Genomic DNA, 113,947 nt, shown 5'->3' on the forward strand with positions numbered 1-113,947 from the left:
TTCACTACTTTAGCGGATTTCCTCCGGGGCTCATAATCGAGCTCCGGGGACAGAATTCCGGGCACGCCGAAATCCATCCCGATGAGGGGCCGTGCAGTAGTGGTTTGCCGCCGGTGCGGCGCGAGTGGCTGTCGAAGAACCGTTAAGGCTCCGTGGCAGCTCGGAGTACATTACGCATCGCCCCGGGGCGTGTCAACTTCATTCCCGGCGCGTCTTCTCACTCCAGGTCGCTCAGCCGTCCGCCGGCGTCCGGCTGGGTCTCCTCCACCCTGCGAAGGACCCGCGTCAGCATTTCGCCCAGCGCCCCGCGCTCGTCGCTGGAGAGGTCCTGGAGAAGATCCTCCTCGAAGACGGACGCCATCCGCATGGCCTCCAGCCACTTCTCCCGACCCTCCGCCGTGAGCTCGACGATGACGCGTACGCGGTTGGCCTCGTCGCGCTCGCGCGTGACCAGGCCCTCGCTCGCCATGCGGTCGAGGCGGTGGGTCATCGCGGCCGGGGTGAGGCCGAGCCGCTTGGCCAGGTCGCCGGGGCCCAGTCGATACGGGGCTCCGGAGAGGACGAGGGCCTTGAGCACCTCCCACTCGGTGTTGCTGATGCCCAGGGTCGCGGTCTGGCGGCTGTAGGCGACGTTCATCCGCCGGTTGAGGCGGCTGAGGGCGCTGACGACCTGCTCCACCTGCGGATCCAGGTCCTGGAACTCACGTTGGTAGGCCGCGATCTGCTCCTCGAGGCTCGGCTCTGCCGGGCCGGGGGTCTCAGGCATGCCGGGCAGTATGGCACGTCCTCATTCGCCTCGAAGTCCTTCGAGGTGTACTCTTTAGCTTCGAACTTTAGTGTTGAAGTCTTGAGGCTTCCACTATTCGGCTTCAGTCCCCTTCAGTCCTTCTTCTCGACCTAGGCAGGTGAGTGTGACCACCGCGATGGGCGCAGCGTTGCGCCGGATCCAGCTGGGGAACGCGCTGAGCGCGTTCGGCAACGGCTTCACCGTTCCGTTCTTGTTCGTCTATGTGGCGCAGGTGCGGGATCTCGGCGCGAGCACGGCGGGCATGGTGCTCGCGGTGTTCGCTGTCGCGGCGCTGGCCGTGCTGCCCTTCACCGGTCGGGTGATCGACCGGCGTGGCCCGCTACCGGTGGCCCTGGTGGGCGCCGTGGCCTCTGCCTTCGGGTCGATGGGGCTGGGTCTGGCCTCCGACGAGGCGTCCGTCATCGCGGCCGTGGCCCTGCTCGGCGCGGGCATCGCGGTGATCCAGCCCGCCCTCGCCACCATGATCGTGTGGTGCTCGACCACGGCCACCCGCTCACGCGCCTTCGCGACGCAGTTCTTCCTCAACAACCTGGGCCTCGGCGTCGGCGGGCTGCTCGGCGGACTGCTGGTCGACGCCTCGGACCCGTCGAGCTTCGTCCGGCTGTTCGCGATCGAGTCGGTGATGTTCCTGGTGCTGGGCGCGGCCGTGGCGACCGTACGACTCCCGAAGGTTTCGAAGCTCGACCCCGCCTCAGCCGTGGGAAGGCAGGCCGGAGGCGGCTGGCGGGCCATGCTGCGGAACCGGGCCATGGTGCAGCTGTGTGTGCTGGGCTTCGTGATGTTCTTCGCCTGCTACGGACAGTTCGAGTCGGGGCTGGCGGCGTTCGCGGTGGAGGTCACTCGTATCTCGCCCGCGATGCTGGGCGCGGCGCTGGCGGCGAACACGGCGGCCATCGTGCTGGCGCAGTTCGTCGTGCTCAGGCTGGTGGAGGGGCGGCGGCGCAGCCGTGTCATCGCGCTGACCGGTCTGGTCTGGACGGTGGCCTGGCTGGTGGCGGGCGCCTCCGGCCTGGTGCCGGGCAGCCAGGCCGTCGCGACCGGCGCGATCATCTCGGCGTACGCGCTCTTCGGGCTCGGTGAGGCGATGCTGTCGCCGACCGTCGCCCCGCTGGTCGCCGATCTTGCGCCGCCGACCCAGGTCGGGCAGTACAACTCCGGCTTCGCGCTGGTCAAGCAGTTGGCGCTGGCCGTCGGCCCGGCGGTGGGCGGCCTGATGGCGGCGTCGGGGATGTACGTGGCGTACATCGCGATGCTCGTCGGCTGCTCGCTCGGTATCTCGGTGCTCGCGCTGCGGCTGGGCAGGCGGCTCACGGCCCGCCAGGACAACCCGCTGCGCACCGCCCCGGGTGCGGCGGTGCCCGCGCAGCGGCGGGAGCCGGCGGAGCGGGGATCGCAGGCTGAGTCGACGGAGCCGGTGACCACGGCGGCGTAACGCCGGAGCGCGGCGTCTGCGGCGGCCGCGCGGCGGAGCCGCGCCTTGGGCTCGCTTCCCCTACCCGCCTCTTCCCAGGCCCAGTCGAATCGCGGCTCCGCCGCGTGTCGACTGGGCCTGGGGCCTTTCGGCGCGCGCGGCTCCTAACCCGCCGGGAGGGCGAACTCGCACCAGACCGCCTTGCCGCCGCCCGGCGTGCGGCGCGATCCCCAGGACGAGGCGATGGTCGCGACGATGGAGATGCCGCGCCCGGCCTCGTCGGCCGGCTCGGCGCGGCGGCGGCGCGGCAGGTGCTCGTCGCCGTCCGTCACCTCGATGATCAGGCGGCGGTCCGTACGGCGCAGCCGCAGGCGCATCGGCGGCACACCGTGCTGGAGCGAGTTGGCGACCAGCTCGCTCGCGGCCAGTACGCCCAGGTCATGCAGTTCCATGGGGAAGCGCCAGCTGGCGAGGACGCCGGAGGCGAACGCCCGCGCCCGGGGCGCCGCCTCGACGCCGCCGAGGAGCTCCAGGGCGGCGTTGTGGAACAGCTCGGCGTCATGGCCGGTGCGGGCGGGGTGCTGGAGGACCAGCACGGCCACGTCGTCGTCGTGGTCGGCGGTGATGCCCAGCGCCCGGATCAGGCGGTCGCACATCACCTGGGGCGCTCCCGTGGCGCCCGCGAAGACGCGCTCCAGCGCGGCCACGCCCTCGTAGATGTCCTTGTCGCGCCGCTCCACCAGGCCGTCGGTGTACAGCACCGCGCTGGAGCCCGGGCCGAAGGGGATCGAGGCGGAGGTGTGCAGCCAGCTGCCCGTGCCCAGGGGCGGTCCGGTGGGCTCGGCGGCGCGGCGGACGGTGCCGTCAGGGTCGCGGACGAGGATCGGCAGATGGCCCGCCGAGGCGTAGACCAGGCGGTTCTCGTTCGGGTCGTGGACGGCGTAGACGCAGGTCGCGATCTGGTTGGGGTCGATCTCGGCGGCCAGGCCGTCCAGGAGCTGGAGGACCTCGTGCGGGGGGAGGTCGAGGCGGGCGTAGGCGCGGACGGCGGTGCGCAGCTGGCCCATCACGGCGGCCGCTCGGACGCCGCGCCCCATGACGTCGCCGATGACCAGGGCGGTGCGGCCGGCGCCCAGCGTGATGACGTCGTACCAGTCGCCGCCCACGGCCGCGTCCGTGCCGCCCGGTTGGTATGTGGCGGCGACCCTCAGGTCATCGGGCTGCTCGAGCTCCTGTGGGAGGAGGCTGCGCTGGAGGGTGACGGCGGCCTGGCGCTGAAGGCGCTCGCTGGCGCGCAGCCGCTCCGCGGCCTCCACCTGGTCGGTGACGTCGGCGCCGAAGACCAGCACACCGCGCAGCGGGGCCCCGTCCGGAGCGCCGGGCCCGGACGCCCCGGGGTCGGGGATCGACGGCTGCTCCGGGGCCGCTCCGAGCGCGGTCGCGACCGCCGGGGCATCGGCGGCCCCGGAGGTGACCGCGGCGGCCGGAGCGGGGGCGGGGGCCGGCGGGGCCATCTCGATCGGGGAGCACGTGAAGGTGTAGTAGCCGGGCCGCCCCCGGCCGGCCACGCTCGCCGGGCCGTGGGAGCCGGAGCCCTGGGCCACGGAGCCGTGGGCCACGGAGCCCTCGGCCACGGAGCCCGCCGCCTCCGTCTCCGCCACGGCCACCGGCGCGGTCCCGGCCCGCGCGCCGAGGACGCGCCGGGACTTGACCGTACGCGGCCGACCGCTGCGCAGGACCTGGTCCATGAGCGGCAGCAGCCCCAGCTCCTGGAGCTCGGGCAGGGCCTGGCGGGCGGAGGCGCCCGGGGTCCGGGCGCCGAAGATGGCCGTATAGGACTCGTTGACGTAGGCGATGCGGTGATCGGGGCCGTAGACGACGGCGACCAGGGCCGGGACCTGGCCGAGCACGTCATGGACAGACAGCCCGTCGAGGGTGGGGACGGCGGCGGGGATCCCGTCCTCTGGGAAGGGGCCCGCCGCGCCCGACGGCGGCGGCTCGCCGCGGTCCGAGGGGTCGGAGCGCTCGCCCCGGGCGGCGGGGACGGAGCCGCTGCCGCCGCCCGCGGCCGCGGGCTGTGGCCGCCGCGCGCCGCGGTCGGTGCGGGCGGCGGTGCGTCGCTGTGTTCGGGGAAGCCGGGCGCTCCAGCGCGTGAAGTTCACCGGGGGTTACCTCGCGAGGTTGTGGCTGAGCGGCGCGCCGGCGCGGGGGTACGGAGAGGGGTGCGGGTGTGGGTGCGGGGGACGGCCCCCAGGGGAATGCAGCAAACTTCCGAATCCTCGCGATTGTCACTCTTTGCAGATACGAGCCCACCCATGGTCACACGTCCAGTGTGGCCGACCGGACTGACATCCGTGAGACGCCGGTCGGTCAGGGGGAGTTCCCGCCTCCGCCCAGAGGAGCGCCGAACGGGCATGGACTGGCGTCGAACGGCGTCAACTGGCCTCGGGATGGCGGCCGGTGTCGGCGGCGAGCTTGAACTCGGCCCGCGGGTTCTCCAGCGACCCGAGCGAGACGATCTCTCGTTTGAAGAGTCCCGACAGGGTCCACTCGGCCAGGACCCGCGCCTTCCGGTTGAAGGTCGGCACCCGGCTGAGATGGTAGGCGCGGTGCATGAACCAGGCCGGGTAGCCCCTCAGCTTCCGCCCGTACACATGGGCGACCCCCTTGTGCAGGCCGAGGGAGGCCACCGAGCCGGCGTATTTGTGCGCGTAGTCCTTCAGCGGCCGGCTGTGCATTGAGGCGATCAGGTTCTCGGCGAGCACCTTCGACTGGCGCAGGGCGTGCTGCGCGTTGGGGGCGCAGTACGTGCCGGGCTTCTCCGCCGTCAGGTCCGGGACCGCCGCGGCGTCCCCGGCGGCCCAGGCGTGCTCCACCCCGTCCACATGGAGGGCCGCGGTGCACTTGAGGCGGCCGTGCTCGTTCACCGGGAGGTCGGTCGAGGCCAGGATGGGGTGCGGCTTGACCCCCGCGGTCCACACCAGGGTGCGGGTGGGGAAGCGCGAGCCGTCGCTCAGCGCGGCGATCCGGTCCACGCAGGAGTCGAGCCGGGTGTCCAGCCGTACGTCGATGTTGCGGCCGCGCAGCTCGCGCACCGCGTATCTGCCCATCTCCTCGCCGACCTCCGGGAGGATGCGGCCGGTGGCCTCCACCAGGATCCACTTCAGGTCCTCGGGCGAGATGTTGTGGTAGTAGCGGACGGCGTAGCGGGCCATGTCCTCCAGCTCGGCGAGCGCCTCGACGCCCGCGTAGCCGCCGCCGACGAAGACGAAGGTGAGCGCGGCGTCCCGCACGTCGGGGTCCCGGGTGGAGGACGCGATGTCCAGCTGCTCCAGGACGTGGTTGCGCAGGCCGATGGCCTCCTCGACGGTCTTGAAGCCGATGCCGTGGTCGACCAGGCCGGGGACCGGGAGGGTGCGGGAGACGGAGCCCGGCGCCATCACCAGCTCGTCGTACTGGATCTCGATCGAGCCGGTGCCCTCCTCCTCGGTCGCGAGGGTTCTGACCGTCGCGGTGCGCTTGCCGTGGTTGATCGCCGTGGCCTCGCCGATCACGACCTGGCACTTGGGCAGGACGCGGCGCAGCGGCACGACGACATGGCGTGGCGAGATGGACCCGGCCGCCGCCTCGGGGAGGAACGGCTGATAGGTCATATACGGCTCGGGGTCGACCACGATGACCTGTACGTCGCCTTGCCCCAGCTCCTTCTTCAGCTTCCGCTGGAGGCGCAGCGCGGTGTACATCCCGACGTAGCCACCGCCGACAACGAGAATGCGCGCAGGTTCCTTCACCCTCCCATGACGCACGCAGAGCCGCGGTTTGTCCACAGGCCCGACGAATTGTGTGACCGGCGATCTCGGCACGCCCGGCGGCCCTCATTCGGTCTGGCGTGCGGAAGGTGCGCAGGTCAGTAAGGGGGTGCGGGGCAGTGGGCGGCAGGGGAAGCGGAGACGGGCGGTGCGGTACTCCGAAAGGGGGTCGATCTGTCCGGACCTACCCCCTTCTTTCTTGACCGGCGCTCAACTATGTTCGTATTCCACGCCGGGGTCGAGACTGCCCCGGCATTCTGGGCGGGGAGTCTCCGGGGGGAGACGTCATTACCGGGGGATCACTATGCAGCTTCAGGGTTCTCATTGGTCGTCAGCCGTCGCATCGGTAGACGGAGCCGGCGGCCGGAACGCTCCGCTTCGCGTAGACGCGCAGCGGAATCTTGAGCACGTGCTACGCGCGGCGCGCGAGGTCTTCGGGGAGCTGGGGTACGGCGCTCCCATGGAGGACGTCGCCCGGCGCGCGCGAGTCGGGGTGGGCACCGTCTATCGGCGCTTCCCCAGCAAGGACGTCCTGGTGCGCCGCATAGCCGAGGAGGAGACGGCCCGGCTGACCGACCAGGCGCGGGCCGCCCTCGGCCAGGAGAACGAGCCGTGGTCCGCGCTGGCCCGGTTCCTGCGCACCTCGGTGGCGTCCGGCGCGGGCCGGCTGCTGCCGCCCCAGGTGCTGCGGGTCGGGGTCGAGGTGGAGGCGGAGGTCCGGGTGCCGCAGCAGCGGCACGTGGGGTTAGCCGACCCTCCTCCCCAGCCGGAACTGCGCCTGGTGGAGCAGCACAGCCCGGTCCCGGGCGGCCCTGACGACGCGGGCGCGGCGGCGCTGCTGGAGGTCGTCGGGCAGCTGGTGGACCGGGCGCGGGAAGCGGGTGAGCTGCGGCCGGATGTGACGGTGGCCGATGTGCTGCTGGTGATCGCCACGGCGGCGCCCTCGCTGCCTGACGCGGCGCAGCAGGCGGCGGCGTCGGCGCGGCTGCTGGACATTCTCCTGGACGGGCTGCGGTCGCGCCCGGCGGTGTGACACCGGCCGCGCGGGTGCGGCGTGCCGGGTGAGCGGTGAGCATGGTGGGCTCGGCGCGCCGGGCCCCGGGGTGGTGAGCCGCGTCGTCGATATGCGGCTCCGCCGCGTGGCCATCGCGGGCACCAAGATCCGTCGGACACCCCCTGGGCCGGGCTGGCCCGGCTAGGAGCCCGGCCAGGGGGTCGTCACCAGTTCGTCGAGCAGGGCGATGACCTGCTCGACGGACAGCCCCGCGCCTTCCGCGCGCAGCGCGTCGACGGTCTCGCGGCCCAGGGCGCGGTGCGCGGCCGCCGTGGCCTTCTCCGTCTCGCGCAGCGGCAGCGGGGTGCGCCCCAGCTCACCGCGCCAGGCGTCGGCCGCGCCCAGCATCCGGGCGGCGAGGCCCTCCTTCTCGCAGCCCACCAGGACATGGGCGGCGGTCTCCGCCTGCTGGGCCAGCAGGATCTCGACGCAGCCGGTCTCGGCGCCCCTGCTCAGGGTGTCGCGCAGTTTGCGCAGCGCGCCGGGCGCATCGCCCTCGTCGGCGGTGATACGGGCGTCCAAGCCGTCTGCGAGCACCCAGAACTGCGAGGGTGGAGTCGCCTGCTCCGCCATACGCCGCGCCCCTTCGCACAGCGCCCGCGCCCGGGCCAGGTTTCCGCGGTGCAGCTCGACCAGGGAGCGCAGCAAGCCGTTGAACGACCGCACGTCCCGGTCCTGGGAGCCGCGGCGCTCCGCCTCCTCGTCCGAGTGGTCCAGCAGCTTCTCCGCGCGGTCCAGCTCCCCGGCGTTGATCGCCACATCCGCGAGCCGGGTGATGATGAACGGTGCCTCGGCGTGCGCGCCGATCTCCCGGGCGAGCCGCCGCGCCAACTCGTACGCCGCCCGCGCCTCGTCGAGCCGGGCGTGGCTCGCGGCCATCTCGCCCGCGGCGGTCTCGACCTGGGCGAGCATCCAGCGGTCGCCGACCCGTCTGCTGAGCTCGCGGAGTTCCGCCCAGTCCGCCTCGACGTTCTTCATGCCGCCCGGCGAGTCGATGACCGCATGCGTGCGGAACATCAGCGCCACGCCGACCGCCCAGTCGTCGCCGTGCGCCCTGGAGTTGGCCACCGCCTCGTCCATCAGCGGGATCACCCCGGCGTGACCGTCGAGGAGGAACCCGGAGAACGGCCACAGCATCCCGGGGAAGCGGGCGCCGCGCGGGCCGGGGTGGGCGGTGTAGGCATCGCGGATGCGATGGGCCGCGGTCACGGAATCGGGACTGGTCAACGTGGGCCCATCGGCGTTGTCCGCGTTCAGGAAGAACAACAGGAGCCGCAGGTCCATCTGGTCCCAGTAGTGCGTGGCGGTCTCGTCGACGCCGTCCTCCCCGGGCGGGACATCCCCGGGTATGGAGCCGAGCACGCTCTGCCAGTCCCCGGGCCCCATGGCACCGCCGAGGATCAGTGCCTCGCGGGTCCAGGCGACGCCCTCGTCGCGGTAGTTGCGCAGCCACCAGAACCAGCCCATGGCCATGACGAACTCGATCACGGTCTGCTCGTCGCGCGCCTCCAGGGAGCGCTTCAGGGCGGCCCGGATGTTGTCGAGTTCCGACTCGACACGGTGCAGCCAGGGAAGCTGTTCCGCGGAGCGCAGCCGTGGCTCGGCGGTGCGCGCGTAGTCGCGGAAGTAGGCGGTGTGGCGGGCGAGGGCGGCGGTGTGGTCGGCCCGGGCGACGGAGTCCTCGGTGGCGCGCTCGCCGACGTACTCGTGGATGGTCTCCAGCATCCGGTAGCGGGCCTCGGCCGGGGCCTGGTCGGCCGTCGGGTGGTCGACGACCAGCAGTGACTTGTCGACCAGCGCCCCGAGCAGATCGAGCACCTCGCCGCGGGCTATGTGGGTGCGGGGGCGGAGCTCGGGGTGCGCATCGGGTTGCACGGACGCGTTTATGGCGCTCATGGCGCTCGTGCCGTCCTGCGCCGTGCCGTCCTGCGCCATGCCGTCCTGTGCCATGCCGTTCTGCGCCATGCCGTTCTGCGCCATGCCGTTCTGCGCCATGCCGTCGGCCGGGGATGCGGCCGACGGGGCCGCGGCGGGCGGCGCTTCCGCGCACACGGCCTCCGCCGCGCTCAGCCCCCACCCGCCGGCGAACCCCGACGCCCGGCGCAGCACCGTGCGCTCGCGCTCGTCGAGCAGCTCCCAGGACCAGTCGACGACGGCCCGCAGCGTCTGCTGGCGCGGCAGCAGGGTTCGGCTGCCGCTGGTCAGCAGGCGAAAGCGGTCGTCGAGCCGGTCGGCGATCTGCCTGGGGGTGAGCAGCCGCAGCCGCGCGGCAGCCAGCTCGATCGCCAGCGGCAGGCCGTCGAGCCGGCGGCAGATCTCCGCGACAGCCGCCTGCGTGTCCGGGTCCCGCGCAGGGTCGAATCCCGGCAGGGTGGCCGCGGCCCGCTCGGCGAACAGCTGGTGGGCGGGCGCGGGCCGGAGCGGCTCCACGGGCCGTACGGTCTCGCCGGGCACGCCCAGCGGCTCCCGGCTGGTGGCCAGCACGCTCAGCCCCGGGCAGTGCGCCAGGAGCGTCTCGGCGAGCGCCGCCGCGGCGTCTATGACGTGCTCGCAGTTGTCGAGCAGGAGCAGCAGGCGGCGGTGGGCGCAGAGCTCGACGAGGCGCGCGGCCGGGTCGGCGCCGTCCGCCCCGCCGAGCCGCGTTTCGAGCTTGGTGGCGAGCAGGCTCGTCTCACGGTCGCCGACCGCGCTCAGGACGGCCCCTGGGACGGCCGCCGCATGGTCGAGCTTGGCAAGCTCGACCACCCAAACGCCGTCCGGGTAGGCGGCCGTGACGGCCGCGGCGACCTCCTCGGACAGCCGGGTCTTGCCGGAGCCGCCGGGGCCGGTGAGCGTGACCAGGCGGGCGCCGCGCAGATCCCGGCGGAGGTCGGCGATCTCGGTCTGCCGACCGACGAAGCTGGTGAGCCGCGCGCGGAGGTTGCCGCGCGGGCGCGGGGCGCCGCCCTGCGCGTGGCCGCCGTTCGGCGGCGCGGGCGGGGTGTCGGCCGGGGCGGGGCCGGTGCTGTGGGCGGCCCCGGCTGCTCGGCGGGCGGCGTCGGGCGCGGCTTCCGAGGGGGCTTGGGGGACGTGGGCGGCGTACCCGGCCTCGGCCGCTTCGCCGCCGTGTCCGGGGTACGGCGCCCGGGCGGCTCCTCCACGAGCCTCCTCCGGACCGTAAGCCGCCCCGGGGTCATGGTTCCCATACGCCAGCCCTTGGGCTGTCTCAGCGCCGTGGCCGAAGTCCGGCACGCCGGCGGCTGCGATCCCGCCAGTCGGCCCCGGCCCCTGGGCCGGTTCCGGAGCGTGAGGCGCAGCCGGACCGTCGGCCCTCCCGTAGCCACGGTCCACGTACGCCGCTCCCGGGGCCGCTTCACCGCCGTGGGGGGAGCCCAGCGTGCCAGGAGCGGCTCCTCCACGAGCCCGCTCCGGACCGTGAGCCGCTCCGGGGCCACGGCCCACGTACGCCGTCTCTGGTACCGCTTCACCGCCCCGGCGGGAGCCCGGCGCGCCACCGGCGGCTCCCCCACGAGCCCGCTCCGGACCGTGGTCCGCCTCCGGACCACAGGCCGCCCGGGGGTCATGGCCGGGGTCCGGCACGCCGACGGCGGCACCCCCACGCGTCGCCCCCGGTCCACCGGCCGTCTCCGGAGCACGGGGCGCCACCGGTTCGTAGGCCGCCCCGGGGCCTTGAGTCGCCCCAGGGGCGGGGTCGGCGTACGCGGCGCGGGCGGCGCCGCCACCGACCGTCTCGGCCCCAAAGGCCGTCTCCGCACCGTGGGCCGCCTCAGGGCCACGCCTCGCGTGCCCGCCGCCCCAAGCCGCACCGGAAGAGTCCTGGGCGGCGTACGGCGTGTGGGTCCGCTCCGGTACGCGGCGAGGTGCCACGGGCGGCCCGTACGGCCCGCGTCCCGCCGCCTCGTCGCCGGAGGACGCCCCGGCGTCCCCGCCGGGACCACGGCCGCCGGCAGCGCCGTCACCCCCAGAGCGCCCAGAGCGCCCAGAGCCACCAGAGCCACCAGGCCCCCGTACGGCCGCCGCCCGCGCGCCCGCCGGGAGGGGTGCGGGGGTGCCGGACAGCAGGTGGCCGTGGAGGGCCCTGAGGTCCGGGCCCGGGTCTGTGCCGAGCCGGTCGGCGAGGGTGTGCCGGACCGCCTCGTACGCGGCGAGCGCGTCGGCCGGGCGGCCCGCCGCGTGCAGTGCGCGGATCAGCTGCGCGTGGAAGGTCTCGTCGAGCGGATGGTCCGCGACGAGTTCGCGCAGCTCCGGTATGGCGTCCGCGGGGCGGCCGAGCGCGAGGTCGGCGTCGATACGGCGGTGCAGCGCGGTCAGCCGGAGGGCTTCGGGGCGGGCGGCGGCCGCGTCGCGGTCCGGCAGGTCGGCCAGCGCGGGGCCGCGCCACAGCGCGAGCGCCTGCCGCAGTACCTCGGCGGCCGTCTCCGGGTCACCGGCGTCGAGGGCCGTCGTGCCGCTCTTCGTCAGCGCCTCGAAGTGGAGGAGGTCGACGTCCTGGGGCCCGCCGGTGGAGAGGCGGTAGCCCCCGGGCGAGGAGAGCACCGCGTCCCGGCCGACGGCCCGGCGCAGGCGGCCCACGAGCGCCTGGAGGGCGGCGGGCGCGTCCTGGGGTGGGTCTTCCGCCCACACCTCGTCGATGAGGACGTCCACGGGCGCGGGTGCCGGGCGTGCGGCGCGCATGGCGAGCGCGGTGAGCAGCGCGCGGAGGCGGGGCCCGCCCAGTGGCAGGGGGTTCCCGTCGTCGTCGCGCGCTTCGGCCGAGCCGAGGATCAGATACCGCACGGCGTCATTGTCCTCGGGTCGGCGGTCGGATCGTACGAATAAGCGACGCAATCGGCGCGCCGCGCCGCCCATACGCCGAACACAAAGCCCAAAACACCTGAGCCCACAGACCGCGGCTCCGGCCCTACAGACTCCGCGGAACCACCCCGCCCGCCACCGCCCGCTGCCGCGGCGCCGCCGTCCCCGTCCAGCACGTGCCGCGCCGGGCCATCAGCCGCCGCAGCCACACCTCCGTGGAGACGAGTTCGGCCAGCCCGTCCAAGGGCAGCCGCTCCCCCTCCGCCGCCGCGCGCAGCGCCTTGCGTACGACGCGGGCCTCGACCAGGCCCGCGTCGGCCAGCAGCGGCGCGTCGAAGAGGGTGACGACCTCGCCGACCCAGGCGCGCAGCCCGGCCCGTACGGAGGCGGCGTGGGCGGCGTGCGAGGGGGCTCCCCAGCCGGGCGGCAGGTCGCGGATGCCTGCTCCCGCGAGGACCGCGCGCAGCACGGACGCGCGCGCCCCGGGTTGCACTCGGAGCGCTTCGGGGAGCATGCGGCAGGCGCGTACGACCTGGTTGTCGAGGAAGGGCGCGTGGAGCCGCTGGCTGCGCACCTCGGCCGCCTGCTCGAACACCCGGTGGTCGGCCGCGTGCCGGGCCAGGGCCGCGTCGGCGCGCCGTTCCCCGGGGCGGCGGAGGGTCACGGGGCGGGCGGCGGCGGCTTCCAGGCGCAGCGACACCTCGGCCAGCGCCTCGCCGGTGAGCCAGCGCGCGGCGGGGCCGGGGCGGCACCAGGCGAGCGCGGCGAGGGAGGCGGAGACGACCCCGCGCCCGCCCCTGCCGCCCGCGCTCCCGTCCGCTCCGCCGCCACCGCCGCCACCGCCGCCACCGCCGTCGTCGGTGAAGCGCCGCTCCAGGAGGCGGCTCGCGGCGTCCTCGACGCCGTCCCGGTAGGACGTACGGGCCAGCTTGCGCGCCGCCCGGTAGACCGTGAAGGGCACGAAGAAGGAGTGGCCGAAGGGGCCGTCGGCCTTGGCGAGCGCGGTGGCGGGGCGCAGCAGATGGCGGCGCTGCCGGTCGAGCAGGAGGTCGGCGAGGCGCGCCGGGTGGGCGTCGAGCGCCTGCCGGGCTCCATGGCCGACGAAGTGGTCGGCGCTGCCCGCGGCGAGCCGGCGCCGGTGGCGCTCGGCGACGACGATGGAGGGGCCGGGCTCGTCGGTGAGCGGGCCGCTGTCCAGGGCGGCGTACGGAAGCGCCTCCTCGCCCCCGGCGACCACGACGTGGTGCAGCCGCGGGTTGGCGGCGATGGCGCCGGCGCGCTCCAGCTCGGCCTCGCGGGCGCGGGCGCCGCCCTGGGTGGCCAGGTCGTTGAAGGTGACGGCGAGGAGGCGTTCGCCCGCCTCGGTGCCGTGGCCGAGCAGGGTCCCGGGCATCCCGGGCAGGCCCGCGGCCAGCAGGGCGAGGGTGGCGGAGGCGCTGCCGCCGGAGAGGTCGGCGCCGATGCCGGGCGCCGGCGCGCCGCGGGCCGCGCGCCGCTCGGCGGGGCCCATACCGGGGACCGGTCCGGGGTCGAGGCCGTCGGTCTCGGGAGCGTGGCGCGGCGCGGCGAGCCTGGCCCGTACGGCCTCCACGAGGGCGTCCCGGATGCCGTCCACGGCCTTCTCCTGCTCCACTTGGGGCGCGGCGACGGCGAGCGAGGCGGTGGGCTCGTAGCCGATGATGTCTCGGGCGCCGTCGCGCAGGATCAGGGCGTGTCCCGGGGGCACCCGTCTGACGCCCAGGTACGGGGTGCCGTCGCCCATCGCCTCCGGGGAGTCGGGGCAGGCCAGAAGCGCGCCGAGGTGGCTGACGTCGAGCTGCGCCTCGATGAGGTCGGCGAGCGGCAGGGCGGCCGTGGCGTACGCGGTGCCGCCGCCCCAGTCCGTGTGGAAGACGGGCCGGGCGCCGGCCAGGTCGCCGACGATGGTGGTGCGGCGGCCGACCTGCGCGACGGCCGTGTAGCTGCCGGGCCAGGCGGTGAGGTGGCGCAGGGCGCCGCCGCGGGCGGCGAACAGGCCGACGCGCAGCTCCTCGTCGGAGGCGCCGCAGCAGCCGAAGACGGCGAGGCGGGAGAAGGGGTCGGCCTGGACGACGCGTACCTCGTCGGGGCGCCAGTCGCCCACGGCCCACAGCGGATCGGGGTCCGCCCACAGGAGTTGGGCGCCGACCGGCTGGATCCCGCGACCCTGCGAGGGGTCCGGCCCCGATGCGGTACTGCTCCACCCCACCAACCACCGCATCGCGCCTCCACAGGGTGTGGGCAAACAAGGCAACCAAGAAGTAGGGGCCATCATGCACAGCACGTCGACGGTTTCGGCATCGAACCGGACAACTACATGGATCTCCCCGATGTCCTTTGACCGCATTCGACCACAGAAACAACATGGTTGATCACAAGACGTATTCCCGCCAGGCGCGGACGCGCGTACGGGAAACCGCCGTCGGCGCGACGGACCGCTCCGCCGTGGCCCATGCTGCCATGAGTGGGGCGCAAAGGGGCGTACGAGGGCGCGAACAGCAGCTTCCGTTTCACCACGCGGGGCTTCCGGAACCACCGAACACCGTGCGGCCTACGGGACCATGACGCACCGCCGGGCCACGGCACGGGCACCCGGATCACGGCACGGGCACCCGGATCACGGCGGGAGGCCCTGACCCTTGACGGGGGCCGCCGCGCCGGACCTCCCCCTCCCCGGCCCGGCACGGGAGCCCGGCCGCGATCAGCGCCACACGAAGCCACGGGGGAACCCGTCGGGCGCTCACTCCCGATGGGCGTTATTCGGCCAAACTTCCGTGGCGCTCTTGATGGGCGTGCGGATGCCCTGAAGTACTCACACGCCGCCGCACCGCTCCTGACGGCACGACAGTCCGGGAGGCGGCATCCGCCTCCCGGACCGCTCCGCCGCCCGCGGGGAATGAGGCGGCGGCGTCCCCCAGCCCACTGGATTCCGTCCAGCGGGCCGACCCACGCAGGACCCATCGAAACGTCCTCGCGAACCCTGAGACAGAGCGCACGGACGGGCGCACAGCCACACACAACAGGAGCACGTACCACGCTCCGCACGCCCGTTCGTACAAGAATCTCGCCATCCGGGACACCACCTCTTAACGGTCGGGATGCGGCGAACTACGCTGGGTTTACGAATGCCCCGTGCCTATGCCGGGGCGGCCGTCCGCGCTGTCGAGGGGTACGCATGACCAGAGAGCCACGCGGGCCGAACGAGAAGCTCGGCACCGTTCTCGCCCTCGCGGGGATCAGCAATGCTGGGCTGGCGCGCAGAGTCAACGACCTCGGAGCCCAGCGTGGCCTGACGCTTCGCTACGACAAGACATCCGTGGCCCGATGGGTCTCGAAGGGCATGGTGCCCCAAGGCGCCGCGCCCCATCTGATTGCGGCCGCGATCGGGAGCAAACTCGGGCGGCCCGTACCACTCCATGAGATCGGGCTCGCCGACGCCGATCCGGCGCCCGAGGTCGGTCTCGCCTTCCCGCGCGACATCGCTCAGGCCGTGCGCTCGGCGACCGAGCTCTACCGGCTGGATCTGGCGGGTCGGCGCGGAGGCGGCGGGATTTGGCAGAGTCTGGCCGGATCCTTCGCGGTCAGCGCATATGCCACCCCGGCGTCCCGCTGGCTCATAACCCCGGCCGACCCGTCGGTCGCGCGCGAGCCCAAGGACGCCGAGAGCAGCGCCGGTCTGGACGGTTTAGCGCAGCGCGTCGGCCATAGCGACGTCACCAAGCTGCGCGAGGCCGCCGAGGACGCGCGCCGCTGGGACTCCAAGTACGGCGGCGGCGACTGGCGTTCGTCGATGGTGCCCGAGTGTCTGCGGGTCGACGCGGCGCCGCTGCTGCTCGGCTCGTACAGCGACGAGGTCGGCCGCTCCCTGTTCGGCGCCACCGCCGAACTGACCCGGCTCGCCGGGTGGATGGCCTTCGACACCGGCCAGCAGGAGGCCGCCCAGCGCTACTACATCCAGGCGCTGCGGCTCGCGCGCGCCGCGGCCGACGTCCCCTTGGGCGGCTATGTGCTGGCCTCCATGAGCCTTCAGGCCACCTACAGAGGTTTCGCCGACGATGGCGTGGACCTGGCCCAGGCCGCCGTGGAGCGCAACCGCGGCCTGGCCACCGCGCGCACCATGAGCTTCTTCCGTCTCGTCGAGGCCCGCGCCCAGGCCAAGGCCGGGGACGGGCCGGCCTGCGGCGCGGCGCTGAAGTCCGCCGAGGGCTGGCTCGAGCGGTCCCGGTCGGGCGACCCCGACCCGTCCTGGCTGGACTTCTACTCGCACGAGCGGTTCGCCGCCGACGCCGCCGAGTGCTACCGCGACCTCAGACTGCCGCGCCAGGTGCGGCGGTTCACCGAGCAGGCGCTGGCCAGACCGACCGAGGAGTTCGTCCGCTCCCACGGGCTGCGGCTCGTCGTGTCCGCCGTGGCCGAACTGGAGTCCGGCAATCTGGACGCGGCGTGCGCGGCGGGCGCCCGTGCCGTCGAGGTCGCCAACCGCATCTCGTCGGCGCGCACCACCGAGTACGTACGGGACCTGATGCACCGTCTGGAGGCGTACCGGGACGAGCCGCGCGTGGCCGAACTGCGGGAGCGGGCGCGTCCGCTGCTGATGGCGCCGGCGTGACGGCTGGCGGCCTCGGCCCCGGTTCGGGGTCCGGTCCCTGGGAGCCGCCCTGGGGGCCGCTCTGGGGGCCGCTCTGGGACCGGCCCGGGCCCAGCTCCGGCTCTGGTGGCATGATCACCTGACCCCGGCCGGGCGTCCGGGTGCCCTGTCGCCGATGACCGGGGTTTCGGATGGTTGTCAGTGGCGCGGGTCATGATAGTTACTCGACGGTCGAGTGAGTGGACTGTGCGTGGTGCGGGGAGGTGATGTGACGTGAAAGCGCTGGACTGCGATGTGCTGGTAGTCGGGGGCGGGATCGTCGGCCTGTCGACGGCGTATGCGATCACGCGCGCCGCGCCCGGCACCCGCGTGACCGTCCTGGAGAAGGAGGCCGGTCCCGCCCGCCACCAGACCGGGCGGAACAGCGGCGTGATCCACAGCGGCATCTACTACCGCCCGGGATCGCTGAAGGCGCGGTTCGCCGCCCAGGGCGCGGCGGAGATGGTCAAGTTCTGCGCCGAGCACGGCATCGCCCATGAGGTGACCGGCAAGCTCATCGTGGCGACGGAGCGGGCGGAGCTGCCCCGGCTGCACGCCCTCGTCCAGCGCGGCCGGGAGAACGGGATCCCGGTGCGCGAGCTCGGCCCCGCCCAGCTCGCGGAGTACGAACCATGGGTGCGCGGCCTGGCCGCCATCCATGTGGGCACGACGGGCATCTGCGACTTCAAGGCCGTGGCGGCCCGGCTGGCCCGCCTCGCGCGCGACGCCGGGGCGTCGGTGCGTTACGGAGCGGCGGTGCGCGCCATCGGGCGGCGCCCCTCGGCGGTCGCGGTCCGTCTGGCCGACGGGTCGGTGCTGCGGGCCCGGGCCCTGGTCAACTGCGCGGGTCTGCACTGCGACCGCGTCGCCCGGCTGGCGGGCGACGACCCGGGCATGCGGATCGTCCCCTTCCGCGGCGAGTACTACGAGCTGGTCCCCTCGCGCGCCTCCCTGGTGCGCGGCCTGGTCTACCCCGTCCCCGACCCGGCGTTCCCCTTCCTCGGCGTCCATCTGACCCGCGGCGTCGACGGCACCGTCCACATCGGGCCCAACGCGGTGCCCGCCCTCGCCCGGGAGGGCTACGCCTGGCACACGGTCCACCCGCGCGAGCTGGCCGGGACGCTGGCGTACCCCGGCTCCTGGCAGATAGCCCGCCGCCACTGGCGTTACGGGGCGGGGGAGCTACGCCGCTCGCTGTCCAAGCGCGCCTTCACCGACGCCGTCCGCCGGCTGCTCCCGGATGTCACGGCCGACGACCTGATACCGGCCCCGGCGGGCGTGCGCGCCCAGGCGGTGCTGCCCGACGGCACGCTGGTGGACGACTTCCTGATCAAGGAGTCCCCCCGCCTCGTCCATGTGCTCAACGCGCCCTCGCCCGCGGCGACGGCGTCCCTGCCGATCGGCCGGGAGGTCGCGCGGCGAGTGCTGGACCACCTCTGACACCGGACACCGGACACCGGGCCGCGAGCCCTGGGGCCCGGTCCCTGACGGCCTCGGCGACCGGCTCGGGCCCCCGGCCCGTCCCGAGAACCCCGCACTCCGGGGCCGTACCGCCAGGGCCCGTAGAATCGAAGCACTGTGTCCGAGAACAACGCCGCCCAGAGCCACGTCGCCGAGAACCACACCGCCGGGCGCCACACCGCCCCCGAGCCCCGAGCCGAGCGCACGCTGCCGCCCCCGCGCGACCGTCGCTCCGAGCCGATGTTCCCCGGCGGCCCCGTGGCCGACCCCGCCGGCTCGCACCACGAGCGCCGCATCCGCTCCTTCCGCCCCCGCCGCGGCCGGGTGACCCTCGGCCAGGGCGATGCGCTGCGCCGCCTGTGGGGGCAGTGGGGCCTGGATATCGACGGCCTCTCCCGCCTCGACCTCGGCGAGCTGTTCGGCGACCCGGACCTGCCGGTCGTCCTGGAGATCGGCTTCGGCATGGGCGAGGCCACCGCCCAGATGGCGGCCGCCGACCCGGGCACCGGCATACTGGCCGCCGATGTCCACACCCCCGGCCAGGGCAATCTGCTCGCTCTCGCGGAGCGGAAGAACCTTTCCAACATCCGGGTGGCCAACGGCGACGCGATCATCCTGCTGCGCGAGATGCTGGAGCCCGCCTCCCTCTCCGGGCTGCGCGTCTACTTCCCGGACCCCTGGCCCAAGAAGCGGCACCACAAGCGCCGCCTCATCCAGCCCGAGTTCATCGCCCTCGTCGCCACCCGGCTGCGCCCCGGCGCGCTGCTGCACTGCGCGACCGACTGGGAGCCGTACGCCGAGCAGATGCTCGAGGTCCTCACCGCCGACCCGCACTTCGAGAACACCCAGCCCGACGGCGGCTACAGCCCGCGCCCGGACTTCCGCCCGCTGACCAAGTTCGAGGGCCAGGGCCTGGAGAAGGGCCATGTCGTCCACGATCTGATCTTCCGCCGCAAGCACACATAGCGCCCTTTAGCGCCTGGGCATAATCCTCCGGTCCGCCTTTCCGTCGTTCGTTAGGGTCGTCAGGTGCACCAGCCCCCGCCCCCGCACCAGCAGCCCGGCCCACCGGCCACGACATACGGACAGCAGCCGTGGACCGACCCCGCGTCCGCGCCGCCGGCCGGAGACTGGCCGTACCCACCGCGCCGCCACTCCTGGGGCGACCGGCTGAGCGCGCTGTGGGACAACAAGTCCCTGCGCGCCACGGCACTGGTCGTTCTGCTGTCCCTCTCCGGGCTGGTCATCCTCGCGCTGGTCCGTGAGCAGACCGGCACCGAGGGCTTCCTGGTCGGCCTGGGCCTGGCCACCCTGCCCGTACCGCTGCTCATCGCCGCGTTCCGCTGGATGGACCGCGTCGAACCCGAGCCCGTACGGAACCTGATCTTCGCCTTCGCCTGGGGCGCCTGCGCCGCGACCCTCGTCGCCCTCATCGCGAACGGCTTCGCCACCGAGTGGCTCATGACCACCGTCGCCGACTCCACCCCCTCCGGCCAGGCCGACGCCGACACCTGGGGCGCCACCTTCGTCGCCCCCGTCGTCGAGGAGAGCGCCAAGGCCGCCGCCGTCCTCCTCCTCTTCCTCTTCCGGCGCCGCGACTTCAACGGGATAGTCGACGGCGTCGTCATCGCCGGAATCACCGCCACCGGCTTCGCCTTCACCGAGAACATCCTGTACCTCGGCACGGCCTTCGTCAGCGACCAGGAGTTCGGCTACTCGGGCATCCGCTCCACCACCGCCGCGACCTTCTTCATCCGCGCGGTGATGTCCCCCTTCGCCCACCCCCTCTTCACCGCCGCCACCGGCATCGGCTTCGGCATCGCCGCCGCGGCCGCCCAGCACCAGCGGGCGCGCCGCGTCCTCGTCCCCATCGCCGCCCTGCTGGGCGCCATGGTCCTGCACGGCCTCTGGAACGGCTCCGCCACCTTCGGCGGCTACGGCTTCCTCGCCGTCTACGCCCTCTTCATGGTCCCCGTCTTCGGCCTGCTGATCTGGCTGGTCATCTGGTCCCGCAACAAGCAGCTGCGCACCATACGCGCCCAGCTCCCCGCCTACCAGGCCGCCGGCTGGCTCACCCCGCCCGAGCCCATAGCCCTCTCCTCCATGCGCGCCCGAGGCATCGCCCGCGACCTCGCCCGCCGCGCCCAGGGCCCGGCCGCCGCCCGCGTCGTCGCCGACTACACCGCGACCGCCACCTCACTCGCCTTCCTCCGCCACCGCGCCTACCTCGGAACGGCGGGCCCCGACTTCACCACCCGCGAGCGCGAGCTCCTGGACCGCCTCTGGCAACACCGCGAAACCGCCCAACCGGCCCTCGCCCACGCGGCCCTCTCGGTCCCCCTCCCCCGCCGCCCCATCCCGGGGCCGCACCCAGGGATGATGCCCCCGCCGTACTGGCACTCCCCCCAGGCCACCTACGCCCCGCCCGGCCCCTACGGCTACCCCGCGTGGCCCCCGGCCGGCCAGCCGCCGCGGCCGCAGGGTCAGCCGTGACGCCTGGGTAGCCGCCATAGCGGCTGCCAGTCGCACGCTGGAGAACCGTTCCTGCTAGTCGACAAATCCCCAGGTAGCGGCAGACTCCGAGCCCGCCCATCCGTCGACAGTCTTCCAAATCGAAGCGATGCCAAGCCCTTCGAGGTACGCCGCATACGCTCCGATGTCTTCGGTGAAGAGCGCGAGCAAGTGCGGCTTGGGGTGCCCCTCCTGCTCATACAGAAAGTGGTTGTACTCGAAGAGCTGCCCCACGGCCTCGCGGACCGCCTTGGTGGGGTTTCCGCGCTTCACCGTCTTGGCTTCCACCAGCCACTCGATCCCGTCCTTCCGCAAGACGAGGTCCTTGGGATGCGTGGCCTTGTTGATGGGCACGAAGTCTCGCTCGTTGACATAGTGGCTAAAGGCCTCGAGGAGCACCTCATGGCTGCGCAACTTGATGATCGTCCGCTTCGGGATACGCGCGACGTAGTCGCTGCCGTCCTTCGGCCGGAACCCATCGAGGCCCTGAAACTCGACGTGTGGCTTCTTCCTTGAGCCCTTAACTTCCGGCCCGCCTGACGTCTCCGCGCCGTTGAGCTCCTTCTCCACCGCCGCTGCATGCTGAAGGACTTCAGCCATGTGCCAAAGATCTTCGCGCAAGTTGATCTCGGGCGGCATGGAGGCCGTGCTGTAGCACCTCGCCACGACGCTTCCGGACTCGTACGAACGCGCCCGATGGACCTTGGACTTGAAGTCGGGCCGGACGCGCCAGCCGTCGACAAGCTCGTCCGGGAGCCCCGCGAGCAGAGCCTGCGCCCTCTTCTCTAGATAATCGCGGCGCTTCTGCCCCGTGCCCAACTCACCCGCGAGCGACGTCACACCCTGCTGGAGGGTGAGCGTCACCGTGTTGAGATCTTCAGCGAAAATGTAGGCGAGGTAGAGGCCCTTCTTGGGGTCGCGGTTGATGTCGCGGTCGTACACGCCGATCCACGGAGTCTTGCTTGCACCGCCGCTGCCGCCATTGCCCTCAGCCTCAAAACCCACCGGCACGATGTGCGCCCACTCGCCCCCTACCGCTCGAAGGCGATCTTGGGCAGGCACCCCGTTCGCGTTCTTCGCACCTGCGTCGTAAGTACTAGCAACATCAAGGAGCAGATCACGTATGCCCATGCTCAGAAACTATGCACCACCCGACCGACAGTGACCGTTAGCGATCAACTCTGGTCATCGCGCACCATGTGGCGTGTCTTCCCTCGAATCGCCTCGATCGTCGGAGGTGGCTGGTAGAACACCACATGGACTGATGAGTTGAGGGGGCCCTGTCATGACCGCTGCTTTCCACGACCCGACACGCCCTGCGCCAGGCTTGTACGAGCGGCTGATCACGTCTCGACTCGAAGCCCAACTTGAGGCGCTGGACACCAACACGTGGCGGGCCATCAAGCAAACGGTCGGGGAGCAGTCCTCCCCTCACGTGCTCGCCCGCCACATCGCCGAGACAGTCCAACAGATCTTCCTCACCCTGCCGCCCGCAGAGCAGGTCACCGCAGCCAACCACATCCTCGAATCCATCAGCACGATCGACGGGGCCAAGCAGTGGGTCGATCTCATCGCGGACGGCCCCCGCCAGTTGATCGCCATCGCCGAGCAGCAGGCACCGGGCGTCTACGCCGTACGACCGGCCACCCCGCTCTCGGAGACGGCCCTCATCACCAACTCCCCGGAGGACCCCAACCTCGGCTTCGAGCTCCGCGCCGAGCTGGCAACCGCAGACCGAGTCGACCTGCTCTGCGCCTTCGTGAAGTGGCACGGTCTCCGGGTTCTGGAAGAGTCGCTCGCCGCAGCCCGCGATCGCGGCGTGCCGATCCGCGTCATCACAACGACATACATCGGCGCCACGGAACGACGAGCCCTAGATCGGCTCGCCGAGGAGTTCAACGCCGAGGTCAAGGTCAACTACGAGGTGCGCTCCACCCGTCTCCACGCGAAAGCTTGGTTGTTCCGACGCAACAGCGGCTACGACACCGCCTACGTCGGGAGTTCCAACCTCTCCAAGACAGCTCTTCTCGACGGGCTCGAATGGAACGTCCGCCTGTCCTCCATAGCCACGCCGGCCGTCTTGAAGAAGTTCGAGGCCACTTTCGACTCGTACTGGAGCGAGCCCGCCTTCGAGACCTACGACCCCACCAACGATGGCAGCAGGTTGCAGGAAGCGCTCCTCCTAGCCGGTGGGAAGCAACAGGGCGACACCCACGCAATCAGCCTCTCCGGACTTGAGGTACGGCCGTATCCGCACCAACAAGACATGTTGGAACGTCTTCGCATCGAGCGCGATATCCACGACCGACACCGCAACCTGCTCGTTGCGGCCACGGGCACCGGCAAGACCGTCATGGCTGCCCTGGACTACCGGGCTCTACGGAAGCAACGTGAAGGGCGTCCGCTCAGCCTCCTCTTCGTCGCTCACCGCCAGGAGATCCTGAAGCAGTCGCTTCGCACCTATCAAGACGTGCTCGTAGACGCGAACTTCGGGGAGTTGCTGGTCGGCGGGGAGGTTCCACGGGACTGGACACATGTCTTTGCCAGCGTTCAGTCTCTCAATGCCCGCTCACTGGAGCACCTCGCCCCCGATCACTTCGATGTGGTGGTCATCGACGAGTTCCACCATGGGGTTGCTCGGACCTACCGGCGCATCATTGATCACTTCGAGCCGATGGAGCTCCTTGGGCTCACCGCCACACCCGAGCGCGCGGATGGCCGGAACGTCCAAGACGAGTTCTTCGATGGGCACATCGCCGCCGAGATGCGGCTGTGGGAAGCGCTGGAGAACGACCTCCTCAGCCCCTTCCACTACTTCGGCATTGCCGACAACACCAACCTGGAAGGGCTCACCTGGAAGCAAGGCGCCTACGACACGGGGGAGCTAAGCCAGCTCTACACCGCAGATCACGCCCGTGCGCGTCTCATCGTGAAGGCCGTGCAGGAGAAGGTGACGGATCCAGCCTCAATGCGGGCGCTGGGGTTCTGTGTCTCCGTGGCGCACGCTCACTTCATGGCGGACCGCTTCCGTGTGGCCGGTGTCCGCGCCACAGCCCTCGACGGGTCCACCCCGGCCCCCGAGCGTGCCCAGGCCCTCGCCGACCTGCGGGACGGCAAACTACAAATCATCTTCTCCGTGGACTTGCTCAATGAAGGGCTCGACATCCCCGATGTAGACACCCTTCTGCTGCTGCGCCCCACTTCCAGCGCCACGGTGTTCCTCCAGCAACTTGGACGTGGGCTGCGCCGTACGCCAGACAAGGCCGTACTCACCGTGCTCGACTTCATTGGGCAGCATCGCAAAGAGTTCCGCTTCGAGGACCAGTTCCGCGCGCTGACAAACTTCACGCGAAACCGACTCGCCGAGCACATCGAGCATGACTTCCCGCAACTCCCTTCCGGCTGCGAGATCATCCTGGACCGCAAATCAAAAGAGCGGATCCTCGACAACATCCGGAGCCAGATCAACGTCAACATACGGCAGCTAACGCTAGAGGTCGCCGCGTACGCCGAGCCCCGGCTTAGCGCATACCTACAGGAGAGCCAGCGCGAGCTCAAAGAGCTTTACCGGGCCAACAACTCTTGGACCCGCCTCCTCCGGCGAGCCAATCTGCTCACCGACGACGCACCCGAGGGTGAGGAGCAACTCCTCAAGCGTGTGTCGGCGTTCTTGCACGTCGACGACCCACAGCGCGTGGACGCCTACAGCCGCATGCTGGCCGACGACGCCCCCTCGTACGACTCGCTCGACGCCGCAGGACAGGCGTATGCCCGGATGCTGTTTTTCTCCCTATGGCCGCTTGGCGGAGAGTTTGCAAGTTACTCCGAGGGGTTCGAGTCACTGCGCTGCCAGAAGGCATTCCGAAGCGAACTACGCCAGGTCCTTGCCTACAACCTGGAGCGCACCGACCATTACCCGATTCCGCTCCTGGGCGAGCACAGCACGATTCCGCTGACCGTCCATGCTTCGTATAGTCGCGAAGAGATCCTGCCCGCCCTCGGCCAGGCCGATGTCGGCGGCTCCCTGCCGGGGCATTTCCGGGAAGGCGTGAAGTGGTGCGAGGGGTTCAAGACCGATGCGCTTTTGATCACGCTTGAAAAGGACGACAAGGACTTCTCGCCACAGACGCGCTACAAGGACTACGCCATGAGCCCAGAGCGCTTCCACTGGGAATCGCAGAACCAGACGTCCGACGCGTCTACCACGGGCCTGCGCTATCAGCAGCACAAGGAGCGTGGCACACAGGTCCTGCTCTTCGTACGGCGCTACAAGAAGACGGACATCGGCGGGCCACAGCCGTGGATGCTGCTCGGCCCGGCCGAGTACGAGTCCCACGAAGGCAGCAAGCCCATGGGCATCGTCTGGCGACTCAAGCACGAGTTGCCCGCCGACGTCTGGACCTACTCGGCCATCGCAGCTGGATGAGCGGATGCGCGGGCCGCTGGCAGATCTGCCTCGAAGTGCATCTGGGCGCGGTCGAGGATGTCGTCCGGATCCAGCCCTTGGGCCACAACCCAGTGCAGAAGATCAATGATGAGGCTGGTGGTCGACTCCTCCAGGACGGCCCGACGAGGAAGCCGCGCCGCCGGGAGGTCGACGGCGCGGCCGTAGGTCTCCATCACGGTCGTTGCACGCTGGATGCGGCGCCGATTCTCGTCCGGCGGCAGGGCTAGTTCGCACCAGACGGCCTTGCCCGCAGCGGTCCGGATCGTGCCCCATGCGGCTGCCACGCCGACGAGCAGGTGCAGGCCACGGCCGCATTCGGCATCGCATCCGGACGCAAGCCACTGAGGTTCGTGATGGCTCTTGTCGTGGAGTTCCACGCGGAGTTGATCCGCTCCGGCGTCGAGGACGAGGGTGGCTGCGGTGCCCTCCCCCACGTGCTTGATGACATTCGAGGCCAGCTCCGTGACGGCCAGCTGCGCCTCGTCGACGAGTGGCGACATCCCCCAGGCAGCGAGCTGCGCTCTCACGGTTCGCCGGAGCCCGGCGAGCTGAGGCGGCTCGGCGTTGAAGGGGAGGACACATCGGCGTTGGTCGGGTTTGGTGACTGAGAAGCGGTACATGGCCACACTCCCTCGGGCGCTACGTCAGCGCTGCGCCCAGCCGTGTCCGTACGACTGCGCTGCGTAGCCTCACTCTGCGAGTATGGCATTGAGAAGTCTCACCATGTAACTTCTCACAAAACTCGGAAGAGTGAATCTGCTGGGGCATCAACTTCCATGACTCATAGCCTGGTTGCCGCTGGTCGCAGTCGCAGGCCAGTGCAGAGGGAGAGGGAGCCGCCATGTCAGTGCGGGCTACTACGCGCCGCCGTCAGCTCGGCGCCATGATGCGCAAGTTCCGGGCGCGCAAGGGGATGACGCTGGAGGAGGCCGGTCGGCTCGTCGGCGTCTCGAAGGCGACCGTCAGTCGGTACGAGACACAGGAAGGGCCCGTGAAATGGCCCATCGTGGACGCCTTATGCCGTGAGTACGGGGCAAGCGACGCCGAGCGCAAGGCCGTGGTGTGCCTGGCCAAGGATGCGAAGCAGCAGGGTTGGTGGAGCTCCTTCGACGGCCTCGAAGAGACGATGAACCTCCTGCTCACGCTCGAGGACGAAGCCGTCCGGGAAGACCACTTTGCGTGCCTCTATGTGCCGGGCCTCCTACAAACACGCAGCTATACGGAGGCTGTGCAGCACGCATCCGAGATGCGGGTGTCAGCGGAGGAGGTCGAGCGCCTGGTCGATCTCCGTATGAAGCGGCAGGAGATCCTGACCCGCGCACAGCCACCGCACCTGTGGGCCATCCTCGACGAGTCGGTGATCCGGCGGGTGGTCGGCTCCCCTGATGTGATGCGGGAACAACTTGATCACCTGCTGCATGCCAACGAATCTCCCGGCATCACGCTACAAGTGCTGCCCTTCGCCAAGGGGGCTCACTCGGCGGCGATGGGAAGCTTTGTGATCCTCGGCGGCGCGGAGCCCTCGCTCGACGTTGTGTACGTTGATATCCACGTCGGCTCGATCCTTATGGAGAAAGACGGAGAGTTGGAGCGCTACCGGCGCGCATTCGACTACCTTCGCGCCCAGGCGTTGGACATGGCTTCGTCCTCCGCCCTCATCGAACGCGTCCGTGAGGAGTTCTGATGCGCGAAGTGCCGATATCCGTCGCAGGCGACGCCTGGTTCAAGTCCTCATACAGCGGCGCCGGACAGACCGAGTGCGTCGAAGCAGCCTTCCGTACAGGTGGCATCGCCGTACGGGACTCCAAGGATCCGGAGAGCGCCGTGCTCGCGTTCTCGGCTTGCGCCTGGGGGGACTTCGTCGCGGCCATGCGTCGCGGGCAGGCGGCGGGTGGCGTCCAGCTCGGCTAGGACGGCTAGGACAGTGGCGGCTCGTACAGCAGAGAGGATGCGTAGCCCTCATCCTCATCCCACGGGATGTCCAGGTCGTCCATGTGCACCCGCCACTCGGCATCCGGCAGGGCCCGGCGCAGCTCGGTCACGGAGTCGAGCAGGTGGGCGAGCACCGGCATGAGCCGGTCGGGGTCGTGGGGCATCTTGGTGGATCCGGCCAGGATCTCGCCCGGCCCGCAACCGTCGTTTTCGTAGAGGTAAAGGGTCTCCTCGTCCTCATAGGGGAAGGTCGCCTGGCGGGTGGCGGCGATGCGCGCCACCTCGGCTCCCTCGGCTTCGGTCAGCGGCGTCGGTCGGCGCCCCTGGTAGTAGAGGGATACGCCCATGCGTCGAGCGTAGGGGCAGACGAAACGACATACGGGGCGCGGGCCGCCGCCCGCTGACCGCCATGCGGGGCAGGGGGTCGTGTCGGTCCGGTGGGGTTTCGGCGGGGGTCGGCATCGTGGTGGCACCTGTGACATGAGGAGGAGGCCGCCATGAGGACACTGACGCGTTGGGCCGCAGCTGTGGTGACCGGGGCGGTGGTCGCGGTGTCGGCCGCCGTCTGCGGGTCCGCGGTGGCGGTCGGTGAAGGGGGGCGGGAGGAGGCGCGGGGCCGCCGGTTCGAGGTGCGTGTGCACAACGCTTCGGGGTGTCGGCTGGTGCGCACCGACTACGGGCTGACGGCGGGGAAATTCGTCAAGCGGCCCTCGGCGACCCTGGGCAAGGGGCAGGACGGCGGGTTCACGGCGCGGTCCCGGGCAGGGTCGCTCCGGGGGGTCGCGGGCAGTGTCGAGTACACGGCGAAGAACTGCGACGCGAGCTGGCGCAATGGGCACGCGACCCGGCTCACCTTCGGCGTTCCGTACAGCGGGATGAACAGCTTCAGCACGGACGGCGGCGGGGCCTTCGGCACCAGGCTGTCCGGGGGAAGCGGGCCGCGCGCCGTGCTCAGTTGGCGCGTGGGGAGGTAGTGGCCCGGAGCTGTTGCGGAGTCGGTGCTTGATCATGACCTCGTCGGCGCGTACGGCCGCCGCGCCGGGCATAGGGTCGAGGCACTGGACCCTCACAGTGGAGGTAAGAGGTCATGGCCGGAATTCCGGCAGGTGTGGTGGCCGCGGGCGGGCTCGTCGGCGGGTACGGGGTCGCGCGCTGGACCAAGAAGCGGCAGCTGGGCGGGGTGGCCCTGGCGGCGGCCGGGGTGGTGGCCGCGCGTGGGTGGCGGCAGAAGGCGGGGACCGGGACGGCCGCGGCGCTGAGCGGGCTGTACGTGGCGGCCTTCGCCGGGTCGCATCCGCTGGCCAAGAAGCTGGGTGCCTGGCCGTCCGTCCTCACCGTGGCCGGCGGGGTCGCCGCCGCGTCCTGGGCCGCCGCCGATCGGCGGAGTGCCGGGGCGGCCGCCCAGTCCTGAGGGGCGTGATGAGCTTCTGTGCGGCGGGGAGGCGTCAGGGCCTCCCCGCCGTTTGTGCTCTGCGGAAGCCGCGGCCTTACTCCGACGCCGACGTCAGCAGCGCCAGCTCCTCCGCCGTCAGCTTCAGCTCCGCCACCGCCAGCAGCGCCGGCAGCTGGTCCACCGTACGCGCGCTCGCGATCGGGGCCACGACCGTCGGCTGGGCCGCGAGCCAGGCCAGGGCGACCGTCGCGTGCTGGGCGCCGTGGTTGGCCGCCACGTCGTCGAGGGCGGCGAGGACCTTCTGGCCGCGCTCGGTGTCCAGGTACTTGGCCGCGCCCTCGGCCCGGGCGCTGTCGACCTTGGCGCCGGGGCGGTACTTGCCGGTGAGGAAGCCGGACGCGAGGGCGTAGTACGGGACGGTCGCCACGCCGTGGCGGGCGGCGACATCGGCGAGCGGGCCCTCGAAGGTGTCGCGGGAGACCAGGTTGTAGTGCGGCTGGAGGGCCACGTAGCGGGCCAGGCCCTCCTTCGCCGAGAAGTCCAGGGACGCCTCGAGGCGCTCGGCGGAGATGTTGGAGGCCGCGATCTGGCGGACCTTGCCCGCCTTCACCAGCTCGTCCAGCGTGGAGATGATCTCCTCCACCGGCACCGAGGTGTCGTCGTAGTGCGTGTAGTAAAGGTCGATGTAGTCGGTGCGCAGACGCTTCAGGGACTCGTCGACGCCCGTCTTGATCGCCGCGGCGGACAGGCCGCGGGGGGTCGGGACACCGGCCCCGACCTTGGTCGCGAGGACGATGTCGGCGCGGTTGCCCCGGGAGGCGAACCAGTTGCCGAGGATGGTCTCGGACTCCCCGCCCGAGTTGCCCGGCACCCACGCGGAGTAGACGTCCGCGGTGTCGATGAAGTTGCCGCCCGCCGCCACGTAGGCGTCGAGCACGGCGAAGGACTCGGCCTCGTCCGCCGTCCAGCCGAAGACGTTCCCACCGAGTGACAGGGGGAACACGGACAGGTCCCCGAGCTGCTTGCGGTTGTCGGTCTGCTTGTTGTCAGCCATGCGTTATTTCAGCGCGGTGGCGGAAGGGCGTATTCCCATCCCTGAGCGGGTTCACCCTCGCGAAAAAAACCGGCGACCTTGGCGTCAAGGGGGGAGAGAGCGCCAAGGCCGCCGGGGTGCGGGGGCCGGACCGGTCGGACCGGTCTATAGGGCCTGCGGGGACGGGAGCGCGGCGGTCACGGGGTCAGGCCGTGGTCGCGGAGCCAGGGCATCGGGTTGATCGGGCTGCCGCCGCCCGGGCGGACCTCCAGGTGGAGGTGCGGGCCGGTCACGTTGCCCGTGGCGCCGACGCGGCCGATGACCTCGCCCGTCGTCACCGAGCCCGACGTACGGACCATCGACGACAGGTGGCAGTACCAGATCTCGGTGCCGTCGTTCAGCTTGAGCACGATGCGGTAGCCGTACGAACCGGCCCACCCGGCCGAGGTGATGGTGCCGCCGTGGACCGCCTTGACCGGGGTGCCGGTCGGGGCGGCGAAATCCTGGCCGGTGTGGTCGGCCGACCACATGTCGCCGGCCTGGCCGAACGACGCGGTCAGGGTGTACGAGGCGACGGGCAGGGTGTACTGGGCGGCGAGCTTGGCCAGGCGCTCGGCCTCGGCCTTCTTCCTGGCCGCCTCCTCCGCCTTCCGCTTGGCCTCCGCCTCGGCGGCCTTCTTCTTGGCCTCGGCCTCGGCCTTGCGCTTCGCCTCCGCGTCGGAGGCCTTCTTGGCAGCGGTGGCGGCCTTCTCGGCGGCCTGCTTGGCGGCGGCGTCGGCCGCGGCGTCGCGCTGCGACTCGTCGGCGGCGTTCTGCTGGTTCTCGGCCTGCTGGAGGATGCGGGCGCGCAGTGCCTCGCCTGCGTCGGTGGCGCCGTTCTCCTCGTCCTCGGAGGTCAGGCCGGCCGTGGAGAGGGGGGTGGCGGTGGTGGAGCCGTCGGAGTCGGAACCGGAGTCGGAGAACAGCGCGCCGATGCCGGGCAGGTCCTTGGCGTCGGGGAGGGCGTCCTGCACCTGACCGGCGACGTGCGCCAGGTCCGGCATGGATATGGGGGCCTTGGGGCGGTCCTTGGCGGTCGCCATCCCGCCGGCGCCGACCGCCGCGATCACGCCGACGCCGAGGACGGCGCCGCTGCGGGCCATGGTGCCGCCGCGCTGCTTGGGGACGCGGTGCTTGCCGCGTACGGGGGCTATGGACTCCTCGGTGGGATTCCACTCCTCCCAGGTCTCGGTGTCCTGGTCGGCCCCCGCCTTGGCGGCCGGTTCGAACCAGGAGCCGTAGCGGACCGCGGTCCCGGTACCGGTGTCGACACCGGACCGGCGGGTCGGAGCTTCTTCAAGGGCAGACCTGTTGGACGCCACGCGGGCGCACTCCTTTCCTTCCCTCTCGCCTACCGGGTTAGCTGACGGGTTCGGAGCAGGAAGGTCTCCTACGGGTCAGGTTCGACCCGATTCACCCCAAGGTTGGTGGTTCCCCGGTTCCCTTGGTGTTGCTGTTGTCGCTCTGCTGCTGGGTGCTGCCGTGCGTGCGGGATTCGGCGACGGCGCGCGGTGCCGCCTCTTGCGGCGGTTGTGACGACCGCGCTGCGTTATCGAACGTTAATAGAAGGCGTGACCTGATTCCAAGCCGTTCCCGGGAATCAGAGGAACCTTTGAGGTGAACTTAACGCCGAACATGGGACAGATGAGGGCGAGTCGGCGGCCGTCCAAGCGCACCCGGAAACGCCCTCGACCTGATCGTGCGTCAATCGTTATCCGTAATGATCATGGTCCGCTACGGAGCGTGTTAAGGCGCGGTGCCGGGCGTCACCGGGGAGCGGCGCAGCGCCAGCAGCGCCATGTCGTCCGCGGTCCCGCCGCCCGTGTGCCGCTCCACGTCCGCGACCAACGCGTCGAGCAACTCCACCGGTCCGGCGAAGCCGAGGCCGCGCAGCCGGACCGCCGGGTCGTAGAACACGCCCCGCTCGTCGCGCGCCTCGCTCACGCCGTCGGTGAACAGCAGCAGGGTCACCCCTTCGGCGAACGGCAGCTCCTCCACCCGGTCCGGCCACGCCCCCAGGTCGCCCATCCCCAGCGGCAGCGCCGGTACTTCGGGCTCGGGGCTGCACACCGAGCCGTCGGCGTGCAGCAGGAGAGGCGCCGGGTGGCCGCGGTTGATGAGGCGGAGGAGGGAGTCGCCGCGGGGGATCTCGGCGAGCACCGCCGTGATGAACCCCTCGGACTGCTCGATGTCGCCCCGCCGGGCCCGCTCCCGCTGCAACGCCCGCTCCAGGCGCAGCGCGAGCCCCTCCAGCGTCGCCTCCTGCTCGGCGGCCTCCCGGAAGGCGCCGATGGTGATCGCGACCACCTCGACCGCCCCCAGCCCCTTGCCCCGTACGTCGCCGATGAGCATCCGTACGCCGTGCGGGGTGTCCTGCACGGCGTAGAGGTCGCCGCCGATCGCGGCATCGCGCTCCGCGGCCACGTAGCGGGCCGCGACGTCCAGGCCGGCGAGGCGGGCGGGCGGCGCGGGCAGGACGGCGCGCTGGGCCGCCTCCGCGATGCCGCGCGCCGAGGCCAGCCGCCGGCCGCCGCGGTGGATGACGTGGTTGGTGAGGAGGGCCAGCAGGGCGACCGTCACGACGGTGGCGACCTCGGTGGCCGCCTGGGCCCAGTCCCCGACGCCGTGGAACTCGGCCAGCAGGCAGGCGGCGGTGACCGCTACGGCCGCGGTGACGGCCGTCAGCCGCGGCGAGTAGAACGGAGCGGCGACGAGCGGGGCGGCGGCGAGGAAGGGGGCGGCCGTGTACTGGGGCGGGGTGCCGAGGTCGAAGGCGATCCCGCCCGCGATCAGGATGCCGGGGAGCCAGGGCGCGAAGCGGCGGCCTGAGGCGCCCCCGGGCGCCTCGTCGCCCGCGCGGGGCCCGTCCGCGCGCGGTTCCCCGCGCCCGGGTGCGCGCGGTCGCGTACGCGGTCTCGTACGCCGCCTTGTACGCGGTCCCTCGAGCGGGCTCGTACGGGCGCCCGTACGAGCCCTGCTCCCTCGCACCCGCACCGGTCGCTCTCGCTTTCCCCTGGTCCTCTGCTCCTCTTACGCCACCCCACCAGGCTCCGGGTCGGCGGGGCGGCGTGCGAGTCGGTGTCGGCCAGGTGGGTGCGCGCGGGAGAAGTCAGAGGTCAACGCCGAGCGCCCGGGCGTGGCGGTCCGCCGCCAGCTCGGCGGAGACCTCGTCGAGATACACCTCGCACACCAGCCGCCCGTCGGCGGTCAGGTTGTGCTCCAGCTCCCACAGCACGATCTCGTCCCCGCCGGCCAGGAGGAACGCGTGCTCGTAGAAGCGGCACCAGGTGGCGTCGGGGCCGCCGGAGCGGCGGCGCGGCTTCGGGGCCAGGGCGATGTCATGGGCGAACGCCGTGGAGAGCAGTTGCTCGGTGGCCGTTCCGGGGCGGTCGGGGTTCTCCGCGCGGCGCAGGACGCGGCGGGCGTGGTCGGCCGAGTTGTCGGCCACGTACGCGCGCGGGGTCTCCACCGGCGCGACCGCGTGCAGCAGTTGCTCGGGCAGCCACAGCGGTAACCCCTCCAGCTCGTCCCAGCGGGCGCCGCCGATGCGCTCGTGCACCCGGCGCTCGGCCAGGGCCAGGGCGTCCTCGTCGGCGTAGAGCTCGAAGAGGGGACGGTGGTCCTGGCCGGTGTTGTGCTCCAGCTCCCACAGCAGCAGGCTGCTGCCGTCGGGGAGCAGGAAGATATGGCGGTAGGTGCTGTAGCCGAGCGGGCCGGAGGGCTCGTTGCACTGCCGGCAGGAACGCAGCTCGGACTGGTGCATCAGGGCGTCGCGGGCCCGACCCAGCACCGCCTCGTCGATCTCGAAGCCGTTCTGCGCGCGGGCGAGCAGCCCGTCCAGATGCTCGGCGGGCCCGCCGCCACCCGCGCCCGCTCGTGAGTGCCCCATGTCTGTCTCCTCCCGCCTCCCGGCCGTCCGCTCGCCGTCCCCCCGGCGACTTCCTCGCGCACTTACCGTAGCGGCGCGAACACAGGACGCGCGTGCGGTTCGGGCGAAGCCGTCTGTGGGCCGTACCTCACTCAGTCCTGCGTCGGGATGCTCGGATATATCACTCGTTCGGCCCGTCGAACAACCCGGACGGGGGGATTCCGCTACCGGACGGGGTTGACGAGGCCTTTTTCGCATTTCGCATAAAGGACTTCACCCCCACCTCTCACCTGTGCTCCGACCGGCCCATTTCTTTCACTGAAGCCGCAAGGCGAGCGAGGCAAAGGAGGGACTAATTATGCCGGACGAGTGAAGGTGAAAGCCAGCCCGAAGCTTTTGCAGATTTACTTCGTTGACGTCGATGTCCGCGATTCCGCGGCAGACACCCACCGGGAGGAATTAAGTGAACATCGTAAAGAAGGCAGCTCTCCTGGCTGCGGCCGCAGGCACGATCGTGCTCGTCGGCGCCGGCGGCGCGTCCGCCTACGGCGGCGGCGGTGGCGGTATTGGCGGCGTCCAGGTCAATGACTGTGACGCCTCCAGCGGCCTCATCCTCGACCTCGCCATCGCCTCGCCGACGGGCGACAACGAGATCGGCAGCGCCTGCACCAACATCAACAAGGGCGGCGTCGCCTTCCAGGAGAACGACTGTGACGCCAGCAGCGGCGTGATCGCGGGCGTCGCCGGCCTCGGCGCCACCGGCGACAACAAGATCGGCAGCAGCTGCACCAACATCTCCGAGCCCAGGGCCGTCGTTGTCAAGGAGCGTGGTGAGGAGCGCGGCGAGGAGCGTGGTGAGGAGCGCCGCGAGGAGCGCCGCGACGAGAAGTCCGGCCACGAGCGCCGTGGTGGCTACGGCGGCTGATTCCATGCCCCGCTCACTGTGTTCTCCCCGATGAGGAAAACAGGGTGAACACACCTCTGGCTTACATCGCGGCCCCGGACACCACTTCGTCCGGGGCCGCCTTGGCGTTGCGAGAGGAAATCGGCCAGCGCAGACTGACGATGTCTCTAATGCGCCGGACGGGTATAGGTGCGGCGGCCCGGAGACCCATCGCCGACCGCTCCTCGTTGGTCACATGTTCGCGGATAACCGTCGAGAACCCATTTGGAGGCTCTATGCACAGGCGCAAGAGGACCGCGCTGCTTCTGGCCGCGGTCGGTGCGCTGGCCGTCGGCGGCGCGGGCACCGCCGACGCCACCGAAAACGGCTCGGGCGCCCATCCCTCGTCCGGCGGGGGCGGCAGCCAGAAAAACCGCTGCGACACCAATTCCGTACTCGGGCCCATCTCGATCGTCGGTCTGGCTCCGACGGGAGACCTCTCGACCGAGACCAACTGCGTCAACCGCAGCGAGTCGGGGGTGCTGGAGCAGAGCAACCGGTGCCGGACCAACTCCGCCATCGGACCCATCACCATCAACCTGGGTCTCGCGGGGTCGTCCGATATCACCAGGCGGACCAACTGCATCAACATCAGCAAGAACGGCGGAGTGCTGAAGCAGAGCAACAAGTGCGACACCAACTCCGCCATCGGGCCCATCACGATCTCGCCGCTGGCTCCCGGGCCGAAGGTCTCGGACGAGACCCACTGCGCCAACATCTCCGGAGACGGAGACGGGAACGGCAAGCGTAAGAACGGGAGCCGTTCCGGATGAAGAGTTCCTGACGGCCTCGCGCAACGGCCCCCGGCGGACAACTCCCGCCGGGGGCCGCGTTTATATGGGCGGGCCATGCGGGAGAAGCTGCGAAGATATCCTTACTGCGGCGGACGGGTGAAGCTGCGACCGGCCCCGGATCCTTCGCCAAATGCCTTCGTTGTTAAGGCGTCTGCGGAATTCGCGGAGAACCTAAATGGAGGCACCAACCAATGCAGATTGGCAAGAAGGCCGCTCTCATGGCCGCTGCGGCCGGCGCGATGGTCATCGGCACCACGGGGGCCGCGAGCGCTCACGGCTTCGGATCCCTGCTCGGCTCGCACGGCGGCATTCAGAGCAACTCGTGTGACACCAGCACCGGTATCACCGCCAACGTCGGAATCCTTGCGCCGACCGGTGACCAGGAGATCGGCTCCGACTGCGTCAACGCCAGCAACAACGGTGCCGCGATCCAGGCCAACGACTGCGACACCCGCACCGGTATCACCGCCAACGTCGCCGGCGTGGCCCCGACGGGCGACCAGGAGATCGGCAGCAAGTGCGCCAACATCGCGGTCCAGCAGGAGGAGCGCGAGCACGAGAACCGCAAGCACAAGAAGAACAAGAAGAACCACCGCGGCCACGGCTACTGATGCGGTAGCGGGTGCCGCGGGATCCGCCCAGGCGGGACCCGCGGCACCGTCCTCCCGGTCGAACGGGCGCTGCCCCGGAAGGAATTCCTTCCGGGGCAGCGCCCGTTCGGTGTCCGGGGTATTGCCGGTCACGGTGCTCCCCTGCGGCTTCGCAGTTCCGCCGACCACGAAAATACCGCCGCCCTGGCCGCCGTTGACCTATTCGCGGTCATCTGGTCGACTACGGTGACGGATTGCACAAGCGACCGGCCGCCGAAGTCGGCGAAACCGCCGAAACCGTCGCCCTGGCTTCCGGATGCATTTCCGCTGATGGAACCGGAATTCATTGCGATATTCGCGCCATTGACGGTGATCCCGCCGCCGCCCTCGAAGTTAACGGCGCGATTACCGGCGACTTCCGCCGACGACAGTGTTGTTGGTCACTTGGCCTGACATTGCTCACGGTATTCGCGTCGAGAATGCCGCCAACGTCGATCCCCGTGCTCACCGGCAGTCAGTGGAGCCCGTCGGGCCCGACGGGCCCGTTCGTGCCGGGACACCGCGGGACCGGTGAGGGTGTGGACACGGCTCGGCGCAAGCCGGCTCCCTCCCGACCCGTGCGCCGGCCGTCGCCGAGCGCGCCGATCAGCCTGAGCGGAGCGCCGCGGGGCGGCGTCCGTTCGGGCGCAGGCGGGCGGCACCATGTGCCGAGAACGACGAAAACCGCAGGTCAGCGGTGCACACCTGCGGTTCGCCACGTGGGTCATCAGGGGCTCGAACCCTGAACCAATGGATTAAAAGTCCACTGCTCTGCCAATTGAGCTAATGACCCGCACCCCCGCAGCATAGCTCGGCCGGGGGCGAAGACCCGAGCCAATACCCCACGGGGTCGAAAGGCCGTGCAACAACAGGGCGTTGCACGGCCCCCGGCAGGCCGTCCGGCCGGCCTCTCAGCCGACCGGACGGCAGCCGTCAGCCGTTGCGCTTCCAGCGCGGCTTGTCGGCGCGGCGGTCGAAGGACCGGTCGTGCGAGCGGTCGTACGACCGGCCGCCGGTGTTGCCGGACCGGTGGTCGTCGCGGCGGGCCGGACGGTCGTCACGGCGGTCACGGTTGAACGGACGGTCGCCGCCGCGGTGGTTGTGGTCGCGGCGCTCGAACGGACGGCCCGGACGGTCGTCACGGCGGTCGTCGCGGCGGTAGCCGCCACGGTCGCGGTCCTCACGGCGCTCGAAGGGACGGCCACCGCGGTCGTCACGGCGCTCGTACGAGCCGCTCGGGCGGTCGTCACGGCGGTCACGGCCGAACGAGCGGTCGTTACGGTCGCCGTCCCGGCGGTCCCGGCGCTCATAGCCACCACGGTCGTCACGGCGCTCGTAGGAACGGCCGCCCCGGTCGTCACGGCGGTCGTCGCGGCGGTAGCCGCCACGGTCACGGTCCTCACGGCGCTCGAAGGGACGCCCGCCCCGGTCGTCGCGCCGGTCGTCACGCCGGTCGTACGAGCCGCGCGGGCGGTCCTCGCGGCGGTCACGGCCGAACGAGCGGTCGTTACGGTCACCACGGTCGCCGTCCCGGCGGTCCCGGCGGTCGAAGTTGCCCCGCTCGTCACGGCGCTCGTAGGAGGAGCGCCGCGGCGCCTCGTCGGCCTCGGAGGCGGCGACGGCGGGCGCGGAGGCGGCCTCGGCCACCGCGGGCTCCGCCGAGCGCTGGGCGGGCACCACGACGTCCGCGGGGGCGTCGGCGGCGCCCTCCGGGGCGGCGGCCTCGGTCGCGGCCTCGGCCGGCGCCACGTACTCGCCGCGCTCCCGCGCCGCCCGCGCGGTCAGCCGGTCGGCCTCCTCGCGCAGCTCGGTCGCCCGCCGCTGCGCCTTCTCCAGGTCCCGGGTGAGCTCCTGGACGTCGCGCTCGGCCTGCTTGGCCGCGTTCGCCGCCGACTCGGCCTGCACCTCGGTGAGCGAGCGCGCGCCTGTGATCCGCGCCACGTCCTCGTCGAAGGCCCCGGCGCCACCGACGATGTGGCGCGAGGCGTCCACGCCCGCGTCCTCCATCAGCCGGAAGATCTGGCGGCGCTGGTGCGGCAGCGCCAGCGACACGACGGTGCCGCTCTGCCCCGCCCGGGCCGTGCGGCCGGACCGGTGCAGATAGTCCTTGTGGTCGCCGGCCGGGTCGACGTTCAGCACGAGGTCGATGCCGTCGACGTGGATGCCGCGCGCGGCGACGTCCGTGGCGACCAGGACGTTCACATAGCCGTCCTTGAAGTCGGCCAGCGTGCGGGTCCTGGCCCCCTGCGTCATGCCGCCGTGCAGCGCCTCGGACCGCACCCCGGCGTCGCGCAGCTGCTCGGCCACGCGGTCGGCGCCGAGCTGGGTCCGCACGAAAATGATGGTGCGGCCCTTGCGCGCGGCGATGGCGGCGGTGACCGGCGCCTTGTCCTTCGGCTTCACCACGAGCACGTGGTGGGTCATGGTCGAGACCGCGCCCGCGGAGGGGTCCACCTCGTGGGTGATCGGGTCGACCAGGTAGCGCTTGACGAGGGTGTCGATCTCGTTCTCGAGGGTCGCGGAGAACAGCAGCCGCTGACCACCCTGCGGCACCAGGTCGAGGATCTCGGTGACCTCGGGCAGGAAGCCCATGTCGGCCATCTGGTCGGCCTCGTCCAGGACGGCGACCTGGACCTTGTCCAGCGACGCGGCGCCGCGGTCGATGATGTCGCGCAGCCGGCCCGGGGTGGCGACCAGGATGTCGACCCCGCGCTCCAGCGCGTAGATCTGATTGCCCATCGAGGTGCCGCCGCAGACCACCTTGAGCTTGAGGCCCAGCACATCGCCGTACGGCTGGAGCGCGTCGCTCACCTGCATGGCGAGCTCGCGGGTCGGGGTGAGGATGAGGCCGCGGGGGCGCTTCTTCTCGGTGTGGCCGCCGGACAGCGTGGTCAGCAGCGGAAGGCCGAAGGACAGGGTCTTGCCGGAGCCCGTACGGCCACGGCCGAGGATGTCGCTGCCGGCCAGGGCGTCGGGGATCGTCGCGGCCTGGATCGGGAAGGGCGTGGTCACGCCGTTCTGCGCCAGCTTGCGGACGATCTGCTCGGGGAGGCCGAGGTCGCCGAAGGTGACCTGGGGCTCCTCGGGCGTCTGGGCGGCTTCCGCGGGCTGGGCGGATTCGTCGGCCTGGGCGGATTCGGCGGTCTGGGCCTGCTCGGTCAGCTCGGGTCGCTCGCCCTGTTCGTCGGCGGCGGGCATGACGGCGTGATCAGTGGAAACGGACATGCGAAATGCGAAACCTTCCGGAGTCTCGGCACGCGCCCAAGCTCCGTGTGATGTCGCAAAAAACCGCCTCAGTGCGGTCAGCCACGGGAAGGAAAGGAACGCGCCACGCGGCGCTCTCTGCATGGCGCCGGGCAAATGGGATCAAACGATCTACCACCATACGCACTTCCACCCCCCAAGAGCAAATCCGCCGCGCCGGCGCCCGTCAGTCCGTCTCCACTTCCACGGGCGCGGGGGACGCCTGCGGGGAGGCGGGCCCCGAGGTGGCCGGCCGCGACGGCTCCGGATTGCTCGGCGCGGAATGCGAGGGGGCCGCGGTGGAGGGGCCACCCCCGGGCGGCGATGTCGGCGACGAGGGCGCGGACGGACCCGGCCGGTGCGGGCCCGGTCCGCTCGTCGGGGGCCTGGCAGAGGAGGGCTCGGCCGCGCCCGGCGCGGAGGTCCGGGCCGACTCCGTGCCCTCGTCCCCCGGCTCGCCCTCCTTCTCCTTCTCGCCGCTCTCGTCCTTCGCCCGCTTCCCGTCCTCGCCGTCCTTCCCCCGGTCGCCGTCCGGCTCGGCGTCCGGGTACGTACGCGCCCTGGCGCCCGACGGGGCCGCGCCGCCGTCCGGGGCCGCCCCGTCCCGGTCGTGGGGGCCGTGGTGGGGGCCCGGCCGCTTCGGGCCGTCCGAGACGCTCGTACAGCCCGTCAGGGCCACCGCCGCGGCGACGAGGGCCGCCGCCATCGCGCAGGGGCCCCGCAGGACGCGAGCGGTCCGCGAGGTCCCGCGGGGACGGTCGGGGCGGGCAGGGCGGGGAGCGGGCGATCCGGGCATGTGGGGAATGCCTCCAGGGCGGGAGTCAGGGACGCACTGCCCAACTGGCCCCGCCCCGCCCAGGACACGCGTCAGCCGTAGCCGAGGGCGTGCAGCCGCTCGTCGTCGATCCCGAAGTGGTGCGCGATCTCGTGCACCACCGTGATCTCCGTCTCCTCGACCACGGCATCGCGCGACTCGCACATCCGCAGCGTCGGCCCCCGGTAGACCGTGATCCGGTCCGGCAGCACGCCCGCGTACCACTCGCCCCGGTCGGTCAGCGGCGTGCCCTCGTAGAGCCCGAGCAGCTGTGGATCGTCCGCCGGCGGCTCGTCCTCCACGAACACCGCCACGTTGTCCATCAGCCGCGTCAGCTCCGGCGGGATCCGGTCCAGGGCCTCTGCGACGACTTCCTCGAACTCCTCGCGCGTCATCTCCAACACGTGGCCATTGTCCGGCAGCCGGGCCCGGAAAGGGACGACCGCGGCACGGATCCCAGGACGACCGGGCACGGCCTTCGGACGGCCGGGCACGACCCGGCGGCGCGCCCGGCGCCCACCTCCCCGTAAACCGTTTTGGCGAACCTCACCGGCATCCCATATGCTTCTCACGTCCCCGACGGCGCCGGAAGGCGCCCAGGTGGGCCATCAGCCCTCATCGTCTAGTGGCCCAGGACGCCGCCCTTTCAAGGCGGTAGCACGGGTTCGAATCCCGTTGGGGGCACGCAACACCATGTGCGAGACTAGTTCTCGCACGAGCTTGGTCCTGTGGAGCAGTTTGGAGTGCTCGCCACCCTGTCAAGGTGGAGGCCGCGGGTTCAAATCCCGTCAGGACCGCTGCGGCTGGGTAGCTCAGTTGGTACGAGCGTCCGCCTGAAAAGCGGAAGGTCGCCGGTTCGACCCCGGCCCCAGCCACCGCAGCCCATTTGGGCGTACACCCCCTCCGGGTCTCCCGGAGGGGGTGTTTTCGTGCGCGCCCCAACACTCGTCGCCCGTCAGCCCGCCGCCCGCTCGGGCGCCGCGGGCTGGTCGGTCCCGCAGTACCGGCACTTGGAGGCGGCCTCCGGGATGTCGGCGGAGAGGCAGGCCGGGCAGGTCTTGACGGGCGCGGGGTCGCCGAAGACGGTGGCTCCGCGGCGCGCCTGGATCGCCTTGTACGGGAGGACGATCACGAAGTAGACCACCGCCATGAAGATGACGAAGTAGATCAGGGCGGAGATGAACGAGCCGACATTGAGGTAGGTGGACTTGTTCCCGGCCTGGCCCAGCTGCCAGCCGAGTCCGGCCGACTTGCCGCCTTGGGCGCGGGCGATGATCGGGTTGATGACGTTGTCGGTGAACGCCAGGATCAGGGTGGAGAACGCCAGGGCGATGATCAGCCCCACCGCCGCCATGATGACGTCACCACGCATCAGGAAGTTCTTGAAGCCCTTGAGCATGACGCTCCTTGTCGGGGTCCGGTCCTCCGGGGCGCTTCGGCGCGCGCCTTGGTCCCAGGACAATTGATCTTGGCCTGGCCGACAACCGGAACTGCTCCGACCGGCGGACCCCCGCCCCATGCTCAGCGTTCGGGCAGCCGCACCGATGTCTCCCGGCCGCCGGGGTGGCGGTGGCGCCAGGTCCAGAAGACCGCGCAGCCCAGCAGGGCCCACCCGGCCAGCACCAGGAACGGGAAGGCGTGCTGGTACTCGCTGAAGTAGACCGCGGTGTGCTGCGCGTTGACGGAGGCGCCCGGGGGCAGCCAGCGGCCGATGAGGCCGAGCAGGGAGGGCAGCAGGGGCCAGGAGACCGCGCCGCCCGAGGAGGGGTTGCCGAGGAGCACCATCAGGCCCCAGGTCGGGATGAGCGCCCACCGTCCGAAGAAGACGTTGAACATGGAGAAGACCATCCCCGAGGTGAACATCGTCAGGGCCAGGATCGCCCAGGACTCGGCGAAGGGCAGGTCGAGGGCGCCGAGCCCCCAGTCCACGATCGCGGCGATCGCGAAGCCGCCGAGCAGCGCGTACGCGAGGGTGAAGGCGATCCGCTCGGCGGGCACCAGGGCCCGGGCGTTCACGCTCAGCTGGATGGCGCCGATGAAGCCGATGATCACGGCGGCGAGCGAGATGTAGAAGATCGCGAGTCCGCGCGGATCGCCGCGCTGTAGCGGATTCACGTCCCTGACCAGGACCGGCACCCCGATCGCCCGCCCCACCTTCGGCCCGGCCTCGCTGAGCAGCTGGGCCACCGAGGCCCCGGAGGCGCCGGAGACGTCCAGCTCCACCGCGCGGCCGCGGGGCCGCAGGATCGCGAAGACCGACTGCTCGTCGACGGCCCGCAGGGCCCGCGGGTACGTGGGGTAGTGGTGCAGCCTGAGCGAGGCGCCCAGGGCCTTCTCCATGCCGGCGACGAAGGCCTGCTGCTTGGGGGTGCCGTGGTCGCGGACCACGACGGCGGTGGGGATGCGGTGCGGGGTGGGGTTGGCGAAGGCGTAGGTGTAGGAGCCGGCGAAGAGCCCCGCGCCCGCCGAGATGATCAGCACCACGACCGTCGCGGGGTAGTACGGGGAGTGTCTGAAGATCGACCATGCCGATCGCCGGCCGGGGCCGCGCCGCGCGTGCTCCGCTCGGGGATTACCGCCATCGGCCGTACCGTCGCTCGCCTCGTTGCCCATGAGGTCACGCTAGAACGGACATCACGGACATACCTCTCGGCGCGGTCTGGACAACCAGGACGGAAATAGGTTCGCCAGGCGTTTTCGGGAGGTGAGATCCTGGAGCCCGTATGTCCACCACGCCTGCCCCCGCCCTGCCCGCCCTGCTGGAGCGGCTGCCCGAGCTGATGCTGCGCGACCAGCAGCGGCTGGGGCGCCGGCTCGACGGCGCGCGCCGGATCCGTAAGCCCGAGGCCCGCGCGGCCGTGCTGGGCGAGATCGCCGATGACATCGAACGGGCCGAGCTGCGGGTCGCCGACCGCCGCGCCGCCGTGCCCGCCGTCACCTACCCCGAAGAGCTGCCGGTCAGCCAGAAGAAGGACGACATCCTCGCCGCGGTCCGGGACCACCAGGTCGTGATCGTCGCGGGCGAGACCGGCTCCGGCAAGACGACCCAGATCCCCAAGATCTGCCTGGAGCTGGGGCGCGGCGTCAAGGGCCTGATCGGCCATACCCAGCCGCGCCGCATCGCGGCCCGTACGGTCGCCGAGCGCATCGCCGAGGAGCTGCGGTCGCCGCTGGGCGAGTCGGTCGGCTGGAAGGTCCGCTTCACCGACCAGGTGAGCCAGGACACCCACGTCAAGCTGATGACGGACGGCATCCTGCTGGCCGAGATCCAGACCGACCGCGAGCTGCGCCAGTACGACACGATCATCATCGACGAGGCCCATGAGCGCAGCCTCAACATCGACTTCCTGCTCGGCTATCTGGCCCAGCTGCTGCCCCGCCGCCCCGACCTCAAGATCGTGATCACCTCCGCCACCATCGACCCCGAGCGCTTCTCCCGCCATTTCGGCGACGCGCCGATCGTCGAGGTCAGCGGGCGTACGTACCCGGTCGAGGTGCGCTACCGCCCGCTGCTGGAGGAGGGCGGGGAGGACAGCGACCGGGACCAGATCACCGCGATCTGCGACGCGGTGGACGAGCTCCAGGCCGAGGGCCCGGGCGACATCCTGGTCTTCCTCTCCGGCGAGCGGGAGATCCGGGACACCGCCGACGCGCTCACCAAGAAGCAGCTGCGCGCCACCGAGGTGCTGCCGCTGTACGCGCGCCTGTCGCACGCCGAGCAGCACCGGGTCTTCCAGCGCCACACCGGCCGCCGGATCGTTCTCGCGACCAATGTGGCGGAGACCTCACTGACCGTCCCCGGCATCCGGTACGTGATCGACCCGGGCACCGCCCGGATCTCCCGCTACAGCCATCGCACCAAGGTGCAGCGGCTGCCCATCGAGCCCGTCTCCCAGGCCAGCGCCAACCAGCGCAAGGGCCGCTGCGGGCGCACCAGTGACGGCATCTGCGTCCGGCTGTACTCCGAGGACGACTTCCTGACCCGCCCGGAGTTCACCGACGCGGAGATCCTGCGGACCAACCTGGCCTCCGTCATCCTCCAGATGACCGCGGCCGGGCTCGGGGACATCGAGAAGTTCCCGTTCATCGACCCGCCGGACCGGCGCAACATCAAGGACGGCGTGCAGCTGCTGGAGGAGCTGCACGCGCTGGACGGCGCCCAGAAGGACCCGCGCAAGCGGCTCACCCCGGTCGGGCGCAAGCTCGCCCAGCTGCCCGTGGACCCCCGGCTGGCCCGGATGGTCCTGGAGGCCGACCGCAACGGCTGTGTCCGCGAGGTCATGGTGATCGCGGCCGGGCTGTCCATCCAGGACCCGCGCGAGCGCCCCTCCGACAAGCAGCAGCAGGCCGACCAGCAGCACGCGCGCTTCAAGGACGAGACGAGCGACTTCCTGGCCTTCCTCAACCTGTGGAAGTACATCCGGGAGCGGCAGAAGGAGCTGTCCTCGTCCGCGTTCCGCCGGATGTGCCGCCAGGAGTTCCTGAACTATCTGCGTATACGCGAATGGCAGGACATCTACAGCCAGCTGCGCACGGTCGCCAAAACCATGGACATCGCCATCGAGATGTCCGACCAGGACGCGGCGCCGGACCACATCCACACGTCGCTGCTCGCGGGGCTCTTGTCCCACCTCGGTCTGAAGGACACCGACAAGAACGAGTATCTGGGCGCGCGCAGCGCCAAGTTCGCCGTCTTCCCCGGTTCCGCGCTCTTCAAGAAGCCGCCGCGCTGGGTCATGTCGGCCGAGCTCGTGGAGACCTCGCGGCTGTGGGCGCGGGTCAACGCGAAGATCGAGCCCGAGTGGATCGAGCCGCTCGCCGAGCACCTGGTCAAGCGCACCTACAGCGAGCCGCACTGGGAGCAGAAGCAGGCGGCCGTGATGGCGTACGAGAGGGTCACGCTGTACGGCGTGCCGATCGTCGCCCAGCGGAAGGTGAACTACGGCCGGATCGACCCGGAGACCTGCCGGGATCTGTTCATCCGCAATGCCCTGGTGGAGGGCGACTGGCGCACCCACCACCAGTTCTTCCAGGACAACCGCAAACTGCTCGGCGAGGTGGAGGAGCTGGAACACCGCGCCCGGCGGCGCGACATCCTCGTCGACGACGAGACGCTGTTCGACTTCTACGACCAGCGGCTGCCCGAACACATCGTGTCCGGGGCGCATTTCGACTCCTGGTGGAAGCACAAGCGCCGGGAGGAGCCGGAGCTTCTCAACTTCGAGAAGTCGATGCTCATCAACGAGCAGGCGGCGGGCGTCACCAAGGACGCCTATCCGGACTCCTGGCGCCAGGGGAAGCTCAAGTTCAGGGTGACGTACCAGTTCGAGCCCGGCGCGGACGCGGACGGCGTCACCGTCCACATCCCGCTCCAGGTGCTCAACCAGGTCACCCCGGACGGCTTCGACTGGCAGATCCCCGGGCTGCGCGAGGACCTGGTGACCGAGCTGATCCGGTCGCTGCCCAAGCCCGTCCGCCGCAACTACGTCCCGGCGCCGAACTACGCCAAGCGCTTTCTGGACGGCGTGGTCCCGCTCCAGGAGCCGCTGACGGCCGCGCTCTCCCGCGAGCTCCAGCGGATGGGCGGGGTGCGGATCGACCCCGAGGACTGGGACCCGGACAAGGTGCCGGGCCATCTCAAGATCACCTTCCGGGTGGTCGACGAGCGGCGCCGCAAACTCGCCGAGGACAAGGACCTGGAGGCGCTGAAGCAACAGCTGAAGCCGAAGACCCGGGCCGCCATCTCCAAGGCCTTCGAGACCTCCAAGGAGGGCGGGGGCATCGAGCAGCGCACCGGGCTGACCCGGTGGGCGGTCGGCACGCTGCCGCGCACCTTCGAGACGCGCCGCGCGGGCCAGCCCGTCAAGGCGTACCCGGCGCTCGTGGACGAGGGCGCCTCCGTGGCCCTACGCCTCTTCGACACCGAGGCCGAGCAGCGCCAGGCGATGTGGCGCGGCACCCGCCGGCTGGTCCTGCTGGGACTGCCCGCCAGCCCGGCCAAGTTCGCCCAGGGCCAGCTGTCCAACCAGGCCAAGCTGGCGCTGTCGCGCAGCCCGCACGGCAACGTCCAGGCGCTGTTCGAGGACTGTGTCGCCGCCTCCGCCGACCGGCTGATCGCGGCGCGCGGCGGCCCGGCGTGGGACGAGGAGAGCTTCCACAAGCTCTTCGACGGCGTCCGGGCCGACATCATGGACGCCACGCTCGACACCGTGCGGAAGGTCCAGGAGGTGCTGGCCGCCTGGCAGTCCTGCGAGCGGCGGCTGAAGGCCACCACGAGCCCCGTGCTGCTGGCGTCCCTCGCGGACATCAAGGAGCAGCTGGCGGAGCTCATCAGGCCCGGTTTCGTGACCGAGCACGGGGTGCGCCGCCTCCCGGACCTCATGCGCTATCTGGTGGCCGTCGACCGGCGGCTCCAGCAGCTCCCGGCCAACGCCGAGCGGGACCGGGCGCGGATGGCGAAGGTCAAGGAGATGCGGGACGAGTACGCCTGGCTGCTGGAGCAGTTCCCCAAGGGCCGGCCGGTGCCCCAAGAGGCGCTCGAGATCCGCTGGATGATCGAGGAGCTGCGGGTGAGCTACTTCGCGCACGCCCTCGGCACGGCCTATCCGGTGTCCGACAAGCGCATCGTGAAGGCCATCGACGCGGCGGCGCCCTGACGGCCGCGCTCAGGCGGGGCTCCGGGCGGGTGTGGCCCCCGGGAGCCCCGGCCGGGCCCTGAGGCCCCGAGACGGGCCCTGAGGCGCCCTCACGGGCCTCCCGGGGCCGCCCGGGAGGCAGGCCGCGGTCGGGTGTGCGGGCCGGCGTACCGCCGTCGGAGGGCCCGCACATGGCCGCCGGACGGCCGCCGGGCGCGAGTTCGACCGCACCCCCTGACCTGCTGTAGAGTCTGTCTCCGCAGCGCACGAAAGAGCGCGGCAGCCAAACGGCGAGAGCCGTATGGTCCTGTGGAGCAGTTTGGAGTGCTCGCCACCCTGTCAAGGTGGAGGCCGCGGGTTCAAATCCCGTCAGGACCGCAGCGCGAAAGGCCCGGACCCGTACAGAGGTCCGGGCCTTTCGGTGTCTTGACGGCGGCACGTACCAGAGGTACCCAAGCTAGAAGGCGCTAAGGGGGCGCGCGCGGGAGGTACGGCTTATGACGACATCCGCGAGGCATGAGACCAGGGCGCTGCTCCGCGCGCATCTGGCGGCCGCCACGGGCTATCGCCACTTCACCCGACACTGTCCCATCTGCCATCGGCTGCTGCGGCTCGCCATGGAGCCGATGAGGGACGCGGCGGCGGAATCGCGGTCCACCGAACCAGAGGGCGGTTCGGCGACAACGGCGGCAACTCGGTAAGCCCTTACCGCAGTTGCCGAGCGAACGACAAGCATTGTGCGGTGTGACGGGAGTCACCGAATGGGCTTGCGGAGTGGGGGAACTTACGCCTCTCCTCCAACAAGTCAATTTAATATGTGCAATTGCACCGCCCATCCAAGCCCCTGGAAGACCCCGGGAAGGGCTCCGGAAGGGGTCATTCCAGACCGACCCGGCCACCCGCTCCAACCCTCCCGCGACATCGCGCCACGGCTTGCTACCGGTGAGTCACCAGGGCCCCGCGAACGCGCGCGGACACAAAAAGATCGCGCTGGACCCGGCGGAGTCCAGCGCGATCGACGACGCACCCATGTCGAGCGGGCGTGGGCCTGTTGGGGCAGGCACCAGTCGTTGTGGAGCTAGTGGAGCTGAGCGGGCTCTTTCCAAGGCTGGGGGGCCGGAAAATGCCCGGTTATGCGGTTGTTCAGGCCTCGCTGCGCTGCTGCGGGATGCCCGCGAGAAGCGCACGGACCTCCGCTTCGCGGTAGCGCCGATGCCCTCCGAGCGTGCGGATGGACGTGAGCTTGCCGGCCTTGGCCCACCGCGTGACCGTCTTCGGGTCCACGCGGAACATCGTGGCAACCTCAGCCGGGGTCAGCAGCGGCTCGGCATCAGGGGTGCGAGCGGTCATGAGCGGCCTCCTCGGGAGAACCGAACCATCACGGTTCTTTCCTCTAAATTCTGCACCTTGACCCACGTTGCCCGAAATGGCGGACGCGGGCCGAGTCGGTTATAGGACGAACGGCTTGTCCTCGGCACTACAACTACACCATCTGTCCAGCCCCGTCGGCCAAACCGATGGAATTGCCCTCTCAGGTGTTCAACCTCGACGGAAGCCGATGGACCATGCCATAGCGGACAGTCACACGGCCGTGACGATCAGTCACAACAGGATCAGGGTCACCAGACCCCGTCAAGGAGTGCAATACCGATGAATCCGCCCATACTTGGGCGGAAGGAGGCCTTCCCGGACTCCTTGTCCTATTTTGACACGAGGGTGGGGGATTGCCGCAAGGCCCGAAGTCAGTGCTTTAGATCACGATTGAGGCAATGGCCCGGATCGGGACCTACGTCCCGCACCGTCTCTCTACATCCCCGCATGTCCCCGTACATCCCCGTGTCATCCCCGTGTCAGTGGTCTCAGCTCGCGTTCTGGCGGCCGCGAACCGCGGTCCAGCGCTCCGTCAGCCGCTGGTACGCGCTTCCCGCCCGCTCTCCGTCCCCGTCACGCAGCGCCGCGAGCCCCTCCGCCACATCGGCGGCGGAGCGGTCGTCGTCCAGCTGCCCTGAGGGCACCGCGTGCACCAGGCCGCCATAGTCGAGCTCGACCAGCGAACGCGGGTGGAATTCCTCGAGCCACCGACCAACATCTACCAGCCCGTCGATCAGCGGACCCTCGCCGAGACCATCTTTGAGCACCTTAAGGCCACGCGCCACTCGGCGCCTGGCCTGAACCATGGGGGTCCGGTAGCGCAGCAGCGGCCCGTCCTCCCCCTTGGTGTACTCGCGCTCGTCGTCCGCGAAGAGCACGAACCAGCGCACCGGCACATGCCAGGTCGCCGACCTGATCCACGGCCGGGCGTCCGGGTTGCGCTCCAGCCACCGCTCGTAGTCCGCGGCCGCCTGCCGGCGCACCACCGGGGGCAGCGCGGCGTCCAGCAGCGGCGCCGGGAGCCGCTCGGCGACCTCCTCCAGGGCCAGCCAGCCGCGCAGCCGGGTACGCCACGGACAGACGCAGGTGACCCCGTCCACGACCGCCACGAACGCGTCGCTGCTCTCGTGCACGGGCACCGCCACCGGGGGCACCGGCAGCAGGTCGGCCAGCGAGCGCCGCAGCTCGTCCTGGGCGCCCGGCAGGTCGTCGCGCTTGGCGTAACGCGCCCAGTGGGAGCGCTCGGGCTCGGGAAAGGCCGCCAGCGGCTCGTAGACCCGGAGGTACGCCGCGTAGGGGACAACCACCGAAGACGCCACGGTCACGCGCGCTCCCTCTGGGTCCGAGACCAAGGTCCGAGACAAAGGTCCGAAACGGTCGCCGGGGCGCTGCTCGTCCCGGGCTGACCGCATCGTCCCACGGCCCGCACGGCCACTCGCCGCCCACCTTCCGGACTCAGTACGGACGGTGCCGTTCCGAGCCGCCCCTCAGGGCTTACGCTCTTGCCCACCGGCCCTCCCCACCAGCAAGGAGGGCGCCACAACGCGGCATATGGGAGTCACCACAGTGACCGACGTACGTCATACCGTCAGCGTCGACGGTCCGGCGGGCAGCGCAGTATCCGGGTCCTCGTCCCCGCTCACCACGCTCTTCGCCTCCGACCAGGGCGGCCATGAGCAGGTCCTGCTCTGCCAGGACCGGGCGAGCGGCCTGAAGGCCGTCATCGCCATCCACTCCACCGCCCTGGGCCCGGCCCTCGGCGGCACCCGCTTCCACGCCTACACCTCCGAGGCGCGCCCCGAAGAAGCGGCCGTCATGGACGCGCTCAACCTCGCCCGCGGCATGTCCTACAAGAACGCGCTGGCCGGGCTCGACCACGGCGGCGGCAAGGCCGTCATCATCGGGGACCCCGAGCAGATCAAGACCGAGGAGCTGCTGCTGGCCTACGGCCGCTTCGTGGCCTCCCTCGGCGGCCGCTACGTCACCGCCTGCGACGTCGGCACCTATGTCGCCGACATGGACGTCGTCGCCCGCGAGTGCCCCTGGACCACCGGCCGCTCCCCCTCCGCGGGCGGCGCGGGCGACTCCTCGGTCCTCACCGCCTACGGCGTCTTCCAGGGCATGCGGGCCAGCGCCCAGGCGTCCTGGGGGGAGCCCACGCTGCGCGGCCGCCGGGTCGGCATCGCGGGCGTCGGCAAGGTCGGCCACCACCTCGTCGAGCACCTGCTGGAGGACGGCGCCGAGGTCGTGGTCACGGATGTGCGGGCCGAGTCCGTCGAGCGGGTCCGCGCCCGCCACCCCGAGGTGACGGCCGTCGCCGACACCGACGCGCTGATCCGCACCGAGCTCGACGTCTACGCCCCGTGCGCCCTGGGCGGCGCGCTCGACGACACCACGGTCGCCGCGCTCACCGCGCGCGTGGTGTGCGGAGCCGCCAACAACCAGCTGGCCCACCCCGGGATCGAGAAGGACCTCGCCGACCGCGGCATCCTCTACGCGCCGGACTACGTCGTGAACGCCGGCGGGGTCATCCAGGTCGCGGACGAACTGCACGGTTTCGACTTCGACCGGGCCAAGGCCAAGGCGGCAAAGATTTTCGACACCACGTTGGCCATATTCGATCGGGCACAGACCGATGGCATCCCGCCGGCCGCGGCCGCCGACCGGCTGGCCGAGCAGCGCATGGCGGAGGGCCGCCACTCCTGACCGCCAGACCGCAGCCTCTGGCCGCGGCCTTCGACCGCCACTCCTAAAGGCGTTCGAAGTCGCCGGAGAAAACACCCGGGGAACCTCTGGGAAAACGCCCGAGAAGCGCTTCGGCAGGCCGTGCGGGACCCTATGGACGTCATCTGGACAAGTGCCGGACAAGTGCCGTACCGGGTCCCGTACGGGGCCGTAGGGAGCCATCGGGGAGAGATCCCTCACGGCCTCTCGGCGGGTCGGCGTCGCAGACGCGTTAAAATCGCAGCTGACCAGCGGGTACAGGGCTGCCCGCCGGTTATGCGGCGTGGCACGTCATGCGGGCGACGTACCGTATGGCCACAGAAGCAGGTACCGTTGAAGCCCTACGGGCCGGGTTCTCTTTCGAGAGTCCGCTCCGAATTATGAACGTGAACGCGTGTCAAGACTCTGGGGCCGTCGAGCCCCGTCGTTGAGGGGGTCGAGCCATGGGGCGCGGCCGGGCCAAGGCCAAGCAGACGAAGGTCGCCCGCCAGCTGAAGTACAACAGCGGTGGGACTGACCTCTCACGCCTGGCTGAGGAGCTGGGCGCATCGACAGCGAACCCGCCGCCGAACGGCGAGCGGTTCGAGGACGATGAGCTGGACAACGACCCGTACGCACAGTACGCGGATTTGTACAACGACGACGAAGACGATGACGACGCCGACGAGCAGTCGGGTCCGTCCGCGCAACGTCGTCGCGCCTGACCGTTAACTTCAGGTCGTTTCAGGCGCTCGGCTGCGAGCCGCACCTCCGCCGGTCCGGGGCAACCGCCTCGGACCGGCTTCTGTGCTGTCCTCGCGCCCCTGGAGGCCCCCCGGCACCCCGCCGGATGGCCCAGGGGGCCGACAGTGCGCCACGCGGCCGTACGCGGCGCCTCGGTTGGGGTCGTCACGGTCGTCCGCTCGATCAGCTCGCGTAGTCGCCGATCACGGACACTCCCGCGGCGTGCCCGGCGGTCCGCTCGACGATCTCGCCGCTGACCCAGGCGTCCACGCCGCGGTCCGCGAGAGTGGCCAGCGCCACATCGACCGACTCCCCGGGCACGACGGCGATCATGCCGACGCCCATGTTCAGGGTCTTCTCCAGCTCCTCCCGCTCGACCGAGCCGGCCTCCCCGACCAGGCCGAAGACCGGGCCGGGGGTCCAGGTGGAGCGGTCGACCACCGCGTGCAGCCCGCCCGGGATGACCCGCGCGAGGTTGTTCGCCAGCCCGCCGCCGGTGATGTGCGAGAAGGCGTGCACCTCGGTGGTCCGGGTGAGGGCCAGGCAGTCCAGCGAGTAGATCCGGGTGGGCTCCAGCAGCTCCTCCCCCAGCGTCCGGCCCAGCTCCGGGACCTCCCGGTCCAGGGACCAGCCGGCCCGCTCGAAGAGCACATGGCGGACGAGTGAGTACCCGTTCGAGTGAAGTCCGGACGACGCCATGGAGATCACGGCGTCCCCCGTCCGGATACGATCCGCGCCCAGCACCCGGTCGGCCTCGACCACGCCCGTGCCGGCCCCGGCCACATCGAAGTCGTCGGCGCCCAGCAGCCCCGGGTGTTCGGCGGTCTCGCCGCCCACCAGCGCACAGCCCGCCAGCGCACAGCCCTCGGCGATGCCCTTGACGATGGCGGCGACCCGCTCCGGATACACCTTGCCGACGCAGATGTAGTCGGTCATGAACAGCGGCTCGGCGCCGCACACCACCAGGTCGTCCACGACCATGCCGACCAGGTCGCGGCCGATGGTGTCGTAGACCCCCATCCGGCGCGCGAGGTCCACCTTGGTGCCGACCCCGTCGGTGGCCGAGGCCAGCAGCGGCCGCTCGTAGCGCTTGAGGGCGGAGGCGTCGAAGAGCCCGGCGAAGCCGCCGAGGCCGCCCACGACCTCGGGCCGCGCCGCCTTCTTCACCCACTCCTTCATCAGCTCGACCGCGCGGTCGCCCGCCTCGATGTCGACGCCCGCGCTCGCGTACGTGGACCCGGCCGCGCCCGGGGAAGGCTCAGACATGACGTTGAGATCTTTCGTGTCGTGATGAAAAGGCGTCGGGATTCGTGAGGGGGATGGCCGAGGACCGAGCCGTGGGGGCCGGGGCCGTACCGGGCCCGGTCCCGACGGGGCTCCACGGGCGCTGTGGCCCGTAGAGCCCTTAACGGTCCGCTACGGGCGCCGCAGCGCGTCCCCGCCGCCGACGCCGGCCGTCAGCGTCGCCACACCGTCCGCGTCGCTGCGGATCGGCGCCTGCGTCTCGGCCTCCAGGAGGTGCTTGCCGAGCAGCTCGGGGTCCGGGAGCTCCATCGGGTACTCACCGTCGAAGCAGGCCCGGCACAGGTTCGGCTTGGCGATCGTGGTCGCCTCGATCATGCCGTCGATCGAGATGTACGCCAGCGAGTCGGCGCCCAGCGACTTGCCGATCTCCTCGACCGACAGACCGTTGGCGATCAGCTCGGCCCGGGTGGCGAAGTCGATACCGAAGAAGCACGGCCACTTGATGGGCGGGCTGCTGATGCGGATGTGCACCTCCGCCGCCCCGGCCTCGCGCAGCATCCGGACAAGCGCGCGCTGGGTGTTGCCGCGGACGATCGAGTCGTCGACGACCACCAGGCGCTTGCCCCGGATGACCTCCTTCAGCGGGTTCAGCTTGAGCCGGATGCCCAGCTGGCGGATGGTCTGCGAGGGCTGGATGAACGTCCGGCCCACATACGAGTTCTTGACCAGCCCCGAGCCGTAGGGGATCCCGCTGGCCTCCGCGTAACCGACGGCGGCCGGGGTGCCGGACTCCGGCGTGGCTATCACCAGGTCGGCCTCGGCCGGGGCCTCGGCGGCCAGCCGGCGGCCCATCTCCACCCGGGACAGATACACGCTCCGGCCGGCGATGTCGGTGTCCGGGCGGGCCAGATAGACGTACTCGAAGACACAGCCCTTGGGGCGCGCCTCCGCGAAGGTCGTCGAGCGCAGCCCGTTCTCGTCGATCGCGACCATCTCGCCGGGCTCGATCTCCCGGATGAACGAGGCGCCCACGATGTCCAGGGCGGCGGTCTCGGAGGCCACCACCCAGCCGCGTTCCAGACGGCCGAGGACCAGCGGGCGGATGCCCTGCGGGTCACGGGCCGCGTACAGCGTCTGCTCGTCCATGAAGACGAGGCTGAAAGCGCCCTTGACCTCGGGCAGCACGATCGGGGCCGCCTGCTCGACGGTCAGCGCCTTGCCGTCCTCGTCGACCTGCCCCGCGAGCAGGGCGGTGACCAGGTCGGTGTCATTGGTCGCGGCGACCTGGGTGGCCCGGCCGTTGTCCCGCGGCAGCGCCGCGACCATCTCGGCGAGCTGGGCCGTGTTGACCAGGTTTCCGTTGTGGCCCAGCGCGATCGAGCCGTGCGCGGTCGCGCGGAAGGTCGGCTGCGCGTTCTCCCACACCGAGGCTCCGGTGGTGGAGTAACGGGCGTGACCGACCGCGATATGGCCCCGCAGGGAGCCGAGGGATGTCTCGTCGAAGACCTGGGAAACCAGGCCCATGTCCTTGAAGACCAGAATCTGGGAGCCGTTGCTCACCGCGATGCCCGCGGACTCCTGTCCACGGTGCTGCAGTGCGTACAGCCCGAAATAGGTGAGTTTGGCGACCTCTTCGCCCGGAGCCCAGACACCGAAGACGCCACACGCGTCCTGGGGGCCCTTCTCTCCGGGGAGCAGGTCGTGGCTGAGTCGTCCGTCACCACGTGGCACGCCACCGAGTCTAGGACAGTTCCGGAGCGCCACGGCACGAGGGACGGCGAGGGGGGCGTAAGTCACATTCCCGGAAGACCTCCCAGAAGGCCCCGCGAACCCTTCCAGGAGCCCTGGGACGCGTGCGGCGTCAGGCCAGGAGCGGCAGGTGGGGCGCGAGATCGGCGCGCTCGCCACTGGCCGTGACATCCGCATCCTCGACCGCCTCGGACCAGTCCAGGCGGCCCGTGGCGAGGCGGATCCAGGTCAGCGGGGCCGTCTCGACGACGTTCGGGGGCGTGCCGCGGGTGTGCCGGGGGCCCTCGACGCACTGCACGACCGCGTACGGCGGGACGCGCACCTCGACCGAGCCCCCGGGCGCCTTCGCCGCCAGCGCGTCGGCGAGCAGGCGCGTGGCGGTGGCCAAGGCCTGGCGGTCGTACGGGAGCGTGGTCCCGAGCGCGGCCGCCAGGTCGTCGGTGTGCACGACCAGCTCCACACAGCGGGTGACGAGGAAGTCGTCGAGCCGCATCGCCCCCACCCGGGCGGCCAGCAGCCGGTCGCCGGGCGCCTGGGGCAGGAGCTCGGCGAAGCGCGCGGCGGCGCGGTCCAGCAGCTCGGCCGGCGCCGCGCTCGCCGCGAGCGATCGGGTGTCGTCGTCGATATCCCCGCCGAGGGCGGCGGTCGCGGCCACCCAGCCGGTCGCGGTGACCTCCGGCGCCGGCGGCGCGGGCCGCTCCAGGTGGCGGCCGACCGCCCCCACGGCCATCGACAGATGCGCGACCAGCTCCCGGACCGTCCAGTCGCCGAGCCGCGTCGGCGCGGCCAATTGCTCCTCGCCCAGGCCGCGCACCGCGTCCCGTACGTGCTCGAGCTGCGCGGTCACGGCGGCGCGCGTCTTGGCCGGGTCATAGGTACGGGCGCGGGGGCGGGGAGGCATGCGGCCGAGCGTACCGAGAAGCCCCGAGGAGCACGGCCGGAGCGTGGACAGCGCGGGGGCGGCGGCAGAGGATGGAAGGGAAGGTGAGAGAAATCAGCACGAAAGGCGTGAAACGCCATGGCCGAGCACCCGGATTGCACCCTGGTCCGCCGCGGCTACGAGGCCTTCACCCGCGGTGACCTGGACGCCCTGGCAGGGCTGATGACCGCCGATGTGACGCATCACGTCCCCGGCGAGAGTTCCATATCGGGCCATCACAAGGGCCGTGAGGCCTGCGTCCAGCTGTACCGCCGCCTGGGCGAGCTGTCCGGCGGCACCCTGCGCACCGAACTGGAAACGCTGCTGGCCGACGGGCGCGGGCATGTGATCTCCGTCCACCGGTGCCGTGCGGAGCGCGACGACATCGGCATCGACATGAAGATCGGCATGTTCTTCACCATCGTCGGCGGGAAGATCAGCGACATCGACGAGTGCAGCGAGGACATCGACACCTCGAACACGTTCTGGCGCTGAAGAAGACGGCCCCGCTCCCTGTGTGACGGCAGGGAACGGGGTTTATCCCGTCATACGGGGCAGGCGTCAGGCGAGCAGACCCGGGATCGTCGCCTCGTGCGCCTCCTTGAGCTCCGCCAGCGGAATGCTGAACTGGCCCTGGACGTCGATCGCGTCCCCGTCCACGACACCGATCCGGGCCGCCGGAAGACCCCGCGCCCCGCACATGTCGTTGAAGCGGACCTCCTCGCTGCGCGGAACGGCCACCACGGCGCGGCCCGCCGACTCCGACAGCAGGAAGACGAAGGGGTCCACGCCGTCGGGCACCACGATGCGGGCGCCCTTGCCGCCGCGCAGACACGACTCGACGAGCGCCTGGATCAGACCGCCGTCGGACAGGTCGTGCGCCGCGTCCACCATGCCGTCGCGCGAGGCCGAGATCAGGATCTCGCCGAGCAGCCGCTCCCGCTCCAGGTCCACCTTCGGCGGCAGCCCGCCGAGGTGGTCATGGACCGTCTGCGACCAGGCCGAGCCGCCGAACTCCTCCTCGGTGTCACCGAGGAGGTACAGCAGATGGCCCTCGTCCGCGAACCCGACCGGGGTGCGGCGCGCCACATCGTCGATGACGCCGAGGACGGCGACCACCGGCGTCGGGTGGATGGCCACGTCCCCGGTCTGGTTGTAGAGGGAGACATTGCCGCCGGTGACCGGGGTGCCCAGGGTCAGACAGCCGTCGGCCAGGCCACGGGTGGCCTCCGCGAACTGCCACATGACCGCCGGGTCCTCGGGCGAGCCGAAGTTCAGGCAGTCGGAGATGGCGAGCGGCTTGGCGCCGGAGGCGGCGACATTGCGGTACGCCTCGGCGAGCGCCAGCTGCGCGCCCGCGTACGGGTCGAGCTTGGCGTAGCGGCCGTTGCCGTCCGTGGCGACCGCGACACCGAGGCCGGTCTCCTCGTCGATGCGGACCATGCCGGAGTCCTCGGGCTGGGCGAGGACGGTGTTGCCCTGGACGAAGCGGTCGTACTGGTCGGTGATCCACGACTTCGACGCCTGGTTCGGGGACGAGACGACCTTGAGGACCTGCTCGCGCAGCTCGGCGGGGGTCGCCGGGCGCGCCAGCTTGTTCGCGTCGTCGGCCTGAAGGGCGTCCTGCCACTCCGGGCGGGCGTACGGGCGCTCGTACACCGGGCCCTCGTGGGCGACGGTGCGCGGCGGGACGTCGACGATCTGCTCGCCGTGCCAGAAGATCTCCAGCCGCTCGCCCTCGGTGACCTCACCGATCACGGTGGCGATGACGTCCCACTTCTCGCAGATCTCCAGGAAGCGGTCGACCTTGCCCGGCTCGACGATCGCACACATGCGTTCCTGCGACTCGCTCATGAGGATCTCCTCGGGCGAGAGCGTCGCGTCGCGCAGCGGCACGGTGTCCAGCTCGACGCGCATGCCGCCGGAGCCGGCCGAGGCCAGCTCGCTGGTGGCGCAGGAGAGCCCGGCGCCGCCGAGGTCCTGGATGCCGGCGACCAGGTCTTCCCTGAAGATCTCCAGGGTGCACTCGATGAGCAGCTTCTCCTGGAAGGGGTCGCCGACCTGGACGGCGGGGCGCTTGGTCGGCTTGGTGTCATCGAACGTTTCGGAGGCGAGCACGGAGACGCCGCCGATGCCGTCGCCGCCGGTGCGGGCGCCGTAGAGGATGACCTTGTTGCCCGTGCCGGAAGCCTTGGCGAGGTGGATGTCCTCGTGCTTCATGACACCCACGCAGAGCGCGTTGACCAGCGGGTTGCCCTGGTAGCAGGGGTCGAAGACGACCTCGCCGCCGATATTGGGCAGGCCCAGGCAGTTGCCGTAGCCGCCGATGCCCGCGACCACGCCGGGCAGCACCCGCTTGGTGTCGGGGTGGTCGGCGGCGCCGAAGCGCAGCGGGTCCATCACGGCGACCGGGCGGGCGCCCATGGCGAGGATGTCGCGGACGATGCCGCCCACGCCGGTGGCCGCGCCCTGGTACGGCTCGATGTAGGAGGGGTGGTTGTGCGACTCGACCTTGAAGGTGACCGCATAGCCCTGGCCGACGTCGACCACGCCCGCGTTCTCGCCGATACCGACGAGCAGCGCATCGTTCTCCGGGGCCTTCTCGCCGAACTGCCGCAGATGGACCTTGCTCGACTTGTACGAGCAGTGCTCGGACCACATGACGGAGTACATGGCCAGCTCGGCGCCGGTCGGGCGGCGGTCGAGGATGGCGCGGATGCGCTCGTACTCGTCCTGCTTGAGGCCGAGCTCGGCCCAGGGCTGCTGGACGTCGGGCGTCTGCTCCGCGTGCTTGACGGTGTCCAGAGTCATGCGTCAACCAGGTTCTTGAGGATCGAGGTGAAGAATCCGAGCCCGTCGGTGCCGCCGGTGCCGATCAACGGCTCGACGGCGTGCTCGGGGTGCGGCATGAGGCCGACGACATTGCCCGCCTCGTTGGTGATGCCGGCGATGTCGCGCAGCGAGCCATTCGGATTGAAGCCCTCATAGCGGAAGGCGACACGGCCCTCTGCTTCGAGTTCGTCCAGAACCCGCTCGTCGGCCACATAGCGGCCATCGATGTTCTTGAGCGGGATGTTGATCTCCTGGCCCTGCTCGTAGGAGCGGGTCCAGGCGGTGTCGGCGTTTTCCACTCGCAACTTCTGATCACGGCAGATGAAGTGCAGATGGTTGTTCCGCAGCATCGCGCCGGGCAGAAGATGAGTCTCGGTGAGAACCTGGAAGCCATTGCAGATGCCAAGTACGGGCATGCCCGCCTTCGCCTGCTCGATCACCGACTCCATTACCGGGGAGAAGCGGGAGATCGCTCCGGCCCGCAGATAGTCGCCATAGGAGAAGCCCCCGGGCAGCACGACCGCGTCGACCTGCTTGAGGTCCTTGTCGCGGTGCCACAGCGGCACGGCCTCCAGCCCGGCGACGCGGACGGCGCGCTGGGTGTCGCGGTCGTCGAGCGTGCCGGGGAAGGTGATGACTCCGACGCGTACGGTCACGACTCCGCCTTCGCGGCGAGCGCGGCCTGATCGGCCTGATCGGCCTCGATCCGCACGTCGAAGTCCTCGATCACGGTGTTGGCAAGGAAGGTTTCCGCGATCTCGCGGATACGGGCGAGGGCGGCGTCATCGACCGGGCCCTCCACCTCGAGTTCAAAGCGCTTGCCCTGACGGACGTCGGCGATCCCCTCGAAACCGAGACGGGGCAGCGCGCGCTGCACCGCCTGTCCCTGGGGGTCGAGGATCTCCGGCTTGAGCATGACGTCGACTACGACGCGTGCCACTGGCACTCCCGGTGGTGTGGTGCTGGTGCGTAAGGCGGTCCGCCAAGCCTACCTCGATCGAAAATCTACGCGGGTAGATTAGGTTGGCCTTCCGTCACGTTTAAGCATCGGCAGGTGCATCCGCTGGGGAAAGTTCCAGGAAAAACGTATGGTCCCGATTGCGACGTGACACGCGGGCAGAATTAGCGGGGCTTCACAATGCAATGCTCGCCGCTGTACAAATGAAAAAGCATTGTTCACTAACAACAGGACAGCTGCCATCTTTGCACGTCAACGCATCGATGCAGCCCGAAAGGACCGATATCCCGTGGCGCAGCGCGTAGTAGTCACGCTCTCCGACGACCTCGACGGCGGTCAGGCGGAGGAGACGGTCTCGTTCGGACTCGACGGCAAGGGGTACGAGATCGACCTCAACGCTGCCAATGCGACGAAACTCCGCGGCCTTCTCGAGCCCTACGTGGAAGCGGGCCGCAAGCGGTCCCGCTCCGGCAAGGCCTACCGCCGCACCTCCGTCGCCCCCGACCCGGCCGCCGTCCGCGCCTGGGCGCGGTCGCACGGCATGGAGGTCCCGCCGCGCGGCCGGATCCCCAAGAAGGTCTACGAGGCCTTCAACGCGTCGAACTGAGCAAGCCCCCGCACCGAGTTGCACACCCACCCTGGTGATCCGCTAGAGTCTGGATCACGCCGAGGGGCGAGGCCGAAAGGCAAAACCCCGAGGAACGCGCGGGTGTAGCTCAGTAGTAGAGCGCCCTCTTTCCAAGAGGGAGGCGCAGTGTGCAATCCCTGTCACCCGCTCTCATCGCTCGACCGAACCACTCCAGTGGATCAGGTAGAGTGATGGACACGCCGATCGGCGGAAGTTGATCGGAGTCACGCGGGTGTAGCTCAGTAGTAGAGCGCCCCCTTTCCAAGGGGGAGGCGCAGTGTGCAATCCCTGTCACCCGCTCTCATCATCTGCTCGACCACTCCGGTGGATCAGGTAGAGTGGTGGTCGCGCCGGTTGGTGAAAGCCAGTCGGATGCATGCGGACGTGGCTCAGTTGGTAGAGCATCACCTTGCCAAGGTGAGGGTCGCGAGTTCGAATCTCGTCGTCCGCTCAATGACCCTGAGGCGCCGGTCGAATTGACCGGCGCCTCAGGGCTTTTGTGGTCTTGAGAGATTGCTCTGCTGACATTTGTCATCCGAGCTCATGACAGCCCGCACTACCCGCGCCCCGAGGACGGCGGAAGCCTGGAGACATGGATCTCGGGGACAACGCGATAGACGTCACAGAACTACGGCGCAGGTACGGCACCTCTTCGGCCCAGGGCTTCGAAGCCGTGCGGGGCGTCTCCTTCTCGGTCGAGCACGGCGAACTGTTCGCCCTGCTGGGCACCAACGGCGCCGGCAAGACCTCCACCGTCGAACTGCTGGAGGGGCTGGCCGCCCCGACCGGCGGCCGGGTGCGAGTGCTGGGCCACGACCCGTACCGCGAGCGGGGCCGGGTCCGGCCGCGGATCGGGGTGATGCTTCAGGAGGGGGGTTTCCCGTCCGAGCTGACCGTGAGCGAGACCGTACAGCTGTGGGCGGGGTGCACCAGCGGGGCGCGGCCGGTCGGCGAGGCCCTGGACCTGGTCGGTATGGTCCGGCGCCGGGACGTACGGGTCAAGATGCTCTCCGGAGGGGAGCGGCGCCGCCTTGACCTGGCGCTCGCGCTGCTCGGCCGCCCCGATGTGCTGTTCCTCGACGAGCCGACGACCGGCCTCGACGCGGAGAGCCGGCGCGACACCTGGGAGCTGGTGCGCGCCCTGCGCGACGAGGGCACCACCGTGCTGCTGACCACGCACTACCTGGAGGAGGCCGAGGAGCTGGCCGACCGGCTCGCGATCATGCACCAGGGGCGGATCGTCACCTCCGGGCGGGTCGCGGACATCGTGGCCGAGCGGCCCTCGCACCTCTCCTTCACCCTCCCGGCCCCGCTCTCCGCCGCCGACCTGCCCTCGCTCGCCCAGCTCGGCGCCACCGACCGCGAGACGGACGGGCGGACGGTGCGGCTGCGCACCCGCGACCTCCAGCGCACGGCCACCGAGGCGCTGATGTGGGCGCGGGACAAGGGGCTCGAACTCGGCGGGCTCGACGCCCGGTCGGCCTCGCTGGAAGAGGCGTTCCTGCATATCGCCCAGGGCCTGGAGAAGACGGAGACGGCGAAGGGGAACGCCCGATGACCACGACGCACACCACCACGCACGCCACCACCGGCGCCACGAAGACCGCCGCCCGCACGACCGCGCGCGCCCGCGTCACCTCACTCGCGCGGGCCGAACTGACGCTGCTCATACGGAACAAGGCCGCGCTGACCTACGCCCTGCTGCTGCCCGGCTCGCTCACCCTCAGCATGACCACCTTCACCAGCGATATCGACCTCGACAAGGCCGGTCTGGACCTGCCCACGCTGGTCCTCCCGGGCTCGATCGGCCTGGCGCTGATCCTCGCCGTCTATATGAACCTCGTCGGCGTCTACGTCATCCGCCGCGAGGAGCTGGTCCTCAAGCGGCTGCGCACCGGTGAGCTGACCGATCCGGAGATCCTCGCCGGGGCGGCGCTCCCCGCCGTGCTGATGGGGCTGGTTCAGTGTGTGCTGATGGTCGCCGCGGTGGGCCCGGCGCTGGACGCGCCCGCGCCGAAGGCGCCGCATCTGGTCGTGCTCGGGGTGGCCGCCGGTCTGGCCCTGATGGCCACGCTGGCCGCCGCGACCGCGGCCTTCACCAAGACGGCGGAGTCCGCGCAGCTGACCCCCATGCCAGTGATGCTGGTGTCGATGCTGGCCTCGGGGCTGTTCGTACCGCTCGACATCATGCCGGACCGGGTGGCGGCGGTGTGCGAGTGGGCGCCGCTGACCCCGGTGGTCGCCCTCATACGGGCGGGCTGGACCGGTGAGATGGGCCTCGGCGAGGCGCTGACGGCCCTGGCCACGGCGGCGGCCTGGACGGCCCTGGCAGGGTGGACCGTGCGCCGGCGGTTCCCGTGGGAGCCGCGGCGCTGACCGGTCGTGGCCCGTGATGGCCGAGGGGGAAGGACAGGATTGGTGATACGGCGATGGCGGCGGCGCAGCCGGCAGGTGGTGCGCGTGGAGCTGTTCACGCGCTGGACGCTGTACGCGCTGCCCTGGATCATGCTGCTCGCCATGGCGGGTCCGCTGCCCGACAGACTGCGGTCGGAGGCACCGGCGAACGGGCTGGCCTGGGGGCAGTTCGGCCTGGCGGTGGTCCAGAACGTGCTCGCGATTCCGCTGCTGCGGCGGGGGATCGAGCACCGGCGGGGCGAGCGCGCGGCGCCGCGGGGGCTGTTGGCGCTCGCCGGGGCGATGGTGGCGGCAGGGCAGTGCGCGGGGGTGGCGCTGCTGATCGTGGACGGTGCGTCGGAAGGCTCGGCGTTCATGTCGGCGGCGACGATGAACACGCTGCCGTTCTCCCTCTCGTGCCCCCTGCTGCTGTCCGTCCGCGCCTTCACCCTGGTGCACGCGGGAATCGCCGCGGCGACGCTCACGGCGCTGTCCGTCGCGCAGGCGAGCGTCTTCCTGTCGGTGTCCTCCCCCCTGGCGGTGCTCCTCATGGCCGCCCTGTCCGCGTTCTCGGTCCGCAGCTCGATATGGATCCTGGAAGTGATGTGGGAGCTGGACGCGAGCCGCGAGGTGCAGGCGCGGCTCGCGGTCGCGGAGGAGCGACTGCGGTTCGGCCGTGATCTGCACGATGTGATGGGCCGGAACCTGACGGTGATCGCGCTCAAGAGCGAGCTCGCGGTGCAACTGGCGCGGCGGGGGCGGCCCGAGGCCGCCGAGCAGATGGTGGAGGTGCAGCGGATCGCGCAGGAGTCCCAGGAGGAGATCCGGGACGTGGTGCGCGGCTACCGGGAGGCGGATCTCCAAGTGGAGCTGGCCGGAGCGCGATCGGTGTTGCGGGCGGCCCGCGTCGACTGCCACATCGACTACCGGATCCCGGACGACGGCGCGGACGCGGAGCTGCCGCCCGCGGTGCGGTCGGCGCTGGCGTGGGTGGTGCGCGAGGGCACGACCAACGTCCTGCGCCACGCGGAGGCGGCCCGCTGCACGGTGCGGGTCGGGATGGGGCGGACGACGGACGGGGGCCGTGCGGCGGTGCTGGTCATGGAGAATGACGGGGTGCCTGAGGTGGAACCCCGCGTACCCGGTACGTCGGCGCCCGGTACCTCGGGCCACGGGCTGAAGGGGCTGCGGGAGCGGCTGGTGCCGCTGGGCGGCACGCTGTGGTCCGCGCCCGGGGAGGGCGGGACGTACCGGCTGCGGGCCGAACTCCCGTTGACGGAGCACGAGGAGCGCGAGGCGCGCGAGACGTCTGAAGGGGTCGGCGTATGAGCGGGGCTTCCGCGATCCGCGTGCTGCTCGCGGACGACGAGCATCTGATCCGGGGCGCCCTCGCCGCCCTGCTGTCCCTCGAAGAGGACCTGCTGGTCGTCGCGGAGGCCGCGTCCGGGCCCGAGGCGCTCGCGATGGCCCGGGCACACCGGCCCGACATCGCGGTGCTCGACCTCCAGATGCCCGGCGCGGACGGGGTGTCGGTGGCCGCCTCCCTGCGGTCCGAGCTGCCCGGCTGCCGGTCCATGATCGTGACCAGCCACGGCCGTCCGGGCCACCTCAAGCGGGCGCTGGAGGCGGGGGTACGGGCCTTTCTGCCCAAGACCGCGTCGGCGCAGCGGCTCGCGGAGATCATCCGCACGGTGCACGGCGGCAACCGGTACATCGACCCCGGCCTCGCGGCCGACGCGATCAGCGCGGGCGACTCCCCGCTGACCGCCCGCGAGGCGGAGCTGCTGGAACTGGCGGCGGACGGCGCGTCCATCGCGGAGATCGCCCAGCGGGCGGGGCTGTCGCAGGGCACGGTCCGCAACTACCTGTCCTCCGCCGCGTCCAAGATCCCCGCCGAAAACCGCCACGCGGCCGCACGCCTGGCGCGCGAGCGCGGCTGGATCTAGCGAGCGGCGGCCTCACGGGCTCGCGGCGACAGGGCTTTCTCCCCTACCCGCCCCTTCCCACAACCATGGGCTCCGCCCCTGGACCCCGAGGCCTGGACCCCGAGGCCTGGACCCCGAGGCCTGGACCCCGAGGCCTGGGGGCCGGGCCCACCACGCGGCGGAGCCGTAGATCGACTGGAGCCGGGGAGGAGCGGGCGGAAAGAGAGCCCGGGGCCCGCTAGCGCGCGGGCTCCGCCGACTCGCACAAGACGCCGGCCAGCTCCTGGGGCTGGGAGAGCATCGGCCAGTGGCCGGTGTTCATCTCGACCAGCCGCCAGCGCTCGCTCTTCAGCAGCTCGGCCACGTCGTCACTCGGCTGCGGCCAGTCGAGCAGGCACTTGATGTACGTCGCGGAGAGCTCGGTGAGCGGGCGGGACAGGTGGGCCGGTTCGGTCAGGGATGCGCCCGGGTGCGGGGTCGCGCGGTCGACGATGCGGGCGATCTGCTCGTCCGTGAGGCCCTGGCCGGCGAAGTCGTCCGCCGGGAGCGGCGCCCAGAAGCCGCCCGTCTCGGCGATCGAGGCCTCGATCGCCGCCCGCCCGTCCGCCCAGCCGGAGACGAACGACTCGCCGTCGGCCGGCACGTTGGAGTCGACGAAGACCACATGGGCCAGCCGGTCGCCGATCCGCTCGGCGGCCTGGCCGACCGGGATGCCGGCGTAGCTGTGCCCGACGAGGACGACATCACGCAGGTCGAGGCGTTCGACCTCGTCGACGATGTCCGCCACGTGGGTCTGCTGCCCGGCGGGCACCCCGCGCTTCTCGGCGACCCCGGACAGCGTCAGGGCATGGGCGCCGTGCCCCGCCGCCCGTAGCTCCGGGACCACCTCGTCCCACGCCCACGCCCCCAGCCACGCACCCGACACCAGCACGAATTCAGCCATGCGGGGAACGTAGCGCAGGAGTCGACGGCGCGCAGCTAATCGCACAGACATTCGGGTGGCCGGTTATCCTGGACGCATGCCCTCGTACCCCCGAGGCCTCCAGGGCTCGCTCTTCGACCAGGCCGACGACATCCGTCTCGGCCCGCTGGGCGATATGCGCAGGACGGCGCTCGGCGACGGGGCCTGGATCGATCTGCTGCCCGGATGGCTGAGCGGGGCGGACGCCCTGTTCGCGCACCTCGTCGACGAGGTGCCGTGGCGAGCGGAGCGGCGCCCTATGTACGACCAGGTCGTGGACGTACCGCGGCTGCTCGCGTTCTACGGCGCCGACGACCCGCTGCCGCACCCCGCCCTCGGCGAGGCACGGGCCGCGCTCTCCGCTCACTACGCCGCCGAGCTGGGCGAGCCGTTCACCACGGCCGGGCTCTGCTACTACCGGGACGGCCGGGACAGCGTGGCCTGGCACGGCGACCGGATCGGCCGGGGCGCCCGGGTGGACACGATGGTCGCCATCCTGTCCGTGGGCGCCCCCCGCGACCTCGTGCTGCGCCCGCGCCGCGGCGGGGCCACCGTGCGGCGGCCGCTCGGGCACGGCGACCTGATCGTGATGGGCGGCTCCTGCCAGCGGACCTGGGAGCACGCGATCCCCAAGAGCACCCGGGCCACGGGGCCGCGGATCAGCATCCAGTTCCGGCCGCACGACGTCGCCTGACGGCACGAGGTAGTTCCCTCGTCTCGGGTTTGGTTATAGTGGAGGCGCGCCGGACGGAATTCGTCCGCGCATGCGGACGTAGCTCAGTTGGTAGAGCGCAACCTTGCCAAGGTTGAGGTCGCGAGTTCGAGCCTCGTCGTCCGCTCTTGTGAGGAAGGCCCTGGCCACATCGGCCAGGGCCTTCGTCGTGCCGCCGCCCGGCCGTCAGGCCCAGCGGCTGCCGGTCAGGCGCTCGTACGCCTCCACGTACTTCGCCCGCGTCCGCTCCACGACCTCCGCCGGCAGCGGGGGCGGCGGCTGCTCGCCGCGGTGGTCCCAGTCGGAGGCCGGGGAGGTCAGCCAGTCACGGACGAACTGCTTGTCGAAGGAGGACTGCGGGCGCCCCGGCTGCCACTCGTCGGCGGGCCAGAAGCGGGAGGAGTCGGGGGTCAGCACCTCGTCGGCGAGGACCAGCTCATGCCCGTCCGCGCCGCCCTCGGCCAGGGCGTGGCCGAACTCGAACTTGGTGTCGGCGAGGATGATGCCCCGGTCGCGCGCGATGTCACGGCCCCGGTTGTAGACCGCGAGCGTGGCCTGGCGCAGTTGGGCGGCGGTCTCGGTGCCGACCCGGCGGGCGACCTCCTCGTACGACACGTTCTCGTCGTGCTCGCCGACCTCGGCCTTGGTGGCCGGGGTGAAGATCGGGGAGGGCAGCTCGGAGCCGTCGACCAGGCCCTCGGGGAGGGCGATCCCGCAGACCGTACGGTCCTCCCGGTACTCGGCCAAGCCCGAGCCGGTCAGATAGCCGCGGGCCACGCACTCCACCGGGAGCATGCTCAGCGACTGGCACACCAGGGTGCGGCCCGCCCAGTCGGCGGGGGCGCCCTCGGGGATCTCGGTGGCCAGGACGTGGTTGGGCACGAGGTCGGCCAGCTGGTCGAACCACCAGAGGGAGAGCTGGGTGAGGATCCTGCCCTTGTCGGGGATCTCGGTCGGCAGCACCCAGTCGTAGGCGGACATCCGGTCGCTGGCGACCATGACGAGGTCGCCCTTCTCGTTCCGGTAGAGATCGCGCACCTTGCCTGTGTGCAGGTGCACAAGGCCTGGCACCTCCACCGGCTCGGGCTTCTCCACGAATCCGGACACGGTTCCTCCTGGTGGGTTTGTCCAAGACCCCCACGATTCTGCCCCACGCCCCACCACGCGGCCGACGCGGGGCGCACCAGGCGTGGCCTGGGGCTTCGGCGGTGTCCGGCCAATCTTGACGCCTGCGGCGGGCTCCTCCCCCACCCCGCCCCTTCCCGACCCCTGTCGAGCCCCTGTCGAGCCCCTGTCGATATGCGGCTCCGCCGCGCGGGGCTCCGCCGCACATCGACACCGCGGGAAGGGGCGGGTAGGGGAAAAGATCCGTCGGACACCCCTAGGCGCGTTTGCAGATGCGGTCCAGGAGGTTGGCGGTGGCGCGCTGCACCCGGACGTCGGTGTGGCCGGGGCGGTCCAGGGCCGGGGTCCAGGCGAAGGTGCCGGACGCGAAGACCAGGGCGCCGCTGGGCGCGCGGTACAGGGAGGTGTCCTGGTGCCGGGTGACGCCCTCCGCGTCCCGGTACGGGGAGTGGGCGAGCAGGATCCGGCGCAGATGCCCGGGCAGGCTGGTGCGCGGGAAGTAGCGGTCGGCCTCGCCCGCGACCAGGCCGGGCAGTTCGTCGCCCTCGCCCGCGCCGGTCGCCTCCCACAGCCAGTGGCTCGTGTTCCGGACGATCAGCGGGGACGGCGTGGGCACCGGCCCCGCGTACTGGATGCCCAGCAGCTGCTGCTCGGGCGCGGTCTCCCGCCACTGCGCCGAGCGGCCGGGGCCGCGGCGCTTGTGGCAGGTCAGCAGGCGGTCCGGGCCGGAGGGCGACGGCGCGAGGCCGACCTGCCAGTACATGGTGTTGGCGGAGAGGAAGACCAGCGAGGTGCCGGCGTCGCGGGCCGCCTCGACGGCGCGCCGCAGCGGGGCCGACCAGTACTCGTCGTGGCCGGGGAAGACCAGCCCGCGGTAGCGGGCCGGGTCGACGCGGCCCGCGTGCAGATCGCGGGTCTCGGCGTAGGCGAGGTCGTAGCCCATCCGCTCGGCCCAGCGGATGAAGTCGTACGCGTGGCCCACGTGCAGCGGCAGCCCCGCGCCCGCGTACGGCCGGTCGAAGGAGACCGTGACCGCCGCCTGGGACTCGCCGAGCAGCCGGCCGCGGTCGTCCCACGCGTGGTAGAGGCTGGCGCCGCTCCGGCCGTCCTCCGGGTAGAGGTTGTACGCCTGCCAGGTGATGTCCGGGAGGACGAGCAGGAGGTCGGCGGGGTGGGGGTCGCGGACGGTGAAGGGGATGTGGTTGCGGTAGCCGTCGGCGGTGGTCAGCACGGCGACATACGCGCCGGGGTTCCAGTACGAGGGGATCTGGAGCCGCCAGGACAGCCACCAGTGGTGGCAGGAGACGGTGCGGTCGGCCGCGAGCGGGGGCGGTTGGACGATGCCGGACAGCCGGGGGCTGCTGGTCATCTTCGCGGCGCCGTCGCCGCCGTAGTGGCCTACGCGGTAGACGTCGACGCTGAACTGCTGGGGCGGGTCGACGGTGATCCGGAAGTCGATGGCCTCGCCGGGGGCGGCGGCGGAGGCGGAGGTGAAGCCCTTGATCTGGCGGTGTATGTCGTCGGCGGTGCGGGTGGAGGGGATATGGCCGGGGCCCGGGTCGGCCGCCTCGCCGGGGCCGACGCCGGCGCCGACGCCCGTCATCTCGAACGTCCGGGGGGTTCGGGTGGCCCCGGTGGCTCCCGTGGTGCCGAGGGCCCCCGTGGCCGGGTCGTGCTCCACGTACCAGGGAACCAGGCGGCCCGTCTCGCTGAAGTAGGTCTGCCTGCCCCGCAGCCAGGGCAGCGGGCCCTGGCCGAACGGATCCGTCACCGCGTGTGCGAGCGCTCCCGACTCCCAGCGCCGGACCGGTTCCGTGACGTCGTCCACGACTGGCTCCCCTCCCTGCCTCCCCCGGGCGGCCTGTAGCCACCACCACCCCAGGACATCACATTACGCACCCACTCAGTCACTGATCGTCGCGACTTTGCCGAACCCAGACCCGGAGCGTTCACGTCCGGGTTTCATCCGGTCGGCCCTTGATTTACCGGGCTGAGGTGCTCGGTCCGTGACGCCCGGCCGTCAGACCAGCCGGACCGGCTTTTCCGGCCGCACGCCCGCCTCGCCGAGCCAGGCGCGCAGCGGCTCGGCGTCGCCGTCCTCGACCAGGCTCAGCACCGGGTGCGCCAGATCCGCCCGCCGCCGCCCGCCGATCATCAGCGCGGGCCCGTCCAGCCAGTCGAGGCCCGGCGCGGCGCCCGCGGTGTCTATGGCGGCGCAGCACACCATGGCCGTGACATGGTCGGCCAGCAGCTCGCGGCCGCTGCGGGGCGGCTGAAGCGGGAACAGCGGCGCGAAGCCGTCGATCCACGGGTCGCCGCCGGAGCCCGGCCCCTCCCCCGTACGCACCCCGGCCGTCTGGCCGGGCGCCGCCCGGGTGGCCGCCCGGCGGACGGCCTCCTCACGGGCCAGCTCCACACTGAGCCAGGTGGCGACCTCCTCGCCGAGCCGCCCGGTCGGGGCGAGGTCGGGAGCGGCGGTCAGCCGGTCCATGACCCGGGCGAGGGTGGGCGCGGCGGGCTCGGGGCCCGCCCCTGTGGCCGCCTCTCCAGACGCCGCGGAGCCCGTTCGTCCGCCGCCACCGGAGCCGGCCTGCTCGTCGAGGACGCGGTGCAGCCGGGCGGCCTCCACGCGCCATTTGCGGTCGACGACCTCCTCCGGATACTCGCCCCAGTCGACCGGGGACCAGTCCGGGCCAGGCTCGCTCGGGCCGCCGTGGAACAGCCGGGCGGCCAGCAGGGACGTCGCCTCGTCGATCACGCCCGGCTCCTCAAGCAGGTCGCAGGCAGGACGCTCGCTGAGCCGGGAGGTGAACCCCTCGGCGAGCCGGTCGCGGCGGGAGAGCTCGGTGAGGGCCGCGACCACGCCCGCGTCCAGGCGGGACGGCCAGCGGCCCATCCGCCACGCGGGCAGCGCGACCCTGGTCAGCAGCCGGTCCCACCCCGCGTACGCCAGGCCCACCTGCTCCTGGGCCACGATCCGCAGGCCGTAGTCGACCGTCTGGGCGCGCTCGGAGGCGGCCGCGGCGACGGCCCGCTCCATCACGGCGGCGTGGTCCCGGCAGCCGCGCAGCAGCAGCCGCGCGATCCAGCCGAGGAAGGCGAGGGCGGGGCGGCGCACCGCCCGGCCGAGGGCCGGGCCCGCGCCGTGGCCCGAGCCATGGCCCCCGCCGTGGGCGGCGACGGCCACGGCGGCGTCCAGGCCGCGGACGAAGCGGCGGGCGGCCGCTATGTCGGGGTGCGTGGAGGGGCCGGTGCCCGCGACCACGGGCGCGAGCAGGGCGCGCAGCTCGGCGACGCGCATCCACCACAGGAACGGCGAGCCGATCACCAGCACGGGCGGCTGCGGCACCCGCCGCTCGCCTCTCCCGAGGACCGCCGCACCGGTCGGCACGCGCTCCGCCGCGGCCGCACCACTGCCGCGGGGGCTGTGCGCCCGGTGCGTACGGTCCTCCAGCCAGCTGTCGCAGTCCGGGGTGAGCGCTATCGCGGACGGGGCGGGCACCTCCAGCCGGTCCGCGAGGTCGCGGACCAGGCGATAGAGGTCAGGGGCCGTCTCCTCGGGGATGGGCACGGTGGGGCTCAGCGCGGGCCTGGCCCGGACCACCACGGCCGCCACGGCGGCCGCCAGCAGCAGCGCCACCACGGCGCCGCCGACCACCGCCCAGCGGACGGCGGTCCAGCCCTCGTCATGGGAGCCGCCGATCCGGCCGGTGGCGCCCCCGGCCAGCAGTACGACGGCGGCCGCCGCCGGGAGGAGCGCGATCGCGAGCGCGGTGCTCCGGATCCGCAGCACCGCGAGGGCGCGAGCGCGCGCCACTTCTGCGCCTGCTTCCGGACCTGCCACGGTTCCATCACCCCCTGCTGTCCAGCCGATCTTCGAACAGCGGACGACGGCGGTGTTGTGCCCTTACCCACCCCACTGTCGCACCGGCCGCCCGCGCCGCAATGCCGGTGGGCCAGTTGCCGCACCGCGCCTGAGCGGCACACTAGTTGGGGCCCCGTGCGTGCGTCAGCAGGATGCCGGGAGGGCTCACCCGATGGAATGGCCTTGGTCGGAACCGGGAACTTCTCCAGGAGCTTTCTGGACGACCACAGGCTCTACTCGAGCGCTCCTCAATCCCTTCTCCAACCCTTCTCGACCGGGCCTCAGGCCGATGCCGCCCCGGGCCCCGCCTCCACGGCCGCCTCCGCCGCCGCCTCCGCCGCCGCCTTGGCGGCGATGTCCGAGCGGTGGTGGGAGCCGTCCAGGCCGATCCGGGTGACCGCCTGGTACACCCGTTCGCGGGCCTTGGCCAGGTCGGAGCCGGTCGCGGTCACCGACAGCACCCGGCCCCCCGCGCTCACCACGTCACCCGAGGCAACGTCCCGCTTGGTGCCCGCGTGCAGCACATAGGCCTTGGGCCCGTCCTGCTCCGCCACCTGGTCCAGGCCGGTGATCGCGTCACCCGTACGGGGCGTGTCCGGGTAGTTGTGCGACGCGATCACGACCGTCACCGCCGCGCCGTCGCTCCACCGCAGCGGCGCCAGCGAGTCGAGCCGCCCGGTCGCGGCGGCCAGCAGCACACCCGCCAGCGGCGTCTTCAGCCGGGCCAGCACCACCTGGGTCTCCGGGTCGCCGAAGCGCGCGTTGAACTCGATCACCCGCACCCCGCGCGAGGTGATCGCGAGACCCGCGTACAGCAGCCCCGCGAACGGCGTACCCCGGCGGCGCAGCTCGTCCACGGTCGGCTGAAGCACGGTCGCCAGCACCTCGTCGACCAGCTTGGGGTCCGCCCACGGCAGCGGGGAGTACGCGCCCATGCCGCCCGTGTTCGGGCCCTCGTCGCCGTCGTAGGCCCGCTTGAAGTCCTGGGCGGGCTGGAGCGGGATCACCGTCTCGCCGTCCGTGACGGCGAACAGCGACACCTCCGGGCCGTCCAGATACTCCTCGATCACCACGCGGCCGCAGGCCAGCGCGTGCTCGCGGGCGGCGGCGAGGTCGCTGGTCACGACCACGCCCTTGCCGGCGGCCAGCCCGTCGTCCTTGACGACGTACGGCGCGCCGAAGGCGTCCAGCGCCTCGTCGATCTCGGCCTCGTTCGTGCAGACGTAAGCGCGGGCGGTGGGCACGCCGGCCGCCGCCATCACGTCCTTGGCGAACGCCTTCGACCCCTCCAGCTGCGCCGCCTCGGCGGACGGCCCGAACACCGGGATCCCCCGCGCGCGCAACGCGTCGGCCACCCCCGCCACCAGCGGGGCCTCCGGGCCGACCACCACCAGCTCCGCCTCCAGCGAGGCGGCCAGCTCGGCGACGGCCGCGCCGTCGAGGGCGTCGACCGTGTGCAGCTCGGCGACCTCCGCGATGCCGGCGTTGCCGGGAGCGCAGTGCAGCGCGCTGACGTCGGGGTCGAGGGACAGTGCGCGGCACAGGGCGTGTTCGCGGGCGCCGCTGCCGATGACGAGGACCTTCACGGTATGCAGCCTATTGCCTCCCCGCCCCGCCCCCCGGCCCCGGGGGCCCGGCCGCCCCCTCGCGGCGGCCGTGCGGGCCGTACCGGACCCGGCTCAGAGCTCGCCGGAGAGCACGCCTTTCCGGAAGGCGTCCCACTCGGCGGCGGTGTAGCGGAGGGCCGGGAAGGCCGGGTTCTTCGAGTCGCGGATGGCGACGCCGCCGCGTGGGAGATCGGTCATCTCTATGCAGCCATTGCCGCCGTCGCTGAAGGACGACTTGCGCCACGGCGCCGCGCTCAGGTCTATCGCGTAGAGGTCGTCCTTGCGCAAGCCCGACGGGCCGAGCTGGGCCCTGCCCACGGACGAATGATGATCCAGGTGCGGCTGTCCACCGCGCCCGGTTTCTAGCGGCGCTAGATTTCCGGTCGGCGACCTGATAGCGTCGACCATGTTCCTAGCGCCGCTAGCAAACGGGAGAAATCATGCTCACGCCCATCGCCTACGGACTGGCCGCCTTCCTCACCCTCTTCGTCGTCTTCATCGGCGCACGGTTTCTGGTCAGCCCCCAGGCCGCCGCGACCGGCTTCGGCGTACCCGCCAAGCAGCACGGAGACGCCGCCTACCTGACGGTCAAGGGCCTGCGCGACCTCACCTCGGGCGTGATCGGCCTCGCCCTGCTCGCCTTCGCGGACGTCCATGCCGTGGGCTGGTACATGCTGGCCGTCGCCCTCACCCCGCTCGGCGACACCCTCATCGTCCTGCGCAATGGCGGCACCAAGGCGGCGGCCTTCGGCATCCACTTCGCCACCGCCGTGGTCGTCCTCATCAGCGCCGCGCTCCTCTTCGCCGTCTGACCCTCAGCAGTCTCGCCCCAAGGGAGTTACGCAGATGTCTCTGGTCGTGCCGGAATTCAACGAGTCCGTGATCGTCCGCTCCGCGGAGGCCGAGGTGATCGGCCAGGCCCCGACCACCATCCGGCTGCTGGCCGACAGCGGCTCGACCGGCGGCGCGCTGTCCACTCAACGCGTCACGCTCACCGACGGCGCGGACGGCGCCAGACCGCATCACCACGCCAACTCGGCCGAGCTGTTCTACATGCTGGACGGCACCGCCCAGCTCCTGTCCGGCGAGCAGGTCGTGACCGCCGAGCGCGGCGACCTCGTCATCGTGCCGCCCGGTCTGGCCCACGCCTTCGCCGCCGCACCGGGGCACAACGCCGACATCCTCATCGTCATCACCCCCGGCGTCGAGCGGTTCGAGTACTTCCGCCACCTGGAGCGCATCGCCTACGGGAAGGTGCCGCCGGAGAGCCTGGCGGAGGTCCAGGAGCTCTACGACACCTACTTCCGCACCAGCCCGACCTGGGACCGGGCCAGGTCCTGAGACCGCCGAGCCCGGCGAGCCCACGGCGCTGTCAGTGCCCTCTGCGAGACTTCCCCGCATGCCGGAAGCGAACTTCAAAGCGAATCTGCACCACTACCTGCGCTCCGCCCGCGAAGCCCTGCTGTGGAAGCTCGACGGGCTCTCGGAGTACGACGTCCGCCGCCCCCTGACGCCGACCGGCACCAACCTGTTGGGGCTGGTCAAGCACGCCGCCTGCGTGGAGCTGACGTACTTCGGCGAGGTGTTCGGGCGGCCGGCCGACGAGCCGCTGCCCTGGCTGGCGGACGACGCCGAACCCAACGCGGACATGTGGGCGGCCGCCGACGAGTCGCGGGAAGACATCGTCGGGCTGTACCACCGCGCGTGGAAGCACGCGGACGAGACGATCGAGGCACTGCCGCTCGACGCGGCCGGTCATGTGTCGTGGTGGCTGGAGGGGCGCAGGGAGGTCACGCTGCACCAGATCGTGCTGCACGTGACGAGCGACCTCCAGCGGCACGCCGGCCACGCCGACATCCTCCGGGAGCTCATCGACGGGGCCGTCGGGATGCGGAGCGCCAGCAGCAACATGCCGTCGGTCGACGCGTCGTGGTGGGCGGAGTACCGGGACCGTCTGGAGCGGGTGGCCGACGAAGCCGGGCGGGGCTGATCCCGCCGATGGACATCGCGCTTCGCGAAGTGAGAGACGACGACCTGTCCGTCTTCTGGGCTCAGATGAACGAGCCCGAGGGGATTCATATGGCGGCCTTCACCGCCGAGGACCCATCCGACCGCGCCGCTTTCGACGCCCACTGGGCGCGGAACCGCCAGGACCCGGCGGTCACCCACCGCACCGTGGTCGGCGGAAGCGGTGAGATCGTCGGGCACGCCGCGGTGTTCGGTCCGCCCGAGGAGCGCGAGGTCACGTACTGGATCGGGCGGGAGTACTGGGGCCGTGGGGCGGCCACCGCCGCGCTGCGGGAGCTGCTCGGCGCCGTACCGGAGCGTCCGCTGCTCGCCCGGGCGGCAGCGGACAACGCAGGCTCCATCCGGGTCCTGGAGAAGTGCGGATTCGTGGTGACCGGCAGGGAGCGCGGTTTCGCGAACGCACGGGGCGAGGAGATCGACGAAGTGGTGCTCACCTTGGTCGGATGACCGTCGCGACAGGTACGTTCGCCGGTCATGGAAGAGACCTGGGACACCGTCCGCCGGCTCGTCGCATGGCTGGACGCGGAGAGCGCCGCGGCATCGCCGGAGGTCGCGCGCCTGCTGCGGGTGCTCAAGATCAGCGAGGAGGCGGGGGAGGTCGCCGAGGCGGTGCACGGCGTCATGGGCGGCAACCCCCGCAAGGGCGCCAGCCACACGTGGGCCGACGTGGAGCGGGAGTTGTGCGACGTCGTCCTGACCGCCATGGTCGCGCTGGCGAGCCTGACCCCGGATGCGCGGAAGCGGTTCGAGGAGCATGTGTCGTACGTCGCCGACCGGTCGCTGGGGTGAGACCGTCGCCGGGTCGGCCCCGGCACTCTTTCGGGTGAGGGGGCGGACGCTCCTATACCGAATCACGCCCCTCGTACGGGCGGTTATCCCGCGAACCCGGCCGCGTGGCCAGCCGTTCGGCGGTAGGTAAGGTGGTTCCGCATCAGCCGCGCGCCAAGGGAGGCGTAGCGAGTACCTCAGCGCAGAGGGAGTGCCACGGGTGAGTCAGCCGGAGATGCAGCCCGAGGGGCTTCCTCGACAGGAAGAGGCGAACAAGCAGGGGGACCTGCTCGGCCGGCCCTTCCCGCAGGGCGACTGGGGGGAGCCCGCCGAGCGTCTCGACGAGCTCTACCGGTGGGTCGAGGAAGGCGCGTTGCAGGTCGCGCGGTGGTATCTCACCGAACGCGTATGGAAGCGGCGGATCGCGCGGGCGCTGCGGGTGGGGGCGGCGGTCACGGGGGTCGTGGGGGCCATACTGCCGCTGCTGGATCTGAACGGGGTGCTGGGCGGCGGGGCCGGGTGGGGCTGTCTGATGCTGCTGATCGCCGCCGCGTGTGTGGGGTGCGACCGGTTCTTCGGGCTGACGTCGGGATGGATGCGGGACGTGGCGACGGCGCAGGCCGTACAGCGGCGGCTGGAGGCGCTTCAGTTCGACTGGGCGTCGGAGAGCGTGCGCGAGGTGCTCGGCCCGACCGAGGGCACCGCGGCCGAGGCCGTGGAGCGCTGCCTCGCCGTGCTGCGCCGCTTCTGCGAGGACGTGTCGGAGCTCGTACGGACCGAGACCGCCGGCTGGATGGTGGACTTCGGCTCCGGCTCGGCGCCGCTGTTCACCCAGGCGCTGGTGGCCCAGGGCTCCCGCCCGGACGGCGGAAGCCCCGCGAACCGCTTCCCGATGCCCCCTGCCACCCGGCCCAACATGCCGCGCCAGCGCCCGCCGGAGCCGCCCCGCTGAGGCCGGGCCCAGGGTTGAGAACAGCCTCAACCCCTCGGGCGGCGCTTGGTCTTCGCGCTCATGCGCTCTCGTAGCAGGGCCTGGTAGTAGCCGGACCGTTCGTCGTCCAGGTCGATGAACTCGCAGATGTCCGCCGCCGTCCCGGCGTCGTCCGCGCTGCCCGTGAGTCCGGTCCGCGCGATCAGCCAGTAGCCCTCGCGGGCCTTGCGGCGGCACTCGTCGCCGAGTTCCGCCCGTCCCGCCGCCTGCTCGGTGGCGTGGGAGTCACCGCTGACCAGGTGGCACAGCGTGTCCAGGAGGTGGCGTCGGGCCGGCGGGGAGGGGTCCCCCGCCAGCGCGGCGAGGATCACGCCGACGGCGGGCACGGCCGCCTCGAAGAGGTTGGTGCCGATCTCGAGGTGGTTGTCGAGGGTGTACCCGATCATGTGCCGCGGTGTCCCGGCGGTGAGGATCGCCTCGAACATCAACGGCACATGTTCCGCGGACTCACCACAGCCGCAGCTCAGCGCCGCCCAGTCGTGGCGCTCCAGCTCCGCGTGCACCAGCGCGCTGACGCTCAACCGCGCGCCGCCTGCTGGATCGCCCACTGGACCGCCGCCACCATCTCGTCGCGGTGCGCGATGTTGTGCCGCGACCACACCGGCGTCCGCCAGCCGGCGGCGATGCCGAAGCGCCGGCGCCCGCCGTCCCGCGTGGTGATACGGAGCACCGTCCGGCCGGCCGCCCCGACCGACGTGATGTCCTCGAGCCGCACGGCCCGCGCCTTGTTCGACCAGCCGACGATCAGGTCGATCGCCCTGTCGACGCCCGGCGGGGCCGCCGAACCCGCCACCGTGCTGAGCAGCTGGCCCGCGAGCTTGGTGTTCAGCGGGCCGTGGTAGAGGCGGCGGTTGGTGAGGACGAGCAGTCCGCCGATCAGCGCGAGTCCGGTCCCCGGAATGAGCACCGCGCCGGTCTTCACGCAGAGCACCCGCTCCCCCTGCTCCGGCGGCAACGTCACCCATAGCCTCATGAAGCATCCCCCTCGGACAAAGCCTACTGGCGGTCCTTTGCCCGAAGCCGATACACGACATTCCGACGCAGCGGCCCTTCGGGCACCGTCAGGTCGTCGAAGTCATCGGCGGGGTCGCGGGTCATGCCGATACGGCGCATCACCGCTTGCGAGCGGAGGTTGGTGGCCGTCGTTATCGCGAGGATCTCGGCGAGGTCGAGGGTGGTGAAGCCGTGGTCCAGCGCCGCCAGGGCGGCCTCGGTGGCATAGCCGTGGCCCCAGTGCGGGCGGGCCAGGCGCCAGCCGACCTCCACTCCGGTGAACGGCGTGTCCTCGTCCACCGGGTCCAGCCCGGTGAACCCGATGAACTCGCCGGTGGCCCGCACCTCCACCGCCCACCATCCCCAGCCGCGCTGGTCGAGGTCGGCCTGGAACCCGGCCACCGACGCCTCGCTCCGCTCCCGCGTGAGCACGTCCGGGAAGTACTCGCGGACCTCGGGATCGGCGTTCATCACAGCCCACGGTTCGAGGTCGGAGTCCCGCCACCCGCGGAGCACAAGACGATCAGTACGCAGCTCGGCCATCGCGCCAACCTAACGGGACGCACAAGCGCGGAGCGATCGAATAAATCGTGCCCGGGCCCGTCAGCCGAACTGGCCCGGCTGGTAGTCGCCGGCGGGCTGCTGGATGATCACGTTCATCCGGTTGTAGGCGTTGATGAGGGCGATGAGGGAGACGAGGGCGGCCAGCTGGTCCTCGTCGTAGTGCTTGGCGGCGTTCGCCCAGGCCTCGTCGGTGACACCGCCGGCGGCGTCGGCGATGCGGGTGCCCTGTTCGGTCAGCTCCAGGGCGGCCCGCTCGGCCTCGGTGAAGACCTTGGCCTCCCGCCAGGCCGCGATCAGGTTGAGACGCACCGAGGTCTCCCCGGCGTGCGCGGCGTCTTTAGTGTGCATGTCGGTGCAGAAGCCGCAGCCGTTGATCTGGCTGGCGCGGATCTTCACCAGTTCCTGCGTCGCGGCCGGCAGCGTCGAGTCGCTGACGGCCTTGCCCGCGGAGTTGATGTACTTCGCGAACTTGGCCGCGACGGGGTTGCCGTAGAAGTTCAGACGGGCGTCCATGGTGTTCTCCTTGCCGTGTCGACGCTTACACAGCACTGACGGACGCGGTTCAGGAGATGTGACGGCCGAACCCATCACATGAATGTGACGTGCGCCACATCCATGTGATGGGTCGGGTCTCAGCTGAAGACGATCATCGAGCCCTGGCCGAGGCTGCGCGTGGCCGCCGCGTGCAGGCCCAGCCAGACATGGCGCTCACGGGCGAAGGGGCCGTCCTCGTACGGAATGGATTCCGCCGGTTCCTCCAGGGTGGTGGGGCGGGCCGGGGGCGCCGGGGCGGCGGGTGGGTTGTTGGGGTCGATACCGAGGGCCGGGGCGACCGCCTCCAGCTCTCTCAGCAGGCCGTGGCTCGACCCCAGGGGGCCGCCGCCTTCGAGGAGTTCGTCGTTGGACAGCGGGCGTTCGAAGTCGACGGGGACATACGTGCCGGCGTGGTCGTAGTGCCACACCAGGTGCGACTGCTGGGCCGTGGGCTCGAACATCTCCAGCAACTGCTCGTAGTCCCCGCCGAGTTCGCCCACCGGCGAGACGGCCAGCCCGCAGACCTGGAGCAGATAGGCGCGGCGCAGCAAGTGCAGCGCGTCGTAGTCGAAGGCCGCGACCGGGGCGACGTCCCCGGACAGCCCCGGCATATAGCCGAAGACGGGCACGGGCGGCAGTCCGGCTTCACCGAGCGCCTTGTCGTATGCCGCGATCTCCTCCGCGAAGGGGTTGTCGGGGCTGTGGCACAGCACATCGACGAGGGGGACCAGCCAGAGGTCACATGCCACGCGATCTCACTCTCGTATCCGTACGGTCGATGGTCGGCCCAGCGTAATGCTCCCCGTACGCCGCGCGAAGAGTCCCGTACGTCAGGGGGCTGTGGTCGCTGGGGTCGTCACTGGAGTCGTCTCGGGGGGCGTCGGCGAGGACGGGCTCGCCGGCGACGTGACCGTGTCCGTGTCCGTCGGCTGGGCCCCCGTTGTGCTCGGCGGCGGCGTCGACGGCGAGTAGGTCGACCCCGACGGTTCCGCCGATCCGGACGTCTCGAATGTTCCGGACGTCCCGGACGAGGACTCCGAGGGCGACGCGGTCGCGGTGGTGGTCGTGGTCGTGGTCGTCGACGACACGGGGCGGACCGGGCCCGGACCCGCGGGCGGCGCGTCGCGGCCGTCGGGCAGGATCCGTACGACCAGGGCCAGCGCCACCGCCACCAGCGCGACGACCAGCCCCGCGGCCACGGGCACCGCCGCCCGGCGCGCCCGCGCCCGGCGCCTGCCGCTGCGCACCGCCCGCGCCATGTCCACGCCCGGCGCCCCGGGGCCCGGTTCGAGCCCGCGCAGCGGGGCGAGCAGCCGCACCGCCTCCCGTGCCAGTTCGTCGTCGTCCCGCATGGCGGCTACTCCTTCCCCACGGGCTTGCCCACGGATGTCCCCGAGGTCCCCGACGGCCCTGACGGCCCCGACGTCAGCGGCCGGTCGCCGAGTTGGCCGCGCAGCCGGGCGAGGCCCCGCGCGGTCTGGCTCTTCACATTCCCCTCCGAACAGCCGAGGACCGCGGCCACCTCGGCCACCGGCAGATCGCACAGGAAGCGCAGCACCAGCACGGCGCGCTGCCGCGCCGGGATGCGGGAGAGCGCGGTGTGCACGACGGTGCGCGTCTCGATGTCCGGGACCCCCTCGACGGGCGGCAGCCCCGGCGTGTCGTGCGGGGCGCCGGAGAGCCGGACGAACCGGGCCCAGCCCAGGCGCTGTTCGTTCAGGAAACACCGGACGAGGATGGTGTGCACATAGCGGTCCAGGTCGTCGGCGGCGCGGGCGCGGCGCCAGTGGACGTACAGCTTGGTCAGCGCCGCCTGGACCACGTCGTCGGCGCGGTGCGGGTCCTTGCAGAGCAGATGCGCGAGGCGGCGCAGCGCGGGCAGCCGCGCGGAGACGTACGCGGTGTACGCTCGCTCGGCCTCGGCCCGGTCGTCGGCCCGGTCCTTCGTCCAGTCCTCGGCCGTACCGGCGGCCCCGTGCCCCGCCCTCCCCCTCATGCCTCTCCGTGCACCTCCCACACCCACAGGCCCCCGATCCACTCGCCCCGCCACCCGAGCAGGCGCTCCAGGGTGGCACGCAGCGCCTCGTCCCCCGGCTGCGGGGCCAGCACCACGGCGCCCGCCCGCCAGAAGTCGAGGTCCGCGCGGAAGGCGCGGCGCTGCTTGCGGCCGATGTCCGGGACCTTCCCGGTGCGGCGGACCTCTTCGAAGAGGGCGGAGGTGTAGCGGGGCTCCGGGCCGTAGATGCCGGTCCGGTCGGGGCCGTAGGGGCCGTTGAAGTAGCCGCCGGGGATCGGGAAGCCCATCTTGGCAACGGTCTGCCAGTGCAGTGGCTCGGCGTTTCCAGGGCTGGGCAGCGGCACGGGGACGAGCGTGTGGCCCTCGGGGACATGCGCGCGCCAGGTGCCGTCGGCGACGAAGGACGGGACGGGGGTGCGGTCGGCGGTGGTGAACGGGGTGGGCGCGATGGGCAGCAGGGCGGCCACGACGGCGGCCCACCCGGCGATCCGGAGCCCGGTGGTTCGGAACCAGGTGAGCTGGGGCCTGGTGAGTTGGGGCCTGGTGAGCTGGGGCCTGGTGAGCTGGGGCTTGGCGGTTCCGAGCCAGGTGGTCAGGGACCCGACGGTTTGCGAGGCGGTCGTTCGGAGCCAGGTGATGCGGGGCCCGGTGGTCCCTGCCCCCGTGATGCGCGGCAACCAGAGCCGTTCACCCCCCTCGGCGCGACGCCCCTCCGCGCGGCGCCCCTCCTCGTACAGCCGGTCGCAGGCCAGCGCCACCAGGATGCCCAGCGCGGGCACCGCCGCCATCGCCACCCTCGACTCGATGACCGACTCGAACAGCGGCAGGCCGGCGAACACCCGCCACGGGCCCGGCAGCACGATCCCCGTCCAGGGCACGGGGATCGTGCGCCCGAGCGAGAGCACCGAGGCCCCGAGGGCCACCCAGCCGAGCGTCCGCACCCGCGCGTCCCGCCACAGCCACACCACCGTGCCGGCGGCCAGCAGGAGCAGGGGCAGGCCGAAGAAGGCGTTCTGCTCGGTGCGGTTCATGGCGAGCGCGTCGGCGGTGGCCTCCTCCCCGGCCAGCGAGCGGCCCGCGAACTCCGTGAACGCGCGCGGTGAGTTGCCGGCCGGGCCGTGCAGCACGCTGTGGTAGCTCTGGTCGCCGAAGAACTGCCACAGCAGCGGATACGCGACCAGCGGCAGGCACACCGCGAGCGCGAAGGCCAGCCCCCGGGCCAGCGGGCGCAGCGCCGCGCGCGCCACGCGCGGGCGGGCGGCCGCGTAGCCGATCGCGAAGAGGACGAGGCCCAGCGCGGCGAGCAGCAGCGCCTCCTCGCCGAGGAAGACCTGGTAGGTGAGGAAGAGGCCGAGGACCACGCCGTCGCGCCTGACACGGGTGCCCTCGCACAGCCGCAGCAGCCGGTCGATGATCAACGGCATCATGAACAGCACCGCGAAGTTGGGGTGCGCGTTGGCGTGGGAGATCATCGGCGGGGCGAAGGCGCAGAGGGCGCCGCCGAGCGCGGCGGCCCGGCGGGCGCGTACGAACCGCTTGCGCAGCAGCCAGTACCAGGCGCCCGCGGAACCGGCCAGCCCGCAGGTCAGCACCAGCGCCCAGGTCATCCCGGGGCCGAGGAGCACGGTGACGGGCGCGAGCGGGACGGACAGCCCGAGCATGGCGGTGTTGGCCATGAGGTTCACCCCGAGCGGGGCGTTCTGGAGCTCGGTGAAGAACGGGTCGCCGGGCCCGGATCCCCCGAAGAGGTTGTCGGCGGTGACCGCGAAGAACCACTCCCACTGGTTCTGGTCCTGCCCGCTGTCCACGAGGTAGCGGTGGCCGACATCCACCCACAGCCCCTTGTAGAGCAGCACCGACAGCAGCAGATAAGCGAGGAGGACGGCCCGGTCGCCGGGGCGTATCCGCTCCCCCAGGCTCCGCCGCCACAGGCGCAGCAGGTCCATGAGCACCCGGGCGTAGTCCAGCGGGCGGATCTTGGAGCCTGCCTGGTGCGCCCAGCGCACCGGCACCTCGGCGACCGCCCAGTCCGCGCGGCGGAAGGTGCGCAGGATCTCCACGTCGATGCCCCACCCGTCGAGCCGCGACCGCCCGAAGGCCGCGCGCGCCCGGTCGCCGTCGAAGAGCTTGAAGCCGCACTGGGTGTCGCCGAAGCCGGGCAGGGCCACCGCCCGTATCAGCCGGTTGCCCGCCCGGCCGAGCAGCCGGCGCAGCGGGTGCTGGTCCACCTCGATCAGCGCGTCGGGGTGGGCGCGGGAGCCGATGGCCGCGGTGAAGCCCGCGTCGAGCCGGTCGTGGAGCTGTGCCAACTCCTCGATGGGGGTGGCGAGATCGGCGTCGGTGAGCAGCACCCGGCGCCCGCGCGAGGCGAGCACGCCCAGGCGCAGCGCGTGGCCCTTGCCGTGGTTGCGCGCGAAGGAACCGGAGGTGGGGGATGCGGCGGCGGGCGGCGCGAGCAGCCGGATGCGCGGCTCGGTCTCGGCCGCGTCGCGGACGACGGCCGCGGTGGCGTCGGTCGACCCGTCGTCGACGACGATCAGCTCCCACTCGGCGTGGCGGCCGGGCGAGGAGCGCAGATAGCGGCAGATCGCGTCGAGGGTCCCGGGCAGCCGGTCCTCCTCGTTGTACGCGGGCACGACGACCGTCAGATCGACGGCGCCGGTGCCGGACGCGGGCCCGCGGGCCACGAGAGGACTTGGCGAAGTGTGCAGCACATGACGGTGACCACGCCGGACCCCCGGCAGGTTGTGTGTTCTGCGTCACAGCTTCACGAGGGGCGAGCGGTCACTCCTTCTCGCGCCCGTTGACCAACCGCTCGATGAGGGCGAGGAAGTGCGCGTTGTACGCGGCTATCAGACGCTCGGAGATCTCGGCGTCGCCGCGGGTGACGGCCGCCGTGAGCTCGCAGTGCCCCGCCCACAGCTCCCCGCGCAGATCCGGCACGCGCCGCAGATACGGCACCGTGAACACCCAGGTCTGCACCCGCAGCCGCTGGAGGAAGTCGAGTATGTAGGGGTTGCCGACGAGCCCGCAGATCTCGCGCCAGAAGCGCAGGTCGTAGCCGATGAGTATGTCCAGGTCGCCGGAGCGCGCGGCGCGCTCGGCCTCCTCGGCCCGGCGCCGCACCGAGGCCAGGGCCTGCGGGGTCATGGTGCGCAGGGTCTCCTCGACGGCATGCCGGAAAAGTCCCTCGACGACCATGTTGCGGGCGTCGACCATGTGCCGGAAGTCCTGGAACGTGAACTCGTGGACCTTGAAGCCGCGGTGCTCCTCGACGTCCAGCAACCCCTGCGAGCACAGGTCGAGCAGGGCCTCGCGGACCGGAGTGGCGGAGACCCCGTACTGGTCGGCCATCTCCTTGACCGTGAACTGCCGCCCGGCCGGGAGCCTGCCCGCGAGCACCTCGTCACACAGCGCCTCGGCGATCTGCTGCCGCAGGGTGTTGCGCTTGACCGGGCTGGCACCGGGCACGGACATCGAGGACCGTCTCCTTCCGCGGCCGTCGTGTCGTACGGATGCGGACGGCCCTCGCATCACGATATGCGAGGGCCGTTGCGCGAAGTGCGCGGAGAGGACCCGAGTGAACTGGTCTACACGGTTATTTGATCTCCTCCTGAGCCTGCGGGCTCAGGGCGGCGCCGACGCGCGGCGCGCGGGCGGACGCCGGGGTCAGGCGTCGGTGTGGGCGTCGGCCGCGGACAGCGCCTCGTCCAGGATCGCCAGCCCCTCCTTGGCCTCGGCCTCGGTGACGGTGCACGGCGGGACGACATGCGTGCGGTTCATGTTCACGAACGGCCACAGACCGCCGCGCTTGCAGGCCGCCGCGAAGTCGGCCATCGGCTGATTGGCCGGGCCGCCCGCGTTGTACGGGACCAGGGGCTCGCGGGTCTCCTTGTTCTTGACGAGCTCCAGCGCCCAGAACACGCCCAGGCCACGGACCTCGCCCACGCTGGGGTGGCGCTCGGCGATCTCGCGCAGCCCCGGGCCGATGACCTTCTCCCCGATCTCGGCGGCGTTCTCCACGATGCTCTCCTCGGCCATCGCGTTGATCGTGGCGACGGCGGAGGCGCAGGCGAGCGGGTGGCCGGAGTAGGTCAGTCCGCCGGGGTAGGGGCGCTGGTCGAAGTCCGCGGCGATCTCGGCGCTGATCGCGACGCCGCCGAGCGGGACATAGCCGGAGTTGACGCCCTTGGCGAAGGTCAGCAGGTCCGGGGTGACGCCGAAGTGGTCGGCGGCGAACCAGCGGCCGGTGCGCCCGAAGCCCGCCATGACCTCGTCGAGGATGAAGACGATGCCGTAGCGGTCGCAGATCTCGCGGACCCCGGCCAGATAGCCGGGCGGCGGCACCATGATCCCGGCGGTGCCGGGGACGGTCTCCAGGATGATCGCGGCGATGGACTGCGGGCCCTCGAAGGCGATGGTCTCCTCCAGGTGCGCGAGCGCGCGCTCGCACTCCTGCCGCTCGTCGGTGGAGTGGAAGGGCGAGCGGTAGAGGAACGGCCCCCAGAAGTGGACGACGCCGGCCGAGGCGGTGTCGGAGGCCCAGCGGCGCGGGTCGCCGGTCAGGTTGATCGCGGCGGCGGTGGCGCCGTGGTACGAGCGGTAGGTGGACAGCACCTTGGTGCGGCCGGTGTGCAGCCGGGCCATGCGCACGGCGTTCTCCACGGCCTCGGCGCCACCGTTGGTGAAGAAGATCTTGTCCAGGTCGCCGGGCGTGCGCTCGGCCACCAGCCGCGCCGCCTCGGACCGTACGTCCACGGCGAAGCCCGGCGCGATGGTGCACAGCCGCGCGGCCTGCTCCTGGATGGCGGCGACGACCTTGGGGTGCTGGTGGCCGATGTTGGTGTTGACCAGCTGGCAGGAGAAGTCGAGGTAGCGGTTGCCGTCGTAGTCCCAGAAGTACGAGCCCGAGGCGCCCGCGACGGCGAGGGGGTCGATGAGCCCCTGGGCGGACCACGAGTGGAAGACATGGGCCCGGTCCACCGCCTTGACGGCGGCACCGGCGGCGGGGTCGGGCGTCGGGCTGGGGGTCGGCGCGGAGTGCGCGGGCTGTGCGGACACGTTCGCTACCTCTGATCGCTCGCGGGTCGGTGGAGCCCAGGGTACGGACCGGTGACCGGGGCGCGGCACCGACAGGCTGTCGGGCGCGGGGCCCGAACCATCGACAGAATGGACAGAGTGACGGAGCTCGGTCCCCGCCGAAGGCCGCGGCCGTTCGAGGGATCGTTCCAGGCCACCGGGGTCGCGCCGGACGGCTGTGCGAACAGCCGGGCGGGGGAGGGGGGTTCACGGCCGGGGCGGACGCGCCGCGGGCGGCCGCCGGAGGCCGTGCGGACGGTGCGGAATCGGCACGGTCAGATACGGAACCGATAACGGATCGTATGCGTCGTCCACTTCGCTCTCAGTCCCCTTTATTCTCTGGCAAGGGGCTGATCAGGGGATCAGGGGAAGGACAGCGAGGCATGGAAGACCTGGGGGCCGACGACCCTCGTTGGATCGGCGAGTACCGGCTGATCCGCCGGCTGGGAGCGGGGGGCATGGGACGGGTGTTCCTGGCCCACTCGCCGCGCGGCCGTACGGTAGCGGTCAAACTCGTACAGACCGAACTCGCGCAGCAGGCCGAATTCCGGCGCCGCTTCAAGCAGGAGGTGCGGGCCGCGCAGCGGGTGGGCGGTGAGTGGACCGCGCCCGTGCTCGACGCGGACACCGAGGCCGCCACCCCTTGGGTCGCCACGGGCTATATCGCCGGGCCCTCACTGCACGCGATCGTGACCGAGTCGGGCCCCCTGCCCGAGCGGTCCGTGCGCATCCTGGGCAACGGCCTGACCCGCGCGCTCCAGTCCATCCACGGCGCGAACCTGATCCACCGCGATCTGAAGCCCTCCAACGTCATGATCACGATCGACGGGCCCCGCGTCATCGACTTCGGCATCGCGCGGGCCCTGGAGACCATCACCGACGGCGTCCTCACCCGCAGCGGCGCCGTGGTCGGCTCCCCCGGCTTCATGTCGCCCGAGCAGGTGCGCGGCGAGCGGGTCAGCCCGTCCAGCGATGTGTTCTGCCTCGGGTCGGTGCTCGCGTTCGCGGCCATCGGCCGCCAGCCCTTCGGCACCACCGACAGCGGGGTGCACGCGGTGATGTACCGCATCGCGCAGGAGGAGCCCGATCTTCAGGGGCTGCCCGATGGGCTGCGGGAGCTGGTCACCGACTGTCTGCGCAAGGACCCGGCCGCCCGGCCGACCCTGGAGCAGCTGCTGGAGCGCACGGCCGAGCCCGAGGGGGCCGACGGCGCCGACGAGCCCTGGCTGCCGGGCAGCCTCGTCGCCCAGCTCGGGCGCCACGCCGTACAGCTGCTGGACGCGGAGACCCCCGCCTCGCCGCTGTCGCCCGGCGTGCCCGCGCCGCCGACCATACCGCCGGCCGGCCCGCCCGCCTTCCCGCCGGCCAAGCCGACGGTCCCGGCTCCCCCGGCCACGCCGCCCACGGCGTCGCTGTCCGCCACGTCGTTCCCGCTGGCGCCTGCGGAGCCGCCGACGCCCCCGCCGCCGACCAACCCGCCGCCGGCCGGCGCGCCCGCGCAGGCGGCCCCGCCCGCGGCCCCCGCCACTCCCCCGGCCGTTCCCCCCGCGATGCCCGCCGCCTCGCCGGTGGCGCCCGCAGCCGCGGCCCCGCAGACGCCTCAGCCGCCCGCCGTCCCGCCGCAGGCCGAAGCGCCCGCCGCGAGCCCGGTGCCCGAGCCGCGGGCGGAGAACGCCGCCGCGCCGCAGGCCCCCGAACCGGCCGCGCCCGCCGAGCCGGCGCAGACCGCGGGTCCGGGCGCGGCACCGGGTGCGGCACCTGCGCCCACGCCGCCGCAGGGATTCGGGCCGCCGGAGGTCACCTCCTTCGACGCCACGCCCAACACGCCCCCCGCGGGCCTCGGCGCCATGGGCCCGGGCGGCCCCGGCGGACTCCAAGGTCCCGGCGGCCCCGGCGGGCCGTTCGCGCCCGCCCCCGCGCCCACACCCCCGCCCGCGAAGCGCAACAGGCGCAAGCCGGTCATCATCGCCTCCGCAGCCGCCGCGACCCTGATCATCGCGGGCGCGGCCGCCTTCGCCTACGTCGCCTTCAACGACGACGACAAGAAGGACAAGCCGGACTACAGCAAGATGACCCACACGCCCCCGGCCAACTCCAAGACCACGCCGCCGACATCGCCGTCCGAGGACGACTCGTCCTCGCCCGAGCCGTCCTCGACGGGCCTGAACAACGGCGGCGACGTCCCCGATGACTACCTGGGCGCCTGGGAAGGCCAGATCATGGACGGTGACACGGCCACCGGGAAGATCCGCCGCATCGTCATCTCCCAGGGCGCGATCGGCTCGAAGACCATCGAGACCTTCACCGCCGCCTCCGACTCCTTCTGCTCGAGCAAGGCGACCCTCAAGGACGTCAAGAGCCTTCTGGTCATCGAGGACGAAGAAGTGAACACCAGCATCCCCTCGGCCAATTGCAGCGCCGTCGGGGAACAGACCCTGAAGCTGGGCAACGACGGCTCCATCGCCTGGAACAACTCGGACGGCTCCTCGTCCGCCACGCTGCGCCCCTCGAAGTCCGGTGACAGCCCCATCCCCGACAAGTACCTGGGCACCTGGCTGGCCAAGGACGCGTTCGGGGTGTCCGGCGCCACGTTGAAGATCACCATCAAGCAGGGCGCGATCGGCACGGTGGTCACCAAGGACCTCGGGGAGAGCGAGAGGTACCAGTGCGAGACCAGGCGGATTCTGGTCTCGGTCGACAAGGGACTGGTCCTGAGCCCCGGCGAGGTCGTCGACGAGACCCCGGCGGACTCCTGCCCTTCGAGCGAGATGCTCAGCTTTACCGCCGACGGTTCTGACAAACTCCGTGTGGACTACGACGATCCGAACGACTACAGCGACGAGACTCAGACGCAGACGTTCACTCGCGTAGGCTGATCGCCCGTCAGCCGATGGCCGGTCGTCGGCTGAACGCACACGGACAGGAGCCGTACGGCAATGGAGAACCTCGGGGCCCAGGACCCGCGGTGGATAGGCGAGTACCGGCTGCTCGGCAGGCTGGGCGAGGGCGGGATGGGCCGGGTCTACCTGGCCCGCTCCTCCCGCGGCCGCACCGTCGCCGTAAAGCTGGTGAAGGCCGAACTCGCCCGACACACGGACTTCCGCAGCCGCTTCCGGCGTGAGGTCGCGGCCGCGAGACGGGTCGGCGGGCAGTGGACCGCCCCCGTACTGGACGCCGACACCGAGGCCCAGGTGCCCTGGGTGGCCACCGGCTACATCGGCGGTCCTTCCCTGCACGACGTCGTCGCCGAGCAGTTCGGCGCGCTGCCCGAGCAGTCCGTACAGACCCTCGCCCGCGGGCTGGCCCTCGCGCTCCGCGACATCCACGGGGCCGGGCTGATCCACCGGGATCTCAAGCCGTCCAACATCCTCATCACCATCGACGGGCCGCGCGTCATCGACTTCGGCATCGCGCGGGCCCTGGAGACCATCGCCGGCGTGGGCACCAACCTGACGGTGGCGGGCGCGGTCGTCGGCTCGCCCGGCTTCATGTCGCCCGAGCAGGTGCGCGGCGAGGCCGTGACCACCGCGAGCGATGTCTTCTGCCTCGGCTCGGTGGTGGCCTTCGCCGCCACCGGCCGTCAGCCGTTCGGCAATGTGACCAGCGGGGTGCACGCCCTGCTGTACCGAATAGCCCAGGAGGAGCCCGACCTCCAGGGGCTGCCCGAGGGACTGCGCGAGCTGGTCGTCGGCTGTCTGCACAAGGACCCGGACGCCCGGTTCTCGATCGACGACGTGCTCGCGCGCACCGAACCGGCCGGGCAGGCGGCCACCGGCCCCTGGCTGCCGGGCGAGCTGCTCGCCAAGCTCGGGCGGGACGCGCTACAGCTGCTGGAGATGGAGGCAGACTCCGACTCCGAAGCAGACTCGGACACCGCCAACCTGCGGACGGGCGGCATGGTGGCCGTCGCGCCGCACACCCCCGGCGGCCACGTCGGCTACGCCACGCCCCCCGCGCCCGGAGCGCCCGGGACACCACCCGGCGCCTTCACCCCGCCCGCCGCCCACCCCGGTTACCCGATGGCCGGCGCGGCCGGGCAGCCCTGGCCGAGCGCCCACCACCAGTTCCCGGGCCGCATCGGCGCCCCGCCCGCCCGGTCGCTGCGCACCTCGCGCGGCCTGAGCACGACCATGAAGTGGCTGCTCGGCGCCTTCGCGCTGCTGTCCATCGCCCATCTGGGCCTGAACGGCACGCTGTTCGGCGCGTACGACGACTCTCTGAACGGCGTCGACACCAGGGCCGATATCGACGAGGCCAGGAACGCCCTGGACCTCCTCGAGATCTTCACCGGGGTGCTGGGGATCACGCTCATCGTGCTGTTCCCGGTGTGGTTCCGGCACGTGTACCTCAACGCCACGTTCCTCGCGCCCGGCCGCCAGCGGTACGGCAGCGGCCTCGCGGCCGGCTCGTGGTTCCTCCCGGTCGCCCAGCTGTGGATCCCCAAGCAGATCGCCAACGACATCTGGATCTCCAGCACGCCCCCCAACACCCGGCCCGCCTCCCGCGCGGTGCTGAACTGGTGGTGGGCGCTGTTCGTGACGATGTGCTTCAGCACCGTCTTCCAGGAGGCGGCGGAGGGCCTGGCCAGTTCGACCGAGCGGAAGATGGTGTCCGTCGGCCTGGGCATCATCGACGATGTGGCCTCCGCGCCCGCGGCTGTGCTGGCGCTGATGGTGGTGGCCCGCGTCACGAAGATGCAGCAGCCGCAGCGCTGGCAGCCGGAGGGAGGGGGCTTCGGGCCTCCCGCGATGCGCTGAGTGGTGTCCGGAGGAATGTTTCCCCTCCCCGCCCCTTTCCAGCCCCTGTCGATATGCGGCTCCGCCGCGTGAGGGGCTCCGCCCCAGCCCCCGGCGCCCCCGCGGCTCCTACGCCACCTGCGGGCGAGCTGGCGCCCGGCCGCGCGGGCGAAGCCTGCGGCGCCCCCGGGGCTACCGGCCCCTTCCCACGTCATCGACGTGCGGCACCCCCGCAGGAGCGCCCCGCCCCGGACCCGGGGGTCCGGGGGCAACGCCCCGCGGCGCGGGCTCAGGTCCGGGGGCTCTGGGCCCCCGGACGGTCACAGGAACGAGTTGATCTGGATCGTCTCGTCACGGCCCGGCCCGACGCCGATCGCCGAGATCGGCGCGCCCGACATCTCCTCCAGCGCCTGAACGTACTTCTGCGCGTTCTTCGGCAGCTGGTCGAAGGTCTTCGCCTGGGTGATGTCCTCCGACCACCCCGGCAGCGTCTCGTAGATCGGCTTCGCGTGGTGGAAGTCGGTCTGGCTGTACGGCAGCTCGTCGACCCGCTTGCCGTCGATCTCGTACGCGACGCACACCGGGATCCGCTCCCAGCCGGTCAGCACGTCCAGCTTGGTGAGGAAGAAGTCGGTCAGGCCGTTGACCCGGGTCGCGTAGCGCGCGATGACCGCGTCGAACCAGCCGCAGCGCCGGTCACGGCCGGTCGTCACGCCCCGCTCGCCGCCGATCGTGCGCAGCTTGTCGCCGTCCTCGTCGAAGAGCTCGGTCGGGAAGGGGCCCGCGCCGACGCGCGTGGTGTAGGCCTTCAGGATCCCGATCACGCGGTTGATCTTCGTCGGGCCGACGCCGGTCCCCGTGCAGGCACCGCCCGCGGTGGGGTTCGAGGAGGTGACGAAGGGATACGTGCCGTGGTCGACGTCGAGCAGCGTGCCCTGGCCGCCCTCGAAGAGGACGACCTGGCCGTCGTCGATGGCGTCGTTGAGGATCAGCGTGGTGTCCGCGACAAAGCCGCGGAGCTGGTCGGCGTAGCCCAGCAGTTCCTCGACGACCTGCTCGACGGCGATGGCGCGCCGGTTGTAGAGCTTCGCCAGGAGCTGGTTCTTGAGGTCGAGGGCCGCCTCGACCTTCTGCCGCAGGATCGACTCGTCGAAGATGTCCTGCACCCGGATGCCGACCCGGTTGATCTTGTCGGCGTACGCCGGGCCGATGCCGCGGCCGGTGGTGCCGATCTTGCGCTTTCCGAGGAAGCGTTCCGACACCTTGTCGAGGGTGGTGTGATACGGAGTGATCAGATGCGCGTTACCACTGATCAGCAGCTTGGACGTGTCGATTCCGCGCGCGTTCAGCCCGCTCAGCTCGGAGAGCAGGACCGCCGGGTCCACGACGACGCCGTTGCCGATGACCGGGGTGCATCCCGGGGAGAGGATTCCGGAAGGGAGGAGGTGCAGCGCGTACTTCTGGTCGCCGACGACGACCGTGTGGCCGGCGTTGTTGCCGCCCTGGTAACGCACCACATAGTCCACCGAGCCGCCGAGCAGGTCGGTGGCCTTTCCCTTGCCTTCATCACCCCACTGAGCACCGAGCAGCACAAGTGCGGGCACAGGCGTACACCCCTTCCGGGCGGGGCATGTCCAACGTGCGTGGTGGCTCGCGCAACCACAAGAGCCGTCGGACCGGTGCCCCGGATAGACGAAGCCCCTGGCGCAACAGCGACAGGGGCTCTTGCACCGAGAGATTACCTGAGGAAGGACCGAGGTGTCGGCTCCAGATCCCTGGCAGATTCCCCCGGACGCCGTCCGGGGCCGCCCCCTGCTCGTGCTCATCGACCCCACCGCCCGGCGAACGGACGGGGAGTCGGTGCGGATCGCGAAAGATGTGTTGTGTGCGGGCGCCGCAGCGAAAATCTGCCTGCCGGACGGGCCCGACGAGGTCGAGCGGGCGCTCGCCCGCCGCGGCAGCCGCCGCCCCGTGGTCGTCGGTGACCACCGGGCCCTGCTGCGGACCGTGGAGCTGCTGCACCGCAAGCGGCAGCTGGCGGACGCGGCGCTGTCGATGGTGCCGGTGGGCGGCTCGGCGACGCTGGCGCTGGCCCGCGCCCTGGGGCTGCCCACGGACGCGGTGAGCGCGGCGCGCACGGCGCTGGACGGCTCCGCGCACCGGCGGGATCTGCTGGTCGACGAGAGCGGCGGGGTGGTCCTCGGGGGCTTGAGGATCTCCGGCGAGGACGCCACCGCGTACGGGGCCGGGGCCGGGGCCGAGGTCGGCGGGTGCGGCTTCGCGCCGTACGACGCGGCGTACGAGGCTCAGAACCGGGAGGCGCAGGACGAGGCGCAGGACGGCGCGCCGGACGGCGACAGCGGGCTCGACGGCGACGGGCCCGACGGCAAGAGGCCCGGGCGCGACCTGGGGCACGGCGCGCCGGGCGGCCATCAGCCGTGGTGGACCCCGGCGGCCCGCACCGCGCGCTCCGCGCTGACGCTGCTGTCGCTGCCCGGCGGCATCGGCCTGGGCGGCTCCCGGCGGCGCGTACGGCCGCCCGCGCAGCGGCTGCGGGTGGAGGCGGACGGCGTGCTGCTGGCCGATCTGGACCGGCCGGTCGAGCGGGTCTCGGTGTCCACGGGCACCGCGGGCGGCGGCCTGGCCGAGGTCGTGATCCACGCGCGCGCCGGTGCCGGTCCGGTCCGCGCGCGGGCCCGGGCGATCACCGTCTCGGGCCCGGACTTCCGCTACCGCGCGGACACCCTGGCCCGCGGCCCGGTGCGCACCCGCACCTGGACGGTTCTCACCGAGGCCTGGCATCTGATGCTCCCCCGAGGAGGCTGAGCAGGGGGTGTCCGGCTTAAGGCGCGCTGTTGTTCCGCTGCTCCCCCACATGGAAGCGGGCCCGCCAGCGCGCCAGCATGTCGAGCAGCTCCGCCTGCATGAACTCGTAGAACTCCGCGGTCCTGATCGCCCGCGCCCCCGCCGGGGTGTCCGGGCCGAGGACCTTCGCGCCGTCCTGCATCGTGCGCTGCCAGCGTTCGAGGATGTGGTCGCGCTTGGACACGGCCTCGTACCAGACCTCGTTGTACAGGCGGTACTGGTCGCGCCGCGAGCCCGGCTCCCGCTCGCGGGTGATCAGGTTCACCTGGGCGAGGTAGCGGACGGCGCCGGAGACGGCGGCCGGGCTGATCTGGAGCCGCTCGGCGATCTCGGCGGCGGAGAGCTTGCCGGAGTCGGAGGCGAGAAGCACGGCGAAGACCCGGGCGCCCATCCGCTGCATCCCGGACTCGGTCATGTCCGCGGCGAACCGCTCGACGAACTGCGCCACCGCCTCTTCGTCGCGCGCGAAATCGTCGTCCGCGCCTTTGTGCGCGCCCTCCTGCCGCGTCACCTCCGTCACCACCTCATCATCTCCCCTCGCCGCTTGTTCAATATCAGTTTATACGCTTCCCTAACTTCACAATTTTGTGAAACTAGCGTAGCTTCTGAAGCATGACAACGGCAATCTCCACCTCCGGCCTCCACAAGTCATTCGGCCGAACCCATGCGCTGGACGGCCTCGACCTGGAGGTCGAGACAGGCGAAGTCCATGGCTTCCTCGGGCCGAACGGAGCCGGGAAGTCCACCACCATCCGCGTCCTGCTCGGCCTGCTGCGGGCCGACGGCGGAGCGGTCCAGGTCCTCGGCAAGGACCCCTGGCACGATGCGGTCGAGCTGCACCGCCGCATCGCGTACGTACCCGGCGACGTCACCCTGTGGCGCAACCTCAGCGGCGGCGAGGTCATCGACCTGTACGGGCGGCTGCGCGGCGGTCTCGACCAGGACCGGCGGGCAGAGCTGCTGGAGCGGTTCGAGCTCGACCCCACCAAGAAGGGACGCACCTACTCCAAGGGCAACCGGCAGAAGGTCGCGCTGGTCGCCGCCTTCGCCTCGGACGTCGATGTGCTGATCCTGGACGAGCCGACCTCCGGGCTCGACCCGCTCATGGAGGAGGTCTTCCGCGACTGCGTGATCGAGGAGCGGGACCGGGGCCGCACGGTGCTGCTGTCCAGCCACATCCTCAGCGAGGTCGAGGCGCTGTGCGAGCGGGTCAGCATCATCCGCAAGGGCCGCACCGTCGAGACCGGCTCGCTCGCCGAGCTCCGCCACCTCACCCGCACCTCCGTCACCGCCGAGCTGGTCGGCCCGCCCAACGGCCTGTCCGGCCTCCCCGGCATCCACGACCTCGACGTCCAGGGCAAGCGCGTCAAGCTCCAGGTCGAGACCGACAAGCTGGACGCCGTGCTGCGGCAGCTCAGCGAGTCGGGCGTGCGCAGCCTGACCAGCACCCCGCCCACCCTTGAAGAGCTGTTCCTGCGCCACTACCAGGACGACATCCGCGAAGAGGCAGAGGTGGCCGCCCGATGACCGCCGTAGCGGACACCCGCGCCACGACCCCGGAGCGCACCGGCTCCCGCGACCTGGCCGGCACCGGCACGCTGCTGCGGCTCGCGCTGCGCCGCGACCGGGTCATGATCCCGGTGTGGGTGCTGGCCATCGGCATGACCGGCAGCAGCGCCCTCGGCCGGCTCAAGAGCACGTACGAGACGGCCGCCGACCGGGCCAAGGTCGTGCAGGACATGAACGGCAACGGCTCGATGCGGTCGATGCTCGGCGTCGCGTTCGGCGACTCGTACGGCGCGCTCTCCGCCTGGCGCGTGGGCGTCTTCCTCGCCGCGTTCGCCGGGATCATGAGTGTGCTCCTGGTGATCCGGCACACCCGCGAGGAGGAGGAGTCGGGCCGCCAGGAGGCGCTGTCGGCCGGCATGGTCGGCCGCCGCGCCGGCCTGACCTCCGCCCTGCTCACCATGGGCATCGCCAACGCCGCCATCGCCCTGCTGATCACGGCCACGCTCGCGGGCGAGGGCAGCGGTGGCGCGCTCGCCTACGGCCTGGCCGTCGGCCTCACCGGCCTGGCCTTCGGCGGGCTGGCCGCCATCGCCGCCCAGGTCACCGAGAACGCGCGACTGGCCAGGGGTCTGGCCGCCGGTGCCGTCGGCATCGCGTACATGCTGCGCCTGCTGGGCGACGCGGCCCAGGACGGGTCGAAGGGCTCCGGCCATGTGCTGGTGTGGCTCTCGCCGATCGGCTGGGCGGAGTACACGCGGCCGTTCGCGAACGAGCGGTGGTGGGTGCTGCTGCTGCTGGCCGCCTTCACGGCCGTCTCGTTCGCCGTCGCCTACTCCCTCGCGGGCCGCCGCGACATCGGCGCCGGCTTCTTCGCGTCCCGCCCCGGCCCCGCCTCCGCCGGCCGCTCCCTCCAGGGCCCGTACGGCCTGGCCTGGCGCCTCCAGCGCGGCACCCTGATCGGCTGGGGTATCGGCATCGCCCTCTCCGCCGCCGGGCTCGGCGGCGCCGCCAACGGCGCCGACAGCATCATCGGAGACAGCCAGAAGAACCGCGACCTCATCGAGCGCCTGGGCGGGGCGCAGAACCTGAACGACGCCTTCCTCGCCGCCATGGTCACCGTCCTCGGCGTGGTCCTCACGGTCCACACCGTCAGTGCGGTGCTGCGGCTGCGCAGCGAGGAGACCGACCAGCGCGCGGAACCACTGCTGGCCAACGCCGTCAGCCGACTGCGGTGGGCCGCGAGCCACCTCGTCATCGCCTATCTCGGCCCGGTCGCCGTCCTCGCCGCCGGCGGGCTGACGATGGGCCTGGTCTACGGAGCCGCGTCCGACGACCTGGGCGGCGAGCTGCCGCGCGTCCTGGGTGCCATGCTCGCCCAGGTCCCGGCGGTGTGGGTGGTCACCAGCCTGGTGGTCTTCCTCTTCGGCCTGCTGCCCAACTACACCGCGTCCCTCGGCTGGGCCGTGGTCGGGGTGGTCGTCGCCATCGGCTGGCTCGGCCCGGCGCTCGACGCGCCCCAGCCCGTGCTGAACCTCTCGCCCTTCAGCCATCTGCCCAAGCTCCCGGGCGAGAGCCTGTCGGCGGCGCCCTTCCTGTGGCTCCTCCTCCTGTCGGCCGTCCTGACGGTCGCGGGGCTGGTGGGGCTGCGGCGCCGCGACATGACCAACTGACGCCTCCCGTCAAGCCGGAACCCCCGCCGTCGTCCACACCCTGTGGACAACGGCGGGGGTTCCGGGCATCCGGCGCGGGCTCAGACCTCGACCAGCAGCTCCCGCAGCCCCCGGATCACAAACCCGGGGTTCCACCGCGGCTCCTCGACCAGCCGCAGCCCGGGCGCCTTCCGCAGCAACGCGCCGAACGACGCGGCGAGTTCGAGACGAGCCAGGGGCGCGCCCAGGCAGTAGTGGATGCCGCCGCCGAAGCTGAAGTGGGGGTTGTCCGTACGGGACAGATCGAGGCGGTCGGGGTCCGTGAAGCGCGCCGAGTCGCGGTTGGCCGACCCGAAGAGCATCGCCACCTCGCTGCCGCGCGGGATGACCGTCCCGCCGACCTCGATGTCGTCCAGCACCCACCGCTCGAACAGCTGCAACGGCGTGTCGTAGCGCAGCAGTTCGTCGACCGCGGTGGGCAGCAGCGCGTCGGGGTCGGACCGCAGGAGCGCGAGCTGGCCGGGGTTGCGGAAGAGGGACAGCCAGCCGTTGCCCGTGGAGTTGACCGTGGCCTCGTGGCCGGCGTTCAGCAGCAGCACACAGGTGGAAATCATCTCCTGCTCGGACAGCCGGTCCCCCTCGTCGTACGCCGCGACCAGCCCGCTGATCAGGTCCTCGCCCGGGTCCCGGCGGCGGGCGGCGATCAGCTCGCGCAGATACGCGGAGAACTCGACGGAGGCGCGGACCGCGCGCCGCGCGGTCTCCTCGCCCGGGTTGAGCTCGAACATCCCGCAGATGTCCGCCGACCAGGGGCGCAGCGGCGCGCGGTCGGCGGGCGGAATGCCCAGCATCTCGGCGATGACGGCCACCGGCAGCGGCTCGGCCACCGCCGCCACCAGGTCGCCGCCGCCCTCGGCGACGAACGATTCGACCAGCTCGTCCGCCAGCCGCGCGACGGTCGGCGCGAGCCGCTCGACCATGCGCGGCGTGAACGCCTTGGACACCAGCCGGCGCAGCCGGGTGTGGTCCGGCGGCTCCAGGTCCAGCATGCCGTGGCCGTTGAGGGTGTGGAACGGCTCGTGCTCGGGCGGCGGGGCGGTGCGGCCGAACTCCTCGTGGCTGAAGCGGTGCAGATAGGTGCGGCCGAGGCGGCGGTCGCGCAGCAGGGCCCGGACGTCCTCGTAGTGCGGGATCAGCCACTGCCGGGACGGTTCGAAGTAGTGCGCGCGGCCCCCCGCGCGCAGCGCCGCGTACCCCGGATAGGGATCGGCGACGAACGACGGCTCCCACGGGTCGAAGGAGGCCGGGGCGGGTGCTGCGCTGCTGCTCATACTCGGACGCTACTTCTCTCTCGTTCTGCGGGCCGCATGGGCGATCTCCTCGGCGACCGTGCGCGCGGCGGGGGCGGTGGGGTCGATCAGCGGGAAGTGCCCTGCCGAGGCGAGCCGCACCAGCCGGACCGGCTGCCCCGCGCCGCGCGCGGCCCCCGCGAACGCCTCGGCGACCCGCGGCGGGACGTCGATATCGGTGGCGCCCTGCACGACGGTGGTGGGGACGGCGGTGGGGAGCAGCGCGGCGGGGTCGGCCAGCGGCAGCCGCTCCGGGTGGTGCGCCTCGCCGTCGAGGAACTGGTCGACGGCGTCGGAGCACACCCGCAGCTCGCGCGCCGTGGCGAAGTCCGCGATGGGGGCGAGGGCGACCACGCCGCACACGGGGGGAGGCGCGGGGAGATGCCAGGGGCAGTCCGGCGGCAGGACATGGCGGGCCGCCGCCCACAGCGCGGCGTGCCCGCCCGCGGAGTGCCCGGCGAGCACGACCCGCGCCGGGTCCACGGGCAGCGCCAGGCCCCGCGCGAGCCCCGGCACGGTGTCCACGGCGGCCGCGATGTCGTCCAGCGTCTCCGGCCACCGCCCGGCGTGGTGCTCTTGTCCCCCGCCCCGGCGGTACTCCACCGATGCCACCACGAACCCGCGCCGCGCGAGATACGCGGCGAACGGCGAGACGTGACGCCGGTCGTACGGGGCGCGCCAGGCGCCGCCGTGGAACAGCAGCACGAGCGGGGCGTGGTGCGGGTCCGCCTCGGACGGAGGGAGATGGAAGTCGACCACCTGGTCCCGGTGGTCGCCGTAGGCGGCGACGCGGTCGGGAGGCACGGTGGCGAGGCCGAAGAGGGACGCCTCCTCGGCCTCGGCGGACGCCTTCGCGGACGCGGCCGGGTCCGGGGCCGGGTTCGCGGCCGGGTCCGCGGCCGGGTCCGGGGCCGGGTCCGGTCGGCCGGTCAACGCCGGCTCCCCCGCCCGTACGGCCGGCCCGTCCCCGGCCGCCCGGGCTCGGCCGCGCAGGGGCGAGAGGCCCCGTGCGAACCCCTCCCGGGACGCCGGGCGAGGGGCCCCGCGCCCTGTCCCCGGACATCGGGGAAATCCCCCGTGCCCGGGCGCGCGCCCGGGGGCCCGGCGGCAACGGCCCGGTGCGGAGCCGCACCGTGCGGGCACCCGGCCAGGCCCCGTCCAGCGGGACGGCGCCCGAGGGTCCGGCGGGCCCACGCGCGGCGCGGCGCGCCGCCCCGCCGAAGGCCGGGGGCGGGCCTACCGGGCTTTCGGCCGACACAACACACGGGCACCGCCCGGCGACAGCCGGAGGAGGGCGCCAGGACGGCGAACCGGGCGCACCTCGTCTGATGCGGCACTAGGCCACCTCCCCCGGCGCCCCCGCCAGCACCGCGGCCAGCACGCGCGCCGCGCGCTCGGTGTCGGCGAAGCCCGTGTAGAGCGGGGTGAAGCCGAAGCGCAGCACGTCGGGGTGGCGGAAGTCGCCCACCACGCCGCGCCGGATGAGCTCGGCCATCACCTCGCCCGCGTCCGCGCAGCGCAGCGCGACCTGGCTGCCGCGCTCCCCGTGCGCGGCGGGGGTGAGGGACTCGACGCGCCCCGCCGGGACGTACGCGCCGACGCAGCGCAGGAAGAAGTCCGTCAGGGCCAGGCTCTTGGCCCGCACGGCGGCCGTCGAGACCCCGTCCCAGACGTCCAGCGCGGCCTCCAGCGCGAGCATGGACAGGATGTCGGGGGTGCCGACACGGCCGCGCAGGGCGCCATCGGCCGGGACGTACGCGGGCGCCATCCCGAAGGGGTCGGCGTGGGAGTTCCAGCCGGGCAGCGGGGAGTCGAAGCGGGGCTGGTGCTCGCACGCGACGTACAGGTAGGCGGGCGAGCCGGGCCCGCCGTTGAGGTACTTGTACGTACAGCCGACCGCGAGGTCGACCCCGTGCTCGTCGAGCCCGACCGGCAGCGCGCCCGCGCTGTGGCACAGGTCCCAGACGACGAGGGCGCCCGCGGCGTGCCCGGCCGCCGTGATGCCGGGCAGGTCGTGGAGGCGGCCGGTGCGGTAGTCGACGTGGTTGACGAGCGCGACGGCGGTGCGCGGGCCGACGGCGGCGGCCATCTCGGCCGCCGGTACGGGCCGCAGGGCGCAGCCGGTCATCCGGGCGGCGGACTCGGCGATATAGCCGTCGGTGGGGAAGGTGGACTCGTCGACGAGGATCTCGTCCCGGGCCACATCTCGCCCCGCTGACCGCCCCTGGGCGATCCGTATGGCGCCGACGAGCGCCTTGAAGACATTCACGCTGGTCGAGTCGCCGACCACCACCTGCCCGGGCGCGGCCCCGACGAGCCGCCCCACGCGGTCGCCGATCCGCTCCGGCGCGGTCCACCAGCCGCTCTCCCCCCAGGAGCGGATGCGCAGCCGCCCCCACTCGCGGGCCACGACATCGGCCAGCCGGGCGGGGACGGCGGCCGGCAGGGCGCCGAGCGAGTTGCCGTCGAGGTAGACCGTGTCGTCGAGGACGAAGTCGGCGCGCTTGGCGCTGAGCTCGTCGGCGGCGTCCAGCTTCGCCGCCTCCTCGGCCAGGGAGGCGGTGGCGGACGCGTTCGGCTCAGACATGGCTGCGCGCCGTCCACAGCTCGGGGAAGACGTTCTTCGTCGCCCGCTTCTCCAGCCAGGCGACCCCCGCCGAGCCGCCCGTGCCGGTCTTGGCCCCCATGGCCCGCCGGGTCGCGACGAGGTGGTCGTTGCGCCAGCGCCACACCAGCTCGGCGACCTCCGTGAGCGCCTCCCCGAGGCGGGCCGGAGCGCTGTCCTCCGGGCCGGAGTAGACCTCCTCCCACACCCGCTCGACCGCGGGGTCCGGCTCGTACCGCCGCGTCGGATCGCGGTCCAGCACGGACTCCGGGACGGCCAGGCCCTGGCGGGCCAGATAGCCCAGCACCTCGTCGTAGAGGCTGGGCTCGGTCAGGGCCTTCTCCAGCTCCGCGTGCACCCGCGGCGCGCCCCGGTGCGGGACGAGCATGGACGCGGACTTCTCGCCGAGCAGGAACTCCAGCCGCCGGTACATCGCGGACTGGAAGCCCGAGCCCTCGCCGAGCGCGGAGCGGTAGGAGTTGAACTGGCCGGGCGTGAGATGCGCGAGCGGCTTCCACGACGCGTTGAGCGATTCGAGCTCGTACGTGGAGCGCTTCAGCGCGGCCAGCGCGGTGGACAGATCGTCCTCGCGCAGCGCCTGCGCGGCGGTGTGCCACTCGTGGACGATGACGGTGAACCACAGCTCCATGACCTGGGTGGTGACCAGGAACACCATCTCTCCGGGGTCCTCGGAGAGCGGGTGCTGGAGGTGGGTGAGCACGGACGCCTGGACGTAGTCCTCATAAGGCGTCGTGCCTTGGAAGTCGAGATTCGGGGCGTCCGGCTCGGCTTCGTACGGGGCAGGCTGATGCGACATCGCTGTCTCCTGAGTCTGCTACCGGGTAGCGGTCCGCCCCTTCCTGATCGGCGTCGGAGCCCCGGTCCCCTCGGGACCCGCCATCGACGGGCCCCGAGCGCATCATGCGTGCCATGCGCACTTATCGCAAGTGCGCTGCCGGGCCTCAGGAGTCCTCAGGAGAGGGTGTCCGCCGCCGTCGGAGAGCTGTCCCGCAGGAACGTCGAGCAGCGCTCGTACTCCTCCTGCTCACCGATGGCCTGGGCGGCGCGGGCCAGCGCGTGCAGCGCACGCAGAAAGCCGCGGTTGGGCTCGTGCTCGAAGGGCACGGGCCCGTGGCCCTTCCAGCCGCTGCGCCGCAGCGCGTCCAGGCCGCGGTGGTACCCGGTGCGGGCGTACGCGTACGACTCGACCACGCGTCCGGCCTCGAAGGCCTCGTCGGCGAGCTGCGCCCAGGCGAGGGAGGAGGCCGGGTACTTCGCCGCGACCTCGGCCGGAGCGGCGCCGGAGGCGAGCAGCTCACGCGGCTCGGGGTCGTCGGGCAGATGGGTCGGGGGCGGTCCCCCGAGCAGATTCTCATGAATGGCCATGGACCCCAGTCTGCCTGGTCCGGGCCCGGGCGGGGGGCGTCCCGGACAGCCGTCCGGCCCTCAGCAGCCCGGGACGCGCCGCGAGGCGTCGCCCGGATCCAGCGGTGGGGCGCCCACGCCGCAGTGGTAGACGCACTCGGGACGGCACGGCCCCGGGGCGCCCTCCTCCGCCGCCGCCGCGGGAGCGCCCGCGGGCCCGGCCGTAGGCCCGGCGGCGGGCGCGGGCTCGACGGCCCCCTGCTCCAGCACATCCGGCCGTACCGTGCACCAGGCCACGACGGCGCCCAGCACCAGCACCCCGGCACAGATCGGCATCGCGCGGTCGAAGGTCGCCTGGAACTGGTGCGCCGACCGGTACGCCTCCGGCCCCATCCCGGCCAGCAGCGGCAGCGCCGCCACCGAGATCAGGCCCGCCGCACGGGCGGCCGCGTTGTTGATGCCGCTGGCCAGACCCGCGCGCTCCACCTCCACCGAGGCCAGCACGGTCGCGGTGAGCGGGGCGACCAGCGTCACCATGCCCAGGCCGAGCACCAGCAGCGCGGGCAGCACATCCCGCCAGTAGACCGCCCCCGGCCCGGCCCGCGTCATCAGCAGCATCCCCACCGCGCACAGCAGCGGCCCGACGGTCAGCGGGATCCGCGGCCCGATACGCCGCCCCAGCTCACCGGCGCGCGCCGACAGCAGCAGCATCAGCACGGTGGTCGGCAGCAGCGCGGTGCCCGCGGCGAGCGCGGAGTAGCCCACCACGACCTGGAGCTGAAGCACGGACAGGAAGAAGAAGCCGCTGAACGCCGCGTACACGCACAGCGTCACCGCGTTGACGGCGGTGAACTGGTGGGACGCGAAGATGTCCAGCGGCAGCATCGCGTCCGACGCACGCCGCCGCTCCACGTACACGAAGGCCACGCCCAGCAGCACGCCCAGGAGGGCCGGCACGATCACGGCGGCCGAGACCCCGGCGACGGGCGCGGCGATCAGCGCGTAGGTCACCCCGCCGAGCGCCAGCGCGCCCAGCGCGGCGCCCAGCACATCGAACCGCCCGTGCGCGCGCGGATTGCGGGACTCGGGGACATGCCGCAGGGCGACCGGCGCGCACACCAGCGCCAACGGCACGTTCAGGAAGAACACCCAGCGCCAGCCCGGCCCGTCCACCAGCCAGCCGCCCACGAACGGCCCGATCGCCGCCCCGACCCCGCCGAACCCGGACCACAGGCCGACCGCCCGCGCCCGGTCGTCCGGGTGGAAGGTCGCCTGGATCAGCGCCAGGGACCCCGGCGTGAGCAGCGCCCCGCCGATGCCCTGGAGCGCGCGGGAGGCGATGAGCACCCCGGCGTTCGGCGCCAGCCCGCACAGGAGGGAGGCGACCGAGAACCACACCACGCCGATGACGAAGACCTTCCGCCGCCCGAATCGGTCCCCCAGCGCCCCGCCCAGCAGGATCAGCCCGGCGAGGGTGAGCATGTAGGCGTTGATGGTCCACTGGAGAACGGCGAGATCGGCGTTCAGGTCGAGGCCGATGTGCGGCAGGGCGACATTGACGACGGTGCTGTCGAGCAGCGCCATCGCCGAGCCCAGCACGGTGGTGAACACGACCCAGCGCCCGGCCGCGGAGGAAAGCCGCATCGTCCCGGCACGCTCCGCCCCCGCCCCGCCCGCCCCGGACGGCGCGGAACCCGAGGGCCTGTGCTCGCGGCGCGGCCCGACACCCGGCCCGGTATCACCCATACCAGGATCCTCCTCGCCCCCGCCCCTCCCCGCCAACCCGAAACCCAAGATCCGGGGGCCGGAGTGCCGGCTCGGGGTCCGGGGCGGAGTCCCGGTTCGGGAAGGGGCGGGGCGGGGAGAAAGCCGCGGGCCCGGCGCCCCCACCGTGGGGGTACCGGGCCCGCAGAAACCGCGTCGCCGCGTTACTTCAGCTTGGTGCCCGTGGAGCGCAGATCCGCACACGCCTTGGTGACGCGCTCGGACATGCCCTTCTCCGCCAGCTTGCCCCAGCTCCGCGGGTCGTACGTCTTCTTGTTGCCGACCTCGCCGTCGACCTTCAGCACACCGTCGTAGTTGCGGAACATGTGGTCCGCGATCGGCCGCGTGAAGGCGTACTGCGTGTCCGTGTCGAGGTTCATCTTCACCACGCCGTTCTCCAGCGCGGTGCGGATCTCGTCCTCCGTGGAGCCGGAGCCGCCGTGGAAGACGAAGTCGAACGGGTCGGCCTTGCCGTACTTCGCGGAGATGCCGTCCTGGAGATCACGCAGCAGCTCCGGGCGCAGCACGACATTGCCCGGCTTGTAGACGCCGTGGACGTTGCCGAAGGAGGCGGCCAGCAGGTAGCGGCCCTTGTCGCCCAGGCCGAGCGCCTCCGCGGTCCGCTCGACGTCCGCGACGGTGGTGTACAGCTCGTCGTTGATCTCGTGCGAGACGCCGTCCTCCTCGCCGCCGGTCGGGGTGATCTCGACCTCGAGGATGATCCGGGCCTTGACGGCCTCGGCGAGCAGCTCCTGCGCGATCCGGAGGTTCTCGTCGAGCTTCTCCGCGGAGCCGTCCCACATGTGGGACTGGAAGAGCGGGTTCCGGCCGGCCGCGACGCGCTCCTGCGAGATCGCGATCAGCGGGCGCACATACCCGTCCAGCTTGTCCTTGGGGCAGTGGTCGGTGTGCAGGGCGATGTTGACCGGGTACTTCTCGGCGACGATGTGCGCGAACTCGGCGAGGGCGACCGCACCGGACACCATGTCCTTGCTGTACTGACCACCCAGGAACTCCGCACCACCGGTGGAGATCTGGACGATGCCGTCGCTCTCCGCCTCGGCGAAGCCGCGCAGCGCGGCGTGCAGAGTCTGCGTCGAGGTCACGTTGATCGCCGGGTAGGCGAACTTGCCTGCCTTCGCCCGGTCGAGCATCTCGTTGTAGATCTCGGGGGATGCGATGGGCATCTGTCCGCTCCTTGTGATGTGCGGGTGTCGGTTCTTGGCCCTGACCTAGGAAAACCGCGGGGGCGACGTCACTGTCACGGCCATCTTCCCAGACTCCGTCCTTTGCTCCACACGGCGCACGGCGGGATGACTCGGACGGGGGGTGGTGGTTTCACGTGAAACCACCACCCCCCGTCATCAAGTGTCCAACGCGGCCGCCCGCAAGCGCGCCTCAGCCGAGGTCGAGGTCGGCCAGCGAGTACGCGTGCAGATAGCGCAGCCCCGCCTCCGCGATCGCCGGCGCGGCCCCGCGCTCGACGATCGTCGCGACCGCCACGACCTCCGCGCCCGCCTCACGCGCCGCCTCGACGGCGGTGAGCGGCGAGCCGCCCGTGGTGGAGGTGTCCTCGACCACCAGCACCCGGCGGCCCTTGATGTCCGGGCCCTCGATCCGGCGCTGCATGCCATGGGTCTTCTGGGCCTTGCGCACGACGAAGGCGTCGAGCCTGCGGCCCCGCGCGGCGGCGACATGCAGCATGGACGCGGCCACCGGGTCGGCGCCGAGCGTGAGCCCGCCCACCGCGTCGAAGTCCAGGTCAGCCGTGGCGTCGAGCATGACCTGGCCGACCAGCGGCGCCGCCTCGGAGTCCAGGGTGATCCGGCGCAGGTCGATGTAGTAGTCGGCCTCCAGCCCGGAGGAGAGGGTCACCTTGCCGTGGACCACGGCCTTGTCCTTGATCTGCTGTAGCAGGGCGTCACGCGCATCGCTCATGGCCACGAGCCTAGACCGCTGTCCCGCCGGCGCCTCACCCGAGCCGTCGCCAGCTCCAGGTCATGGCGATCTCCAGCGGGTCGATGGGGGTGACCAGGCGCGGGAGGGTGTTCAGCCCGTTGGGCGGGCCGGACTGCGGCTCCACGCAGACGGCCTCCGCCTGCTCGTCGTAGACGACGACCCACTCGGTGCGGCTGGCGACCTTGAGCTCCAGCCGGCCGGGCCAGGTGAGCGTGACGTCCACGCCCTGCGACATGCCGAAGCAGTCGTCCCAGGGGCCGGGGCGGGGCTCGATCCGGCGGCCGGTGGGCAGGTGGTTCTCGCCGCGCTCCTCCTGCCAGTCGGGCTGGAAGGAGATCTCCACGGCGGTGCCGGCGCCGTCACCCGGGAGGTTGCGCAGAAACCACGGGTGCCAGCCCGCCTGCGCCGGGAAGGACTCGTCCTCGGTCTCCACGCTCATCGTGGTCGTCAGGGAGTCCGGAGTCAGCTGGAAGGTCTGGGTGACCCGCCCGCGGTACGGCCACGGGTCGGCGAGGTCGTAGGTGAAGGCCGCGGTGGCGGAGTCGGCGCTCACCGTGCGCCAGGCGGTGTCCCGCCCCGTGCCGTGGATCGCGTGCGGCGGCGCGTTCACGGGCAGTTGATGGCTCCGGCCGCCGTTACGGAACTGTCCGTGTTCGACCCGGCCGCACCAGGGCACCATCGGGAACGACCCGAACTTCGGGCCCTGCCGCAGCAGCTCCGTACCGCCGATGCGCAATGAGCCGACGCGGCAGCCGCTGTCGGGCGCGACGGTCAGCTCGACGTCCCCGGCGCTCAGCCGTACGCCGCGGGTATCCGTACTCTCTTCGGTGGTCACGCCCCCGACCTTATGCGCCCGCGCACGCCTCGCTCACCTTCCGCTGCGATCACTTTCCGCGGCGCTCACTTTCTGCGGCGCTCACTTTCTGCGGCGCAGCACCCGGCTGACCACGACGGCGGAGGCGATCACCACTGCGGCGGCGGGCGCGGCCCAGCGCAGTGCAATACCGGAGGACACGGTCTCGGGCGCGGGCACCGGGGCGTAGCGGCCGCGCGGCGGGGCGTGGTCGACCTCCTCCGTGGAGCGGCCGATCATCGTGCGGCGGGCGTGTGCGGCCTCCGCGGGGGGCTCGTCGCCGAGGTCGCCCAGCTCGTCGAGGTCGCTGAGGTCGCCGACCTCGGCCACGTCCTCGATGTCTTCGATGTCCTCGACATCGGCGATGTCATCGATGTCGTCGACGTCGTCGAGATCCCCGACGTCATCGACGGCCACCTCCTCGACGTCGTCGAGCGTGACGACCGGGTCGCTCTCCAGGCCCGCGGCCAGCGCCGCGCCGAAGCGGTCCAGCATCCGGCGGCCGACCGTGGCGGCCGCCTCCTCGTCGAACTCCGCCAGCCGCCCCTCCCTGCGCACGGCCCCGGAGCAGATCAGCGCGGTCCCTCCGGCCACGGCCTTCAGCGCCACGGTCAGCGCGAGCTTCACCGAGCCGCCGCCGCGCGCCTCCGTCCCCTCGCCCTGCGCCTCGAAGTCACCGCCGCGCGCCGCGACCCGCAGCGAGCCGCGGTAGGTGATGGTCGAGCCGCCGATCCGCAGTCGGAGCCGCCCGGCGAGCGGGCCGGCCGTTTCATCGGCGTCCTGCTGGAGCCCGGGAACGCAGCGGGCGACTCGGTCGGACTCCGTGAGCGCCAGCCGGACGGTGTCGACGGGAAACGGAACGAACACCTCATGCTCCATAGCTCAAGACACTACCCATCGCGCCTCCCGTGAGACCCGTTCCCGCGCGACTTTCACCGCGCACCCGCGTGAATTCCGGGCGGCGGGGTCACGGCGCGTACCGCGGGTGCGTCAGCGTCGAGGCGGGCAGCCCCGGCTGCCGCTGGCGAGCCGCCTCCCGCACGCCCGCGCGCAGCGCGTCCGGCGTCAGGGTCCGCGGGCGCGGACCGCGATCGGGCAGGGCCGGCCGGACCGGGGCGCGCCCGGCCAGCACAAAGCCCCAGTCGCCGCCCGGCGGCCGCCCGCCGACCGTGTACGGCGTGGTCCGCAGGCCGACGGAGCGCACCGTCGCCTCGACCGTCCAGTAGGCCCTCGGGTCGGCGCTCAGCGTTCCCGCGTGCACCGCGAGCCGCCCGCCGGGCGTCAGCACGCGCTCGGCCAGCCCGTAGAACTCCTGGGAGTAGAGCTTGGTGCTGGGGGTGACGCCGGGGTCGGGCAGATCGCAGATCACCACGTCGTACGCGCCGGAGGAGCCAGAAGAGTCAGAGGAGCCGGACGGGCCAGGCGAGCGGGGGCCGTCGGCCGGGCCGTAGGGACTTCCCGCCCCGCGCAGCCAGCCGAACGCGTCGGCGGTCACCACCCGCACCCGCGGATCGCGGTAGGCGTGCGCGTTCAGGGAGGTCAGCCCCGGGTCGGTGCGGGCCAGGCGCACCACCTCCGGGTCGAGTTCGACCACGGTGACCGAGCGGACCCCGCCGTACCGCAGCACCTCGCGCGCCGCGAGCCCGTCGCCGCCGCCGAGCACCAGCACATGCCGGTGCGGCCCGGCCATCGCCGGGTGGACCAGCCCCTCGTGGTAGCGGAGCTCGTCGCGCCCGCTGACCCGCAGCCGGCCGTCGAGGAAGAGGGACAGCGGCCGCCCGTCCGCCCCACCGCCGGTCAGCACGATCTCCTGGACGCCGGTCCGCACGGCGACCCGTATGTCCGGCCCGTACACGGCTCGCCGGGTGGCCCGCTCGAAGGCGGGGGTCAGCGCCGCGGCGGCGGCCAGCAGGGCGAGCACCACCACATTGGCCACGACCAGCGTCCACCGCGCCCGCGCGCTCAGATCGCGGCGGAACAGCCACAGCACCAGCGCCCCGCCCGCGACCGCGTTGACCGCGCCGGTCAGCAGCGCGCCGGTGAGCTGGCCGAGCGCGGGCAGCAGCAGAAAGGGGAACGCCAGCCCGCCGACCAGCGCGCCCACGTAGTCCGCCGCGAACAAGTCGGCCACCGCGCCGCCCGCGTCCTGCCGCCGCACCCGCTGGATGAGGGTCATCAGCAGCGGCACCTCGGCGCCGATCAGCACCCCGATCGCCAGCGAGAAGCCGACGAGTGCGGCGCGCGACTGCCCGGACCAGACGAAGCACGCGTACAGCGCCATCGCCGAGCAGCCGCCGACCAGCGCGAGCACCGCCTCGATCGCGCCGAAGCCGACGGCGGCGCGGCAGCGCAGCCGCTTGGCCAGCAGCGAGCCGAGGCCCATGGCGAAGACCATGACGGACAGCACGACGGACGCCTGGGTGACCGAATCGCCCATCAGATAGGAGGCGAGGGCGACCAGTTCGAGCTCGTAGACCAGCCCGCAGGCGGCGCAGACGAAGACGGTGCCGAGCACGAGGAAGCGGCCGAGCCCGGGCGGCACGGGCAGCCGCGCCGGGCGCTCGGGCTCGGGGAGAGGTGGCGCGCTCGGGGTGGCGGGCACCGACGAATCGATCACGAAGGGCACGCTACGTCACACATCACTCACGCTTTGTCACCCACACGGAGGCAATGGCCGCCGCTCATCCGTGCCTAGAGCCCCTCTTCTCAGGGCGAGACCGGGTTCGAGGGGTCGGGCGTCAGAGCGCCGCCGCCACCCGCGCCCCCATGCACGTACGCGTCGCCACCAGCCGCCCCTCCTGCGGATAGGCGTGCCAGGTCCGCCAGCTCACCTTCCCGTCCCGCCACTGCGCGACCATCGCCGTGAACGCGTGCGGGCTGCCGGGAAAGGTGCCGGCCAGCCCGTGGGGATGGTCCGCGACCAGCGCGAGCAGTTCCTGCGCGCGCCCCGCGAACGCGTCGCGCGACAACTCCTCCACGCGCGCCGCGAATTCGTACTCACGGCCGTCGACCAGGGTGGAGACGCCCATCGGGAGCGGGGTGCTGTTGCCCGACATACAGGCCACGGTCTCCGAGCAGGAGCCCCCCTCGCCCTCCAGGAGAACCTGGTGGGAGGCGCCGAGCAGCCTCAACTGCACGGAGAACTCACGCAGCCGCAGATCGAGCACGGCCAGGGCCGGCAGCGGTTCCCGCCCCAGACTCCAGGCGAGGTCGTCGGCGCGGGTGTCGGTATAGGCAGTCTTGAGGGTCGTGAGCATGGGTCGGCTCCGCAAACAGCGCAGGGGGAAGAGATCGGCCGGCCCGCCCCGCCGTGAGCCGGGCGCGTTCGGATGCGCCGAAGCGTGCCCACGCGGGGTCCGTGGGGTCGGTGGTACACGGAATCATGGAATGAGCGGGCAGCACATCGTTTTTACCCATCTTCGCCAGGTTTCCACCCCTGCGGGCGCCTATCAGTTCATGTGTTCAATAGGCACTGGCGCCCAACATAAGTGCGCCCGGCGTGCGTTGGCACGCCGGGCGCACAGGCGGGTGGAGAAGCTGACCCCCCGTGAGTCAGCTGCTCCCTCCGCAGCCACCACCGCCGCCGCTCGACGAGCCGCCCCCACACGACGACCCGCTGCCTGCGCACGAGTGGTGATGTCCTCCGCTGTGTCCCCCGTGCCCCCCGTTTCCGTGTCCTCCGCCCCCGTCACTCCCGGCCCACCAGCTGCTGTCGTCGGCCCCGCCGCCGTACGCCGAGCTGCCCCAGGCCCGGGCCCGCCGGGTCCGCGCGGTGCCGAGCGCGGCCAGCACCGCGACGGCGAACGCCACCACGATCAGGACGACCATGAAGGTCATCGGACCTCACTCCCTTCCGTTCCCCCGTGTCCCCCGTGTTCGGTCCGGTGTCCGGTATCCCCCGTACTCTCCCCCGTACTCCCCGTATCAGGTCACCGGTCCCTACCTGTCATGAACGATGCCCGGGCAGCCGGAGTGTCAAAGCGGAGTTGAGGAACTCCAGAGGTTAGGCGCAGGATGGCCCCCATGGGACGACCGCTGCTCAACCGCCGCCTGGCCGAATTCCGCACCACGATCTTCGCCGAGATGTCCGCGCTCGCCGTGCGCACCGGCTCGATCAACCTCGGCCAGGGCTTCCCCGACAGCGACGGCCCCGAAGAGGTACGGGAGGCCGCGGTCCGCGCGCTGCGCGACGGCCACGGCAACCAGTACCCGCCCGGACCGGGCGTCCCCGAGCTGCGCACCGCCGTCACCGAGCACCAACAGCGGTGGTACGGGCTGTCCTACGACCCGGACCGCGAGGTGCTGGTCACCGCGGGCGCCACCGAGGCCATCGCCGCCTCGCTGCTCGCGCTGGTGGAGCCGGGCGACGAGGTGATCGCCCTCGAGCCGTACTACGACTCGTACGCCGCCTGCATCGCGATGGCCGGCGGCACCCGCGTCCCGGTCACGCTCCGCCCGGACGTCACCGGGCCCCGCCCCGCCTTCCGGCTCGACCTGGACGAGCTGCGCGCCGCGGTCACCGACCGCACCCGGCTCATCCTCCTCAACACCCCGCACAACCCCACCGGCACCGTGCTCAGCCGCGCCGAGCTCGCCGCGGTCGCCGAGCTCGCGGTCGAGCGCGATCTGCTGGTGGTGACGGACGAGGTCTATGAGCACCTGGTCTTCGGCACCGAGCACACCCCGCTCGCCTCCTTCCCCGGCATGCGCGAGCGCACCGTCACCATCAGCTCGGCGGGCAAGACCTTCTCCTTCACGGGATGGAAGGTCGGCTGGATCACCGGCTCGCCGGAGCTGGTCGCGGCGGTCCGCTCCGCCAAGCAGTTCCTCACCTACGTCTCCTCCGGCCCCTTCCAGTACGCGGTCGCCGAGGCCCTGCGGCTGCCGGACAGCTACTTCCACGGCATCCGCGAGGACCTGCTGGCCAAGCGCGATCTGCTGGCCGGCGGCCTCGCCGACGCGGGCTTCAGGGTCTTCCGCCCCTCGGGCACGTACTTCATCACCACCGACATCCGCCCCCTCGGCGAGACCGACGGCTTCGCCTTCTGCCGCGCCCTCCCCGAGCGCTGCGGCGTCGTCGCCATCCCGAACGCCGTCTTCTACGACCACCAGGACCAGGGCGCCCCCTTCGTCCGCTTCGCCTTCTGCAAGCGCGACAGCGTCCTGGAAGAGGCCGCGACCCGCCTCAAAACCCTCGCGGCCTGAAGCCACGCCCCCCGTACGGGTCACCCCGGTCGCGGCGGGGCGCGGGAGGGCGCATGGTCAGGGTGTGCCGAGCCCCGCCGCATTCCCGGGGCTCGGCACGCGACCGCCGTGTGTACCCCTCCGGGAGGTGCCCCGTGTCAGCCGACACCACCGCGCCCATACGGGCCCCGGAGCCGCCCGCACAACCCCCTGATCAGCGACGCACCGCGCACCGGCTGCGCGCGTCGCTGCGCCGGGCCGGGCCCGCGCTCGGGCTGTACGCCGCGAGCCGGCTGACCGGGCTGGTGTGCATGGCGGTCTGGGCCGGGTGGGTCGGCAAGCACCCGCGGACGCTGCTCGGCTACTCGTGGGACAGCGTCTGGTACGTGGACATCGTCCGGCACGGCTACAACAGCGCCCTGCCGCCGGACCCCGCCAAGCACGGCGTCCCCTTCAGCGACATGGCCTTCTTCCCGCTGTTCCCGATGCTCATGCGGACCCTCACCACCGTGCTGCCCATCACGGCGGTGACCGCCGGGCTGCTGGTCGCCTGGGTGGCGTCGGGCGTCGCGGCCTGGGGGATCCACGCCATCGGGGAGCGGCTGCACGGGCGGCGCGTGGCCACGGTGCTGGTGGTGCTGTGGGGGCTGCTGCCGCACGCGATCGTGCAGTCCATGGCGTACACCGAGCCGCTGCTGACCGCGCTGGCCGCCTGGTCGCTGTACGCGGTGCTGACCCGGCGCTGGGTGTGGGCGGGGGCGCTGGCCCTGCTGGCCGGGGCCTCGCGGCCGAACGGCATCGCCGTCGCGGCGGCGGTCTGCTGCTGCGCCGCCGCCGAGCTGTGGCGGGGCCGGGGCCGCGCACAGGGGTCCTGGCGGGTGTGGGCGGGCGCGGCGCTCTCGCCGCTGGGCTGGCTCGGCTATCTGGCCTGGGTGGGCTATCGGCGCGGCAGCTGGCGCGGCTACTTCGCCGTCCAGGACGAGTGGGGGTCCCGGTTCGACTTCGGCGCGAACGCCCTCCGGTTCGTCCGGTACCTGCTCATCGGCAAGGCGTCGTTCACGTACTTCGTGGCGCTGGTGATCCTGGGCGTGTCGCTGCTGCTGCTCGCGCTGCTCGCGGTGGACCGGCCGCCGATGTCGCTGCTGGTCTACACGCTGGTGCTGGTCGCCATCACCCTCGGGGGCAGCAACTACTTCGCCTCCAAGCCGCGCTTTCTGCTGCCCGCCTTCCCGCTGCTGCTGCCGATGGCGCTGGCCATGGCGAGAGCCCGGCCGCGCGCCGCCGTGCTGACCGGTGGCGCGCTGGCCGGGCTCTCCCTCGTCTATGGGACGTATCTGCTGACCGTGGCCCGCGCCCCCCTGTGAGCGCGGGTCCCCATGTGGGCACACGAGCGCTCCCGCCGGGGCGGGGCCGTGGGGCGGCGGCCGTCAGGCCTCGTCGTCGCCCGGCTTCTCGTCGCCGTCGGACTCGATGTCGGCCTCCAGGCCCAGCTGCTCGACCAGCCACTTGTCGAACTCGATCGAGGCCCGCACCCAGCTGACCGTGCTGGACACGAAGTGCTCCAGGCTGACGCCGGTGCCGATCAGCATCTGCGCCTCGCCGATCAACCGGACCGTGCCGTCGTCGTTGGTGTGGCTGTAGACCTTCGGCCACAGCGTGCGGCGGTTCCAGTCGTCGATCGCCTCGAGCAGCCGCGGCTTCTCGTCGATCTCGTGCGGCCGGTCGTAGAACGTCCGGACCGAGAAGACCTGCTGCTCCTCCTCACCACGGAACATGAAGTAGGTGCGGAACTGCTCCCACGGCGCGGCGAGGTCCCCCTCCTCGTCGACGACGTACTTCAGCTCCATCTGCTCCAGCAGCTGCTTGACCAGGTCCTGGTCGGGCAGCACGGGGCCCGTCGGACCCGTCGGTTGCGGCTCGGGCTGGCCCCCGAAATTCGGAATCGAGGACGGGTCGATGCTCACCGTGGATTTCCCTTCGTCTGGATACCGCCATCCTCCCTCACACCCGCCCCCACCGTGCAAGCCCGGACGTACTGGTTACGGCATCCGTTCATCGAAAGGCCCCGGCGGGGGCCCGTGGCGCCGGCGCCACGGGCCCCCGCCGGCCGCTCTCAGGCCGTCCGACGCGCCTACTGTGCCGGGCCGACCAGCAGGTCGTCGCCGACCCGGTCCACCCGGACCGTGTCGCCGTCCCGGACCTCGCCCGCCAGGATCTCCTTGGCCAGCCGGTCGCCGATCGCCGTCTGGACCAGGCGGCGCAGCGGCCGCGCCCCGTACGCCGGGTCGTTGCCCTCCTCCGCGAGCCAGGCCAGCGCGGCGGGGGTGACGTCCAGCTTCAGCTGCCGCTCGGCCAGGCGCTCGGCGAGCCGGTCGACCTGGAGCTCGGCGATGCGGGCCAGCTCGCTCCGGCCGAGCGCGGTGAACACCACCAGGTCGTCCAGCCGGTTCAGGAACTCCGGCTTGAAGGAGACCCGCACGGTCTCCAGCACGCTCTGCTTCTTCTCCTCCTCGCTGAGCAGCGGGTCCACCAGGTACTGGCTGCCGAGGTTGGAGGTGAGGATCAGGATGGCGTTCCGGAAGTCCACCGTCCGGCCCTGGCCGTCGGTGAGCCGCCCGTCGTCCAGGACCTGGAGCAGCACGTCGAAGACCTCGGGGTGGGCCTTCTCGACCTCGTCCAGCAGCACCACGCTGTACGGGCGGCGGCGCACCGCCTCGGTCAGCTGGCCGCCCTCCTCGTAGCCGACGTAGCCGGGGGGCGCGCCGACCAGCCGGGCGACGCTGTGCTTCTCGCCGTACTCGCTCATGTCGATGCGGACCATGGCCCGCTCGTCGTCGAAGAGGAAGTCGGCGAGCGCCTTGGCCAGCTCGGTCTTGCCGACGCCGGTCGGGCCGAGGAAGAGGAACGACCCGGTCGGCCGGTCGGGGTCGGCGATCCCGGCCCGGGTGCGGCGCACCGCGTCGGACACGGCCCGTACGGCCTCGGTCTGGCCGATCAGCCGCCGGCCGAGCTCGTCCTCCATGCGCAGCAGCTTCTGGGTCTCGCCCTCCAGCAGCCGCCCGGCGGGGATCCCGGTCCAGGAGGCGACCACATCGGCCACGTCGTCCGGGCCGACCTCCTCCTTGACCATCGTG

General features: G+C 71.9%; 95 protein-coding genes, 9 tRNA genes, 2 pseudogenes and 1 riboswitch (1 of these 107 cut by a window edge). Of the genes and pseudogenes, 47 read left to right on the top strand and 59 right to left on the bottom strand.

The genetic code is table 11. The features are described from left to right. Positions 1-217 precede the first annotated feature (217 nt). Positions 218-766, bottom strand: coding sequence for a MarR family transcriptional regulator (locus ACH4S9_RS44705; RefSeq protein ID WP_311729062.1), 549 nt, complete (start codon positions 764-766; stop codon positions 218-220). A gap of 145 nt (positions 767-911) precedes the next feature. Between ACH4S9_RS44705 and ACH4S9_RS44710 the strand changes: the two genes are divergently transcribed. Continuing rightward, the gene (locus ACH4S9_RS44710; protein ID WP_398377328.1) at positions 912-2,240 is read left to right on the top strand and encodes an MFS transporter; all 1,329 of its coding nucleotides are present in this window, start codon (positions 912-914) and stop codon (positions 2,238-2,240) included. A 143-nt stretch (positions 2,241-2,383) separates the two neighbouring features. Here the strand turns inward: ACH4S9_RS44710 and ACH4S9_RS44715 are convergent, their stop codons facing one another. Both ACH4S9_RS44715 and ACH4S9_RS44720 read right to left on the bottom strand, forming a co-directional pair. Next, on the bottom strand, positions 2,384-4,381 hold the full coding sequence (locus tag ACH4S9_RS44715) for a SpoIIE family protein phosphatase (RefSeq protein ID WP_385346113.1): 1,998 nt from the start codon (positions 4,379-4,381) through the stop codon (positions 2,384-2,386). A gap of 273 nt (positions 4,382-4,654) precedes the next feature. After that, positions 4,655-6,010, bottom strand: a complete 1,356-nt coding sequence (locus tag ACH4S9_RS44720) for an NAD(P)/FAD-dependent oxidoreductase (RefSeq protein WP_385346111.1) — start codon at positions 6,008-6,010, stop codon at positions 4,655-4,657. 322 nt (positions 6,011-6,332) lie between these two features. Here ACH4S9_RS44720 and ACH4S9_RS44725 point away from each other — a divergent pair, with 322 nt between their 5' ends. Next, on the top strand, positions 6,333-7,061 hold the full coding sequence (locus tag ACH4S9_RS44725) for a helix-turn-helix domain-containing protein (RefSeq protein ID WP_311729065.1): 729 nt from the start codon (positions 6,333-6,335) through the stop codon (positions 7,059-7,061). A 1,878-nt stretch (positions 7,062-8,939) separates the two neighbouring features. Beyond that, positions 8,940-9,038, top strand: a pseudogene (locus tag ACH4S9_RS44730) (hypothetical protein); the annotation flags it as partial. A 363-nt stretch (positions 9,039-9,401) separates the two neighbouring features. Here ACH4S9_RS44730 and ACH4S9_RS44735 read toward each other — a convergent pair. Next, positions 9,402-11,930, bottom strand: a pseudogene (locus ACH4S9_RS44735) (BTAD domain-containing putative transcriptional regulator); the annotation flags it as partial. Between the two features lie 52 nt (positions 11,931-11,982). After that, a complete protein-coding gene (locus ACH4S9_RS44740; RefSeq protein WP_398377331.1) occupies positions 11,983-14,115 on the bottom strand; it encodes an asparagine synthase-related protein in 2,133 nt (710 codons plus the stop codon). Between the two features lie 954 nt (positions 14,116-15,069). On the opposite strand from ACH4S9_RS44740, the gene ACH4S9_RS44745 reads away from it, so the two are divergent. From ACH4S9_RS44745 to ACH4S9_RS44760, 4 genes are all read left to right on the top strand, one after another. Continuing rightward, on the top strand, positions 15,070-16,503 hold the full coding sequence (locus tag ACH4S9_RS44745; protein ID WP_311729068.1) for an MFS transporter: 1,434 nt from the start codon (positions 15,070-15,072) through the stop codon (positions 16,501-16,503). Positions 16,504-16,755: 252 nt separating this feature from the next. After that, positions 16,756-17,961, top strand: coding sequence for an L-2-hydroxyglutarate oxidase (gene lhgO / locus ACH4S9_RS44750; RefSeq protein ID WP_311729069.1), 1,206 nt, complete (start codon positions 16,756-16,758; stop codon positions 17,959-17,961). Positions 17,962-18,099: 138 nt separating this feature from the next. Beyond that, positions 18,100-18,948, top strand: a complete 849-nt coding sequence (trmB, locus tag ACH4S9_RS44755) for a tRNA (guanosine(46)-N7)-methyltransferase TrmB (RefSeq protein WP_398377334.1) — start codon at positions 18,100-18,102, stop codon at positions 18,946-18,948. Positions 18,949-19,011: 63 nt separating this feature from the next. Then, a complete protein-coding gene (locus ACH4S9_RS44760) occupies positions 19,012-20,475 on the top strand; it encodes a PrsW family intramembrane metalloprotease (protein WP_398377336.1) in 1,464 nt (487 codons plus the stop codon). A 54-nt stretch (positions 20,476-20,529) separates the two neighbouring features. Here the strand turns inward: ACH4S9_RS44760 and ACH4S9_RS44765 are convergent, their stop codons facing one another. Further along, on the bottom strand, positions 20,530-21,624 hold the full coding sequence (locus ACH4S9_RS44765; RefSeq protein ID WP_398377338.1) for an MrcB family domain-containing protein: 1,095 nt from the start codon (positions 21,622-21,624) through the stop codon (positions 20,530-20,532). Between the two features lie 154 nt (positions 21,625-21,778). Here ACH4S9_RS44765 and ACH4S9_RS44770 point away from each other — a divergent pair, with 154 nt between their 5' ends. Further along, complete coding sequence (locus tag ACH4S9_RS44770; protein ID WP_398377340.1) at positions 21,779-24,919, top strand: DUF3427 domain-containing protein; 3,141 nt, start codon at positions 21,779-21,781, stop codon at positions 24,917-24,919. Here the strand turns inward: ACH4S9_RS44770 and ACH4S9_RS44775 are convergent. Beyond that, the gene (locus tag ACH4S9_RS44775) at positions 24,895-25,560 is read right to left on the bottom strand and encodes an ATP-binding protein (protein WP_398377342.1); all 666 of its coding nucleotides are present in this window, start codon (positions 25,558-25,560) and stop codon (positions 24,895-24,897) included. The two genes, ACH4S9_RS44770 and ACH4S9_RS44775, sit on opposite strands and share 25 nt — an antisense overlap. 221 nt (positions 25,561-25,781) lie before the next feature. Between ACH4S9_RS44775 and ACH4S9_RS44780 the strand changes: the two genes are divergently transcribed. Both ACH4S9_RS44780 and ACH4S9_RS44785 read left to right on the top strand, forming a co-directional pair. Continuing rightward, entirely contained in the window at positions 25,782-26,624 is an 843-nt protein-coding gene (locus tag ACH4S9_RS44780) for a helix-turn-helix transcriptional regulator (protein ID WP_311729081.1), read from the top strand. Beyond that, positions 26,624-26,851, top strand: coding sequence for a DUF397 domain-containing protein (locus ACH4S9_RS44785; RefSeq protein WP_398377344.1), 228 nt, complete (start codon positions 26,624-26,626; stop codon positions 26,849-26,851). The genes ACH4S9_RS44780 and ACH4S9_RS44785 overlap by 1 nt, the downstream gene beginning before the upstream one ends. A gap of 5 nt (positions 26,852-26,856) precedes the next feature. Here the strand turns inward: ACH4S9_RS44785 and ACH4S9_RS44790 are convergent, their stop codons facing one another. Next, entirely contained in the window at positions 26,857-27,219 is a 363-nt protein-coding gene (locus ACH4S9_RS44790) for a hypothetical protein (RefSeq protein ID WP_398377345.1), read from the bottom strand. 150 nt (positions 27,220-27,369) lie between these two features. Between ACH4S9_RS44790 and ACH4S9_RS44795 the strand changes: the two genes are divergently transcribed. Both ACH4S9_RS44795 and ACH4S9_RS44800 read left to right on the top strand, forming a co-directional pair. Beyond that, positions 27,370-27,846 carry a hypothetical protein gene (locus tag ACH4S9_RS44795; protein WP_398377347.1) on the top strand — a complete coding sequence of 159 codons (477 nt, stop codon included), beginning with the start codon at positions 27,370-27,372 and terminating at the stop codon, positions 27,844-27,846. Between the two features lie 113 nt (positions 27,847-27,959). After that, complete coding sequence (locus ACH4S9_RS44800; protein ID WP_311729086.1) at positions 27,960-28,283, top strand: hypothetical protein; 324 nt, start codon at positions 27,960-27,962, stop codon at positions 28,281-28,283. 76 nt (positions 28,284-28,359) lie between these two features. On the opposite strand, the gene ACH4S9_RS44805 is transcribed toward ACH4S9_RS44800, so the two are convergent. The 4 genes from ACH4S9_RS44805 to ACH4S9_RS44820 all read right to left on the bottom strand — a co-directional run bounded on the left by ACH4S9_RS44805 (position 28,360) and on the right by ACH4S9_RS44820 (position 33,226). Beyond that, a complete protein-coding gene (locus ACH4S9_RS44805) occupies positions 28,360-29,319 on the bottom strand; it encodes an aldo/keto reductase (protein ID WP_311729087.1) in 960 nt (319 codons plus the stop codon). Between the two features lie 176 nt (positions 29,320-29,495). Next, positions 29,496-30,659, bottom strand: a complete 1,164-nt coding sequence (locus tag ACH4S9_RS44810; RefSeq protein WP_398377349.1) for a M23 family metallopeptidase — start codon at positions 30,657-30,659, stop codon at positions 29,496-29,498. A gap of 11 nt (positions 30,660-30,670) precedes the next feature. Then, positions 30,671-30,809: riboswitch (cyclic di-AMP (ydaO/yuaA leader) on the bottom strand. A 274-nt stretch (positions 30,810-31,083) separates the two neighbouring features. After that, positions 31,084-32,331, bottom strand: a complete 1,248-nt coding sequence (locus ACH4S9_RS44815) for a PP2C family protein-serine/threonine phosphatase (RefSeq protein ID WP_398377351.1) — start codon at positions 32,329-32,331, stop codon at positions 31,084-31,086. A gap of 115 nt (positions 32,332-32,446) precedes the next feature. Further along, positions 32,447-33,226: a DUF6227 family protein gene (locus ACH4S9_RS44820; protein WP_398377353.1), complete on the bottom strand. Its 780-nt coding sequence runs from the start codon at positions 33,224-33,226 to the stop codon at positions 32,447-32,449. Between the two features lie 442 nt (positions 33,227-33,668). Here ACH4S9_RS44820 and ACH4S9_RS44825 point away from each other — a divergent pair, with 442 nt between their 5' ends. The 3 genes from ACH4S9_RS44825 to ACH4S9_RS44835 all read left to right on the top strand — a co-directional run bounded on the left by ACH4S9_RS44825 (position 33,669) and on the right by ACH4S9_RS44835 (position 35,553). Next, complete coding sequence (locus ACH4S9_RS44825) at positions 33,669-34,130, top strand: hypothetical protein (protein ID WP_358848586.1); 462 nt, start codon at positions 33,669-33,671, stop codon at positions 34,128-34,130. 254 nt (positions 34,131-34,384) lie between these two features. After that, positions 34,385-34,921, top strand: coding sequence for a hypothetical protein (locus ACH4S9_RS44830; protein ID WP_398377356.1), 537 nt, complete (start codon positions 34,385-34,387; stop codon positions 34,919-34,921). 212 nt (positions 34,922-35,133) lie between these two features. Beyond that, entirely contained in the window at positions 35,134-35,553 is a 420-nt protein-coding gene (locus ACH4S9_RS44835; RefSeq protein WP_398377357.1) for a hypothetical protein, read from the top strand. A gap of 738 nt (positions 35,554-36,291) precedes the next feature. Here the strand turns inward: ACH4S9_RS44835 and ACH4S9_RS44840 are convergent. From ACH4S9_RS44840 to ACH4S9_RS44855, 4 genes are all read right to left on the bottom strand, one after another. Beyond that, positions 36,292-36,364 (bottom strand) — tRNA-Lys (locus ACH4S9_RS44840). Between the two features lie 140 nt (positions 36,365-36,504). Further along, complete coding sequence (locus ACH4S9_RS44845; RefSeq protein ID WP_398377358.1) at positions 36,505-38,796, bottom strand: DEAD/DEAH box helicase; 2,292 nt, start codon at positions 38,794-38,796, stop codon at positions 36,505-36,507. Between the two features lie 205 nt (positions 38,797-39,001). Beyond that, a complete protein-coding gene (locus ACH4S9_RS44850) occupies positions 39,002-39,520 on the bottom strand; it encodes a hypothetical protein (RefSeq protein ID WP_398377360.1) in 519 nt (172 codons plus the stop codon). Between the two features lie 161 nt (positions 39,521-39,681). Beyond that, entirely contained in the window at positions 39,682-40,032 is a 351-nt protein-coding gene (locus ACH4S9_RS44855) for a metallopeptidase family protein (RefSeq protein WP_311729097.1), read from the bottom strand. Between the two features lie 207 nt (positions 40,033-40,239). On the opposite strand from ACH4S9_RS44855, the gene ACH4S9_RS44860 reads away from it, so the two are divergent. The 3 genes from ACH4S9_RS44860 (at position 40,240) to ACH4S9_RS44870 (ending at position 40,503) form a co-directional block, all read left to right on the top strand. Next, a tRNA-Glu gene (locus ACH4S9_RS44860) sits at positions 40,240-40,312 on the top strand. A gap of 38 nt (positions 40,313-40,350) precedes the next feature. Continuing rightward, a tRNA-Asp gene (locus tag ACH4S9_RS44865) sits at positions 40,351-40,425 on the top strand. Between the two features lie 4 nt (positions 40,426-40,429). Then, positions 40,430-40,503, top strand: a tRNA-Phe gene (locus ACH4S9_RS44870). An 80-nt stretch (positions 40,504-40,583) separates the two neighbouring features. On the opposite strand, the gene ACH4S9_RS44875 is transcribed toward ACH4S9_RS44870, so the two are convergent. Both ACH4S9_RS44875 and ACH4S9_RS44880 read right to left on the bottom strand, forming a co-directional pair. Beyond that, positions 40,584-41,027, bottom strand: coding sequence for an MscL family protein (locus ACH4S9_RS44875; protein ID WP_311729098.1), 444 nt, complete (start codon positions 41,025-41,027; stop codon positions 40,584-40,586). 122 nt (positions 41,028-41,149) lie between these two features. Beyond that, a complete protein-coding gene (locus ACH4S9_RS44880) occupies positions 41,150-42,241 on the bottom strand; it encodes an ABC transporter permease (protein WP_398377361.1) in 1,092 nt (363 codons plus the stop codon). Positions 42,242-42,351: 110 nt separating this feature from the next. Here ACH4S9_RS44880 and hrpA point away from each other — a divergent pair, with 110 nt between their 5' ends. From hrpA to ACH4S9_RS44895, 3 genes are all read left to right on the top strand, one after another. Then, positions 42,352-46,284, top strand: a complete 3,933-nt coding sequence (gene hrpA / locus ACH4S9_RS44885; RefSeq protein WP_398377363.1) for an ATP-dependent RNA helicase HrpA — start codon at positions 42,352-42,354, stop codon at positions 46,282-46,284. A gap of 282 nt (positions 46,285-46,566) precedes the next feature. After that, positions 46,567-46,641 (top strand) — tRNA-Asp (locus ACH4S9_RS44890). Between the two features lie 119 nt (positions 46,642-46,760). Beyond that, positions 46,761-46,964, top strand: a complete 204-nt coding sequence (locus tag ACH4S9_RS44895; RefSeq protein WP_311729102.1) for a DUF6274 family protein — start codon at positions 46,761-46,763, stop codon at positions 46,962-46,964. A 442-nt stretch (positions 46,965-47,406) separates the two neighbouring features. On the opposite strand, the gene bldC is transcribed toward ACH4S9_RS44895, so the two are convergent. Together bldC and ACH4S9_RS44905 are read right to left on the bottom strand one after the other, a co-directional pair. Next, positions 47,407-47,613 carry a developmental transcriptional regulator BldC gene (bldC, locus tag ACH4S9_RS44900; protein ID WP_003949541.1) on the bottom strand — a complete coding sequence of 69 codons (207 nt, stop codon included), beginning with the start codon at positions 47,611-47,613 and terminating at the stop codon, positions 47,407-47,409. Between the two features lie 509 nt (positions 47,614-48,122). Further along, positions 48,123-48,959, bottom strand: a complete 837-nt coding sequence (locus ACH4S9_RS44905; RefSeq protein ID WP_311729103.1) for a hypothetical protein — start codon at positions 48,957-48,959, stop codon at positions 48,123-48,125. A 226-nt stretch (positions 48,960-49,185) separates the two neighbouring features. Here ACH4S9_RS44905 and ACH4S9_RS44910 point away from each other — a divergent pair, with 226 nt between their 5' ends. Together ACH4S9_RS44910 and ACH4S9_RS44915 are read left to right on the top strand one after the other, a co-directional pair. Beyond that, positions 49,186-50,340, top strand: a complete 1,155-nt coding sequence (locus tag ACH4S9_RS44910; protein ID WP_398377365.1) for a Leu/Phe/Val dehydrogenase — start codon at positions 49,186-49,188, stop codon at positions 50,338-50,340. 461 nt (positions 50,341-50,801) lie between these two features. Next, positions 50,802-51,062: a DUF3073 domain-containing protein gene (locus ACH4S9_RS44915; RefSeq protein WP_385346081.1), complete on the top strand. Its 261-nt coding sequence runs from the start codon at positions 50,802-50,804 to the stop codon at positions 51,060-51,062. A 202-nt stretch (positions 51,063-51,264) separates the two neighbouring features. On the opposite strand, the gene purM is transcribed toward ACH4S9_RS44915, so the two are convergent. The 3 genes from purM to ACH4S9_RS44930 all read right to left on the bottom strand — a co-directional run bounded on the left by purM (position 51,265) and on the right by ACH4S9_RS44930 (position 54,976). After that, positions 51,265-52,347, bottom strand: coding sequence for a phosphoribosylformylglycinamidine cyclo-ligase (gene purM, locus ACH4S9_RS44920; protein WP_398377367.1), 1,083 nt, complete (start codon positions 52,345-52,347; stop codon positions 51,265-51,267). Between the two features lie 150 nt (positions 52,348-52,497). Continuing rightward, positions 52,498-54,057, bottom strand: a complete 1,560-nt coding sequence (gene purF, locus ACH4S9_RS44925; protein WP_311729107.1) for an amidophosphoribosyltransferase — start codon at positions 54,055-54,057, stop codon at positions 52,498-52,500. A gap of 130 nt (positions 54,058-54,187) precedes the next feature. Beyond that, positions 54,188-54,976 (bottom strand): sterol carrier family protein, encoded by a 789-nt coding sequence (locus ACH4S9_RS44930; RefSeq protein WP_398377369.1) that lies wholly within the window; start codon positions 54,974-54,976, stop codon positions 54,188-54,190. A 117-nt stretch (positions 54,977-55,093) separates the two neighbouring features. Here ACH4S9_RS44930 and ACH4S9_RS44935 point away from each other — a divergent pair, with 117 nt between their 5' ends. Further along, positions 55,094-55,489: a nuclear transport factor 2 family protein gene (locus ACH4S9_RS44935; RefSeq protein ID WP_398377371.1), complete on the top strand. Its 396-nt coding sequence runs from the start codon at positions 55,094-55,096 to the stop codon at positions 55,487-55,489. 66 nt (positions 55,490-55,555) lie between these two features. Here ACH4S9_RS44935 and purL read toward each other — a convergent pair whose 3' ends face one another. Genes purL through purS form a run of 3 tightly spaced genes read right to left on the bottom strand, consistent with a single transcriptional unit; the run spans position 55,556 to position 58,766 of the window. Beyond that, complete coding sequence (gene purL, locus ACH4S9_RS44940; protein ID WP_398377373.1) at positions 55,556-57,805, bottom strand: phosphoribosylformylglycinamidine synthase subunit PurL; 2,250 nt, start codon at positions 57,803-57,805, stop codon at positions 55,556-55,558. Continuing rightward, positions 57,802-58,482, bottom strand: coding sequence for a phosphoribosylformylglycinamidine synthase subunit PurQ (gene purQ / locus ACH4S9_RS44945; protein WP_358846869.1), 681 nt, complete (start codon positions 58,480-58,482; stop codon positions 57,802-57,804). Before purQ ends, purL begins: the two co-directional genes overlap by 4 nt. Continuing rightward, positions 58,479-58,766, bottom strand: coding sequence for a phosphoribosylformylglycinamidine synthase subunit PurS (gene purS / locus ACH4S9_RS44950; protein ID WP_311729112.1), 288 nt, complete (start codon positions 58,764-58,766; stop codon positions 58,479-58,481). The genes purQ and purS overlap by 4 nt, the downstream gene beginning before the upstream one ends. Before the next feature lie 307 nt (positions 58,767-59,073). Here purS and ACH4S9_RS44955 point away from each other — a divergent pair, with 307 nt between their 5' ends. The 8 genes from ACH4S9_RS44955 to ACH4S9_RS44990 all read left to right on the top strand — a co-directional run bounded on the left by ACH4S9_RS44955 (position 59,074) and on the right by ACH4S9_RS44990 (position 63,752). Further along, a complete protein-coding gene (locus ACH4S9_RS44955) occupies positions 59,074-59,391 on the top strand; it encodes an Lsr2 family protein (RefSeq protein WP_311729113.1) in 318 nt (105 codons plus the stop codon). A 98-nt stretch (positions 59,392-59,489) separates the two neighbouring features. Further along, positions 59,490-59,561: transfer RNA gene (locus tag ACH4S9_RS44960), tRNA-Gly, on the top strand. A 79-nt stretch (positions 59,562-59,640) separates the two neighbouring features. Beyond that, positions 59,641-59,712 (top strand) — tRNA-Gly (locus ACH4S9_RS44965). A gap of 78 nt (positions 59,713-59,790) precedes the next feature. Then, positions 59,791-59,863 (top strand) — tRNA-Gly (locus tag ACH4S9_RS44970). A gap of 141 nt (positions 59,864-60,004) precedes the next feature. Further along, on the top strand, positions 60,005-60,970 hold the full coding sequence (locus ACH4S9_RS44975; RefSeq protein ID WP_358846870.1) for an ABC transporter ATP-binding protein: 966 nt from the start codon (positions 60,005-60,007) through the stop codon (positions 60,968-60,970). Further along, positions 60,967-61,788 carry an ABC transporter permease gene (locus tag ACH4S9_RS44980; RefSeq protein WP_398377376.1) on the top strand — a complete coding sequence of 274 codons (822 nt, stop codon included), beginning with the start codon at positions 60,967-60,969 and terminating at the stop codon, positions 61,786-61,788. The genes ACH4S9_RS44975 and ACH4S9_RS44980 overlap by 4 nt, the downstream gene beginning before the upstream one ends. A gap of 84 nt (positions 61,789-61,872) precedes the next feature. After that, a complete protein-coding gene (locus tag ACH4S9_RS44985) occupies positions 61,873-63,135 on the top strand; it encodes a sensor histidine kinase (protein ID WP_398377378.1) in 1,263 nt (420 codons plus the stop codon). Continuing rightward, positions 63,132-63,752, top strand: coding sequence for a response regulator transcription factor (locus ACH4S9_RS44990; protein ID WP_311729117.1), 621 nt, complete (start codon positions 63,132-63,134; stop codon positions 63,750-63,752). The genes ACH4S9_RS44985 and ACH4S9_RS44990 overlap by 4 nt, the downstream gene beginning before the upstream one ends. A 217-nt stretch (positions 63,753-63,969) precedes the next feature. Here ACH4S9_RS44990 and ACH4S9_RS44995 read toward each other — a convergent pair whose 3' ends face one another. Continuing rightward, a complete protein-coding gene (locus ACH4S9_RS44995; RefSeq protein ID WP_398377380.1) occupies positions 63,970-64,674 on the bottom strand; it encodes an alpha/beta fold hydrolase in 705 nt (234 codons plus the stop codon). Positions 64,675-64,750: 76 nt separating this feature from the next. Between ACH4S9_RS44995 and ACH4S9_RS45000 the strand changes: the two genes are divergently transcribed. Further along, complete coding sequence (locus tag ACH4S9_RS45000; protein WP_398377382.1) at positions 64,751-65,386, top strand: alpha-ketoglutarate-dependent dioxygenase AlkB family protein; 636 nt, start codon at positions 64,751-64,753, stop codon at positions 65,384-65,386. A 72-nt stretch (positions 65,387-65,458) separates the two neighbouring features. Then, positions 65,459-65,531 (top strand) — tRNA-Gly (locus ACH4S9_RS45005). Positions 65,532-65,590: 59 nt separating this feature from the next. On the opposite strand, the gene ACH4S9_RS45010 is transcribed toward ACH4S9_RS45005, so the two are convergent. The 5 genes from ACH4S9_RS45010 to ACH4S9_RS45030 all read right to left on the bottom strand — a co-directional run bounded on the left by ACH4S9_RS45010 (position 65,591) and on the right by ACH4S9_RS45030 (position 72,319). Beyond that, positions 65,591-66,511: a phosphoribosylaminoimidazolesuccinocarboxamide synthase gene (locus ACH4S9_RS45010; protein ID WP_398377384.1), complete on the bottom strand. Its 921-nt coding sequence runs from the start codon at positions 66,509-66,511 to the stop codon at positions 65,591-65,593. 274 nt (positions 66,512-66,785) lie between these two features. Continuing rightward, positions 66,786-68,357, bottom strand: coding sequence for a N,N-dimethylformamidase beta subunit family domain-containing protein (locus ACH4S9_RS45015; RefSeq protein ID WP_398377385.1), 1,572 nt, complete (start codon positions 68,355-68,357; stop codon positions 66,786-66,788). Positions 68,358-68,549: 192 nt separating this feature from the next. Continuing rightward, complete coding sequence (locus ACH4S9_RS45020) at positions 68,550-70,346, bottom strand: hypothetical protein (protein WP_398377387.1); 1,797 nt, start codon at positions 70,344-70,346, stop codon at positions 68,550-68,552. A 329-nt stretch (positions 70,347-70,675) separates the two neighbouring features. After that, positions 70,676-71,980 (bottom strand): phosphoribosylamine--glycine ligase, encoded by a 1,305-nt coding sequence (gene purD, locus ACH4S9_RS45025; RefSeq protein WP_398377389.1) that lies wholly within the window; start codon positions 71,978-71,980, stop codon positions 70,676-70,678. 93 nt (positions 71,981-72,073) lie between these two features. After that, the gene (locus ACH4S9_RS45030; protein ID WP_398377391.1) at positions 72,074-72,319 is read right to left on the bottom strand and encodes a DUF397 domain-containing protein; all 246 of its coding nucleotides are present in this window, start codon (positions 72,317-72,319) and stop codon (positions 72,074-72,076) included. 122 nt (positions 72,320-72,441) lie between these two features. On the opposite strand from ACH4S9_RS45030, the gene ACH4S9_RS45035 reads away from it, so the two are divergent. The 6 genes from ACH4S9_RS45035 (at position 72,442) to ACH4S9_RS45060 (ending at position 75,749) form a co-directional block, all read left to right on the top strand. Further along, positions 72,442-72,813 (top strand): DUF4267 domain-containing protein, encoded by a 372-nt coding sequence (locus ACH4S9_RS45035; RefSeq protein WP_358846885.1) that lies wholly within the window; start codon positions 72,442-72,444, stop codon positions 72,811-72,813. A 34-nt stretch (positions 72,814-72,847) separates the two neighbouring features. Beyond that, complete coding sequence (locus ACH4S9_RS45040) at positions 72,848-73,342, top strand: cupin domain-containing protein (RefSeq protein ID WP_311729125.1); 495 nt, start codon at positions 72,848-72,850, stop codon at positions 73,340-73,342. A gap of 58 nt (positions 73,343-73,400) precedes the next feature. After that, positions 73,401-73,991, top strand: coding sequence for a DinB family protein (locus ACH4S9_RS45045; protein ID WP_398377393.1), 591 nt, complete (start codon positions 73,401-73,403; stop codon positions 73,989-73,991). Between the two features lie 8 nt (positions 73,992-73,999). Next, positions 74,000-74,476, top strand: a complete 477-nt coding sequence (locus ACH4S9_RS45050; protein WP_398377395.1) for a GNAT family N-acetyltransferase — start codon at positions 74,000-74,002, stop codon at positions 74,474-74,476. A 27-nt stretch (positions 74,477-74,503) separates the two neighbouring features. Further along, positions 74,504-74,818, top strand: coding sequence for a MazG-like family protein (locus ACH4S9_RS45055; RefSeq protein ID WP_311729126.1), 315 nt, complete (start codon positions 74,504-74,506; stop codon positions 74,816-74,818). Between the two features lie 199 nt (positions 74,819-75,017). Continuing rightward, complete coding sequence (locus ACH4S9_RS45060; RefSeq protein WP_311729127.1) at positions 75,018-75,749, top strand: SLATT domain-containing protein; 732 nt, start codon at positions 75,018-75,020, stop codon at positions 75,747-75,749. A 26-nt stretch (positions 75,750-75,775) separates the two neighbouring features. Here the strand turns inward: ACH4S9_RS45060 and ACH4S9_RS45065 are convergent, their stop codons facing one another. From ACH4S9_RS45065 to ACH4S9_RS45110, 10 genes are all read right to left on the bottom strand, one after another. Further along, on the bottom strand, positions 75,776-76,336 hold the full coding sequence (locus ACH4S9_RS45065) for a hypothetical protein (protein ID WP_398377398.1): 561 nt from the start codon (positions 76,334-76,336) through the stop codon (positions 75,776-75,778). Continuing rightward, positions 76,306-76,761, bottom strand: coding sequence for a hypothetical protein (locus ACH4S9_RS45070; RefSeq protein ID WP_398377400.1), 456 nt, complete (start codon positions 76,759-76,761; stop codon positions 76,306-76,308). Before ACH4S9_RS45070 ends, ACH4S9_RS45065 begins: the two co-directional genes overlap by 31 nt. A gap of 23 nt (positions 76,762-76,784) precedes the next feature. Next, positions 76,785-77,324: a GNAT family N-acetyltransferase gene (locus ACH4S9_RS45075; protein WP_385346051.1), complete on the bottom strand. Its 540-nt coding sequence runs from the start codon at positions 77,322-77,324 to the stop codon at positions 76,785-76,787. Positions 77,325-77,384: 60 nt separating this feature from the next. Further along, positions 77,385-77,858 (bottom strand): carboxymuconolactone decarboxylase family protein, encoded by a 474-nt coding sequence (locus ACH4S9_RS45080; RefSeq protein ID WP_311729131.1) that lies wholly within the window; start codon positions 77,856-77,858, stop codon positions 77,385-77,387. Between the two features lie 119 nt (positions 77,859-77,977). After that, positions 77,978-78,628, bottom strand: a complete 651-nt coding sequence (locus tag ACH4S9_RS45085; RefSeq protein WP_311729132.1) for a hypothetical protein — start codon at positions 78,626-78,628, stop codon at positions 77,978-77,980. An 81-nt stretch (positions 78,629-78,709) separates the two neighbouring features. Then, positions 78,710-79,231, bottom strand: coding sequence for a hypothetical protein (locus ACH4S9_RS45090; protein ID WP_398377402.1), 522 nt, complete (start codon positions 79,229-79,231; stop codon positions 78,710-78,712). Positions 79,232-79,236: 5 nt separating this feature from the next. Then, positions 79,237-79,875, bottom strand: a complete 639-nt coding sequence (locus tag ACH4S9_RS45095; RefSeq protein WP_311729134.1) for a SigE family RNA polymerase sigma factor — start codon at positions 79,873-79,875, stop codon at positions 79,237-79,239. Beyond that, positions 79,872-82,583: a dolichyl-phosphate beta-glucosyltransferase gene (locus ACH4S9_RS45100; protein ID WP_398377404.1), complete on the bottom strand. Its 2,712-nt coding sequence runs from the start codon at positions 82,581-82,583 to the stop codon at positions 79,872-79,874. Before ACH4S9_RS45100 ends, ACH4S9_RS45095 begins: the two co-directional genes overlap by 4 nt. A 97-nt stretch (positions 82,584-82,680) precedes the next feature. Then, positions 82,681-83,373 (bottom strand): GntR family transcriptional regulator, encoded by a 693-nt coding sequence (locus ACH4S9_RS45105; RefSeq protein WP_311729136.1) that lies wholly within the window; start codon positions 83,371-83,373, stop codon positions 82,681-82,683. A 192-nt stretch (positions 83,374-83,565) separates the two neighbouring features. Further along, positions 83,566-84,957: an aspartate aminotransferase family protein gene (locus tag ACH4S9_RS45110; RefSeq protein ID WP_398377405.1), complete on the bottom strand. Its 1,392-nt coding sequence runs from the start codon at positions 84,955-84,957 to the stop codon at positions 83,566-83,568. A 401-nt stretch (positions 84,958-85,358) separates the two neighbouring features. Between ACH4S9_RS45110 and ACH4S9_RS45115 the strand changes: the two genes are divergently transcribed. Further along, complete coding sequence (locus tag ACH4S9_RS45115; RefSeq protein WP_398377407.1) at positions 85,359-87,851, top strand: serine/threonine protein kinase; 2,493 nt, start codon at positions 85,359-85,361, stop codon at positions 87,849-87,851. A 60-nt stretch (positions 87,852-87,911) separates the two neighbouring features. Then, positions 87,912-89,732 carry a DUF4328 domain-containing protein gene (locus tag ACH4S9_RS45120; protein WP_398377408.1) on the top strand — a complete coding sequence of 607 codons (1,821 nt, stop codon included), beginning with the start codon at positions 87,912-87,914 and terminating at the stop codon, positions 89,730-89,732. Between the two features lie 299 nt (positions 89,733-90,031). Here ACH4S9_RS45120 and ACH4S9_RS45125 read toward each other — a convergent pair whose 3' ends face one another. Beyond that, positions 90,032-91,315 (bottom strand): adenylosuccinate synthase, encoded by a 1,284-nt coding sequence (locus tag ACH4S9_RS45125; protein WP_311729140.1) that lies wholly within the window; start codon positions 91,313-91,315, stop codon positions 90,032-90,034. A gap of 154 nt (positions 91,316-91,469) precedes the next feature. Between ACH4S9_RS45125 and ACH4S9_RS45130 the strand changes: the two genes are divergently transcribed. Next, complete coding sequence (locus ACH4S9_RS45130; protein ID WP_311729141.1) at positions 91,470-92,537, top strand: hypothetical protein; 1,068 nt, start codon at positions 91,470-91,472, stop codon at positions 92,535-92,537. Between the two features lie 16 nt (positions 92,538-92,553). Here the strand turns inward: ACH4S9_RS45130 and ACH4S9_RS45135 are convergent, their stop codons facing one another. Beyond that, positions 92,554-93,087, bottom strand: a complete 534-nt coding sequence (locus ACH4S9_RS45135; protein ID WP_398377431.1) for a GbsR/MarR family transcriptional regulator — start codon at positions 93,085-93,087, stop codon at positions 92,554-92,556. Positions 93,088-93,188: 101 nt separating this feature from the next. On the opposite strand from ACH4S9_RS45135, the gene ACH4S9_RS45140 reads away from it, so the two are divergent. Both ACH4S9_RS45140 and ACH4S9_RS45145 read left to right on the top strand, forming a co-directional pair. Continuing rightward, positions 93,189-94,103: an ABC transporter ATP-binding protein gene (locus ACH4S9_RS45140; RefSeq protein ID WP_361190713.1), complete on the top strand. Its 915-nt coding sequence runs from the start codon at positions 93,189-93,191 to the stop codon at positions 94,101-94,103. Further along, positions 94,100-95,755 (top strand): ABC transporter permease, encoded by a 1,656-nt coding sequence (locus ACH4S9_RS45145; protein WP_361190716.1) that lies wholly within the window; start codon positions 94,100-94,102, stop codon positions 95,753-95,755. The genes ACH4S9_RS45140 and ACH4S9_RS45145 overlap by 4 nt, the downstream gene beginning before the upstream one ends. A gap of 80 nt (positions 95,756-95,835) precedes the next feature. On the opposite strand, the gene ACH4S9_RS45150 is transcribed toward ACH4S9_RS45145, so the two are convergent. The 13 genes from ACH4S9_RS45150 to ACH4S9_RS45210 all read right to left on the bottom strand — a co-directional run bounded on the left by ACH4S9_RS45150 (position 95,836) and on the right by ACH4S9_RS45210 (position 109,466). Next, positions 95,836-97,065, bottom strand: a complete 1,230-nt coding sequence (locus ACH4S9_RS45150) for a cytochrome P450 (protein WP_398377411.1) — start codon at positions 97,063-97,065, stop codon at positions 95,836-95,838. A gap of 9 nt (positions 97,066-97,074) precedes the next feature. After that, positions 97,075-98,016, bottom strand: a complete 942-nt coding sequence (locus ACH4S9_RS45155; protein WP_398377412.1) for an alpha/beta hydrolase family protein — start codon at positions 98,014-98,016, stop codon at positions 97,075-97,077. 403 nt (positions 98,017-98,419) lie between these two features. Beyond that, the gene (gene kynU / locus ACH4S9_RS45160; protein ID WP_398377414.1) at positions 98,420-99,670 is read right to left on the bottom strand and encodes a kynureninase; all 1,251 of its coding nucleotides are present in this window, start codon (positions 99,668-99,670) and stop codon (positions 98,420-98,422) included. Next, entirely contained in the window at positions 99,663-100,505 is an 843-nt protein-coding gene (locus ACH4S9_RS45165; RefSeq protein WP_358846905.1) for a tryptophan 2,3-dioxygenase family protein, read from the bottom strand. The genes kynU and ACH4S9_RS45165 overlap by 8 nt, the downstream gene beginning before the upstream one ends. A 155-nt stretch (positions 100,506-100,660) precedes the next feature. After that, complete coding sequence (locus ACH4S9_RS45170) at positions 100,661-101,074, bottom strand: DUF3151 domain-containing protein (RefSeq protein ID WP_311729148.1); 414 nt, start codon at positions 101,072-101,074, stop codon at positions 100,661-100,663. Between the two features lie 60 nt (positions 101,075-101,134). Beyond that, positions 101,135-102,697: an MFS transporter gene (locus tag ACH4S9_RS45175; RefSeq protein WP_398377433.1), complete on the bottom strand. Its 1,563-nt coding sequence runs from the start codon at positions 102,695-102,697 to the stop codon at positions 101,135-101,137. A gap of 284 nt (positions 102,698-102,981) precedes the next feature. Then, a complete protein-coding gene (fbaA, locus tag ACH4S9_RS45180) occupies positions 102,982-104,004 on the bottom strand; it encodes a class II fructose-bisphosphate aldolase (RefSeq protein WP_311729149.1) in 1,023 nt (340 codons plus the stop codon). Positions 104,005-104,215: 211 nt separating this feature from the next. After that, entirely contained in the window at positions 104,216-104,755 is a 540-nt protein-coding gene (gene pyrE, locus ACH4S9_RS45185; protein ID WP_311729150.1) for an orotate phosphoribosyltransferase, read from the bottom strand. Between the two features lie 34 nt (positions 104,756-104,789). Next, complete coding sequence (locus ACH4S9_RS45190) at positions 104,790-105,611, bottom strand: aldose 1-epimerase (RefSeq protein WP_385351536.1); 822 nt, start codon at positions 105,609-105,611, stop codon at positions 104,790-104,792. An 81-nt stretch (positions 105,612-105,692) separates the two neighbouring features. Further along, the gene (locus ACH4S9_RS45195) at positions 105,693-106,508 is read right to left on the bottom strand and encodes an SRPBCC domain-containing protein (RefSeq protein ID WP_398377416.1); all 816 of its coding nucleotides are present in this window, start codon (positions 106,506-106,508) and stop codon (positions 105,693-105,695) included. A gap of 88 nt (positions 106,509-106,596) precedes the next feature. Then, positions 106,597-108,246, bottom strand: a complete 1,650-nt coding sequence (locus tag ACH4S9_RS45200) for a polyamine aminopropyltransferase (RefSeq protein ID WP_385351542.1) — start codon at positions 108,244-108,246, stop codon at positions 106,597-106,599. 121 nt (positions 108,247-108,367) lie between these two features. Next, positions 108,368-108,886, bottom strand: coding sequence for a DUF2617 family protein (locus ACH4S9_RS45205; RefSeq protein WP_311729154.1), 519 nt, complete (start codon positions 108,884-108,886; stop codon positions 108,368-108,370). A gap of 295 nt (positions 108,887-109,181) precedes the next feature. After that, the gene (locus ACH4S9_RS45210; RefSeq protein WP_398377417.1) at positions 109,182-109,466 is read right to left on the bottom strand and encodes a hypothetical protein; all 285 of its coding nucleotides are present in this window, start codon (positions 109,464-109,466) and stop codon (positions 109,182-109,184) included. Between the two features lie 177 nt (positions 109,467-109,643). On the opposite strand from ACH4S9_RS45210, the gene ACH4S9_RS45215 reads away from it, so the two are divergent. Then, positions 109,644-110,834, top strand: a complete 1,191-nt coding sequence (locus tag ACH4S9_RS45215) for a pyridoxal phosphate-dependent aminotransferase (protein WP_398377419.1) — start codon at positions 109,644-109,646, stop codon at positions 110,832-110,834. Positions 110,835-110,968: 134 nt separating this feature from the next. Next, positions 110,969-112,177 (top strand): hypothetical protein, encoded by a 1,209-nt coding sequence (locus ACH4S9_RS45220; RefSeq protein WP_398377420.1) that lies wholly within the window; start codon positions 110,969-110,971, stop codon positions 112,175-112,177. A 63-nt stretch (positions 112,178-112,240) separates the two neighbouring features. Here ACH4S9_RS45220 and ACH4S9_RS45225 read toward each other — a convergent pair whose 3' ends face one another. Both ACH4S9_RS45225 and clpB read right to left on the bottom strand, forming a co-directional pair. Further along, positions 112,241-112,777: a YbjN domain-containing protein gene (locus tag ACH4S9_RS45225; RefSeq protein ID WP_311729158.1), complete on the bottom strand. Its 537-nt coding sequence runs from the start codon at positions 112,775-112,777 to the stop codon at positions 112,241-112,243. Positions 112,778-112,944: 167 nt separating this feature from the next. Next, on the bottom strand, positions 112,945-113,947 hold the end of the coding sequence (clpB, locus tag ACH4S9_RS45230) for an ATP-dependent chaperone ClpB (protein WP_311729159.1). 1,589 nt of this gene lie beyond the right edge of the window; 1,003 of the gene's 2,592 nt are visible here — the last part of the coding sequence; its start codon lies beyond the right edge, outside the window; the stop codon is at positions 112,945-112,947.

Source organism: Streptomyces sp. NPDC021225 (assembly GCF_044332865.1).
Lineage (GTDB): Bacteria > Actinomycetota > Actinomycetes > Streptomycetales > Streptomycetaceae > Streptomyces.

What these genes read in the sequence shown, in the direction of transcription:
- ACH4S9_RS44845 (WP_398377358.1), bottom strand. Translation starts at nt 38,796, where the DNA reads ATGTCCGTTTCCACTGATCACGCCGTCATGCCCGCCGCCGACGAACAG.
- ACH4S9_RS44975 (WP_358846870.1), top strand. Translation starts at nt 60,005, where the DNA reads ATGGATCTCGGGGACAACGCGATAGACGTCACAGAACTACGGCGCAGG.
- kynU (WP_398377414.1), bottom strand. Translation starts at nt 99,670, where the DNA reads ATGTCTGAGCCGAACGCGTCCGCCACCGCCTCCCTGGCCGAGGAGGCG.
- ACH4S9_RS45170 (WP_311729148.1), bottom strand. Translation starts at nt 101,074, where the DNA reads ATGGCCATTCATGAGAATCTGCTCGGGGGACCGCCCCCGACCCATCTG.
- ACH4S9_RS44875 (WP_311729098.1), bottom strand. Translation starts at nt 41,027, where the DNA reads ATGCTCAAGGGCTTCAAGAACTTCCTGATGCGTGGTGACGTCATCATG.
- ACH4S9_RS44770 (WP_398377340.1), top strand. Translation starts at nt 21,779, where the DNA reads ATGACCGCTGCTTTCCACGACCCGACACGCCCTGCGCCAGGCTTGTAC.
- ACH4S9_RS44780 (WP_311729081.1), top strand. Translation starts at nt 25,782, where the DNA reads ATGTCAGTGCGGGCTACTACGCGCCGCCGTCAGCTCGGCGCCATGATG.
- ACH4S9_RS44745 (WP_311729068.1), top strand. Translation starts at nt 15,070, where the DNA reads ATGACCAGAGAGCCACGCGGGCCGAACGAGAAGCTCGGCACCGTTCTC.
- purM (WP_398377367.1), bottom strand. Translation starts at nt 52,347, where the DNA reads ATGTCTGAGCCTTCCCCGGGCGCGGCCGGGTCCACGTACGCGAGCGCG.
- ACH4S9_RS44850 (WP_398377360.1), bottom strand. Translation starts at nt 39,520, where the DNA reads ATGGCGGCGGCCCTCGTCGCCGCGGCGGTGGCCCTGACGGGCTGTACG.
- ACH4S9_RS45165 (WP_358846905.1), bottom strand. Translation starts at nt 100,505, where the DNA reads ATGTCGCATCAGCCTGCCCCGTACGAAGCCGAGCCGGACGCCCCGAAT.
- ACH4S9_RS45090 (WP_398377402.1), bottom strand. Translation starts at nt 79,231, where the DNA reads ATGCGGGACGACGACGAACTGGCACGGGAGGCGGTGCGGCTGCTCGCC.
- ACH4S9_RS45210 (WP_398377417.1), bottom strand. Translation starts at nt 109,466, where the DNA reads ATGACCTTCATGGTCGTCCTGATCGTGGTGGCGTTCGCCGTCGCGGTG.
- ACH4S9_RS44725 (WP_311729065.1), top strand. Translation starts at nt 6,333, where the DNA reads ATGCAGCTTCAGGGTTCTCATTGGTCGTCAGCCGTCGCATCGGTAGAC.
- bldC (WP_003949541.1), bottom strand. Translation starts at nt 47,613, where the DNA reads ATGACCGCTCGCACCCCTGATGCCGAGCCGCTGCTGACCCCGGCTGAG.
- ACH4S9_RS45215 (WP_398377419.1), top strand. Translation starts at nt 109,644, where the DNA reads ATGGCCCCCATGGGACGACCGCTGCTCAACCGCCGCCTGGCCGAATTC.
- ACH4S9_RS45070 (WP_398377400.1), bottom strand. Translation starts at nt 76,761, where the DNA reads ATGAGGCTATGGGTGACGTTGCCGCCGGAGCAGGGGGAGCGGGTGCTC.
- ACH4S9_RS45195 (WP_398377416.1), bottom strand. Translation starts at nt 106,508, where the DNA reads ATGGAGCATGAGGTGTTCGTTCCGTTTCCCGTCGACACCGTCCGGCTG.
- ACH4S9_RS44910 (WP_398377365.1), top strand. Translation starts at nt 49,186, where the DNA reads ATGGGAGTCACCACAGTGACCGACGTACGTCATACCGTCAGCGTCGAC.
- ACH4S9_RS44805 (WP_311729087.1), bottom strand. Translation starts at nt 29,319, where the DNA reads ATGGCTGACAACAAGCAGACCGACAACCGCAAGCAGCTCGGGGACCTG.
- ACH4S9_RS45000 (WP_398377382.1), top strand. Translation starts at nt 64,751, where the DNA reads ATGCCCTCGTACCCCCGAGGCCTCCAGGGCTCGCTCTTCGACCAGGCC.
- ACH4S9_RS45115 (WP_398377407.1), top strand. Translation starts at nt 85,359, where the DNA reads ATGGAAGACCTGGGGGCCGACGACCCTCGTTGGATCGGCGAGTACCGG.
- ACH4S9_RS45055 (WP_311729126.1), top strand. Translation starts at nt 74,504, where the DNA reads ATGGAAGAGACCTGGGACACCGTCCGCCGGCTCGTCGCATGGCTGGAC.
- ACH4S9_RS45045 (WP_398377393.1), top strand. Translation starts at nt 73,401, where the DNA reads ATGCCGGAAGCGAACTTCAAAGCGAATCTGCACCACTACCTGCGCTCC.
- ACH4S9_RS44990 (WP_311729117.1), top strand. Translation starts at nt 63,132, where the DNA reads ATGAGCGGGGCTTCCGCGATCCGCGTGCTGCTCGCGGACGACGAGCAT.
- ACH4S9_RS45175 (WP_398377433.1), bottom strand. Translation starts at nt 102,697, where the DNA reads ATGCGGCTTTCCTCCGCGGCCGGGCGCTGGGTCGTGTTCACCACCGTG.
- ACH4S9_RS44790 (WP_398377345.1), bottom strand. Translation starts at nt 27,219, where the DNA reads ATGGGCGTATCCCTCTACTACCAGGGGCGCCGACCGACGCCGCTGACC.
- ACH4S9_RS45095 (WP_311729134.1), bottom strand. Translation starts at nt 79,875, where the DNA reads ATGAGGGGGAGGGCGGGGCACGGGGCCGCCGGTACGGCCGAGGACTGG.
- ACH4S9_RS44775 (WP_398377342.1), bottom strand. Translation starts at nt 25,560, where the DNA reads ATGTACCGCTTCTCAGTCACCAAACCCGACCAACGCCGATGTGTCCTC.
- ACH4S9_RS44705 (WP_311729062.1), bottom strand. Translation starts at nt 766, where the DNA reads ATGCCTGAGACCCCCGGCCCGGCAGAGCCGAGCCTCGAGGAGCAGATC.
- hrpA (WP_398377363.1), top strand. Translation starts at nt 42,352, where the DNA reads ATGTCCACCACGCCTGCCCCCGCCCTGCCCGCCCTGCTGGAGCGGCTG.
- ACH4S9_RS45075 (WP_385346051.1), bottom strand. Translation starts at nt 77,324, where the DNA reads ATGGCCGAGCTGCGTACTGATCGTCTTGTGCTCCGCGGGTGGCGGGAC.
- ACH4S9_RS44895 (WP_311729102.1), top strand. Translation starts at nt 46,761, where the DNA reads ATGACGACATCCGCGAGGCATGAGACCAGGGCGCTGCTCCGCGCGCAT.
- ACH4S9_RS44935 (WP_398377371.1), top strand. Translation starts at nt 55,094, where the DNA reads ATGGCCGAGCACCCGGATTGCACCCTGGTCCGCCGCGGCTACGAGGCC.
- pyrE (WP_311729150.1), bottom strand. Translation starts at nt 104,755, where the DNA reads ATGAGCGATGCGCGTGACGCCCTGCTACAGCAGATCAAGGACAAGGCC.
- ACH4S9_RS44880 (WP_398377361.1), bottom strand. Translation starts at nt 42,241, where the DNA reads ATGGGCAACGAGGCGAGCGACGGTACGGCCGATGGCGGTAATCCCCGA.
- ACH4S9_RS44995 (WP_398377380.1), bottom strand. Translation starts at nt 64,674, where the DNA reads ATGGCTGAATTCGTGCTGGTGTCGGGTGCGTGGCTGGGGGCGTGGGCG.
- ACH4S9_RS45150 (WP_398377411.1), bottom strand. Translation starts at nt 97,065, where the DNA reads ATGAGCAGCAGCGCAGCACCCGCCCCGGCCTCCTTCGACCCGTGGGAG.
- ACH4S9_RS45140 (WP_361190713.1), top strand. Translation starts at nt 93,189, where the DNA reads ATGACAACGGCAATCTCCACCTCCGGCCTCCACAAGTCATTCGGCCGA.
- ACH4S9_RS44785 (WP_398377344.1), top strand. Translation starts at nt 26,624, where the DNA reads ATGCGCGAAGTGCCGATATCCGTCGCAGGCGACGCCTGGTTCAAGTCC.
- ACH4S9_RS44740 (WP_398377331.1), bottom strand. Translation starts at nt 14,115, where the DNA reads ATGCGGTGGTTGGTGGGGTGGAGCAGTACCGCATCGGGGCCGGACCCC.
- ACH4S9_RS44830 (WP_398377356.1), top strand. Translation starts at nt 34,385, where the DNA reads ATGCACAGGCGCAAGAGGACCGCGCTGCTTCTGGCCGCGGTCGGTGCG.
- ACH4S9_RS45205 (WP_311729154.1), bottom strand. Translation starts at nt 108,886, where the DNA reads ATGCTCACGACCCTCAAGACTGCCTATACCGACACCCGCGCCGACGAC.
- ACH4S9_RS44930 (WP_398377369.1), bottom strand. Translation starts at nt 54,976, where the DNA reads ATGCCTCCCCGCCCCCGCGCCCGTACCTATGACCCGGCCAAGACGCGC.
- ACH4S9_RS44765 (WP_398377338.1), bottom strand. Translation starts at nt 21,624, where the DNA reads ATGGGCATACGTGATCTGCTCCTTGATGTTGCTAGTACTTACGACGCA.
- ACH4S9_RS44800 (WP_311729086.1), top strand. Translation starts at nt 27,960, where the DNA reads ATGGCCGGAATTCCGGCAGGTGTGGTGGCCGCGGGCGGGCTCGTCGGC.
- ACH4S9_RS45040 (WP_311729125.1), top strand. Translation starts at nt 72,848, where the DNA reads ATGTCTCTGGTCGTGCCGGAATTCAACGAGTCCGTGATCGTCCGCTCC.
- ACH4S9_RS44795 (WP_398377347.1), top strand. Translation starts at nt 27,370, where the DNA reads ATGAGGACACTGACGCGTTGGGCCGCAGCTGTGGTGACCGGGGCGGTG.
- ACH4S9_RS44820 (WP_398377353.1), bottom strand. Translation starts at nt 33,226, where the DNA reads ATGGGGCACTCACGAGCGGGCGCGGGTGGCGGCGGGCCCGCCGAGCAT.
- ACH4S9_RS44915 (WP_385346081.1), top strand. Translation starts at nt 50,802, where the DNA reads ATGGGGCGCGGCCGGGCCAAGGCCAAGCAGACGAAGGTCGCCCGCCAG.
- ACH4S9_RS45120 (WP_398377408.1), top strand. Translation starts at nt 87,912, where the DNA reads ATGGAGAACCTCGGGGCCCAGGACCCGCGGTGGATAGGCGAGTACCGG.
- ACH4S9_RS45105 (WP_311729136.1), bottom strand. Translation starts at nt 83,373, where the DNA reads ATGTCCGTGCCCGGTGCCAGCCCGGTCAAGCGCAACACCCTGCGGCAG.
- purL (WP_398377373.1), bottom strand. Translation starts at nt 57,805, where the DNA reads ATGACTCTGGACACCGTCAAGCACGCGGAGCAGACGCCCGACGTCCAG.
- ACH4S9_RS45035 (WP_358846885.1), top strand. Translation starts at nt 72,442, where the DNA reads ATGCTCACGCCCATCGCCTACGGACTGGCCGCCTTCCTCACCCTCTTC.
- fbaA (WP_311729149.1), bottom strand. Translation starts at nt 104,004, where the DNA reads ATGCCCATCGCATCCCCCGAGATCTACAACGAGATGCTCGACCGGGCG.
- ACH4S9_RS45050 (WP_398377395.1), top strand. Translation starts at nt 74,000, where the DNA reads ATGGACATCGCGCTTCGCGAAGTGAGAGACGACGACCTGTCCGTCTTC.
- ACH4S9_RS44980 (WP_398377376.1), top strand. Translation starts at nt 60,967, where the DNA reads ATGACCACGACGCACACCACCACGCACGCCACCACCGGCGCCACGAAG.
- ACH4S9_RS45145 (WP_361190716.1), top strand. Translation starts at nt 94,100, where the DNA reads ATGACCGCCGTAGCGGACACCCGCGCCACGACCCCGGAGCGCACCGGC.
- ACH4S9_RS44835 (WP_398377357.1), top strand. Translation starts at nt 35,134, where the DNA reads ATGCAGATTGGCAAGAAGGCCGCTCTCATGGCCGCTGCGGCCGGCGCG.
- ACH4S9_RS45080 (WP_311729131.1), bottom strand. Translation starts at nt 77,858, where the DNA reads ATGGACGCCCGTCTGAACTTCTACGGCAACCCCGTCGCGGCCAAGTTC.